The organism is Pseudomonas protegens (genome assembly GCF_003363755.1).
Taxonomy (GTDB): Bacteria; Pseudomonadota; Gammaproteobacteria; order Pseudomonadales; family Pseudomonadaceae; genus Aquipseudomonas; species Aquipseudomonas danubii.
Genome location: NZ_CP031396.1, coordinates 113,683 through 229,025, shown reverse-complemented (window position 1 = coordinate 229,025; position 115,343 = coordinate 113,683). Strand labels below are relative to the sequence as shown.

Annotated in this window: 81 protein-coding genes and 2 pseudogenes (2 of these 83 only partly in view); 25 read left to right on the top strand and 58 right to left on the bottom strand. The window is 63.5% G+C overall.

The genetic code is table 11. From position 1 onward, the window contains the following. The 3 genes in view from arnA to arnB are tightly spaced (at most 5 nt apart) and all read right to left on the bottom strand, a layout consistent with a single transcriptional unit that may run on beyond the window. Positions 1-761, bottom strand: partial view of a bifunctional UDP-4-amino-4-deoxy-L-arabinose formyltransferase/UDP-glucuronic acid oxidase ArnA gene (gene arnA, locus DWF74_RS00885; protein ID WP_115580064.1) — the 5' end (the start) only. The gene continues 1,246 nt to the left of window position 1, outside the view; the window shows 761 of its 2,007 coding nt (coding positions 1-761); its start codon is at positions 759-761; its stop codon lies off the left edge, out of view. Further along, positions 758-1,777, bottom strand: a complete 1,020-nt coding sequence (gene arnC, locus DWF74_RS00880) for an undecaprenyl-phosphate 4-deoxy-4-formamido-L-arabinose transferase (RefSeq protein ID WP_115580063.1) — start codon at positions 1,775-1,777, stop codon at positions 758-760. Before arnC ends, arnA begins: the two co-directional genes overlap by 4 nt. A 5-nt stretch (positions 1,778-1,782) precedes the next feature. Beyond that, complete coding sequence (gene arnB / locus DWF74_RS00875) at positions 1,783-2,922, bottom strand: UDP-4-amino-4-deoxy-L-arabinose aminotransferase (protein ID WP_102864991.1); 1,140 nt, start codon at positions 2,920-2,922, stop codon at positions 1,783-1,785. Between the two features lie 476 nt (positions 2,923-3,398). Here arnB and DWF74_RS00870 point away from each other — a divergent pair, with 476 nt between their 5' ends. Further along, positions 3,399-4,343: a site-specific integrase gene (locus DWF74_RS00870; protein WP_102864992.1), complete on the top strand. Its 945-nt coding sequence runs from the start codon at positions 3,399-3,401 to the stop codon at positions 4,341-4,343. An 11-nt stretch (positions 4,344-4,354) separates the two neighbouring features. Here the strand turns inward: DWF74_RS00870 and DWF74_RS00865 are convergent, their stop codons facing one another. Further along, complete coding sequence (locus tag DWF74_RS00865) at positions 4,355-4,567, bottom strand: FecR/PupR family sigma factor regulator (RefSeq protein ID WP_102864993.1); 213 nt, start codon at positions 4,565-4,567, stop codon at positions 4,355-4,357. 224 nt (positions 4,568-4,791) lie between these two features. Here DWF74_RS00865 and DWF74_RS00860 point away from each other — a divergent pair, with 224 nt between their 5' ends. After that, the gene (locus DWF74_RS00860) at positions 4,792-5,247 is read left to right on the top strand and encodes a glucosaminidase domain-containing protein (RefSeq protein WP_240322003.1); all 456 of its coding nucleotides are present in this window, start codon (positions 4,792-4,794) and stop codon (positions 5,245-5,247) included. Then, positions 5,241-5,711, top strand: a complete 471-nt coding sequence (locus tag DWF74_RS00855; RefSeq protein WP_115580061.1) for a hypothetical protein — start codon at positions 5,241-5,243, stop codon at positions 5,709-5,711. Before DWF74_RS00860 ends, DWF74_RS00855 begins: the two co-directional genes overlap by 7 nt. Before the next feature lie 18 nt (positions 5,712-5,729). Here DWF74_RS00855 and DWF74_RS00850 read toward each other — a convergent pair whose 3' ends face one another. The 5 genes from DWF74_RS00850 to DWF74_RS00830 form a co-directional block, all read right to left on the bottom strand. Next, a complete protein-coding gene (locus DWF74_RS00850; RefSeq protein WP_102864996.1) occupies positions 5,730-6,047 on the bottom strand; it encodes a hypothetical protein in 318 nt (105 codons plus the stop codon). Continuing rightward, complete coding sequence (locus DWF74_RS00845; protein ID WP_115582398.1) at positions 6,044-6,724, bottom strand: AzlC family ABC transporter permease; 681 nt, start codon at positions 6,722-6,724, stop codon at positions 6,044-6,046. Before DWF74_RS00845 ends, DWF74_RS00850 begins: the two co-directional genes overlap by 4 nt. 143 nt (positions 6,725-6,867) lie before the next feature. After that, a complete protein-coding gene (locus DWF74_RS00840) occupies positions 6,868-7,338 on the bottom strand; it encodes a sn-glycerol-3-phosphate transporter (RefSeq protein ID WP_102865240.1) in 471 nt (156 codons plus the stop codon). Positions 7,339-7,428: 90 nt separating this feature from the next. Then, positions 7,429-8,907, bottom strand: coding sequence for an alpha/beta hydrolase (locus DWF74_RS00835; RefSeq protein ID WP_240322002.1), 1,479 nt, complete (start codon positions 8,905-8,907; stop codon positions 7,429-7,431). After that, positions 8,904-9,581: a helix-turn-helix transcriptional regulator gene (locus tag DWF74_RS00830; RefSeq protein WP_162884049.1), complete on the bottom strand. Its 678-nt coding sequence runs from the start codon at positions 9,579-9,581 to the stop codon at positions 8,904-8,906. Before DWF74_RS00830 ends, DWF74_RS00835 begins: the two co-directional genes overlap by 4 nt. A gap of 214 nt (positions 9,582-9,795) precedes the next feature. Between DWF74_RS00830 and DWF74_RS00825 the strand changes: the two genes are divergently transcribed. From DWF74_RS00825 to DWF74_RS00810, 4 genes are all read left to right on the top strand, one after another. Then, positions 9,796-11,211 (top strand): MFS transporter, encoded by a 1,416-nt coding sequence (locus tag DWF74_RS00825; RefSeq protein WP_115580060.1) that lies wholly within the window; start codon positions 9,796-9,798, stop codon positions 11,209-11,211. Positions 11,212-11,247: 36 nt separating this feature from the next. Continuing rightward, positions 11,248-12,579 carry a DUF6687 family protein gene (locus tag DWF74_RS00820; protein WP_115580059.1) on the top strand — a complete coding sequence of 444 codons (1,332 nt, stop codon included), beginning with the start codon at positions 11,248-11,250 and terminating at the stop codon, positions 12,577-12,579. 397 nt (positions 12,580-12,976) lie between these two features. Next, positions 12,977-13,501: an SLATT domain-containing protein gene (locus DWF74_RS00815; protein ID WP_115580058.1), complete on the top strand. Its 525-nt coding sequence runs from the start codon at positions 12,977-12,979 to the stop codon at positions 13,499-13,501. Between the two features lie 236 nt (positions 13,502-13,737). Then, positions 13,738-14,016, top strand: coding sequence for a hypothetical protein (locus DWF74_RS00810; protein ID WP_240322001.1), 279 nt, complete (start codon positions 13,738-13,740; stop codon positions 14,014-14,016). Between the two features lie 107 nt (positions 14,017-14,123). Here DWF74_RS00810 and DWF74_RS00805 read toward each other — a convergent pair whose 3' ends face one another. The 5 genes from DWF74_RS00805 to DWF74_RS00785 form a co-directional block, all read right to left on the bottom strand. Further along, positions 14,124-14,603: a copper chaperone PCu(A)C gene (locus DWF74_RS00805; RefSeq protein ID WP_115580057.1), complete on the bottom strand. Its 480-nt coding sequence runs from the start codon at positions 14,601-14,603 to the stop codon at positions 14,124-14,126. After that, complete coding sequence (locus DWF74_RS00800) at positions 14,603-15,208, bottom strand: SCO family protein (protein ID WP_102865242.1); 606 nt, start codon at positions 15,206-15,208, stop codon at positions 14,603-14,605. The genes DWF74_RS00805 and DWF74_RS00800 overlap by 1 nt, the downstream gene beginning before the upstream one ends. 229 nt (positions 15,209-15,437) lie before the next feature. Further along, positions 15,438-15,854 (bottom strand): NUDIX hydrolase, encoded by a 417-nt coding sequence (locus tag DWF74_RS00795; protein ID WP_102865003.1) that lies wholly within the window; start codon positions 15,852-15,854, stop codon positions 15,438-15,440. Positions 15,855-16,044: 190 nt separating this feature from the next. Beyond that, positions 16,045-16,680, bottom strand: a complete 636-nt coding sequence (locus tag DWF74_RS00790; RefSeq protein WP_205413494.1) for a LysE family translocator — start codon at positions 16,678-16,680, stop codon at positions 16,045-16,047. 85 nt (positions 16,681-16,765) lie between these two features. After that, on the bottom strand, positions 16,766-17,575 hold the full coding sequence (locus tag DWF74_RS00785) for a helix-turn-helix domain-containing protein (protein WP_115580055.1): 810 nt from the start codon (positions 17,573-17,575) through the stop codon (positions 16,766-16,768). Between the two features lie 164 nt (positions 17,576-17,739). Here DWF74_RS00785 and DWF74_RS00780 point away from each other — a divergent pair, with 164 nt between their 5' ends. Next, positions 17,740-18,564, top strand: a complete 825-nt coding sequence (locus DWF74_RS00780) for an enoyl-CoA hydratase/isomerase family protein (RefSeq protein ID WP_102865006.1) — start codon at positions 17,740-17,742, stop codon at positions 18,562-18,564. 20 nt (positions 18,565-18,584) lie between these two features. On the opposite strand, the gene DWF74_RS00775 is transcribed toward DWF74_RS00780, so the two are convergent. The 13 genes and pseudogenes from DWF74_RS00775 to DWF74_RS00715 form a co-directional block, all read right to left on the bottom strand. Beyond that, a complete protein-coding gene (locus DWF74_RS00775; RefSeq protein WP_115580054.1) occupies positions 18,585-19,814 on the bottom strand; it encodes a hypothetical protein in 1,230 nt (409 codons plus the stop codon). Further along, the gene (locus DWF74_RS00770; protein ID WP_240322000.1) at positions 19,811-20,809 is read right to left on the bottom strand and encodes a DegT/DnrJ/EryC1/StrS family aminotransferase; all 999 of its coding nucleotides are present in this window, start codon (positions 20,807-20,809) and stop codon (positions 19,811-19,813) included. Before DWF74_RS00770 ends, DWF74_RS00775 begins: the two co-directional genes overlap by 4 nt. Then, positions 20,800-21,270 (bottom strand): hypothetical protein, encoded by a 471-nt coding sequence (locus DWF74_RS00765; protein ID WP_102865009.1) that lies wholly within the window; start codon positions 21,268-21,270, stop codon positions 20,800-20,802. Before DWF74_RS00765 ends, DWF74_RS00770 begins: the two co-directional genes overlap by 10 nt. A gap of 67 nt (positions 21,271-21,337) precedes the next feature. Then, positions 21,338-31,762 carry a LysM peptidoglycan-binding domain-containing protein gene (locus tag DWF74_RS00760; protein ID WP_115580052.1) on the bottom strand — a complete coding sequence of 3,475 codons (10,425 nt, stop codon included), beginning with the start codon at positions 31,760-31,762 and terminating at the stop codon, positions 21,338-21,340. A 15-nt stretch (positions 31,763-31,777) separates the two neighbouring features. Next, positions 31,778-33,145: a hypothetical protein gene (locus DWF74_RS00755; protein WP_115580051.1), complete on the bottom strand. Its 1,368-nt coding sequence runs from the start codon at positions 33,143-33,145 to the stop codon at positions 31,778-31,780. Further along, positions 33,142-36,699 carry a hypothetical protein gene (locus tag DWF74_RS00750; protein ID WP_115580050.1) on the bottom strand — a complete coding sequence of 1,186 codons (3,558 nt, stop codon included), beginning with the start codon at positions 36,697-36,699 and terminating at the stop codon, positions 33,142-33,144. The genes DWF74_RS00755 and DWF74_RS00750 overlap by 4 nt, the downstream gene beginning before the upstream one ends. A gap of 2 nt (positions 36,700-36,701) precedes the next feature. Next, positions 36,702-37,634, bottom strand: a complete 933-nt coding sequence (locus tag DWF74_RS00745) for a hypothetical protein (protein ID WP_162884048.1) — start codon at positions 37,632-37,634, stop codon at positions 36,702-36,704. Positions 37,635-37,724: 90 nt separating this feature from the next. Continuing rightward, the gene (locus DWF74_RS00740; protein ID WP_102865014.1) at positions 37,725-38,060 is read right to left on the bottom strand and encodes a hypothetical protein; all 336 of its coding nucleotides are present in this window, start codon (positions 38,058-38,060) and stop codon (positions 37,725-37,727) included. Between the two features lie 452 nt (positions 38,061-38,512). After that, positions 38,513-38,851: a hypothetical protein gene (locus DWF74_RS00735; protein ID WP_115580048.1), complete on the bottom strand. Its 339-nt coding sequence runs from the start codon at positions 38,849-38,851 to the stop codon at positions 38,513-38,515. Between the two features lie 423 nt (positions 38,852-39,274). After that, a pseudogene (locus tag DWF74_RS30595) lies at positions 39,275-39,433 on the bottom strand (IS3 family transposase); the annotation flags it as partial. An 89-nt stretch (positions 39,434-39,522) separates the two neighbouring features. Beyond that, on the bottom strand, positions 39,523-40,035 hold the full coding sequence (locus tag DWF74_RS00725) for an Imm15 family immunity protein (protein ID WP_240321999.1): 513 nt from the start codon (positions 40,033-40,035) through the stop codon (positions 39,523-39,525). Between the two features lie 118 nt (positions 40,036-40,153). Further along, positions 40,154-41,299 (bottom strand): AAA family ATPase, encoded by a 1,146-nt coding sequence (locus DWF74_RS00720; protein WP_115580046.1) that lies wholly within the window; start codon positions 41,297-41,299, stop codon positions 40,154-40,156. Positions 41,300-41,313: 14 nt separating this feature from the next. Continuing rightward, complete coding sequence (locus tag DWF74_RS00715) at positions 41,314-42,174, bottom strand: RNA ligase family protein (protein WP_115580045.1); 861 nt, start codon at positions 42,172-42,174, stop codon at positions 41,314-41,316. Positions 42,175-42,513: 339 nt separating this feature from the next. On the opposite strand from DWF74_RS00715, the gene DWF74_RS00710 reads away from it, so the two are divergent. After that, on the top strand, positions 42,514-43,173 hold the full coding sequence (locus DWF74_RS00710) for a hypothetical protein (protein WP_102865021.1): 660 nt from the start codon (positions 42,514-42,516) through the stop codon (positions 43,171-43,173). A gap of 72 nt (positions 43,174-43,245) precedes the next feature. Here DWF74_RS00710 and DWF74_RS00705 read toward each other — a convergent pair whose 3' ends face one another. Then, a complete protein-coding gene (locus tag DWF74_RS00705; RefSeq protein WP_115580044.1) occupies positions 43,246-44,937 on the bottom strand; it encodes a SulP family inorganic anion transporter in 1,692 nt (563 codons plus the stop codon). Between the two features lie 287 nt (positions 44,938-45,224). Between DWF74_RS00705 and DWF74_RS00700 the strand changes: the two genes are divergently transcribed. The 3 genes from DWF74_RS00700 (at position 45,225) to DWF74_RS00690 (ending at position 52,856) form a co-directional block, all read left to right on the top strand. After that, entirely contained in the window at positions 45,225-46,427 is a 1,203-nt protein-coding gene (locus DWF74_RS00700) for a M48 family metalloprotease (protein ID WP_102865023.1), read from the top strand. Beyond that, positions 46,415-51,871, top strand: coding sequence for a WGR domain-containing protein (locus DWF74_RS00695; RefSeq protein ID WP_115580043.1), 5,457 nt, complete (start codon positions 46,415-46,417; stop codon positions 51,869-51,871). Before DWF74_RS00700 ends, DWF74_RS00695 begins: the two co-directional genes overlap by 13 nt. Before the next feature lie 124 nt (positions 51,872-51,995). Then, positions 51,996-52,856 carry a hypothetical protein gene (locus DWF74_RS00690; protein WP_115580042.1) on the top strand — a complete coding sequence of 287 codons (861 nt, stop codon included), beginning with the start codon at positions 51,996-51,998 and terminating at the stop codon, positions 52,854-52,856. A gap of 120 nt (positions 52,857-52,976) precedes the next feature. Here DWF74_RS00690 and DWF74_RS00685 read toward each other — a convergent pair. Beyond that, positions 52,977-53,617: pseudogene (locus DWF74_RS00685) on the bottom strand (SDR family oxidoreductase). Positions 53,618-53,690: 73 nt separating this feature from the next. On the opposite strand from DWF74_RS00685, the gene DWF74_RS00680 reads away from it, so the two are divergent. Further along, positions 53,691-54,080 carry a MerR family transcriptional regulator gene (locus DWF74_RS00680; RefSeq protein ID WP_115580041.1) on the top strand — a complete coding sequence of 130 codons (390 nt, stop codon included), beginning with the start codon at positions 53,691-53,693 and terminating at the stop codon, positions 54,078-54,080. Between the two features lie 3 nt (positions 54,081-54,083). On the opposite strand, the gene DWF74_RS00675 is transcribed toward DWF74_RS00680, so the two are convergent. Continuing rightward, a complete protein-coding gene (locus tag DWF74_RS00675) occupies positions 54,084-54,980 on the bottom strand; it encodes a carbohydrate kinase family protein (RefSeq protein ID WP_115580040.1) in 897 nt (298 codons plus the stop codon). A 126-nt stretch (positions 54,981-55,106) separates the two neighbouring features. Then, positions 55,107-56,672, bottom strand: a complete 1,566-nt coding sequence (locus DWF74_RS00670; RefSeq protein ID WP_115580039.1) for a carbohydrate porin — start codon at positions 56,670-56,672, stop codon at positions 55,107-55,109. Between the two features lie 163 nt (positions 56,673-56,835). Here DWF74_RS00670 and DWF74_RS00665 point away from each other — a divergent pair, with 163 nt between their 5' ends. The 6 genes from DWF74_RS00665 to copC all read left to right on the top strand — a co-directional run bounded on the left by DWF74_RS00665 (position 56,836) and on the right by copC (position 63,998). Then, positions 56,836-58,110, top strand: coding sequence for an ABC transporter substrate-binding protein (locus tag DWF74_RS00665; protein ID WP_115580038.1), 1,275 nt, complete (start codon positions 56,836-56,838; stop codon positions 58,108-58,110). A 21-nt stretch (positions 58,111-58,131) separates the two neighbouring features. Continuing rightward, positions 58,132-59,094, top strand: a complete 963-nt coding sequence (locus DWF74_RS00660; protein ID WP_102865030.1) for a carbohydrate ABC transporter permease — start codon at positions 58,132-58,134, stop codon at positions 59,092-59,094. Then, positions 59,091-59,933 (top strand): carbohydrate ABC transporter permease, encoded by an 843-nt coding sequence (locus DWF74_RS00655; protein ID WP_102865031.1) that lies wholly within the window; start codon positions 59,091-59,093, stop codon positions 59,931-59,933. Before DWF74_RS00660 ends, DWF74_RS00655 begins: the two co-directional genes overlap by 4 nt. A gap of 27 nt (positions 59,934-59,960) precedes the next feature. Further along, positions 59,961-61,109 carry an ABC transporter ATP-binding protein gene (locus DWF74_RS00650; protein WP_115580037.1) on the top strand — a complete coding sequence of 383 codons (1,149 nt, stop codon included), beginning with the start codon at positions 59,961-59,963 and terminating at the stop codon, positions 61,107-61,109. Between the two features lie 345 nt (positions 61,110-61,454). Further along, a complete protein-coding gene (locus DWF74_RS00645; RefSeq protein ID WP_115582396.1) occupies positions 61,455-63,545 on the top strand; it encodes a TonB-dependent receptor in 2,091 nt (696 codons plus the stop codon). Between the two features lie 78 nt (positions 63,546-63,623). Beyond that, entirely contained in the window at positions 63,624-63,998 is a 375-nt protein-coding gene (gene copC, locus DWF74_RS00640) for a copper homeostasis periplasmic binding protein CopC (protein WP_115580036.1), read from the top strand. Here copC and mbnM read toward each other — a convergent pair. The 8 genes from mbnM to DWF74_RS00600 form a co-directional block, all read right to left on the bottom strand. Next, the gene (mbnM, locus tag DWF74_RS00635; RefSeq protein ID WP_115580035.1) at positions 63,982-65,346 is read right to left on the bottom strand and encodes a hypothetical protein; all 1,365 of its coding nucleotides are present in this window, start codon (positions 65,344-65,346) and stop codon (positions 63,982-63,984) included. The two genes, copC and mbnM, sit on opposite strands and share 17 nt — an antisense overlap. Beyond that, positions 65,333-65,911: a methanobactin biosynthesis protein MbnC gene (gene mbnC, locus DWF74_RS00630; RefSeq protein WP_115580034.1), complete on the bottom strand. Its 579-nt coding sequence runs from the start codon at positions 65,909-65,911 to the stop codon at positions 65,333-65,335. Before mbnC ends, mbnM begins: the two co-directional genes overlap by 14 nt. Then, positions 65,908-66,720 carry a methanobactin biosynthesis protein MbnB gene (mbnB, locus tag DWF74_RS00625; RefSeq protein WP_115580033.1) on the bottom strand — a complete coding sequence of 271 codons (813 nt, stop codon included), beginning with the start codon at positions 66,718-66,720 and terminating at the stop codon, positions 65,908-65,910. The genes mbnC and mbnB overlap by 4 nt, the downstream gene beginning before the upstream one ends. Positions 66,721-66,782: 62 nt before the next feature. Beyond that, positions 66,783-66,878 carry a methanobactin gene (gene mbnA, locus DWF74_RS00620; RefSeq protein ID WP_016963189.1) on the bottom strand — a complete coding sequence of 32 codons (96 nt, stop codon included), beginning with the start codon at positions 66,876-66,878 and terminating at the stop codon, positions 66,783-66,785. Positions 66,879-67,022: 144 nt separating this feature from the next. Continuing rightward, a complete protein-coding gene (locus DWF74_RS00615; protein WP_240321998.1) occupies positions 67,023-68,114 on the bottom strand; it encodes a methanobactin export MATE transporter MbnM in 1,092 nt (363 codons plus the stop codon). Between the two features lie 41 nt (positions 68,115-68,155). Next, entirely contained in the window at positions 68,156-69,043 is an 888-nt protein-coding gene (locus DWF74_RS00610; RefSeq protein WP_115580031.1) for an MbnP family copper-binding protein, read from the bottom strand. A gap of 16 nt (positions 69,044-69,059) precedes the next feature. Continuing rightward, a complete protein-coding gene (locus tag DWF74_RS00605) occupies positions 69,060-71,195 on the bottom strand; it encodes a TonB-dependent hemoglobin/transferrin/lactoferrin family receptor (protein WP_115580030.1) in 2,136 nt (711 codons plus the stop codon). Between the two features lie 72 nt (positions 71,196-71,267). Next, positions 71,268-71,687 carry a DUF2946 family protein gene (locus DWF74_RS00600; protein ID WP_115580029.1) on the bottom strand — a complete coding sequence of 140 codons (420 nt, stop codon included), beginning with the start codon at positions 71,685-71,687 and terminating at the stop codon, positions 71,268-71,270. Positions 71,688-72,091: 404 nt separating this feature from the next. Here DWF74_RS00600 and DWF74_RS00595 point away from each other — a divergent pair, with 404 nt between their 5' ends. Together DWF74_RS00595 and DWF74_RS00590 are read left to right on the top strand one after the other, a co-directional pair. After that, a complete protein-coding gene (locus tag DWF74_RS00595; RefSeq protein WP_115580028.1) occupies positions 72,092-72,379 on the top strand; it encodes a c-type cytochrome in 288 nt (95 codons plus the stop codon). Positions 72,380-72,552: 173 nt separating this feature from the next. Beyond that, positions 72,553-73,116, top strand: coding sequence for a fasciclin domain-containing protein (locus tag DWF74_RS00590; RefSeq protein ID WP_102865034.1), 564 nt, complete (start codon positions 72,553-72,555; stop codon positions 73,114-73,116). A gap of 95 nt (positions 73,117-73,211) precedes the next feature. On the opposite strand, the gene DWF74_RS00585 is transcribed toward DWF74_RS00590, so the two are convergent. Both DWF74_RS00585 and DWF74_RS00580 read right to left on the bottom strand, forming a co-directional pair. After that, positions 73,212-73,793 carry a putative natural product biosynthesis protein gene (locus DWF74_RS00585; RefSeq protein ID WP_115580027.1) on the bottom strand — a complete coding sequence of 194 codons (582 nt, stop codon included), beginning with the start codon at positions 73,791-73,793 and terminating at the stop codon, positions 73,212-73,214. A gap of 159 nt (positions 73,794-73,952) precedes the next feature. Beyond that, positions 73,953-74,342, bottom strand: coding sequence for a DUF2946 domain-containing protein (locus DWF74_RS00580; RefSeq protein WP_115582395.1), 390 nt, complete (start codon positions 74,340-74,342; stop codon positions 73,953-73,955). Between the two features lie 149 nt (positions 74,343-74,491). Between DWF74_RS00580 and DWF74_RS00575 the strand changes: the two genes are divergently transcribed. The 3 genes from DWF74_RS00575 to DWF74_RS00565 all read left to right on the top strand — a co-directional run bounded on the left by DWF74_RS00575 (position 74,492) and on the right by DWF74_RS00565 (position 78,029). Beyond that, the gene (locus tag DWF74_RS00575; protein WP_115580026.1) at positions 74,492-75,946 is read left to right on the top strand and encodes a TrkH family potassium uptake protein; all 1,455 of its coding nucleotides are present in this window, start codon (positions 74,492-74,494) and stop codon (positions 75,944-75,946) included. 164 nt (positions 75,947-76,110) lie between these two features. Further along, positions 76,111-77,091 carry a response regulator gene (locus DWF74_RS00570; RefSeq protein ID WP_102865050.1) on the top strand — a complete coding sequence of 327 codons (981 nt, stop codon included), beginning with the start codon at positions 76,111-76,113 and terminating at the stop codon, positions 77,089-77,091. Positions 77,092-77,111: 20 nt separating this feature from the next. Continuing rightward, a complete protein-coding gene (locus tag DWF74_RS00565; RefSeq protein ID WP_115580025.1) occupies positions 77,112-78,029 on the top strand; it encodes a LysR family transcriptional regulator in 918 nt (305 codons plus the stop codon). Here the strand turns inward: DWF74_RS00565 and DWF74_RS00560 are convergent. The 6 genes from DWF74_RS00560 to DWF74_RS00535 form a co-directional block, all read right to left on the bottom strand. After that, complete coding sequence (locus tag DWF74_RS00560) at positions 78,026-81,262, bottom strand: ATP-binding protein (protein ID WP_115580024.1); 3,237 nt, start codon at positions 81,260-81,262, stop codon at positions 78,026-78,028. The two genes, DWF74_RS00565 and DWF74_RS00560, sit on opposite strands and share 4 nt — an antisense overlap. 80 nt (positions 81,263-81,342) lie before the next feature. Then, complete coding sequence (locus DWF74_RS00555) at positions 81,343-82,848, bottom strand: TolC family outer membrane protein (protein ID WP_115580023.1); 1,506 nt, start codon at positions 82,846-82,848, stop codon at positions 81,343-81,345. Between the two features lie 78 nt (positions 82,849-82,926). Beyond that, entirely contained in the window at positions 82,927-91,938 is a 9,012-nt protein-coding gene (locus DWF74_RS00550; protein WP_115580022.1) for a TcdA/TcdB pore-forming domain-containing protein, read from the bottom strand. A 115-nt stretch (positions 91,939-92,053) separates the two neighbouring features. Continuing rightward, positions 92,054-94,213 (bottom strand): type I secretion system permease/ATPase, encoded by a 2,160-nt coding sequence (locus DWF74_RS00545; RefSeq protein ID WP_115580021.1) that lies wholly within the window; start codon positions 94,211-94,213, stop codon positions 92,054-92,056. Positions 94,214-94,215: 2 nt separating this feature from the next. After that, positions 94,216-95,604, bottom strand: a complete 1,389-nt coding sequence (locus DWF74_RS00540) for an HlyD family type I secretion periplasmic adaptor subunit (RefSeq protein WP_115580020.1) — start codon at positions 95,602-95,604, stop codon at positions 94,216-94,218. Next, complete coding sequence (locus tag DWF74_RS00535) at positions 95,601-97,742, bottom strand: type I secretion system permease/ATPase (RefSeq protein WP_115580019.1); 2,142 nt, start codon at positions 97,740-97,742, stop codon at positions 95,601-95,603. The genes DWF74_RS00540 and DWF74_RS00535 overlap by 4 nt, the downstream gene beginning before the upstream one ends. A gap of 489 nt (positions 97,743-98,231) precedes the next feature. Here DWF74_RS00535 and DWF74_RS00530 point away from each other — a divergent pair, with 489 nt between their 5' ends. After that, positions 98,232-98,999: a substrate-binding periplasmic protein gene (locus tag DWF74_RS00530; protein WP_115580018.1), complete on the top strand. Its 768-nt coding sequence runs from the start codon at positions 98,232-98,234 to the stop codon at positions 98,997-98,999. A 133-nt stretch (positions 99,000-99,132) separates the two neighbouring features. Here DWF74_RS00530 and pelG read toward each other — a convergent pair whose 3' ends face one another. The 11 genes from pelG to DWF74_RS00475 form a co-directional block, all read right to left on the bottom strand. Then, positions 99,133-100,503, bottom strand: coding sequence for an exopolysaccharide Pel transporter PelG (gene pelG / locus DWF74_RS00525; RefSeq protein ID WP_102865059.1), 1,371 nt, complete (start codon positions 100,501-100,503; stop codon positions 99,133-99,135). After that, positions 100,504-102,036, bottom strand: a complete 1,533-nt coding sequence (gene pelF / locus DWF74_RS00520) for a GT4 family glycosyltransferase PelF (protein WP_115580017.1) — start codon at positions 102,034-102,036, stop codon at positions 100,504-100,506. It lies immediately after the preceding gene. Next, positions 102,033-103,022: a tetratricopeptide repeat protein gene (locus tag DWF74_RS00515; protein WP_102865061.1), complete on the bottom strand. Its 990-nt coding sequence runs from the start codon at positions 103,020-103,022 to the stop codon at positions 102,033-102,035. Before DWF74_RS00515 ends, pelF begins: the two co-directional genes overlap by 4 nt. Further along, the gene (locus DWF74_RS00510; protein ID WP_102865062.1) at positions 103,000-104,370 is read right to left on the bottom strand and encodes a PelD GGDEF domain-containing protein; all 1,371 of its coding nucleotides are present in this window, start codon (positions 104,368-104,370) and stop codon (positions 103,000-103,002) included. The genes DWF74_RS00515 and DWF74_RS00510 overlap by 23 nt, the downstream gene beginning before the upstream one ends. Positions 104,371-104,375: 5 nt before the next feature. Continuing rightward, a complete protein-coding gene (locus tag DWF74_RS00505; RefSeq protein ID WP_102865063.1) occupies positions 104,376-104,897 on the bottom strand; it encodes a penicillin-binding protein activator LpoB in 522 nt (173 codons plus the stop codon). Positions 104,898-104,925: 28 nt separating this feature from the next. Further along, positions 104,926-108,513 carry a tetratricopeptide repeat protein gene (locus DWF74_RS00500; protein ID WP_115580016.1) on the bottom strand — a complete coding sequence of 1,196 codons (3,588 nt, stop codon included), beginning with the start codon at positions 108,511-108,513 and terminating at the stop codon, positions 104,926-104,928. Continuing rightward, positions 108,491-111,301, bottom strand: coding sequence for a bifunctional glycoside hydrolase 114/ polysaccharide deacetylase family protein (locus DWF74_RS00495; RefSeq protein ID WP_115580015.1), 2,811 nt, complete (start codon positions 111,299-111,301; stop codon positions 108,491-108,493). The genes DWF74_RS00500 and DWF74_RS00495 overlap by 23 nt, the downstream gene beginning before the upstream one ends. Positions 111,302-111,381: 80 nt before the next feature. After that, a complete protein-coding gene (locus DWF74_RS00490) occupies positions 111,382-112,314 on the bottom strand; it encodes an NAD-dependent epimerase/dehydratase family protein (RefSeq protein ID WP_102865066.1) in 933 nt (310 codons plus the stop codon). Between the two features lie 355 nt (positions 112,315-112,669). Beyond that, positions 112,670-113,713 (bottom strand): sensor histidine kinase, encoded by a 1,044-nt coding sequence (locus tag DWF74_RS00485; protein ID WP_102865067.1) that lies wholly within the window; start codon positions 113,711-113,713, stop codon positions 112,670-112,672. A 10-nt stretch (positions 113,714-113,723) separates the two neighbouring features. Further along, on the bottom strand, positions 113,724-115,184 hold the full coding sequence (locus DWF74_RS00480; protein WP_115580014.1) for an ATPase domain-containing protein: 1,461 nt from the start codon (positions 115,182-115,184) through the stop codon (positions 113,724-113,726). After that, positions 115,181-115,343 carry the final stretch of a hypothetical protein gene (locus tag DWF74_RS00475; RefSeq protein ID WP_240321997.1) on the bottom strand. 272 nt of this gene lie beyond the right edge of the window, so only the last 163 of its 435 coding nucleotides appear in the window; its start codon lies beyond the right edge, outside the window; it ends in the stop codon at positions 115,181-115,183. Before DWF74_RS00475 ends, DWF74_RS00480 begins: the two co-directional genes overlap by 4 nt.

The window sequence follows — 115,343 nt, the reverse complement described above, 5'->3', positions numbered from 1 at the left end:
TCGTTGCCCTTGGCAACTTCGGCGCTCCAGACGATCAGCTTGTGCTCGCCGACGGCGCAGAAGGCGCCCGGGTAAGGCTGGGTCACTGCGCGTACCAGGTTGAACAGCTCTTCGGCGGGGCGCTTCCACTCGATCTTGCCATCGGCTGCGGTACGGCGACCGTAGTAGCTGGCCTTGGATTCGTCCTGGGCGGTCTCGGTGATCTTGCCCTGGGCCAGCGCCGGCAGGGTGTCGCCTAGCAGGCTGGCAGCGGCGTCACGCAGTTTGTGGTGCAGGCTCAGGGCGGTGTCGCTGCGTTCGATGGCCACGCGCTGCTGGGCGATGATGGCCCCGGCGTCGGCACGCTTGACCATGCGGTGCAGGGTCACGCCGGTCTCGGTTTCGCCCTTGACCAGCACCCAGTTGGCCGGTGCGCGGCCGCGGTAGCTCGGCAGCAGCGAGCCGTGCAGGTTGAACGCACCTTTGCGGGCAGTGGCCAGCAGGGGTTCGCTCAGCAGATTGCGGTAGTAGAAGGAGAACAGGTAGTCCGGGTCGAGTTTGCTGATGCGCTCGATCCACAGCGGGTGGTTGGCATCTTCCGGGGCATGCACGGCAATGCCTTTGCGGGCGCACAGCTGGGCGACGGAGCCGTAGAAGGTGTTCTCCTTGGGATCGTCGGCGTGGGTGAACACGGCAGCGATCTCGTAGCCTGCATTGAGCAGGGCTTCGATGCCCGCACAGCCAATATCGTGGTAGGCGAAGACAACAGCTTTATTGCTCATGGCGAAACCTGATCAGTATGAGTGGAAGTTAAACCGTCGACAGTGACAGCCGGGGCGGGGACCGCCGGCTGGCTGCGCAAGACTTTTTCGATGAAGAAGCGCGGGCGGGCCCGCACGTCGCTGTACATGCGTCCCAGGTATTCACCCAAAAGACCCATGCCGATGAACTGGCCACCGGTGAACACGAACAGCACCGCAAACAGCACGAAGGTGCCGTCGCCGGCCCAGGTGGCACCGAAGATCAGCCGCAGGATGATCAGCATCAGGGCAAACAGCGCGCCGACGCCGGCCATGCCGAAACCGATGATGCTCAGCAGCCGCAGGGGGGTGGTGGTCATGCAGGTGATCAGATCGAACATCAGATTGATCAGGCGCATCGGGCTGTACTTGGAGTCGCCGTGCTCGCGCTCGGCGTGCTCTACCAGCACCTCGGTGGTGTGCCGGGCGAAGCTGTTGGCCAGGATCGGGATAAAGGTGCTGCGTTCGGTGCAGGCCAGCATCGCGTCGATGATGGTGCGGCGGTAGGCCCGCAGCATGCAGCCGTAGTCGCTCATGGCCACACCGGTGGAGCGCTGCACCGCGAGGTTGATCAGCTTCGACGGCCAGCGACGGAAGGCCGAGTCCTGGCGGTTGTTGCGCACAGTGCCGACCACGTCGTAGCCGAGCTCGGCCTGGGCCACCAGGCGCGGGATTTCTTCCGGCGGGTTCTGCAGGTCGGCGTCGAGGGTGATGACCACGTCACCGCGGCACTGCGCGAAGCCGGCCATGATCGCCGCGTGCTGACCGTAGTTGCGGTTGAGGATCACCGCCACTACGGGGCTGCCTTCGCGCTCGGCGGCTTGTTGCAGGAGGGTCGCCGACTGGTCGCGGCTGCCGTCGTCCACCAGGACGATTTCAAAGTCGTGCTTGAGCTGGCGGCAGGCCGCTTCGGTGCGGCGCAGCAGCTCCGGCAGGCTCTGTTCTTCGTTGTAGACCGGAATCACGATCGACACGAACTGGATTGGGTAAGGTTTCAAAGGCTTCAGTCCAGGAGGTTGGCAATGGCATCGGAGACCCGTTCGACATCGTCGAGGGTCATGTCCGGGAACAGTGGGATCGAGCATAGACGCGCCGAGTTCCATTCGGTGTGTGGCAGCCGCACATCGGCGAAGCGCTGTCGATAATAGGTATGCAGGTGAGTGGCGATGAAGTGGATGCCGGTGCCGATGTTCTGCTCCTGCAGGCCCTTCATGAAGGCTTCACGGTCCAGGCCGCAGCGTTCGGCGTCGATGCGCAGGATGAACAGGTGCCAGGCGTGCTGCTGCGGGTACTGGGGCAGGTGCAGGGGTTGCACCGGCAGGCCTTCGAGGCGCTCCAGGTAAGCCTTGGCCAGCACTTCGCGCTTGGCGTTGATGTCGTCCAGGCGCTGCAGCTGTACCAGGGCGATGGCGGCGTTGATGTCCGCCAGGTTGTACTTGAATCCGGGCTCGATCACTTGGGCCTGGGGCTTGCGACCGTGGGTCAGGCGATCGTAGGCGTCCACCCCCAGACCGTGGAACTTGAGCATGCGCACCCGGTCGGCCAGGGCTTGGTCGTCGCTGACGAACATCGCACCTTCGGCGCAGGTCATGTTCTTGATGGCATGGAAGGAAAAGATCGCCGTGCCCCGCGCGCCGATGGCGCGGCCGCGATAGGTGGTGCCGGCGGCGTGGGCGGCGTCTTCGATCACCGGGATGCCGTGCTTGTCCGCCAGGGCGTACAGCGGGTCCAGGTCGAAGGCGGCGCCGGCGTAGTGCACCGGGATGATGGCCTTGGTCCGTGGCGTAATGGCCGCCTCGATGGTGGCGGCGTCGCTCATCAGGGTGTCGGGATCGACATCGACGAATACCGGGGTCGCCCCCAGCAGGCAGATCATGTTGGCGGTGGAGACCCAGGTCTGCGACGGAGTGATGACTTCATCCCCCGGACCGATGCCCAGGGCCAGCAGGGTGATGTGCATGGCGCCGGTGGCCGACGACAGGGCCACGGCGTGGCGGGCGCCAACACGGTCGGCGAATTGCTGTTCAAGTTCCTGGTTTTTCGGGCCGGTGGTGATCCAGCCGGAGCGCAGAACCTGCTCCACTGCAGCTATCTCTTCGTCGCCGATACTCGGGCGCGAGAAAGGAAGGAAAGCCTGGTTCATGGTTACCTCGGGTTTAGCTGATGCCGGAAATACGGGGTGATGCGAACGAACGATTGATGGAGCGCGGGGAGGTCATGCAGTCATCAAGGCTCATCCAGTTATTGGGCCGGGGTGGCGATCCATGCAGCGTTTGAGTAAAAAAGGTATTTGTTAAAAGTAAATGCAGATCAAGGTGTTATCTTGACAACCTGATAAAGCACTGCGTTCGGCAGGAGGCTTGTTGGTGGCTGAGATTAAGCGGAAAAATGTGAAACGAATATGAAAAATAGGGCAAAAGTCCGTTTTTCCGCGGGCCAGACAGCTAGTGTTCAGTTTGTTGTCAAGGTTGTAGCGCGACGGGGTGCCGGCAGCCATTTCAAGGGCTTGAAGAAGCACTTTAAAGCGCGCTTGCAGGAGGCTTTGAACGGTGTCTTGAACTTGGCCATGAACGGCGCAGGGAACTGCGCTCCGGCATCGTCTTTGCCTTCGGGGGGAGCATGACTTCGCAGGAACAACCGGCCGTTGCCGACAACGCGCACAAGGCCAACCCGTTGCGCCTGTACCTGGCCCGTCTGGCGCCGTCCAGCCAGTCGACCCTGCGTTACGTGCTGCAGGACGCCGCCGATCGCCTGGGGTATGACGAACTCAACCTTGAGGACATCCCCTGGCACCACCTGCAACCCGAACAGGTCACGGCCCTGGTGGCCACATTGCGCCGTGACGGCTATGCCCCGAATACCTCGTCGCTGTACGTCAATGCCCTGCGCGGGGTGATGAACGAGGCCTGGCGCAGCAGTCTGATCAGCCAGGACCATCTGCTGAAAATGCGCTCGGTCAAGGCCATGGGCGGTACACGCCTGTCCCGGGGGCGCAATCTCAAGCGTGGGCTGATCCAGGACCTGATGGCGGTGTGTGCCGCCGACCCGCGGCCCCAGGGTGTGCGCGACGCGGCCATCATCGCGGTGCTCTATGGCTCGGGCATGCGCAAGTCCGAATCGGTGAACCTGGACCTGGCCCAGGTGGACTTCGTCCAGCGCAGCCTGCAGGTGCTGGCCAAGGGCAACAAACAGCTGATCAAGTACGCCCCGGCCTGGGCCTTCGACAAGCTCCAGGCCTGGCTGGACCTGCGTCGCGCAGACTTGCCGGCGGGCCTTGAGGACGACGCTTTCCTGTTCAACCGGATTCGTCGCGGTGGTCATATCACCCGTGAACGCATCAGCAAGCACGCCATCTACTACATCGCCCGCCAGCGGGGCGCCCAGGTTGGCGTGCGCATCATGCCCCACGACTTTCGCCGTTCGTTCATTACCCGGGTGATCGAGGAACATGACCTGTCGATCGCCCAGAAGCTGGCGCACCACACCAATATCCAGACCACCGCCAGCTACGACATGCGTGATGACAATGAACGACGTCGGGCCATCGACCGCTTCGACCTGTGAGTGTCAGCCGTTCAACAGGTCGGCCGGGAAGGGGACAGATGCCCGGTCAGGTCCCAGGCCTCGAGCATTTTGGCGTACTCAAAGGCATGGCTTGGGTCACTCTGCAGCCAGTCTTCGAACGCCTGGCGTTCATCCAGGCTGCAATCGGCCTCACGCAGGCGGATGCACCAGTGGGCGGCCTGCATCATCAAGTATTCATCTGCTTCACTGGCAGGACTGTTCATCGTGCGGTCCTTGTTCAAAGTGGCGCCGCTCATGAGGAAGAGGCGCGGCACGTAGAAATCACTTGCAATCTAGAGTGTATAACGAGAAAAAAGCGTCAATTTTTTGCCTGAAATCAGTCATTGGTATCGATGAGTAGGCCTGAGGCAAGGCCTGGATGCTGCTCTATAATCGGCATGTTTCACCTGTGGCAAATGGAATCGACCAGTCAAATGAGGGAGCAATCTTGAGCGCCAAACTGTGCAACAACACCAATGCCGTGACCTTTGTCAGCAAATACAAGGCAGCCTGCCAGCCGATCGCCGATCAACTGGACCTGCCGGTGGAAAACATCCTTGGCCTGGCGGCCCAGGAGAGCCAGTACGGCGCCGGACGCATTGCCCGCGAGCTCAACAACTATTTCTCCTTGCATGCCCCAGCGCCCCTGCAGAGCGGGGCCGAGGCGCCCCAGGGCAACGCCAGCATCAAGGTGGCGAAGTTCGACTCGTTCCAGAAGTGTGCCCAGTCCTTCGCCTTGCGCTATGGCTCGTCGGTGCGCAGCAAGCGCGACCCCATGGAGTTCGCCCAGGCCCTGGTGCGCAGCGGCTACAACAGTGGCGACGCGGCCTCCGGTGGTCGCAACGGATTTGCCGAGTACCTGGCGAAGATCATTGTCGCGGTCAGAGGGCGCATGGCGTGCTGAGAAAAAATCCCCACGCATGGCTGCTGGGCCTGCCCCTGGCCTGCGCGGCACTCGTCGCCTGTGCCGGTACCGTGCTGCAGCCGGATGAGGTCAAGGCCACGGGCCTGACCCGCGAGCAGGCCCAGGAAATGCTGCTGGTAGCCTTGAAGCATCAGGACTATCAACTGAGCAAACCCGGGGTCTTTGTCGATGGTGACCTGCAGGACGACAGCGGCCAGCCGCCGCATCCGGGCTACTTCGACTTCAGCCTCGGCTACAACGATCCCAAGGCCGGCGCCACTGAGTACTGGGGGCTGTTCTCGGTGAGCACCGCCACCGGCGATGTCTGGGAAATCAACAGCTGCAAGCGTCTGGACGGCAGTGAGTTGCGGGCCTTGCAGGGGCAGATCATGGCCCGTACCGGCAAGACCCTGGCGGACGAAGAACCCCAGCGCCAGGGACTGGGTTGCGAGGATCAACCATAGTCCCGAAACCGGTCTGCATCAGGCCGCAGCGCTCAGGTGCAGGACCGTAAAATAGGCCGCCGTGCCAATCGCCGCGGTGCTGATCAGGCCCAGGCTGTTGCTCAGGGCAATGAGCCCCACCAGCAACAGGGACACCGAGGCTGCCAGGGGCTCGCGGCTCATCTCGCTGAAGGCGATGTACACCGCAAAGTTGATGAACACCGCCACCGGCAGCACCCGTTCCAGGCAACGCTGCAGGCCGGGTTGCAGGCGGATGCTGACGAACGCCGGAATGATCCGTACCAGGCAACTGGTGGCCAGTAGCGCAGCGATGGTGACCCAGGCCGAATCGCTCATAGCTTGGCCCTGGAAAGCAGGACAGTGCTGATCAGCACACTGGGAATCCAGAAGTACAGGGTGCCCAGGAGCATGATCAATACCAGGGTCACCGCGACACAGAGCGCCACCATCGACAAGACGGCCAGACGACGTTCGTGCGCAAGGCTCAAGCGGCTGCGCAACTGCGCCAGCGACAGGTACATCAGCACCACGCTGGCCGGGTAACCCAGGTTGACCTCGGTGCCGATCCACTGCAGCGGCAGCCATGCCCCCAGCACCCCGGCCAGTGCCCAGGTCAGGAAGATCGTTGCGCGTATCACCAGCACCGTGACCGGATTGTCCCGTTCGTGCTCGGTGGCGTAGGCCTCGTCCCCCAGCATATGGGCCGCCCCGGCCTTTTGCAGGAACCCCCGGGGCAACCGTGGGCTGGAGGTGAAGGCAATGGGCAGGTAACGGCTGTTGATCGAAGCCGAGACCAGCAGCAGGGTGAAGAACCCGGCTCCCGACTGGGCCAGGGGCAGGGCGGCGAACTGACCGCTGCCGGTGAATCCCAGCAGCCCCACCAGTGCCACCTCCAGCAGTGACCAGTCGGCGCGACCTGCCAGCAGGCCGAACAGCATGCTCACCGGGACAATGGCCAACGCGGCCGGGGCCACCCTGCGCAGAGCACCTGACGTGCTTTGTGTGAACGGCATCTGTTGCTCGACCTGCATAGGTTTGCTCGCCTTTTGCTCATTACCGAGGCAAAGACCCGGAGCGGCGCCCCAGTCATTGGTCGATGGAGTCTAGGAAAGGCAGCGGGACAGCGTCTTGTACGATTGTGCGAGTTTGCCGGGGCTCAGAAGCGGTAGCCGACGTTGACCATCACTGCGGCAGCGCCCAGCACCACCAGCTCGGTGCCCACCGGCCCGTAGTGCACGCCCACCGCCGGAATCAGCACCGGTGCCACGCCAAAGTGGTTCAACGGGATCTTGTCCTTGTAGTCGCCCTTGTAACCCTGGATCAGCCCGCCGCTGAGCTTGGCGTAGACCGGCCAGTCGGCGTGTTCCCAGGCCTTGCCCACGTAGGCGTAGTAGGAGCGCTGGGAGAAGGAGTTGCGAAAGGTGCTCACGCCCCACAATTGACCGTCGGCGTAGTTGCGCTCCAGGCCGATCAGATCCTGGTGGTTGTTGTGGTCGGGATCGTTGCTCCAGTGGTTGGTATAGACGCTGCTCTGCACGTACCAGTAGTCCTGTTGCGCGGCGGCTTGCAGCGTCTGGCTGGCGGCGGCCAGCAGCAGGGCCAGGCCTGCGGCTTGGGTTCGAAGCATTGCTTTCATCAGGGTTCCCTGCCATCGCGGCAGTCGTGCCCCCTCGGAAATCAAGGGGGGAAAAGGGGGCAGACGCTAACATCCGGCTATTCAGCGAATCAATGATTGAACTGTTGCTTGATCTATATCGGCTTCGATGCGCTGGATCAGGTAGGGGAAGAACGGGTTGGCGGTCAGGCGCATCAGCTCCTCCATGGGCACCACCAGCACGCCGCGTTCACCGCGGGCGGCGATGGTGCCCAGGTGCACGCCGAAGTCTTCTCCGGGAGCGGGCTGGGTCCCGTACAAACCGTCGTCCACAGGGAACGGCAAGGCCACGTGGGACAAGGAAAACACCCCCGTCGGATAGGCCAGGTCCAGGGGCCGTCGCTGGCTGTCCAGGCTCAGGGCGGGGGTGCTGACTTCGGCCAGGGTCGCGCCGCCGCTGCCTTCATTGGTCAGCACCCGGGTGCTGTAGTTGCGCGGCGGTGCCGGCAGCAGGCTGGCCAGGGAGGTGAGGCTGGCGGGGTCCAGCAGGCCTTCGAAGTCCCGGTCCCGGTTGAGGTCGAAAATCACCAGTTCACTGCCGTTGGCCGGCAGTTGCCGGTACAGGCCGGTGACCAGGGCAGGGGTACTGACCGTGGCATCGGTCAACGACTGGAAGCTGAGGATCGGCGGCAACCGGTTCAGGCGCGGGTCGCCCACCAGGGCCAGCAACTGGCTTTGCAGGGCATCGGTCAGCAGCCACGACTGGCGCGCGGCATTGACCGGAAACGAGTTGTACTTGAACGGGTTGTACTCAGGGCGCAGGTTCAGCCAGGCCGCCTTGCTGAAGGCCGGAAACACCGCCGGCCAGCCGGCCACACCGGCAAAGCGCGCCGACGGGGCCACGCCGATCATCGGCGAAATCAGCACCAGGCGCTGGGCCTGGGGCAACTGCGGATTGTCCAGGGCGTCCAGGGCGTACTTGACCGCCAGGGCACCACCGTTGGAGTAACCGACCACATGCAAGGGTGCCGGCGCCGGGACTTCGGCTCGAGCGGCACGCAGGGCCAGGCGGGTGGCGGCCAGCCAGTCCTGCCAGTGGGCGTCGGTCAGGCCGGCCGGCACGGTGCCGTGGCCGGGCAGGCGCAGGCCGATGGCCAGGTAACCGTGCTCGACGTAGCGCCGGGCAACGTGGCGCAAGCTGTAGGGCGAGTCGGTCAAACCATGCAGCAGCACCACCACGCCCCGCGGTGTGCCTGAGGGCCGCAGCAGGTAGGAGCGGTTCCAGTCAGTGGCAAAGCGGGGCGGGTAGACCCGGCTGTCCACACGATAACGGTTGAAGGGCGGGACCTGGGTCGGGTCCAGGCGGTCGCTGACTTCACGCCGGACTTCGGCAAACAAACGCTCCTCGGCCTGCATCCAGGCCGCCCAATCGGCGCTATCGATCTGTTCGATGCTCAGTTCATGGGGCACCCGCAGGTGCCAGGGTTGCAGCGCCGGACCCCGCTCGCTGTCGTAGGCACGCCAGGCCAGCAGGGTGAGTGCGGCAACGCCGAGGATCAGCGCGCCACCCTTGAGCAGGCGCGACAGGGGCTGGGCAATCACGGGCAGGGACTCGGTTGGAGGGCGCTGATGCGATAAACGCAGCGTCGACCGCCAGTGATCAGGTGCTCCACGCGCTGCACCTGCCCAAGGTCGCCAATGGCGGCCTGGAACACTTGCAGTTCGGAGCGGCAGAAGCCCTGGCACTGCTGGGCCGCGACACAGATCGGACAGTGGCTCTCGATCAACAGCCAGCCCTCGCCGTCGGCCTCGACACTGGCCATGTAGCCGGCGACTTCACGGATCTGCGCCAGGGCCCGGACCCGTTCTTCCAGGGTCGGTAGCGGCGCGCAGACGTCGAGGTACTGCGCGGTGTTGACCCGCTCCATGTCAGTGACGATGCGTTCCACGCCGTCGGCCCCATAGACCGCGCGAATCGAATCGATCAGTTGCAGGGTCAGGTGGGCATGGGTGTCGGGAAAACGGGCCTGGGCCTGCTCGGTCAACACCCATTTCTGCGACGGCCGCCCAGCGCCCTGGGCCGGCATCATCTGCCCGGCGATCAGTTCAGCGTCCAGCAGTTTCTGTAGCTGCTGGCGGGTGGCTTCCAGGGACACCTTGAGCAGCGGGGCCAGGTCGGCGGTTTTCAAGGGGCCGCGGGTTTTCAGCAGAAACAGAATTCGCTCGGCGGTGGCGCCGGGGTTCTTCTTCTCGGCAGGGGAGGATATCGAGGACATGCTGGGCCATTAACCAATGCGCAAGTGGGGTATCGAGAGCGTGCAGGACGCGGCTTACTGCGCAAGCATAACAGGCTCCGGCCAAGTGGCCCGGCGATTGTCGCGCTTTGAACGGCGGATTGGGCAAGAGAGCGAGACAATGAAAAATTAATTATCAAAGTGTTTGCTTGTGTAATACAGTGCAGCTTTATCGAACACCCTAAGGGAGCAAGGCATGGCTTCGACAAGCGGATGGTCAGCACTGTTACTGGGCAAGAACGGACTGCGCTCGGCAGCCCTGGCCGGTGGCGTGGCGCTGCATGCAATCAATGTGTACCTGGTCACCACGCTGTTGCCTTCGGTGGTCAAGGATATCGGCGGCCTGGACTACTACGCCTGGAATACCACCTTGTTCGTGGTGGCCTCGATCATAGGTTCGGTGCTGTCCACCCGGGCCCTGGGGATACTGGGGCCGAAGCTCGCCTATGCCCTGGCCGGCCTGGTGTTCATGCTCGGTTGCGGCCTGTGTGCCCTGGCCCCGGACATGGGCTGGCTGATCATCGGGCGCAGTGTTCAGGGCCTGGGCGGAGGGCTGCTGTTCGCCTTGCCCTACGCGATGATCCGCCTGGTGTTCGACGAGCCGCTGTGGCCCCGGGCGATGGCGCTGATTTCCGCCATGTGGGGCGCGGCCACCCTGATCGGCCCTGCCGTGGGCGGGGTCTTCGCCGAACACGGAGCCTGGCGTGCGGCGTTCTGGGTGCTTGTGCCCTGCACCTTGCTGTTCATGCTGCTGGCGATCGCCCTGTTACCGGGCAAAAGCCGCGAAACGGCGCCGCGCAGTCCTATTCCCGGGCTGCAACTGGTGTTGCTGACCGCGGTGGTGCTGGCGATTTCCATCGGCAGCATCACACCTTCGCCCGGGTACAACGTCCTGGGGCTGGGCGTCGGTCTGGGCCTGTTGCTGCTGGTGGTGGTGCTGGAGAACCGTTCCGGCAAACGTCTCTTGCCCCGCGACAGCCTGAAGTCCGGCAGCCCCTTGCTGGCGCTGTACATCTCCATGGCGCTGCTGGTGGTGGGCATGACCAGCGAGGTCTTTGTGCCGCTGTTCCTGCAAGAGCTGCATCAGCAGACGCCCTTGCTGGCGGGTTACATCGCCGCGCTGATGGCGGCCGGCTGGACCCTGGGGGCGATCTTCAGCTCTGGCCTGAGCCCCCAGGGCGCGGCCCGGGCCATTGCCAGCGGGCCGTTTCTGGTGGTGGCCGGCCTGCTCCTGGCCTGCCTGTTCATGCCTGCCACAGCCACGCCGTTCCTGAGCCTGGGCGCGGTGTGCCTGGCCATGTTGCTGGTGGGCACAGGGATCGGCCTGGCGTGGCCCCATCTGTTGTCCCGAGTCCTGGAAAACGCGGCCGATGACCAGAAGGAGCTGGCGGGCGCTTCGATCACCACGGTGCAACTGGTGGCCACGGCCCTGGGCGCGGCGCTGGCGGGGATGATTGTCAACCTGGCCGGACTCAGCTCCAGCGCCGGTGTTGCCGGTGCAGCCCAGGCCGCGGCCTGGCTGTTCGGTCTCTACGCCGGGGTATCGGCCCTGTTGTTTATCAGCATGCGTCAGGTCCGGCGCCACCATACCCGGGCGCTGGCCGAGGCCTGAGGCCTGCCTGACTCATCACACTTCAAGGACATACAGATGAACAGCCTCAATACCGCTTGCCAGGAACAGGGCTTCCTTTTCGATCCGGGAGTCGCCCCATTGTTCGCGCACCTGGACCTTCGCCTGCTGGGGGGACGCGCCATCGGCATTGCCGACAATCAGTTCACCGATCTGCTCAGCGTCCTCGGCGGCCCCGGCTGCGGGGTGTGCAATGGCAACCCCCGGGACCTGCGCCGGGAGAACCTGCGCCAGTTCAGTTATCGCCTGGACGGTTCGGGCGAACTCAGCAGCGCAACGCCGGCACTGCGGGAACTGCCCCGGCAGTTGCATCAGCGACTGGCGCCCGGCGCAGGTGTTGCGCCGCTGGAGCTTGGCTTGCAACCCTGGCGCCTGGGGCCCCACAGCCCCTATGGATTCCTGCCCCTGGGCCAGACCCACAGACGGTCCAATATCTCCCTGGATTCCATCGACAATCCGGCCACCGTGCTGACCCTGTCCCATTGGCCGGCCAACAAGACCCCCAGCGCCTACAAGGCCAACCTGTCCACCACCAGCGCCCTGATCTTTCTCCAACAAGGGCTGAGGGTGGAACAGGCGCAGGTGATCACCAGCGATCATTTCGATCTTGACGGGCTGGCCTCGGTCTACGCCTACCTGGCCCCCGAGCAGGCCCTGCGGCACCGCCAATTGCTGATCGATATCGCACGACTCGGCGACTTCACCCGGGGCACTTCGCCCCAGGCCCTGCACTGCGCCTTTACCCTGCATGCCCTGGCCGCCCGGGTGCGCAGCGACAGCCAGGGTGGCAACGACCGGCAACTCATGGCGCGCTTCGTCGCACTGCTGCCGCAACTGGCCGATGTGCTGGATAACACCCGGCGTTACGCCGAACTGTACGACCCGGCCATGCAGGAGCTGCAGCGCAGCACGGCGCTGGTGGAGCATGCCGCCACACGGATCGAAGAGTACCCGGACATCGATCTGGCGATCTTTCGCCTGCCTGACGGCGCATGGCAGGGCGAGGGCGAGTACTTCGGCCTGTCGCCGGTGGCGTTGCACAATCGCACCCGCTGTGCGGTGCTGGCCATCGTCAATCAGGGGCGTATCGAAATCCGCCAGCGTTATGAAAGCTGGGTCGAGCGCAGCAGCGGCATTCCCCGGGCCCGTCGGGACCTGGCGATCTTCGCCCGGGCCTTGCAGGAAACGGAGCGCACTCCTGGGCAGTGGCACTACGACGGGGTGCAGGCAATCATGCCGGGCCTGAGGTTTGTCGCCGACCGGCCCAGCAGCCACTCCAGCGACAAGCTGCTGGCCGAACTGCGTCAGTTCCTCGGCCAGGCCCCGGTGGCCTGGGATGCCAACGGATAGGTCCGCGCATCCGTAGCAGCCGGCTTGCCGACGAAGCGGTCCTTGAGTCTCGCATTGCTCTTGCGGGGGCTTCGCTGACAAGCCTGTTCCTGCGCAGGCCGACTGCGGATGGGGTTACCAGGTGCCGAGGAACGCTTGGCGGCGTTCTGTCACGCCTGACCGACCCGCACTTGCAACAGGACTCCTTCTTCCTGATGACCGGATTCATATAAGGAATGCCATGACAGCCTTAATGTTAATAAATGTGTGGTTTCTTGAACCTCCGAGACCAATAGCTATTTTCGATAAAAATATATCTTGTAAGTTTGAAAAAATTAAACCAGCGTCAACGTCTCGCCTAAGCTCATATCGACGTTCTATCTAGTTGAGGGTGGATATCCCTCTTCAAGGATGACATATGACCGAAGATGAGCTGGTTAAAAAGTGGCGGATTGGAATTTGCTGCTTGAGGAAAGCGCATTTTCACTGCGCCAATTATTTTGCCTTATGGAATAGCTTCGCTGGAGGGGCGCTGATTTTTCTTTCGGCATTGGCTACAGCAGTTGCGTATTCACTGTTGAAATTCGAGTTGTTTAAAGTGGGCTGGTATGACGCCATTTTGCCGGTAGTGGGTATGCTGACCACCATTGTTGCCGGGCTGCAGGCTTACTTCCGTTTTGCCGAGAGAGCGGAGCGTCATCGCGCCGCAGGTGCAAATTTTGCCAGACTCGAAATGGAGACAGAGTCACTACTGGCTAGCCTGGACGCCAAAAATCTGGACGCAGACAGCAGGCACAAAAAAATTGAATGGTTAAAATCCAAGTGGATTCGCTACACCATTGGTGCTCCACTTATTCCGATGTGGATCCAAAAAAAGCATTGTGGGCATTTAGAGCTCAAAGACTGTTGTTCTGAATCGATGAAGCGACAATTGCAAGAATAAGTTCAAGCCTGCAAAGTACCTAAAACCTTTGTTGCGGGAATGATTGAAGATTGGAACGGGTATTGCTGCACTCGGCAGCCCGTAGTTGTTAAGCACTTGCTTGGGCTCCGCTCGATAGAATCTTGATATGACAGTGGCATGATCGCACTGCGGCTACTTAGAAGTAGTTACACGTCTGAGTACGGGATCTACTAATAACCTGAGCAGTAAGATCAGGTTCGTTTCTGGCCGCTTTGTTGCCGATCCTGTTCCACCTGAGCCCGGACGATCAGCGCGCCATGTTCGCCGTGTTCGAATGCCATGCCGGCCCAGGTTGCGCCCTGATGTTCACCAGCGGACCTGCAGCAGGGGAGGCCATCGGCGAGTTCGAAGGCGAGGCCCTGTACCACGCGAGCCTGGACCCGGGGGAATACTGCACCTTGCTCGATACCCACGGTTTCGAGGTGGTGCAGCAGGTCAGTGAAGACCCAGAGTGCTGCGGGCTGACGGTGTGGTTGGCGCGGGGGATTTACTGAGGCTCAAGTCGCCCCGTCTCTTGGCAAGGTGCGGGACAAAAAAAGCCGGTTTCTGCTGAACAGAAACCGGCTTTTTCAGGTCTTTGGAGCGCTGTCGTTTACCGCACTCAGTGCTTCATCATGCCGTGATCCGGCACATTCAGCGCTCGGGCTTGGGCTTGGACCTTGATCGACTCCTTCTCGCCCTTGGCGTTTTCCACGATCAGGGTCAGAGGCACGGTGTCGCCGGCCTTGATCTGGCCGGTGAGCTCCATGAGCATCACGTGATAGCCGTGGCTGTCCAGGCTGACCTTCTTCCCGGCCGGCAGGGCCAAGGCGTCCACTGGCTGCATGCTCATCACGTCGTTGTGCATGCTCGACTGATGGATCTGCACGTTCTTGGCCACGGGCGACTGCACTTCAACCAGCTTGCTGTCGCTGCTGGCGGTGAGGTCCATGAAGGCGCCGCTGGCGTGCTGGCCAGGGACGGTGGCGCGGACCCAGGCGTTGTCCACTTGGGTCGCGGCGCTGGCGGTGCCGGCCAGGCCCAGCAGGGAGAGCATCAGCAGGGCGGATTTGATCCGGGATGGGCGACGTTGCGAGTTCATTAACAGACCTCCATGACGGTGAGCAGATCTTCCGCGCACTCTTGGGCGTTGAGGGACTGGGACAGACCCAGGCGCAAGGTGCCCCGGGAGTCGTAGACGAAACTGGTGGCGGTGTGGGACAGGGTGTAGGTCGAGCCGCTGGGGATCTTTTCGTAGAACACGCCAAATTCCTTGGCGGTGGCCGCGGTTTCTTCCAGGCTGCCGTACAGCGCCTCGAAGCTCGGGTCGAAGGCCTTGACGTAGGCGTCCAGCACCTCGGGTGTGTCGCGCTCGGGGTCCAGGGTGATGAACACCACTTTCAGGCGGTCGCCGTCGCGGCCCATGAGTTTCTTGGCCTGGGCGGCGCGGGCCAGGGTGGTGGGGCAGACCGCCGGGCACTGGGTGAAGCCGAAGAAGATCATCGGCATCAGGCCACGGTAGCTGGACAGCGACTTGGTTTCGCCCTGGGAATCGGTGAGTTTGAAGGTGCGGCCGAGAATCTGATTGCTCAGGTCCTTGCCATATTTGAAGGACAGTCGGGGACTGTTGTCGCAACCGGCGAGCAGGCCCAGGCCGAGCACCCCGGCGCTGGTAAGCAGGGTGCGGCGAGTCAGCAAAACACTCATGAAATAACGCCCTTTGAACAGCCAGACAGGCAAAAACCCGCGCATGGTAGCAAACAGACGAAAGCAGCGGCGGGCTAATTAGACCAATGCCTGCGGCCATCGGTCGCAGTCTGCGATGGTGGATTGAGCCGGACTCACGGCCAAGTGTCGAGCGCTGCCCGGAGGCGGGTCCTGCGGTTGCAACCATGCCCCGGACGATCAACCTCTGGGCCTTGGGTGATATGCGCCTTCAATCTTCCAGCGCCGCGATCTGCACCAGCGCCCGCACGGCAGCGCGGGTGGCCAGGGTCAGGGGCTTGGGCAACCGGTCCAGCTCGAACCAGGCGATGTCGCTGTGCTTGTGCGGCTCGTTGTTACGCGGCTCCATGGCCGGGGCGGAGGCCAGGTACACCGGGCAAACCCAATGTTCCTGCCGTTCGGCGTCGATCTGGTCTGCCACGCATAACAGGCTGACGCCTTGCAGGGTCAGTCCGAGCGCTTCGAGGATTTCACGGCGCATGGCCTGCTCCACCGGCTCCAGCCAATCGACCTTGCCTCCGGGCAAGCCCCAGCAACCGGCCTCGGGGTCCCGCAGGCGCTTGACCAGCAGTAACTGGCCATCGCGGACGATAGCGGCGCCGCATCCCAGGCGAGGCTGTTGTGGCATGGCTGTACTCCTGTGCGTTGGGGAGAAGGGCAAGCCCCGTGGTCCTGCCCGGCAGCTGCTGTGCGCTTCGCACACTATCGACTGTCAAGGATGACAACCGCGTGTTGCTTTGTTGTTTATTTGTAACTTTCAACGTGCAGGACGGCCGTTGATCCAGTGCGCGGTTCAAAACCTGACTCAAGTGCCCGGCTCAGTGGCGCAACAAGGTGGCCGCGATCACGGCCAGTGCCATGAGGATCAGGATCACCCCGGTGATTCGTTCCAGCCAGGGCAGGGCGCGGGAGAAGCGCCGCCGCACCCGGTCATTGCCAATGGCCAGCGCCACCAACACATCCCACAGCAGCACCACGCTGAACATCCATACGCCATAGACCAGCTTCCAGGCGGTGCTGGTCTGGGCGCCCACCAGGGACGCCAGGCTGACATAGAACAGGGCGTTCTTCGGGTTGAGCAGGCCCGAAAGCAGACCCGCGCCCAGGCCGCGCCACCAGGTGGCCCGGTGCAGCGCCAGGCTGTCGTCCTGGGCAGCCACCGCAGCCAGGGAACGGGTGCCAGCGTGACGGATGAACAGCCAGCCCAGGTAAAGCAGGTAGCCACAACCGGCCAGTTGGATCGCCAGGAACAGCCAGCTGTCGGGGCGCAATACCGAGACCCCGCCAAAGGCCAGGACAATGAACAGACCGTTGGCCAGGGCGATGCCCAGGCAGGCGCCGGTGGCCGGTTTCCAGCCGCTGGCCATGGACAGGCGCGCCACCAGGAAGAAGTCCGGTCCAGGGGAGAGCAGGGCGAGAAAATGCGCGGCGGCGACCAGCAGGAACTGTTGAATCATGAAGGCAGACTTCCAGAGGCGAGAAGGGGCTGGAAGTCTGCCGGGCGTCAGCACTGGGGTATTGAAGAAAATTGCGCGACCTTCAGCGCTTGTACAAACCCGGGGTGACCCCGACATGGGCCTTGAACACCCGCTGGAAGTGCGCTTGATCGGCAAAGCCCAAACGCTGGGCCAGGGCCGCCGGGGCCTCGCCGGCCTGCAGCGAGGTGCGGGCCTGGATGATGCGCTGGTTCAATTGGTAGGCGTGGGGCGTCATCCCGGTAGCAGCGCGAAAGGCCCGGATCAGTTGGTAGCGGCTGAGGCCCGCCAGCGTTGCCAGGCGCTGCAACGGGTGAGCCTGTTGCGCCTCCTGTTGCAGGAATTGCATGACCCGCCGGACCCCGGCGCCGGCCAGGCCCGGATCGGCGGCCAGGGCAATCACCGGCTGCCCCTGCAGCGGAAAGTCGCCAATGAACTCGATCAGCGCAGCTTCCTTGTTTTGCCAACTGGCGGTAGAGAACAGCAGGTCGTTGAGGCGGCAAAAGCGCTGGTACAGATCCCCGTCGTGATTCAACAGCACCTGGCCAGGTGCCAATGCCGCCTGCTGCTGTGCTTCCAGGCGCACGCCTTCGACCCAGCGCGGCTCCAGGTGCAGCATCTGGTAGCTCCAGGCCGTGTCGGGCTGGGGATTGCAGGCATGGGCGCAATGGGCCGGGACGAACACCACGCTGCCGGCCTGGATCAGGGTGGGTCCCTCGGCGCCGCCACTGAACAGGCTGATGCCACGGTCCACGGCGCCGATGGACACTGTCGGGTGGCTGTGGGCCCTGTAGTTGGCGCGGCTGTCACAGGCTCGGCGGCTTTCTACGTAAGGCAGGTTCGGGTCACGCCAGAATTGCGCTGAGGGCGTCATGCTGCAGCTCTGTGGTCAGGGGACGGATGAGCAGGCTAACAGGGTGGATTGCAAGGGTGCCAGTTTGCGCTGAGCGCGGATGCCGGACGGGAGCGCGCGCCAGGGCTGCCTATACTGCACTCGGGTTTTGCTCAACCGCGCCACGACCTGCACCAGGAGCTGCCATGAACTTCAAGGAAATCGCCTACGAGCAGCACGGACCCGTAGTGGTCATCCGCTTCAATCGCCCCGAGCAGCGCAACTGCATCGGCCCTGTGACCCACCTTGAATTGATCGACGCCTGGACGCGTTTTCGCGACGACGACACGGCCCTGGTAGCGATCATTACCGGCACCGGCGATCGGGCCTTTTGTGCCGGCGGCGACCTCAAGGCCGCCGCGCAACTGGTGCCGTCGAGCGCCGAGGAAATGGCCGCCCATGATCGTGGCGAACGTCCCGGAATCATCGGCCCCAGCCGTTGGGTCGACGTCTATAAACCGGTGATCGCGGCCGTCAATGGCGTGGCCTATGCCGGTGGCCTGGAGTGGGCCTGTTTTGCCGATATGCGCATTGCCGAAGAGCATGCCTCGTTCGGCGTTACCTGCCGCCGCTGGAACATCGGCCTGGCGGACGGCGGCACCCAGCGCCTGCCGCGGATTGTCGGCATGGGCCGGGCCATGGAATTGATTCTGACCGGCAAGGTGATTGATGCCCAAGAGGCCTACCGTATCGGTCTGGTCAACGAAATAGTGCCCAGCGGACGCTCCCTCAAGCGCGCGCTGGAACTGGCCCAGGTGCTGGCCGGTCTGCCGCAACCGGCGATGCGCTCGGACAAGGAAGCGGCGATCCGCGGTTACGGATTGCCCTTGGCCGAAGGCTTGAAGATAGAAGCCCAGTGCTTCAATCGCTCAATCCACGCCCCTGAAACCCAGGAAGGACTGCGCCGCTTCATCGAGCGCGATCACCCTGATCGTGGAGGCCGCCCCGCGACAGGCATGGTCAAGCACTGAGCCCCGTCCAGCCTCGGGACTCAGGCCTGGCCGCGCAATGGCCGGCAGGCTTCTGCCAGGGCGGCGCGCAACGCCTGGCACAGACGCTGGGGATCGCCGCCCTGGCGAAACCCCGCGACCTGGCGTTGCAGTTCGGCGAAACACCGGCCCTCGGCACTGCGGGCCAGGCTCAGGCGCGGATCGGGCTGGACGTAGCGCGGATCGTCCGGCGCCAGGTACAGGCCGTTGAGGTTCTGGTAATCGGCGTCGATCCAGGCGTACAGGTGATGTTCGAATCTTTCGGCAAACCGATAGCGGCCAAAGTCCATCACCTGCAGTTGCAACGGCGCCACGCTGGACACCCCCGCCAGTTGCACATTGACCCCATCGATCAGTAACGGCGCCCCCCGGTTGGCGCTCAACAGGCGGTGCAGCGTCTCGGCCACCTGAGTACTGACCGCCAGCCTTTGCTCATCGCGCCTGACTTGCAGTTCGCCGTTCTCCTGGCACAGGTGAAAGCGCACCGCGCCGCAGCTGCTGGCGGTCAAGCCATAACGCCGCAGCAGAAGCTCGGCCTGCATCAGGGCCCCGGCCAGTTCGGGGCCCTGCCAGTAGCGCTGCCACTGGCAGCGCGGACGGGTGCAGGCCCGACGCAACAGCAGCACCGCCGGTTCCGCCGCACGCCCGTCATACCACAAGGCATCGAAGCCCAGGTCGATCAGGGCATAGGCCGGCAATGGCGTGATCGCCGCGCCGGCGTGGTTCATGGCGGCGAACACCAGGTGCTCCATCAGTACTTCATGCACCGCCTCGGCCAGGGTCAGCAAACCGTTGGAATGGGGCAACTGCGGGGCTTCGTCCGGCGGCACGCCAATGCCCTTGATGTCGAACAGCACCTGCTCGCTGGCCGGCACGCACAGCACCGCGGCGCGCCCATAACGCGGCGGACGCCAGGCCGTTACCCGTCGGTCGTCCAGGGTAATCGGGGTGTTGATGCCCTGGGCCGCTGCCTGGCTGGTGGATATAAAAGCCGCGTGGTCCAGCAGCCAGCGATCGATGGCCGCCTCCGTGGCTCCCTCCCAGGGCGCGTCGAAGTCGGCGCGCAGCACCGGGTAGTTGGCGAACAGCACCCGCGCACCGGCCACCCCGAGCAGTTGTTCCGTGCTCAGCGTCTGACCGCTCTGGGCGTAGTCGGCCAGTTGTTGCACCCGTGGGCCCGGGGCAAAAGGCTGGTTCAGATCGTGCTGGGGTTGCCAGGCGGGACTGTTCATCGAGTGTCTCCGGCCCAGGCATCCAGGCGCCCGGGGTGGTCGAGGGCGGCGATCGGGTCCAGCAGAACCCAGTTGCGGCGCAGTTCCAGGCTGGCTTGCGGCCCCTGGGCCACCTCGCCACGGCCGCGCAGCATGGGCAGCTCCCGCAGCGCGCCGGCCGCCGGGGCGCAGACCCCCAGGGCCTCGGCATGGGGGCTGTGGCGCAGGCGTTCGAACAACTGCGGTTCGCGGGTGCGGATCGCCAGGTATTGACCGTTGGGCGGCGCCGATCCGGCCGGTGCCCAGGGCTCGAGGCCGGCATCGCGCAAGCGCGCCAACAGCCCGGGCATCTGCTGCCGCAGGCGCTGGCTACGGGCCTGGGCCCTGGCGACGGCAGGCATCAGCGCCGGCAGGGCATGAATCGACAGGGCCGGGCTCAAGGCCGGGCAGGCGCGGGAACGCTGGCCGGGCGACCAGACGTCGATGTCGCCATCCACCGGCAGATCGCCGAACAGCGCGCCACCGCCGCCAATGTCCAGGGCCTTGCCGTGGCCCAGAGAGGTGACCACCAGCGACGCGCCGGGACAGCACAGATCCCAGGCACCGGCGCTGTCCTCGATGATGGGCAGGCGCGGGCCCAGTAACTGGCGCAAGGCCGGGATGTCGCAAGGCAAGCCGTATTGATGGACCGCGATCACCGCGTCCAGGCCATGGATATGGGGCGCCAGCGCCTCGCTGCTGAGCAGCAGGTCGGCAGCGTTTTCGATAATCACCGGTATCGCGCCGGCATTGAGGACGGCGGCCACCACTTGATGGCAGGTGGCGGCGGGAACCGCGACCCGCCAGGTGGCGGTGACCCCCAGTTGGCGCAACGCCAGTTCCAGCGCCGCGGTGCCGGAACCGACCAAGGCACCGTGGCGCCGCTGATAAAACTGCGCGAGCCAGGACGAGCACGGCAGCCGATCGGCCTCCCGTGCTCGCCACTGGCCATCGGCAGGACCTGGAACTACTTGCACTTGTCCATGGCGCAAGCGGTCAGGGCTTCGACTTTGCACTTGTCCATGGCGCAGGCAGTCAGGGCTTCGACCTTGCACTTGTCCATGGCGCAAGCAGTCAGGGCTTCGACCTTGCACTTGTCCATGGCACAAGCAGTCAGGGCTTCAACTTTGCACTTGTCCATGGCACAGGCGGTCAGGGCCTCGGCCCGAGGGCCGCCAATGCGCCAGCTGGTGAACTTGCTCTCCGGCAGCGCGCCGCGCTTGACCACATCCAGGTGCAGGGTGCGGGCTTCATGGTCGTTGCATTCGAGCAGGATCTCGTCCTCGGCGACCGCGAAGTGATCGTGCAGCAGGCAGAGTCCGAAGCGATCCAGGTTGCCGTGGCGCTCCAGTAGCTCATGCAGGTCATTGATGAATTGCGCATCAGACACCCCCAGTGGCATGGCTTCGTCAAAGGAGGGATTGGTGTGTCCGTTCATGTGGTGTACTCCAATAGGTTTGATTTAAAGCGGTCATCTTCATCAACAGTGCGCGGTAGTGGTGGCCTCATGCACCTCCTTGTTCCGGTGGAACCTTACTTGCGGATACCCAGAGGGTTTCGATGCTCAGCAGCGGTGGCTGGTTGTCCGCGGCCACCGCCCCTTGCGCCAGTTGTGCCGGATCGTCGGCGCTGAAGGCCCGCAGGGTCAGGTCGACCCGGGCGTTGCCCTGCACCGTGACCTGTTCGGCCAGGCGCCAGCGATCGATGGCCTGGCTGAAGGCGCTGGTGAAGGCCGGTGGACTGTTCAGCGAAGTCGCCACCGGCAACAGCAGCGCCGCCGGCAGCACGGTGCGCGCGACCACGCCGGGCGCGGCGACCTCGTAGCTGTAGCGGCCCTCCATGCCGACCTGCACCGTGGTGCCGTTGCTGCCGGCGCCCAGGGCGGCGAAAAACACCTCCAGGTAGTCGTCCAGGCTGGCGTTCGGTACCTGCAGGTTGTCCAGGGAGAAGGCGCCTTGGCTGATGTGCGGGCTGATGCTTTCGACAAAGCGCACCACTGGCGTCGAGAAGCGGAACAGCGGGTTGGTCTGCAGGGTGCCGATGTCCGCCGCGGGGAACAGGATGCGGTTGCGCTCCACCGACAGCGAGGCCCAGGCGTTCTGGTGGTCGAACAGGTTGAGGGCCGGCAGGCTGGTGCGGCGCTCGTCGATCAGCAGTGCATCCGCGTAGTCGAGCCACACGGCTGGCTGGCTGCCCTTGAGTCGGTAGCGGTAGGCGATCAGCCCCGGGTTGCTCGGATCGACCACGCTCACCGCGTCGTACTGTTGCGGGGCGATCTGCACCAGCGGCAAGGGCAGGCTGACCTTGCCGAGCTGGGGCAGGGTGGCGCTGATCTGCCCGCTGGCCGCATCGTAGCTGGCCGCCACCTGATTGATGCTGACATCCAGCAGCAGGGTTTCGGCCCGCTCCTGGCCATCCACCGTCACCGGTGCCAGTACCTGGCTGAAGCTGCAGGTCAGGGCCTGGGGCGCGACAAACGCCGCCGCGCTGCGCAGCAGCGGCCGGGCCCAGGCATCGTAGGCCTCGGTGACCTCCTGGACGATGTAGACGAAGGCCTCCACCGCCTGTTGCGCCGCGGCAATCTGCACCGCGGTGGGCTCGCCGAAGTTGATCGCGCTGAGGTTGTCCTGCATCGCCACTTCAATGCTCGGGTACACGCTGACGAATTGCGCCAGGGCGGTGACCAGGCTCTTGTTGGCACTGCGCAGCGCGCCATCGACGGTTGGCGTGTTGAGGGCGATGGCCACGTTCAGGCTGTCCTGGGCCGTGCCGCGCACCAGCGAGTCGAAGGCGTAGGTCCATTTGCTCAGGTCCGAGACCTGCTGCGGCACTGGGGCCCAGGCCGTCGCGGTCTGCCCCTGGATGGTCGGCGGCTCGGGCAGGGCCCGCAGCAGCACCGGCAGGTTCAGGGTCTGGCCGTCGGCCAGGGGCACTCGCAAGGGACCGGAGATCAGCGAGATCCAGTTCGACTGGGTGTAGCCGCTGATGCCCGGAACGTTGCGCACGTCATGCTCCAGGTGGCTGATCTGCAGCTCCAGGTCCAGCGGCACGTAGCTTCTTGCCGCCTCGTTGCGCGAGTTGAAGACAAACGCCAGGGCGCTTTCCCCAGGGGCGTCGGGCAGGGCGATGCGCCCGCTGCCAAAGGCATAGTTGTCGTTGCCGGCCACCTCGGGGTCGCTGGTGCGCGCCGCGGGTGCGGCGCTCGCCACCGTTGGCTGGCCGTACAGCGACAGGGGCTCGCCGGTGGCGCTGCCTTGCACCGAGAAACCGACGATGGCGGTGGTGCTGTAGGCCGAATACAGCTGGTTGAGCAGGGTCTGGCGCAGCTTCTCGCCCGCCGCGGCCCGCGCCGGGCCGTCCTGCGGGCCTGCCGAGAGCACCGGCTTGATGGTCGATGCAATGGCGTCGGCCAGGGTCTGCTTGGCGCTGAGGATTTTCCCCAGGTTGCCGTCCTTGAGCGGGTCCTTGCTGCCCAGCAGGGTGTCGAGCAGAAACACCGAGGGCGCGTAGGTCGGCGCGAGGAAGCCGTCGATGGCCTTGAGGGCGGTTTCGAACCACAGGTTCTGATCGACCCCGGTCAGGGTCAGGGTCACGGGATCGCCGCTCGGGAATGGCTGGTCCGGCTGGTAGTTGGGGTAGATCTGCACGCTGTCGGAGGTCAGGCTGCGGGCGATCGGCTGGGCGGCGAAGTAGCCCGGGGCCGGATCGATGCGGTAACGGATGCCGTCGGCGTCGTCGCTCAGGGCAAAACGCGCGGCCCACAGGGTCTGGCTGCGGCCGTCCGGGGTGCTGCCCGGGTCCGCGGTGCCGCTGCCGACCCGGGTCATCCAGGCCCCGGCCCGCTGGAACAGGGCCTCGAAGGCCCGGGCGAACTGGCTGTAGCCGCTGGTGCTGGCGCTCAGCGCGTCGGGGACCGGCAGCAGGGTGCTGGTCACCGCCACACCACCTTCCAGGCCGGCGACATCCGGCTCCACCAGCGCCGCCACCCGGCGCAGACTGAGGGTCAGGCTCAGGGGCAGGATCGAGCCCGGGGCCAGGGCGTCGATGTCCACCGCCAGCTTCAGTTGCACCGTGGCCGGCGCGGCGGGGCGGGTGCCCTGGACCACTTGGGCGAGGTACAGGATCACCCCGTTGACATAGTCCAGCAGTGGCTGCGCCTGGTTGTCATCAAGTCGGCTCAGGGGCTGGGCGAACAGGCTGCTGACCAGCTCCACGCTGACTGCGCGGCCCTGGCACCAGGGCAACTGCAGATCCTTGTAGGACTGGTTCAGCTGGTAGTAGATCAGTTTGAACATCGCCAGGTCCTTCTTGGCCTGCTCCTTGACCTTGTCACCGCCGGCCGGGTCATAGCTGGAAGTGTCGAGGCTCAGGCTGATCACCAGTTGCGCGCCGCCGGCAACGGCTTCGTAGGTATAGAAACTGCGGGTGTTGGGCCAGGCCGACAGGGCGATCAGCCGGTCGCAGTAACGCAGCGGCAGCGGCGGGTGATTGAGGCTGCCGGGATACCCGGGCGCGGGGGCCTGGAAGGGGGTGACGGTGATATTGCCGAAGATGTCCAGCCAGGTCAGGTTGACCTGGGCGAAGCTGCCCACGCCACGGTAGGGATTGTCCTCCGCGCTCGGCAGCCCGGGCCGGGCCGGCGTCGGTGCGGCATTGCTGGTGGCGCGCCGGGCCAGGCCAAGGGTCTGCTGGTAGCTGTACTGGCTGTCCTCGGCCAGGTCGTTGAGGGCCCGGGCGCGGCTTTGCGGATCGCGCATGGCCCGCCGGCGGGCCTGGGCCTCGGGCGAGTCGACGCCACTGTCCGGCCGCTGCGGACCGAAGGGCAAGGCCAGCTCGCTGGCGCTGAACCAGGGCGAACCGTCGAGCCCGGCGGACAGCACCGAGTACAGGTTGTACAGGTAGGCGCTGGCGTAGCCGTCCGGGTCCTGGCTTGGCGAATCCACCGGCGGTGGGTTGCTGCGCAGCACACTGAAGGCTGCGTTGCCCTGTTTGAACACCGCCTGCAGATCGAAGGTCTGGGTGTCGATGCTCAGGCTGCTGCCGACACTGAACAGCCCGGTGACCTGCGCGGCGCCCACCGCCAGGGCGTCCAGGTCGAGGCCGTAGTAGCTAGCCAGGGATTGCAGGCTGTTGCCCGGCGCCAGGCTGGCGTCGACGACATAGGTCAGGGCCGGGATGAACAGCGCCACGCCGTTGGCGGCGCTGACCCCGGGGTTGAGGTTGGCGATCTGCGTGGCGCTGATCGGTTGCAGCGCGCCCACCGAGTAGTAGCGCGCCAGGTTGTCGAGAATGCTCGCGCTCTGGCCGTTGCCGGCGCTGGCCTCGGCCGGGGTCACCAGGTGGATGATGCCGTCCACCGGCACCTGCACTGCCTTGCTCAGCGTGACGCCGGCATTGAGCTCGGCGATGCGTCCAGTGCCGATGCCGTAGAAGGCCGCGAGGCTGTCCAGGCTGTCGCCGGCACCGGTCGGTTGGCTGTGGTCGGCGGTGGCGGCCGAGCGCAAGGTCATGTGGCTGCCTTGCTGGATCACCGTGTCGGTGCTGACGAAGGCGTTGACGAAGTTGCCCAGGCGGCCGTCGAGGGCGTTGCGGGGGTAGGTCACCACCAGGGTCAGGGTGGCGGTGCCGCTGTCGTCGAAGATGCTGTCGGGCAGGCCGGCGGCGGCGATTGCATCGTAGTAGCTCAGGTAGTAGCCGCCGGAGCGCACGGTGGACAGTTCCCAGAGCAGCTTGACCACTTCCTCGGGCGGATTGAGGATGCCCCGCGGTCCGGCTTCTTCGGCCAGGCGCGCGGCCATCAGGGCCGGCGGCGGGTTGGTTTCGGTGGACAGATTGGTCTGGGTCAGGAAGGCCAGGAAGTCGCTGGCGGCCTGGCTCAGCAGGTTGCTGGCCTTGGCGTTGCCCTGGGGCAGCAGCAAGAACTGGCCGCTGATGATCGCGCTGCCCAGCTCACTGACCGCGATCAGCAAGCGTTCCAGCAACTGCGCGTCGGTGGCCGACGGGCCGAGCAGTTCGTAGGTGTAGGACAGGTTGCTGCCGCTGCCGGCGATGGCCCCGGGTTCGGCCTGGGGCAGGCGCTTGATGGTGAAATCGACCCGGGTCGCGTAGCTGTAGGCCGGGATCTCGCGGCTGGTGGTTTCCAGGGTCGCCGGGTCGGTGGACACCTCGCACGGGGTGAACGCCGGCAGGTAGGGTATTTGCTGTGCCAGCTGCGGCAACTGCCGGGCGAGGTTGCCGACTCGCTGGTTGATCAGCTGGATCAGGCCGTCGGGCAGGGACCAGAGCATGGGCTGCACGCTGGCGCCGCCCTCGGCGCTGGCCCGCAGCCCCGGCTGGCAGAGGTCGCGCAACTGCTGCAGGTCGGCGGTCGACCACAGGGACACGCTTTTCACCGCGTAGTCTTTCGGGCTGCGGGCCACGGTGGGCAGCAGGTCGATGCGCGGCGCCGGCTGGAACTTGCCTTGCCGGGCGTAGGCCAGCACCCCGCAGAGGTTGCTGTAGGCCTGGTTCAGGTTCATCGAGCCGCTGCTGGCCCCGGCGATCTGCACGAACGACAGGTCGACCCCGTGGCTGGTGGCGGCCCGGCTCAGGCTGATGGGCAAATCGCTGCCGGACAATTGGCCGGCCGGGGTCGGGAACTGCTGCCCGGTCAACTGGTACAGGCCATAGGCGTTCTGCTGGGCGGGGTAGAGAAACTCCGGACTCAGGCTCAGGCCGCCCATGCCCGCCGGGTTCGCCGGCAGGCGCAGGCCGTAGGCCAGAAAGCGCGAGAGCATGCCCGCCAGTTGCGACAGCTGGTCGGTGGCCACCAGCAGATTCCACAGGTCCTCGGTGTACAGGCTGTTGAGCGAGGTGAGGGTGATCTGCGGCGTGGCGAACAGGGGCGCCACCCCGAAGTTGGCCGATGCCGGGTCGCTGAACAGGGTCATGGCACTGACGCCGAAGCGCGCGCCGGCGCTGTTGAGGCTGTCGCCGGCGGTGCGGTACGCCAGGTTCGGCAGCAGCAGCGGCTGGCCGGCAAGCAATAGCCCGGGCATGGCGTACAGCGCACTGTCCTGGGCCAGTTGCGCCAGCGTCACGCCCAGGGCCCGGGCCAGGCTGTTGAAGGTTTCCCCGGGGCCGGTGGTGTACTGATGGATGTCGTTGCCCACCGGCAGGCTGATCACCTGATTGGCGGCGATCACCAACGAATTGCCGTTGGCCAGGATCAGCCCCGAGGCGCTGGTGCTCCAGCGCGCCGGCACGCCGCTGTCGGACCAGGCCGCGGCGACCTTGGCCAGGGTGTCGCTGCTCTGCAGGGTGTAGGCCGGCAGCGGGATATCCAGGGTCAGGCCGTCGCTCAGGGCGACTTCGGCGTTGGGCCGGACGATATCGTCCAGGGTCAGGTTGTTGCCGCGCTGGTCGTTGGTCCAGCTCAGGATGGTGCTGATGGAGTTGCCGTTGGCCGTGGCATAGGCGTAGTCGTCAAAGGCATTCAACGCGACCTGCAACAGTTGCCGGCCGATGACCATGAAGGCGTCGGTGAAGATCACCGCGGCCATGGATTCGCTGTCGTCCGCCGCGGCCCGCAGTGTCGGTGTCGGCGTTTCCTCGTCGGTCACCAGCGCGGCCAGCTCCTTGAACATCTGCGCGACATTGCTGCGGTAGGTGCTGTTGGTGCCCACGTAGTGGGCGAAATCCACGGTCGCGCTGCCGGCATTGGCCAGGGGCACGCCCAGGGACAGACCGTCGAATACCGGGAACAGCACCGAGCCGGCTTGCAGTACCTGCTGGATCTGCGCCTGATTGGAGGCGTCGGGCAGGGTGATGCTGACCTCGAAGGACGACAGGAAGGTCAGCAGCTCGCTGATGCCGAACGGCGGGTTGGCCAGGTCGGCCAGGCGTCTGATGTCCTCCACAAGCATGGCCTTGTCCACCAGGGTGCCGAGGATGTCGGCCAGGGTGTCCTGGTCGCTGCTGGCCGAGCCCAGGCTGCCCACGAGCCAGGGCAGGTAGTCGGCGCACAGGCGTTCGAAGCTGCTGTTGCCGGCGCTGTCGGCCGAGGCCCGGGTCGGCGAGGGCGCGTCCATGGTCAGCAGGAACACGAAGGCTCCTTGCTGGTCGGCGTAGTCGCTGGCGCCCTCGTTGCACAGCACGGTGAATTGCGGCGTGGCGTAGAGGTTCAGCAGCGGTTTGCCGGCGGCGCGCAGCAGGGTCATCGGTTGCGGCGTGGTGGCCCGCCGCGCACTGGCCAGCTGGACATGGCGGGCCTGGCGCGCCAGCAGCAGGCCGGGTTCGGCCCAGGGCGCCGGGCCGCTCTCGATGGCGTTGATCTCGAAGCGCGCCGAGACGTCGGCATGGAAGGAAAAACTGATGCTGAAGCTGAACAGGCCGAGGTCGATCTTGACCTTGACGCTGACCTCCACCGTGGCCCGGGCGGCAATCGGAATCGGCTTGTAGCTCTCGTAGGTCAGGGACAGCGACAGGGTGATGCGCACGTTGACCGCGGCCGAGATGATGGCGAAGTCGATGCTGCCGTAGAGCAGGCCGATGACCCCGACCGTGCCCTGGATCTTGAAGTAGTAGTCGTCCTGCACGCTCTTGCCGGCCGGCACCAGGGCGGTGGACGGGTGATAGGCGTGGAAGGCGGCGATGGTGCCTTCCAGAATGCCGAACACGGTCAGGGCGAAACCGGCCTTGAGCGGCCCCTTGACGAACTCGTAGCCCAGGCCCAACTGCAGACCGAGGCCGAAGACAATCACCGGGTCGAAAGTGCCCTGGGTGGTTTTCGGCACCTGGGTGGCGGTCACCGACGACAGCTTGCCCAGGTAGAAGCCGCCGGCACCGAGCACCGGCACGCCGTAGACGATCGCGGAAATCGAGAACGAGCGGGTGAAGTCCAGGTTGTAGGGAAAACCGATGTCGATGAAGAAGTCGCCGTTGGTGTAGATCTTCACCCCGATCTCCGGCAGCACGATGGACACCGCGCCGAAGTTGAGGTTGCGGATGCTGTCGGGGAAGGTCCATTCGATCTGGTACACGCCGACGTCGTCGGTGATCTTCTTGTACAGGATGTCCAGCACCAGGTTGCCCAGGGCCTTGGCTTTCTCCCCGGCCAGGGCCAGGCGCAGTCCATAGAGGTTGGGGTCGTTGAACACCAGCATCAGGTCGACGGTCCAGTCCTTGCCGGTCTTGAGCAGCAACAGTTGCCCGGCGATCAGCCAGTCGCTGTTGCGGTTGTAGTAGGGCACGCCCTTGCTGCCGCTGTCGCTGGGGTTCAGCGGGTTGCTGGAACCGGTAGTCGACGGCACGTCCTTCAGGGCGTCGATCACCGCCTTGGTGTTGGCAAAGCTGTCGTAGCCGCTGATGGCCACCCGCTGGCCGAGGACCAGCAGCGGCAGGCTGAAGTAGTCCGTGCCCTGGCCCGGCACCGTGGGCAGCTTGTCCACTGGCTGGCCTTTGCTCGGGTCCAGCAGGTTGCTCCAGTCCTGCTGCTCCTGGGGGTTGTTGCCCTTGAACACCGAAGAGCCGTCGATGCCCAGGGTGATCTTGTCCACGCCATTGACCTTTTTGCGCTCGAACACCAGGCCGTCGATGCTCATGAACCCCAGGTCGATCTTGCTCGCCAGGGTGTACTTGGCGCTGATGCTCGGCACGCTACTGCCGCTGCTGTTTTCCAGGTTGATGATCAGCGACAGGCCGTCGAGGGAAATCTGGTTGAGCACGTCCCAGGGCGAGCTCAGGGTGAAATACGGGTCGCTCAGCGATTGCATGAGTTTCTGGATCAGCCGGCCCAGGCTCCAGTTCTTCAGGGTGAAGGTCAGGGTCTTCTTGTCGACCTGATAGATCGCCGTCAGGCCTTCCCAGGACAGGGTCAGCTGGGCGTTGCTGCCCTGGTTGTCGGGGGCGAAGCTGTAGCCCAGCAGCACGCTGTCGTTGAGAAAGCTGAAATCCCACAGGGTGGTGGCGCTGCCGCTGTACTGCTGGTTCGCCGGCTTGCTGGCGTCGTAGCTCAGGCTCAGGGTGGCCAGGGTATCGACGCTGAAGGCCTGGCCCAGGTTGAAGGTCCAGCGCAGGCTGCCGGCCACCGTGTAGCTGTCGAGCGGGGTGTTGCCGGTGCTCAGGCTGGCGTCCACCTCCAGGGTGTTGACCAGCAGTTGGCCGGGCAGGAAATCCGGAAAGGTGAAGGTCCCGCCGAAGCTGAGGAACTGGCTGACCAGCTGTTGCACGTCCACCGGCTGCGCCAGTTGCGCGGCGACTTGCCAGGTGGCCGGGGTCTTGCTGCCGTCGTAGTCGAGGCTGGCATTGGCGAAATACGGACCGATGCCCACCAGCCCACCGATCCCCGCCTGGTAGGTGGTCACCGCCGGGGCGTTGGTGCCGCTGGCGGCGGTGGGGGTGGTGGCCTTGATGTACAGCTGGCCGTCGGTGACCGAGAGAATCGGCTGGCCAGCGAAGGTGAACAGGTTCAGGTCGAGCTCGAAACCGGCGTTGAAGGCGTAGCTCTTGGCGCCGACGTCCAGGCTCAGGCCGACGTCGGACAGCGAGGCGTCGACGAAACTCTTGGGGATGCGAATCAACTGAGCGGTCAGGGTGGCGATCAGGTCATTGAGGTTGGCCGTGCCGTCGAAGCGCGCCAGCAGTTGCAGGTCGGAATTGAACTGGACAAAGAACAGGCCGTTTTCGCCCGCGGTCTTGCCCTTGAACACCTCGGGCAACAGCAGGAAGTGGGTCTGGAACAGAAAGCTCTGGGCGTTGCCCTCGGGCAGGAAGTTGATCCCCCACACCAGTTCGAAATCGGTGACGCCGAACACCAGCTGGTTGGTCGGGTCCTGCAGGGGCACCCAGGGATGCTCGACATTGATCACCGTGGGGTCGGCGCCCAGGGTCACGCTGGCGGTGCTCAGGGCCAGTTTCGGGCGGGTGACGCCACTCAGGGCGAGGCTGCGCAGGCCGATTCCGGAGAGGAACTGTTGCAACACCGGTGGCGTGCCGCTGAAGAAACTGCCGTTGTTGTCCAGCAGGCCGATGATGGTTGCCGGGGTCAGCAGGGCGCTGCCGTCATCGCTGTGGCCGAGGTAGAAATTGAAGGCGCTGCCGTTGTTGATCTGGGCCAGGGCGCGCATCTGGTAGTCGACGGACTGGCCGTTCTGGTCGGTGAGGCTCAGGTTGAGGCCGAAATACAGGCTGACCTGCTGGTCGTAGAAGGCTTCGGCCGGGTCTTCGCCGTCCTGCAGTTCCGGCGGGCCGATGATCAGGCCGAACACCGGGGTATCGACGTTCAGGTACAGCAGCTTCAGGCCGCCGCTGACGTTGAGGAACGGCGCCTGCAAGGTGGTGGTGGGCATGAACACCTCGACCCCGTCGACCTTGGCGAAGTCCATGCTGCCGGTGAAGGGCAGGGCCAGGGTCGGGAACCCCAGGTTCTGCACCACCGCGACCGCGGTGCTGAGCTGGGGCGGCGGCGTCAGCTGGGCGGCGAAGCCCTGGCGCGGGCCCTGGCTGGCCTTGAAGGTGAAGACCGCGTTGCTGATTGCGGTCCACTTGAAGGGAATGCCGGTGGCGAAGCTCGACAGGTCGGCCCAGGTCCAGCTGGCCGGGGTGGTGACGATTTCCAGGCTCAGGCTCTGGGCCCCGGCAGCGCCCGTGAGGCCGAAGGTCAGGACCAGCCCCTGCTGGATATCCTGTTGCAGGAAGCGCGCGCTGACCCCGGTGACCTTGAAGCTCTGGGTGGCGGGATTCAGCGGCTGCACGCTCTGCGCCGTGAGGTTGACCGTGAGCCCGGCGACCGGCGACTGGAAGGCCGCCTTGAGGTCGTTGTCCAGAGTGGCGGACACGCTGACCGTGGCGTCCGCCAAGCCGGCGATCAGGTAGTCGCGGGTGAGGACGATCGGCGCGCCGGCATCGCCGGTCAGGGCCGCGGCGAGGTTGCTCAGGGGGCTGTTGGCCATCTGTCTTCTCCTTGTTCAGACCGTCACAAACAGGGCCAGGTGATCGCTGGTGGAGCGGATGTGCCCCAGGTTGCGCCAGCCGCGGTAGCGTTGCCGATCGCCCGCGGCGAATGCCGGGGCGGGGGCGGGGGGCGCCGGGACCCAGGCGGGCGGCGGCGCCTGGAAATCGCTGGCCATGGCCACCAGGCCCATGGGCGCACCGCCGGGCGCGGGGTTGACCACGTTCAGCGGCACCCCGACCACGCTGTTGGCGATGGTGAAATTGCCCGCCGCGCCGCCGCGCACCAGGATGTTGTCGATGGAATACAGGCTGCTGCTGTTGGATGAACCGATGTAGCGGTAGCCCGGATAGGGCACGGCCCCGGCGTTGGTTGACCAGAAAATGCTCGCGTTGCGACTGCGCAGGTGGGTGGCGAAGTAGCCGGTGTAGGCCTCCAGCGCCGGCGGCGGGGCCAGGGCCGGCGCTTGCAGTTGCAGGCCGTAGCCCAGGGCGGTGAGGGCGCCATAGCGCCCCGGATCGTTGCCGTTCTGGCTCAACAGGTTGACGTTGAAGTCGCCGGTGATGATCCGGGTTTCCAGCGCGCCCAGGGCGGCGCTGATGTCGCGCACATTGGCCAGGGCGTTGAGGTAGGCATTGGCCGCGACATATTGCGGTGGCGAGTGGATGGCAAACAGCGTGAGGTTGCGCTGCACCACCACCGGCGGGCCGTCGACGGTTTCGCAGAAGGTCACCATGTAGGGTTCGCGCAAGCCGCCGTAGTTGATCGCCGCGCCGAAATTGTCGACGAACGCGACCCGCGCCGCGCAGCGGCTCTCGTTGAGGTTGCCCGGGTTCAGCGCCGTGGGCGGAATGGGCCGATTGGGCACGCTGAAGCAGGTCTGGGTCTGCAACGCCGGGTAGTTGCCGGCGGCCGGCGGGGCCGGCACCTGGGGGTTGAAGCTGATGCCATTGCCCGCTGGCGACCAGGCGTTGGGGCCGGTGAACAGGCGCTTGCCCGCCGCTACGCCGCCGCCCGCCGGGATCACCGGTTTGTAGAACACCGCGACGCCCTCGGCGCGCCCGGCCTGGCCGACCACCAGGGGCGGCACCAGGTTCCAGGGCACGCCGGTCTGGTTGCGGATGCGCAGCAGCAGTTCGGCGCAGCCCTGCCAGCCGCCGGTGGGGGAGATCAGCGATCCGGGGCCGTGGCTGGGACCGCTGGCCGTCTCCACCACGACGAAGATGTCCGGGTTGAACGCGGTGATATGGGCCAGGATCAGGGCCAGTCGGTCGGCGGCGTCGAGGTCGGGAATGAAGGCACCGTTGCGATCGCGCTTGGTGCTCAGCGGGCGGATCTTGTTGTAGCCGAAGCTCTCGATGTTCCAGTACAGGACCCGAGTCATGGCGTCACCTCCGATGGTCCGGTCAATGCCGGTTGCGTGGACTGGCCCGACTCCATCGCTAGCAGGTTGGCGGCCTTGCTCTGCGGGTCTTTGACGTAGGCGGCGTACCAGCCCAGGCTGCCGGAGGACTGCGGGTCGCCGAACAGGAAGAACTGCAGGGTGGCGCCCGGCGGCAACTTGGCGATGCCGAGGATCTTGATGCCGATATCGGTCAGTTGCAGGTTGAAGAACCTGGCCTGGGTGTCGGTCTGACCGGGGATGGTCTGGTACAGCAGTTTGATCGGCCCGGTGGAGACCTTGATGATGCCCTGCAGGGAAAACACGCTGGCCGACGGCGCGGCGCCGGGCAGGCTGAGACCGACAAACAGCATTGGGCTGGCGTCGCTGCTCTTGCTGCCGGGCGACCAGGCGATCAGCAGGTCGGACTCGAAACCGGTGCCCGACACCAGGGACCCGGGGGAGCCCATGGTGACCTTGTAGACGATGCCCGACCAGGCGCCCGACAGCGCCTTGAGCGCCAGGTTCTGCGGCAGCACCGGGAGGAAGCCATAGTCCGCGGGCTTTTTCTGCGCCGGTGCCTGGATGAACTGCTTGAGCTGCAGGGTGAAGCCCTTGTACAGACTCTGTCCGCGCACCTGGCTGGTGGCCGGGTCGAACCCGAGGTTGTCGGGGTTGAAGGCAAAGCCCACGGCATTGGGCGTGGCGCTGGGAAAGGCCATGGCGATTTCCAGGTTGGTGTAGGCCAGGCCCTGGTTGCTCGGGCTGCCGTCGGCGCTGCCGAAGGACAGCAGGTCGAATGGCCCGTCCGCGGTCTTGAGCAGGGTGAAATCCAGCTTGCCCCACAGCAGGAAGCGGCTGGCGGTGGTGACACCGCCGTCCGGGCTGCCCAGGGTGTTGAACTGAATGCGGTTGACCGAGGCGGCCGGCAGCACGTTGCTGTCGAGGTTGAACAGGTAGCTCTGGCTCTGCTCGAACACGTAGGTGGTGGTGTCGTTCTGTTGCAGGGCGCTGCCGTCCAGGACCATGGCGTTCACCGCGCTGGGCTGGCCGGCGCGCAGGGTGGCGCGGATCGGCGAGCCGAACAGCAGGTCCAGGCTCAGCTGGATGCGACTGTTGAAGGTCACCAACCGGGATTGGCGGAACAGCGCCTGCAGCTGCAGGACACTGAAGGCGTAACCGTTGCTGGTGCTCAGGGCCACCGGCATGTCCGGGGCCGCGCCATTGGCCTGGGCCTGCTCATAGGCGGGGTTCTGGTAGTCGATCAGGCCGAACAGGGTGGAGATGCCCTGGATATCCAGGGTGTCGCCCTGTTGGCTGATGCGGCTGACACTGGCGCCAAAGTGGTGGGCCAGGAAGCGGCTGTAGTCGATGCCGGCGGCGATGCCCGCCAGTTGCTCGGGCAGGCTGTCCAGGGGCAGGTCGGCGTTGAGCACCATGAAGCCGTTCCAGGCCGGGTCGCTGACCTGGGCCACGAAGTCGGCGTAGAGGCTGTCGGGGCTGGCCGCGGCCTTGGCCTCGGCGACAGCGATGAAGTCCTGCAGCCACTGGGACAAACCGGTGTAGGCCAGGGTTTCCAGGCCCGGCGCCAGGTCCGCGGTCTTGGAGAACGTCTCGGGCATGGTCCAGCGATTGGGGTTGTCGATGCGCTCCTTCAGGCTGCCGGCGCAGTACTTCATGATCAGCACATTGCGGTAGCTGGTGGTTTGCACGCCGACGCCGATGTTGGCGATAAAGCGCCAGTCGGCGATGTCCATGCGGTTGCTGAAGCTGGCGCCCTGGGTGAAGAACGGCTGCGGATTGACCCCCACCAGAAACAGCTGGTTGGTCTGCAAGGCCTCGTGCAGGGCCTCGCTGGGCTGCACGAAGGCAAAGTCCAGCGGTCCTTGGGTGGATGGCGAGCGGGCCAGCAGCACCTTGGCGTAGCCGATGCCGTCGGCGTCCAGGTCCACCAGCAGGCCTTGCGGGGTGGTCGCCCGATTGGGTGGTGCCGCGTCGGTGGTCAGCAGCCGCTGCAGGCGCCGGGCCCGCGCGGCTTGTTTGCCCGGCAGGGTCGCGGCGCTGATCAGGCTTTTGCGCGAGGCGGCGAGGATCTCGCTTTCGAATTGGGTCAGGTTGAGGCTGGCATTGCTACTCACTCCCGCATACGGCACCAGCGGGAAGGCAAACCCGGCGTCCTGGGGCAGCGGGGTGCTCGGCGCGGCCGGAGCCAGCAGCGGTGTGGCGCCGTTGCTGCGGCCCTGGCCATAGAGCGGACTGCCGTCGGGCTGGGCACTGTAGGCCGGGGTGGAGGCGCCGGCCACCAGGCTGCACCAGGAGGTCCGGTGCTCGCCGTTGAGCAGGGCGCTGACCGCGCCACTGGTGGGCGTGACCAGGCTGCTGGCCTGGAACGGAAACACCGGTGCATAGGCCGGTTGCGCGGCGAGCAGGCGTAAGCGGTCGTTGTCTTGCGGGCTCAGGGAAGCGTTGTAGGCGGTAAAGCTCAGCCACTCGGTGCCGAAGATCCCGCACAGCAGGGTCTGCCCGGCGCCGGCAGCCGGCAGGCTCAAGCCAAAGTCGCCGGCCAGGGTCAGGCTGTAACTGCCGCCTTGGGCACAGAACACCAGGCTGGCGGCATAGGGCCGCGGCCAACCGTTGGCGTCCAGGCCATTGAGCGGGATCAGGCTGATCGGGTTGCCGGCGGTGCTGCGCCACTGGCTGGGCAACGCGGTCGTGCCGGTGTTGGCGAAGCTGATGGCAGTGCGGATCAGTCCGGCGGCTAGTTGCGCCGCGGCGATGTTCTGATTGAGCGGGTCCAATGGGTCGAGCACGCCACCCATGGTCAGTTTGGCGGGCATGCCGCTGGGGTTGAACACCGGGTAATTGAGCACGCTCTTGCCGCCTGCGGTGTTGGCCACATAGGTAAAGCCGGTCGGGAAATACTTGAGGGCGGGCTGGCTGCTGTAGGTCAAGGCGTAGGTCAGGCTGCCGGCCTGATTGCCGTCCAGGGGCACGTAGGCCAGGGGCTGTTGCGGCGGTGTCAGTTGCAGGCCGCTGTCGGCCTGCAGCTTGTCGCTCAAGCCCATGGTGATGCCGGTAGTGGATTTCAGGCGCAGGGCGTTGAAGTCCGGGTCGTATTTGACATAGGTGCCGAAGTTGACGAAGAACGTCAGGCGATCGCCAAGCCGCAGGTTGAGGTTGTTCTGCACCTGGCTGGGCGCCGCCACGCTGATGCGCAGGCCGTAGCTGTTGAAGGCCTGGGGCGCCGGCAGGCTGGACCCGGGCAACCACAGCAGCGCTCGGCCGACGAAGTTGCGCTGGTCGACGGCGAACAGAAAGTCGTACAGGGCGTTGATGAAGGCCGTGGGGTCGCTGCGCAGGGCGGCCGGTTCGCTGGGGGCGAACAGGTAATGGCCGGCATATTTGTCGAAGGCATCGGCCGGGCTCAGGCTGGCCGGCAGGCTGCCGGACGCGGTGCCTTTGGGCATGACATAACCGCGCCAGCCATAGCCGCTGGCATCCGGCAGGGCGTAGGCGGCGCTGTGGGCGATCTGCTGGTAGTCGGACGTGCTGGTCATGTCTATCCCCTGCAATTGTCGGCGCGGCCACGGATCCACGACCAGTCGGCGACACTGCCGACGTAGTGGTTCGGTGGGTTGTGACCGGACTGGAAAGTGCCATCCAGGCTGAGCTGCCCTTGCTGCTCCTGGGTGGCGGGACGAAAGTCCAGGAGTCCGCCCTCGATGCGCACCGGTCCGACGCTGGACTGTCGCAGGCTCACCGGGGTGGCGGTGGCCATGAGGGTGTAGCGGTCGATCAGATCGCTGGCGTAATAGAAGCTCACCTGGGCGGTCAGCGCGTTGCTGCTGTCGGCCTTGTAAGGGTCCAGCAGTTCCACGGTCACCTGCAGGTCCGGCAGCAAGGGCTGGCGGTAGCGGGCCAGGACACTGGTGGTCGGGCTCTGCCAGCGGATCAGGTCGCCACGATAGGCCTGGGTCACGGATTTGCCGCTGTCGCGCAGGTTCTCGATGGTGAAGTCGGCCAGCAGGTGCGAAGTGTTGGGTGGTGCGCAGAAAAAGGCGCCCAGGCTGCCCCAGACCCGCTGGCCATCGCCGTTGGCCAGATCGAAGTCGGCGGTGGGAGCGGCGGCGGTCATGTTCAAGCCGGTCAGGGCGGCGTTGCCCAGGGAAACCTGGGCATTGACCCGGGCTTCGTGGCTGTCCACCACCAGCACGAACATCACCGGACCGACCTGGCGATTGACCTTCATCCCGGGCAGCAGCACCGGACCCGGTACGCAAGGTTCGCCGGGGGCGGCAGAGGAGGAGGGCGAGAGGTCGACGCAATCCGCGGCGGGCGAGGTGGCATCGGTGCTGGAAAGGACTTGCTCGTGGCCGTTGCTGGACACCACTGGCGCACGGCTGCCGGTGGTCATCAACCACGCTGCAGTCGCCAGGATCGCGCCGAGGGTTGCCCAGAGAATCCGGGTGTAGAGCATCCGTTGCCTGGTCACGCGAGGGTACCGTCCATGTCCCGTATTGCATGAAGCGAAGCCGGCGTTGCCGGCCTCGCAAATGGGCTCCGGTCAGGGAGCCCGAGTCGATCACGACAGGGTGAAGGTCCCGATGTTGGTGTTGTTGAACGGCGTTTCCGAGCCGCTGTCGACGATCTCCCCGGTGAACAGGATGCTGAACGCCGAGCCCACGTTCTGCAGCTTGACCTGGGCACCCTTGCGCAGGATGACCGGACCGGCGGAGGAGTCGGCGCTGAGAGTCTGGACAGTTGCGGTGTTGTTGACCTGGGTGGCCCACAGCAGGTTGTTCTGATAGCTGAAGGTCACTTTGGTGGTCTGGTTGGGGTCGCCGTTGTAGGTCGCGGTGGACTGGCTGTTGATGGTCAGGGGGGTGGTGACGGTGTTTACCGAGGTGAAGGCGTTCATGTTGAATATCCTTTTCGTGTGTTGGGCATGATTCAGCTGGCTGAACCGGGTGAGAGTCTAGGTGTGCTTCCTGGTCTGTCGAGGTCGCTGACCCAGCGTTCGAAAGGCGTTTTTGACCCTCTGGCGATGCTCCGGACACACCGCGTTTAGCGCTGTAGACCGCATAACTTAAAGGCTCTTGGCCTGAATGCGAGTTCGAGGAGCAAGGCCTCTAATAGCGTTTTGTTATCACTGTTAATACAAAATAGTTGGACACTCCCGAGTTCTGCGTTGACACCCACGGATAGAGCGAAACCGCAACTAAGCTGGCAGGTGCGAGACGAGGGGGCATGGGAAAGAGGACACAGGATTAACTCAACTAAATCACCATTTAGTTGAATTAAATATATATGAATATATACGGAGGCGAAGGGGCCAGAACTCATGGCCTCTCCATCCTTATTTCGCGTGTATCACCAGGTTCGTCGGGTAACACGGCCCTGACTCTGGTCGAATTCGCCTTGGCTCACCGTAAGCGGTGCACCAATGCTCAAATCATCCGAATCTCGCTGCCAAAGTCTGAAAATAGGTTTGCCGGCCAGCTCCAAAACTACTAGGTCATCCTGGGTGGGTGGACTGACAATACTGTATTCCTCGGTGATTCCTGGGTATCCAAAGCTGACTGAAGCTGTGCCTTGATCAAAATCAGCGATTCGTTTTGGCTCAACATGAGCATCGACTTCAAGTGTGAAAATATCCATTTCCATTGAGTCTGATTTGTTGGTGCGCGTGAAGGACAACTTGAATTTCATCCATGACCTCAATTATGGGTAGCTGTGGTTTGCGAGTGTAGATTCTCATGACTTGCTCGGATAAGCCAACCGCGACGGAGTTGTCGTCAGGTGTCCCGAGCCTCTTTGACTCACGCTTTAATGAGATCCAGGTACAAGTTGCTGCAGAGTGATCGAATCCTGTGCCAGGCTCGAAATCTCACCAAGAGAGCCCCCAGTCGCGCACAGCATCATTCGCATAATGTATATTATGTTAAATAATATGCCACTGAATCGCCCCGGATTCTCTAGACACCTTGCAAACTCATTGCGTAACGCTTTCAAACTCCCCCGGCGACAGCTGATCGTTGAAGCCATGCCGACGTTTTACGTTGTAGAACATCTCGATGTAGTTGCCTCGGCGACTATCACCTCTTGCTTAGGTTTACGCCTCCAAACCGCCATCGCCACACGATGATGACCACAATCCTCACCGACCTCGCGCAGATCGTCATGGATTTTGCGATAGCCATAAACGCCGCCGCTCTCCAGCCAGGAATGCTTGATCAAACCCAGTAATCGCTGATCGTCTTTAGCGCGTGCAGATTGCGGATCAGACAACCAAGTACGCGGCGGCCTTCAGTGACGCGCTTGAGTTCTGCTTGCAGACGACGCAGTTCAGCGTGTCGATCATCGTGACAAGTTCTTTGCACTCAATAAGTCCTGGGAACAGCGAAGACCCTTACAGATTCCTCTGAGCAGACGGCGTCATGAAATCTACTTTCATAAAAGTCAAAAGCAGTTTCTACCCCGCTGTTGGAAAAATACCTTTTTACTTCCTGCAACTCCCATGACTCAAGATCTCCATTATTTTCTCGTATTTTTTCCAAAAAACCGACTGAGGCCGGCTTTGGATAAATAAATATATTAGGTATGAGAATGCCTTGTTCCTCCAACCCCGCAAAGTCTGTAAAGGTCACGGCAAAAAACAAACTTTCACTTCTAGATACTTCTAACAATCTTAAAGTATTCAAAAGAAACACAGCGAGCCCTGTCAGAAAGTTAGAAGCCCCGCTGTCGCCCAGCTCATCCTTCAAGAGCTTTAAGCGACTGTATCTTGACGCAAGTGGAATTTCTTCAAAGCTTTCATAGCTTTCGAAGAATACATCCATGTCGTTGTACGGTTCTTCGCTGATTATTTTACTGTAGATATCTGTAAGCTTCATTTTCAGGAGGGGCTCCATCCGTACTTGTTAAGTCATTAATTTGTTTTCTTTTGCCCTGCTATAGAACTTTGAAAGCTTTTAATGAAGAGCGAACTTATATTAGGAACGTAAGTGCCACTCACCCCGTCACCGCCTGATAAACCACCCGATGCGCCTCGGTCGGCAGCGGCACTTCCCACTTGAACAACATGCGGCGGATATCTTCGTTGCGCAGTGAGGTGTCGCGCTTCTGGTTGCGCCGCATGATCTCGTCCTCGGGCCGTTCCAGGTAAAGAATTTCCACCTCGGCGCCGTAGCCGTAGAGCAAGTCCAGGGTGCGGTTGCGCATCTGCGCCGACAGGTGCGTGGAGTTCCACACAAAGGGTTTGTGCTCGCGCAACAAGGCCTTGGCCCGGTCGATGGCGTAATGCGCAGCGGCGCCTTCGTTCTGTCCGTGGCGCAGGCCCAGGGCCTGGCGCGCGTCGTCGAACGACACCACCGGCAGCTCCGGGTAATGTTGCGCGGTCCAGGTATCCTTGCCGCTGGCCGGCAGGCCCGAGAGCATCACCACCGACGAGCCCTGCGGCGGGTGCAGCGGGTAGTCGGGATGTACCCGGGCGCCACGCAGGTACTGAATGCGTGTGTAGTCGTCGACAAAGGCCCGTGGCCCGTGCAGGCAGCCCTCCTCCCGCGCCAGTTCGCGCCACAGTTCGATGGCGTCCAGTACATCGGCCTTGCCGGCGTAGTCGCGACCCTGCATATCGGCCTCGGCCACGGCACAGAGCATCCACAGCGGCAGTTCCCAGGACAGTTTGTGCAACAGGAACTCAGCGCTGCGGCCGCTGCGATCACCCTGCAGGGCGAAGAACGGCACCTGGTGCACGGCGATGATGCGGCAGATCTGCTCGCGCAACTCGAACGGCACACCGGCGCGCCACAACAGCAGCCGCGCATCCACCGCGCCCCGGCGTGAATGACCGGGCTGGCCGATACGTCCGGTATCCGGGTCGATCACCGTGGTGTCGGGCTTGGCGATATCGTGCAACAGGGCAGCGAAGAACAGCACAAAGCGCTGCTCGGCGCTGGCCTGCTGGTAGGCGGGTTGCGCCAGCAAGGCTTCGACCACCAGACGGGTATGAATCCACACATCGCCCTCGGCGTGGTAGGTCGGGTCTTGCGGTGTATCGGCCAGGCGCGCCAGGGCCGGGATGGCCGCCAGGCAGGCGGCGGCATCCATATCGCGCCCCGGCTCGGGGACCAGTTGTTGCAGTTGTCGAATATCCATATCGGGATGCTCCTTCAATAGCCTTGGCGTGGGCCCTGCCAGTCCATGGACAGGCGCGGGGCATAGAGGTCGACGCCGTCGGCCAGTTGATTGGGGATGAAGGGTTGGTTGGCATGGTGCTGGTCGGCATCAATGATGGCCTGGACGAAGTCCTGGCGTACCCACTTGAGCCGGCCGAGGGTCTGCTGCTCGTCCTCGAGCTTCAGATACAGGCCTTCCATGCGGCTGGAACGGTCGCACTGGCGCCAGGCACGGGCCAGGTCGAGGCCTTCGCGGCGCACCACCTGCTCGAACACCTCGCGCCAGCGCTCGGTCTTGGCCAGCGAATCGCCCACCAGCGCCATCAGCTCGGCATGCCGGCGCGGCGCCGGGCCTTCGTACAGCACCGGCACCGACAGCACCGGCCCTCCTTCGAGCAGGCACCGGCGCGCCGCGGTGGAGAGGAACAGCCCTGTGGCGCGGTCCCACACATCGAACTCGCAGAAATAATGTGGCAAGCGGTCGTAGAACACCGAGTGCTTCTTGTGCAGCCATTCGCCATACAGCACGAAGCGATCTTCCAGGCGCTCCAGCAACCAGTGTTCGTGAGCCACGGCCCACTGCTTGAACAGATTGAACTGGCGCTCGCGCCCACCGCCGGTGAGGTAGTGACCGCGAGATTGCAGGCGCAACTCGCCGCTTGCGCTAAAGCTGATGCCGGCGTTGGCGCCATCGAGTTTTTCTTCCACCACCAACCACTGCCCGGCTAGAGCGGCATAGCGCACCTGGCCAGTGTCAGTGTCGCCATCTTGCAGGCGCGAGCCTTGCAGATGGGGCGTGCGGGGGTATTTGAGCAGTTCCAGGTTGTGCGCGGTGGCACGAATATCCATGTGCATGGGTTTGTCCTCGAAAACAGAGAAAAACCAACGACAGGATCAGGCAGGCATGGCAATCAAGCGCCGCCGCGCATAGGCACGGGCAGCCATCAGGCAGGATGGACCGTCGTCGGTATCAGGCGTGTTGGCTGGCGTAGGGCACTGGCTTCACCACTTGGAGAAAAGGTTGCAGAGGCTTTAGGGCGCGCATTCAACAGCAGATAGCGGCATCAGGTCAAGTCCCGAAAGGGCAAAACTCCAGCGGCCCTGTTTGCGCGCAACACCCGAGCTTTTGTCATGAAAAAAACCGCCTGGTGCTCATAGGGTGCAGCCAGTCATAACCTCGATAAGGAATCGATCATGAAACTTTCAAGCGTGCTGATGGCTGGCGTCATTGGCCTGGCCCTTGCACCTTTGGCCCAGGCCTCGTCCACATCGGACAGCGAAGAAAAAGCCCAGTTACGCAAACTCTTCTGCGAGTCGAAGGGCGGCGCCGATATCACGGCGCTGGGTGAGTTGAAGAAGTCCGACGACGTCGGCGCCGTGGTGGTGTGCAAGCTCCCGCCGTCGCCCACCACCGTGGTGGAAAACCAGGCGGCATCGAGCCTTGCCGCCCTGCCATTGACGCCCGTCACGGCAACGCTTGCGCCACCGTCCGGGGTCTACAAGCTCGCCCCAGGCGCCAGCAGCGTCAACACGTCCTGCTCGGCCAACCTGGCCATCGCCAAATGGGCAGGCTTTCCCAATACCAGCAACGGCAACGCCACCTTGAACTGTCGCGGATACAACGCCGGCGCAGCAGGCGGCACGCTGGGGTGCAAGATCGAATGGACCGGGCCGACCCAGGTCGCCATCGGGGTCACCCCTTACGGCGGCCAGGTGGCGGTGAACTTCAGTTGCCAGGCCCTGTACTTCGGCTCCGTCGGCACGGTGATGGATTTCAGCTACGCCGATCCGACTTATCCGCGCATCCGCTACGGCTCGGTCCAGGCCACCAGCAGCATGACCATCACCCAGTAAGGCCGTGCCGGCTCGGCTGAACTTCGGTCAAGCGCCGGCGGGGTCGCTCCCTGCCGGCCACCCTCCTCTGCTTCACTGCTTGCCGCGCATGCTGTTGCGCCATATGCGGTAGGCCCTGATCCCCGAACGCACCGAACTGAACAGCAACTGGCGGTCCATTTCCCGGGTCATCCCCGAGCGTTCCAGCATCGTCAGGAAAGTACCGCGAGCACGGGCGATCGCGAAGTAGATGCCCTGGGCGGCCAGGGTTTCGCGGATTTCCCGCAGCACCGCGATGCCGCTGACATCGATATCGGTCACCGCCTCGGCATTGAACAGCACCACCTCGGGCTGGCTCTCGCGCTGCACGGTGTCGAGCAGGCGCATCTTGAAGTAGTCGGCGTTGAAGAACAGGATCGCGTCGTCGAAGCGATACACCACCAGGCCCGGCACGGTGTGGGCTTGCGGGTACTGGCGGATGTCCACCTGGCCTTCGATGCCCGGCATCCAGCCCAGCACCGCGTCGGTGGGTTGGTAGATGCTGTACAGCAGGCGCAGGATGGCCAGGGTCACGGCGAAGATGATGCCCGGCAGCACGCCCAGGCCCAGCACGCTGACAGTGGTCAGCAGGCACAGCCAGAACTCGAAGTGGCTCAGGCGGTAGATTTGCTTCAGGGACTTGACGTCGAGCAGGCCCCAGCCCGCCATCAACAGCACCGCGCCCAGGGCCGGCTGCGGAATCCACGCCATGGGCGCGGTGAAAAACAGCAGAATCAGCGCAATCGCCAGGGCGGCGATGATGCCCACCAACTGGCTCTTGCCTCCGGCCATGTCATTGACCGCGGTACGCGAATCCGCGCCGCTGATGGCAAAGCCCTGGGAGGCTCCGGCCGCCAGGTTGCTCAGGCCCAGGGCGATGAATTCATGGTTGGCGTTGATCGCGTAGCCATGGCGCGCCGCGAAGCTGCGGGCAGTGAGCATGGCGCTGCAAAAACTCACGGTGGCGATGCCCAGCGCGTCGCGCAGCAGGCTCTTGCTTTCCTCCAGGCTGGTCTTGGGCCAGGACAATTCGGGAATCCCGGCCGGCACAGGGCCGAGGATCGCCACCCCGAAGCGGTCGAAGCCCAAGAGCCCGGCCAGCAAGGTGAACAGCGCCACCGTCAGCAGCGCTGCCGGCAGCCGCGGGTAGCGTCGCGGCAGCCAGATCAACAGGCCCAGGCTGGCCAGGCCAACGGCCAGGGTCAGGCCATGGATCTCCCCCAGCCGCTGGAGAAAGTCCGCCAATCCCAGAATGAAGCCGTCGCCTTCGATCTTGAAGCCCACCACCTTGCCCATTTGCCCGGCGATCAGGCTCAGACCGATGCCGTTGAGGTAACCGATGAGGATCGGCCGCGAGAAGAAGCTGGCGATAAAACCCGCTCGGGCGATCCCGGCGGCAATCAGCATCAGGCCCACCAGCACGGTGACGATCATCGACAATTCGACGGTACGCTGCAGGTCGCCCATGGCCAAAGGCGCCACGGCCCCGCCGAGCATGGCGCAAGTGGCAGCATCGGGGCCGACCATCAGTTGCCGCGAGCTGCCGATCAAGGCATAGACAATCATCGGCAGCACACAGGCGTAGAGCCCGTACTGTGGCGGCAGGCCGACAATCTGCGCATAGGCGATGGCGATCGGGATCTGGATAGCCGCCACGGACAACCCGGCCCGCAGGTCGGCGCGAAACCATTCGCGGCGGTAGTGCAACAAGTTGGACAGGCCAGATAGACAGCGCGATAACGACATGCCGAGTCCTTTCGAAGTATTGCGTTCTTGTGTTTGGTTGCGCTCCGGCAGCCCTCTTGTTTGGCCAGGCGATGCGGGCGCGTATTCAAGCGAATCGGGCCACTGGGCGCCATGAGCTGGAGCAGCTTTTGCGTCGATCGAAAGGGTTATGCACTTTCACAAGTAATTTCAGCAACCCCTAGGTATGCTCCGCTTTTTATTGCTGATCACTGATACCGGGATGCCAGCCCAAGCCTCTGCTGCGCAGGCGCAGCTCATGGAGCCGTATCCTCAAGGATGTTTGAACGATGAGTACCCCCGCGCTGGATATCGCCAGCCTGACGCCACTGCCTTACCACCAGCAGGTGGTCGACTACCTGAAAACCAGTGAACCTGCGGTGTGGGCTTGGGCCTCGTCGCTGGGCGTTCAGCAGGAACACGCCCAGGATGTGCGCGCCCAATTGCTGCGAGACACCTATCGCCTGAGCCCGGAAACTCACTCGCAGGCCTATCAGGCCTGTGAGACGGCGTTGCAACGCCTGCAGATCGAGGCCCCCGCGACCCTCTACCAGGCCGGCGATGGCACCATGAATGCCAGCCTGTATTACCTGGCCGGTGAGGTGCATGTGGTGTTCTACGGGCCGATCCTTGAACGGCTCGATGCTCAGGAGCTGCTGGCGTTGCTGGGGCATGAACTGGCGCATTACCGCTTGTGGTCGGAGCACGAGGGCGATTACCTCACCGCCGAGCGGATTCTCAATCACGCGATGGCCGATGTGTATACGCCTGCGAGCCTGGAACAGACCGCACGTTTATATAGCCTGCACACCGAAATCTACGCCGACCGCGGGGCGGCGCTGGCGGCTGGCTGTGCGCAAGCCTCCATCACCTCGCTGGTCAAGGTCCACACCGGGATTCTCAGCGTCGATGCCGCCAGCTATCTGCAGCAGGCCCGTGAACTGGATGGCAAGGATGCGCCGTTGTCCCAGGGCGTTTCCCATCCGGAGACTTTTCTGCGTTCCCAAGCGGTGGAAAGCTGGTGGCGACAGCTCCCGGATACCGACGCCTGGCTGCACCGCCGATTGCGCGGGCCCTTGTCGCTCAACCGTCTGGACGTGACCGACCAGGTCGAGTTGACCGCCCTCACCCGCGGCTTCATCGCCCGCTTCATCGGCAACACGGTGTTGCAGTCCGAGGCGGTGCTCAATCAGGTGCGCGGCTTCTTTCCCGACTGGAAGGCGCCTGAAACACCGCTGGACCTCGGCACGCTGAATGCCGAGCGCATCGACGCGAGCATTCACGAATACCTGCACTACATCATGCTCGACCTGTGCCTGGTCGACCGTGACCTGCGGGATGAAGCCTTGCTGCATGCCGCGCGCACGGCGAAAAAACTCGGCAGCGCCGACGACTTCATCAACGTGCTCAAGCGCGATATCAAATTCCCCAAACGTGAGCTCGACCCGATTGTTCGTGCGCTCAAGGCGGAGGTCGACACATGGACCCAATAACTCAACCGCTGAACTTCGCTCAATTGCTGCAGAGTCACGATGGCGCCGCCGTGTCCATCGACGATGTGCTGTTCCTGGCGCTGCCGCTGCTGCGCCAGGTGGCGCAATTGCATGAGCGGGGGCATGTCGCCCAGCTCAGTTACCTGGATGTGGTGCTAGGCCCGGAACGCACCCTGCAACTGCGCCACCCCGACGGCCAGTCGCCGCGCCTGGCGCTGGAGGCGATCAGGCAGGTGCAGCCCAATCCAGAGTCGGCGCTGAATATCGTCGGCAAGGTCCGCCTGACCCGGGATTCGGAAACCGGCGTGGCCATTACCGACCTGCAAGTCCAGGAAGACCCGCAGCAGCCCATCAACCATCCGGTGTTCCTCACGGACTTGCACAGTTGGGAACATCGGCTCGGGCATCACGACGAAATCACCGATATTTTCCAGCTCGGTCAGTTGCTCGCGTGCCTGGCCTGCGGCTTGGATTTTGCCGACATCAACGACCTCAAGTCGTTTGCCGCGCACCGGCGCAACCTGTTCCAGCTCAATGGCCGGCTCAACCCGGTGCTGGCCAACTTGATCGTCGAGATGACCGAGCTCAACCGCCATGAGCGCGCCACTGATGTGGGCTCGCTGGCACGCCGCTTGGAGTCCTGGCGCGAACAGCCGGCCAGCCTGGATGTCGAGCGTGTGTTGGCCCAGGCCGAAGGCCCGGCTTCGCGACGCACTGTGGTGCTGGAACATCTGCGCAACCGCTTGTTTGACCTTTCGCGTCGCAATCGCCTGCTGTATTTCCGGCCGACCCAGACCAGCGTCAACTTGACCGTGGCCAGCGTTCCGTTGGTGATGCGCATTGAAAGTATCCGGCCCGAAGCGCTGTGTACCTGGCAACCCACCTTCGGCGGATTCTGCGAACAAGTGCTGGGCGGCAAACCTGTCGGCCTGCAGCAATGGCTACGGTTCGAAGACCAGACCTGGCTGCAGGCGTCGCTGGAGCGCATCATCCAGGAAACCCGTCGCGACCGCGCCGAATTCGGCTTCAGCAACCTTCGCCTGGTGGTGGCGTTCATGCGCTGGCACAACCTCAAGGACACGCCGGAAGAACGCATCGTCACCCCGCTGCTGTGGTTGCCGGTAGAGTTGAGTCGCAAAAAAGGGGTGCGTGACCAGTTCGTGTTGCAGTGCGACGAAACCGAGGCCGAATTCAACCCGGTACTGCGTCATCAATTGCGTCAGCTCTACGACATCCAGTTGCCGGAAACCGTCGACCTGCAAAAGACTTCGGTGGAAGACATCCACGCCGATATTGCGCGCCAGATCAAACTGACCGAACCCGGCGTCGAGTTACACCTGCAAAGCAAACCGCAAATCGAACTGATCCACCAAAAAGCCGTGCAGCATCTGCACCACTTCCAGCGCCGTCGTGCCCGCCAGCGCATGTCGACGCCTTTGGTGAAGCCGGATTTCAGCTACGACCGCGAAGATTTCCGTCCGCTGGGTCTGCAGTTGTTCCAGCAAAAGGTGCTGCCCAGCGAGTTGCCGCTGCGCCTGGCCATAGGCGCCAAGCCCGTTCTGCGCAACCAACACCCTCAGATGGTTGCCAGCAGCGCCGAAAACAGCACCTTCGCCATGCCCGAGAACCAGGGGCATCGCTACGCCTGGGACATAGACCTGACCCAGGTGACCCTGGCCAACTTCAATTATCGAAAGATGTCGCTGGTGCGTGACTATGCGCAATTGATCGACGAACCGGCGCAGAACGAAGCCTTTGACCGGATGTTCTCCATCGAGCCTCGGGACGTCGAGGTCCAGGCCCCCGAGCCGACCCCGTTGTCCGAGCAGTGGAACGTGGTGGCGGGCGACGCCACGCAGAATGCTGCCGTCAGCCTGGCCCGTACCGGGCGTAACTTCATCATCCAGGGACCGCCAGGCACCGGCAAATCCCAGACCATCACCAACCTGATCGCGGACTACGCCGCTCGTGGCCTGCGCGTGCTGTTTGTCTGTGAAAAGCGTGCAGCGCTGGACGTTGTGTTCCATCGCCTGCAACAAAGTCAACTGGGTGAGTTGTGCTGCCTGATCCACGATTCCCAGACCGACAAGAAGGCCTTCGTGAGCAACCTGCGCGAGTGCTATGAGCGCTGGATCGCCGGTGATGCGCAGTCGTCGCAATTGCAAGCCCGGCGCGACGCCTTGCTGGCTGGCCTGAGTCAACAGCTGGGGTTGATCGAGCGCTTTGAACAGGCAATGCGTGGGGCGCCGGAGTCCTTGGCATGTTCGGTACGCGAGCTGGTACGGCATCTGATCGAACTGCCGCCCGTTGCTGCCAAGCTGCCCCCCGAAGCCTTGGAACGTTTACCCGAATGGCGTCAGTGGCAGGCACAAAGCGAGCTGACGGGGCGCGTGTATCAGGCGATCAAAGAACGTTTCGGCCTCGACAGCTTCGCACGTCATCCTTTCAGCCATTTGGCCTCAAGCCTGATTACCCACGAACATGCCTACGGCCAACTCAAGGTGTTCCTGGATGAAGCCAGTGGGCTGATGGACAGCGTCGAGCAGTTTTTGGAGTCATCGTCGAGCCTGTTGTCCGGGGACACCCGCCTGGCGGATGCGTGCGTGCTGACCCAGGCCGCCGAACAATTGACCAGCGCCAACCTGGCAGCGCACCTCGACCTGCTGGAACCGGGCTCATCCGGCGCCCAAACGCTGCACGCCGAGCAGGCCGCGCTGCACGCACTGGCCGTACAGCAACACAACGCCCGTGAATCCACCCACCACTGGCGTGAAAAACTCGCGCCCCAGGACACCCAGGCTGCCATCGATCTGGTACAGCGGCTGGAAGGCTCGCTGCTGCGTTGGCTGCAACCGGCCTGGTGGCGGCTGCGCGGTGAATTGCAACGACGCTACGACTTCAGTCAGCACGCGATTCGACCCAGCTTCGGGAGCGTGCTAGACAACCTGGCCCGCGAGCATCGCGTCACTGCCGAGCTGCACGCCGAGCAGCAACGCTTGCAAGCGCGTTACGGCATCCCGGATGTCGACCTGTTCCTGCACAACCTGCAAGCCTTGCTCCAGCAACTGAGCGCATCACCGCTGTTGCGCCAATGGGTTGAGGGCCTGCGGGGTGATCCCGACGCTCTGTCCGGTGTACGCCAGGAAGCCAGCCTGCGCCAGCCGGTGGCGCGCTTGGCCGAGCTGGTCGCGCAACATTGTGTGTTCGACCCGGCGCTGAGCCTGGTCGAGTTGGCCGAGTACCTGCGCGATCTGCGTGAAGAACTCGACGAGCTGCCCGACACCCTGCCCCTGCTCAATGAGCTGCACCAAGCCGATCCTGTCTGCCTGGCGGTCGTGCAACAGTACGCCTTGGCGCAACGCGCACTGGACGGTTTGATTGCCCAGGAAAACCTGACCCGCCTGTACCGCGCCAATCCGCAGCTGGCGCGCTTCGACGGCCCGGCCTTGAGTCTGGCCGCGCGCGAGGTCAGCCAGGCTGAATGCAACCTGCTCAAAAGCAACGCGCAGGTGCTTAGCGCCACGTTGCACCAACGTTTTCTGGAGCATGTGAAGCAATCGGCGATGTCGGTGACTCAACTCGACGCCCAGGCCCGGGAGTTCAAGAAAGCCTACGCCAAAGGCCGACGTGAACTGGAACATGAACTGGGCAAGACCATGCGCTATCGCTCCATTCGCGAAATGGCGAGTGGCGACAGTGGCCGCGTGATCAACGACCTCAAGCCCATCTGGTTGATGAGCCCGCTGTCGGTGTCCGACACCCTGCCTTTGACCCCGGACCTGTTTGACGTGGTGATTTTCGACGAAGCCAGTCAGATCCCCAGCGAAGAAGCCGTGCCGGCACTGAGCCGTGCGCAGCAGGTGATTGTGGTCGGTGACGAGATGCAATTGCCACCGACCAACTTCTTCTCCAGTGCCGGCGACCAGGACGACAACGAACTGATTGCCATGGAGGATGGTGAGCAGATCGCAATCAACCTTGATGCCGACAGCCTGCTGAGCCAAGCCGCGCGAAACTTGCCGGCAACCCTCCTGGCCTGGCACTACCGCAGCCGCCACGAAGCCTTGATCAGCTTTTCTAACGCGGCATTCTACGAAGGCCGGCTGATCACCATTCCCGACCGTCGTATCGAGCGCCCTGCCCCGGCCCAAACCGCACTGGACTCCACGGACGCCCAGGCCGTCATCCGCGGCGCCGACGCGCTGCAGGACAGCCCGATCAGCTTCTTGAAGATGACCGACGGTGTCTACCTCAGCCGCAGCAACCTGGCCGAAGCGCGGTACATCGCCAACCTGGTACGGGAGCTGCTGCAACGGGAAACGGGTCTGAGCCTGGGTATCGTGGCCTTTTCCGAGGCCCAGCAAGGCGCCATCGAGCAGGCCCTGGAAGACTTGGCCAGCGGCGACTCGGCCTTTGCCACACGGCTTGAGCGCGAGTACGTGCGTGAAGATGCCGGGCAATTCAATGGCCTGTTCGTCAAGAACCTGGAAAACGTCCAGGGGGATGAGCGTGATGTGATCATCCTGAGCATCTGTTACGCGCCAGGACCGAACGGCAAGATGCTGATGAACTTCGGCCCGATCAACCAGCGTGGTGGGGAAAAACGCCTCAATGTGATCTTCAGTCGCGCCCGCAAGCGCATGGCGATTGTCTCCAGCATTGAGTCCGAAGCCATCACCAACACCCACAACGATGGTGCCGCCGCACTGCGCGCGTTCCTGCAGTTCGCCCAGGCCAGCGCCAGCGGGGATGCGCCGCGCTCCCAGGGTATCCTCGCCAACCTCAATCCAGGCGCCAAGCAGTCCTTTGCCGTCAGCCTGCCCAAGGATCACCTGCGCGGTGCCCTCGCTGCCGCGTTGCGAAAGCGCGGGCATTCGGTTCAGGAATATGTCGGACGTTCGCAGTTCCGTTGCGACCTCGCGATCAGTGACGCCAGTGGTGAACACTTCAGCCTCGGCGTACTGCTGGACAGTGATACCGCGGCCGCCCCTGACGTACGTGAGCGCTACATTTTCCGCCCGACGGTGCTGCGCAGCTTTGGTTGGAAGATCATCGACGTGCTCAGTAATGACTGGCTGCGCGACCAAGAAGAGGTGCTCAATCGCATCGAAGCGTTACTCAGGGGCGAGGAAGCCGTTGCACTTCCAGAACCGCAACAGCCAGAGGAAACCATCGAGATCCAAGCCCAGCCGCCAGTCACCACTGAAGCGACACCCTTGATGCGCGAGTTCACCTTTGGTGAGGGCAATTCCAACAAGTTCTGGCGTATCGGCGTCGCCGAGTCTGAGGTGACGGTGAATTTCGGCCGCATCGGCACCAAGGGCCAGACCCTGATCAAGTCCCTCGACAGTCCCGAACGCGCTTTGCGTGAAGCAGAAAAGCTGATCGCGGAGAAACTACGCAAAGGCTATCAAGAGCAGGCAGGTTCCATCACCCAGGGGTGAGCTGCGTCGGTCTAGCACGAATGAGACAAGCGCATTCAATCTGCACGCGCTGCAGCGGCCCGAAAAAAGCGACCCGAAAAAGAGGCCGCCCCATAGGGAGCTGAATGCTCATGAACATCAATTCATGAGCATTCAGCTCCACAGTTTGAGCAAGGCGCCGGACGCTGCGCTATTTCATCACCCCCAGGGCGCAAATCAAAAGTGCTTGCCCGCCTTATTCAATGGATCAGACATGCTTAGAGTGATTGGTGAAGAGCAAGATATCCGTTCAGCGATCAACAGCTTCAATTCCTCCTACCATGAGGACTTCTTTCGGGTTAGGGAGGTCTCCAAGGCCTACCTGACGACACTTACACCGCATAACGCCGAATTATTAGCCGACGAGCTTCGAAATGCTTTGTTGAACTGGGGCGCAGGCTCGCGCAAAGCCCCAATACTGCATCTGCCGGCTGAAGCCGCAGCCGGGCTTTGCAATCCGAACCTGCACGCCAAGCTTGTCCGTTTTGACACTCACCCACTGGGGGCATTCGCGCTGTCATCCGAAGATCGACGGATCTTCACCACCGAGGGGATGTATCCGTCAGCGGTTCACTTTGATGTAGAGCTGCTCGGGGTCTTGAGGATGTTGGCAGACGCGCTGTTCGCTAATAACACCAACGTCACCTACCCCATGAAAGCATTACTCCTCATAACGGGATTCATGCCAGCACTGGATAGCCAGGTCAGGAATGGATTGAAGCACGCGGGCTTTCGAGGATTCAGTAGCACTCAGTACCTGCTCCCCAGCGACACCCTCAAAGCTGCCGGTAAGAAGATCTGCAGACTGCCCTTCTCGCTTGGCCACTGTTGGGGGCAAAACAAGGAGTTATTGATCAAGGCCGTTCAGAAGAGCGATCACCCTGCCCTTCAAGTCGAACCGGGTCGGGTTTTCGACATCCTGCTCTTTATGCAGCAAGACCCGAGCAGGAAGCTGATCGCCCTCTGAAGTGTAAAGGCGTACTTCAGCCGCACGCCTTGGATTCGACACTGCCATCAGCACCACCGCACCTGCCGCAGCATAGTGCGGATGACTGCGGTGTCGCCCCGAAGGGCGAACTCGGCGGGCTTAGCCCTTGGCTATGCAGCATGAGTTGACGAACGTCGCGGTGTGCTGCAGGGACTGACGTATATCCGGCTTGGCGATTCCATGGCTGTTGGCAAACTGCTCGACCGCCGCCGTATCAAAACGAGTGGTCTGGATAAAGTCCAAGGCTTCGGGTTTTGTATTCATAAACCGGGCAACGGGAGGAATGCTCAGCAGCAACTTCAGCACTCGCAGCGGAATGTGATGCCTGGGAGGCTTCAAGCCCAAAGGTTGTGCCACCTGTACCAGCAGCTCTCGCAAGTTGGGCGTTTGCTCATCCAGCGCCAGCAGTTCCTGGCCCACCATGGCAGGATCAAAAGCACTCACCACCATCAGCTCAACCAGGTAATCCACGGTGACCAGCGGCAGCCAGTGCTTGGCGGTACCGGGCACGGCACTCGGTCAGCAGAACTCAGACCGAGGTTGTCCCGCTCCAGATCGCCAGCTACGGCAAATACCCGGGCTGCACTCCCTCCCAATTTGACCACTTGCTCGCGCAATTCGGTCAGTCGCTCTGGGCGCCGCATCAACACCCGAACGGTGTGACCTTTTGCACTCAGATGAGCCACCAGATGTTGGCCGATAAAGCCGGTACCCCCCGTGACAAAGCACTCCACGCTCATTTCCCCGTTCCTTGTTTAAGGTAAGAAATCAAGCGTAAACCATCGACCCAACTCTACAGTCAAGGGATGTTTTATGAAGATCGGTGAAATCGAGGCCCGCAGTGGCGCCAGTCGCCATACGCTGCGTTACTACGAGCAAATCGGCCTGATCTCATCGCAGCGGCGAACGAACAACTATCGCGTTTACACAGCGCAAACCCTGCAAGATCTGGACTTTATCCAGCGCGCGCAAAGCATGGGGTTTTCCCTGGGTGAAATAGGCGAGATTCTGGATGCGCAACGCAACAAGCAGATCGATTGTGCTGAAGGCGCTAAGTTAATCGAAAAGAAGATGGCAGAAATCACACAGAAGATCGCCAACCTCCAGAGCATTTATCAGTATCTGGATGAAGAGCGTGCCAACCTCGAAGCCAGTGCCGCCAGGCAACTTGAGCTTCAGCGATTGAGCAACGCTTGCAACTGAACGCTAGGTAGTGAGCAAACCTTCCACATCAGTCAGCGAAGGAGCATGGGCTCCGGCATGGCGGCAGGATATGGATGCGCAAGCCGCTGAAAATCGCAGGCGCTCTCTCAAGCCGGCGATCCCCAACAACTCTGCAGCCAGCCAACCGGCCATACAAGCGTCCCCTGCTCCAACCGTGTCTTGCACGTTCACGGCAATAGCCGGCTGATCGAGTTGGCTGTCCGGGGTGTGGAGGGTCATCCCGTGTTCCCCACGGGTCAACAATATCTGCGCCTGAGGATTAAGCGCGCGAAGCTCATGCATTGCCTGCTGTTCGCTCAGCCCTGGATAAATGTGCCGCAGGTCTTCGTCGGACAGCTTGATCATGTCAGCAAGGCTGGTCATGGTCGGGAAGGTCTGCTCCCGATAATGACTACCCATTAAATTGCGCCAGTTCGGATCATAGCTAACCCGTTTACCGGCTGCTTTGGCCTGCTGAGCAATGTTAACCAGCGTATCTGCAAGTGGCTGCCGAGCTAAACTGATGCAGCTGAAATGACACAGCTCTGCTTGCTCGAGCCATCCTTCGGGCATCAGATCCGGATCAAAAAACAGATCGGCCTCTCCAGCAAAAAAGTACCTTGGAGGACGGCTCGATGGAACGATGGCAACCAGAGGATCTCGATCGACTCGTTGGATAAAGCGCCTATCCAATCCTGCCGCTTCCGACTGCAAAACGATCTCGTCACCCAATGAATCCAAGCTCACCGACCCAGCAAAAGCGCTGCTGACACCCAAGCGACTTAAGGCTCGTGCAACGTTCCAGGGGGCACCACCAGGGTAACCCTTCCACTGTCCAGGCGTGCCTTGGACAAGGTCGATCAGGGCTTCGCCAAATATGACCGCGCGAGGCAATACCATCTCATTTCCTCAATGTTTTGGTACCGGGATAACTGCTGGCTGATCAGTTCCGACCGGTAGTCTCTTACTCAATGCAACAACAGCCGGCAGATGCACTGAAGGCATGTTTGCCGGCGCGTTCAACTATTAAAACCAGGTTTCCATTTGTACGCCGTATTGCCATACACCGCCGGCGTTGAAGTCCGTCTTGCCGAAGGCGTCTGAGGTACTGTACTTGTCCAGATCTGACGACCAATTCATGTAGCTTGCGAACACGCGCATTTCCGGACGTGTGAGAAGGTCTCCAACGTCAAGCTTGAATGTCGGGGCGACGGTGAATTTCCAGAAGTTACCGTCGACCGCATTACGTTGTAGATAGCCCTTGGGGTCGAGGTCCATGGTTTGCCAGCTCAGTTCGTAGGCCATCTCGAAGTTGCTGTTGATGGTGTTGGCCAAGCGCATGTTCAGGGTCAGCCAGCGGTAGTCGTCACCCTTGACGTATCTATCCTTGCTCTGCTCGGCCAGCAAGCTGGGTCCGATGCGCCAGTCAGGCGCAATCGGGGTCTCGCCGTAAAGAGCAAGACGCAGAGCCCGGGCCTCGTCAATCAGTTCACCATCCGAACCAAGGTTCTTGACCTCTGCCCCCAGACCTTGCCCATAGAGCAGTGCCGTTTTGAAGAAGCCTTCTCTGCCGAAAAAGTTTTTCTGGTGATTGGCCAGCATGCTGTGCAAGCCGGAATCCGCAGGCGTCAAACCCGCTTTATTGGTGCGGGTACCGAAATCGTTTTTCTTTGCGCCGATGCCATTGAACATCCACTGCCACTGACCCTCCTCGAAGAACTGGTTGGAGGTCAGGATGTAACTCGCCACATCGGCATTGAGCCCCCCTTGACTGAAATCCCCGTAGCTACGCCCGATCAAGGAGTAATTCGAGCGCCAATCCTTGTTCATCTGCACATCGTAGATTCCACCGCCGGTACCGGCCAGGTAGACGACGTCCGAGTCCATCCAGTGGATATCGAAGTTATCCCGGTCAAATCGCTTGCCTGCCCACAGGGTGGCGTTCTCGAACACGGGATTGCCCTTGAACGCAGCAATATGGTCGAGCGTTGTGAACACCTGGCGCACGTTCAGTTTGCTTTCGTCGGCGGTCCAGTCATTGGAGCTTTCCACTCCGTCGGCGATGGAGACCGTGAATTTGGAACGGGTGCCATTCTGCGCATAGATTTCTTTCGACAGGTCTATGCGCATGTAGGTGTCGTCTTCGTTACCGAGCCGCCCGACCGCACCGCCCACTGAGCCGGCCGGAGTTGTATAAGGGCCGCCGCGGCCACCACCAAGCCCCTCGTCGATCAGCAATCCGGAACGGGCGTAGCCGTTGAAGCTGAATCCATCAGCCAGGTTTGAAGTGCTGGCCTGCTTTTCCATGCTTTCCTGGCGTGCTTCGAGTTTTGCCAGTCGGGTGTCCACAACGGGATTCGTGGCCTGGGATGCAGTGGATGCTGCGGGCTGCAAAGCGGAGGTGGCGAGCTTGATCTGTTGCAATTCTCTGGCGAGTGCCTGGGTTTGCTGTTCGGCTGCGGCTGCGCGCTTTTCCGCTGCACTGGCGCGGGCCTCGAACGCGGCCATGCGCTCTTCCAGAGTCGCGGCCTGAGAGGTCGCCGCCGAGCTGCTGAGCACGCCTGCAAGTAGCCATCTTGATGCTTTCTGCATGTGGATTTCCCTGTTTATTTTTATTGTTTTGTTCCAGCGACAGAGCGCTTTTTCGCGAGTGGTGAGGGTCCAAATCGACAAAAAAGATGCCTTATCGAAAATGTGCTGTTACATTTGCCGTGTTAACGTTAACTTCTCTAAAAACAAAAATAAAGAGGCCTTCATGAAACAGCTGAAATCTCTCCTTCCAGCAGTGCTGCTCACCCTCGGTGCCGGACTTGTGTCTGTCTCCAGCGCAGCTGATTTGACGATCTCGTGCGGCGCGGTAGGTGCAGAGTTGCAACTCTGCAAGGAGGCAGTCGAAGCGTGGTCGAAGCAGACCGGCAACCACGTCGAGGTGGTTTCCACGCCCAACTCGGCGACCGAGAGGTTGTCGTTCTACCAACAGATCCTCAGTGCGCAGTCCACCGACATCGACATCATTCAAATCGATATGGTGTGGCCGGGGATGCTGGCCAAACATCTGATGGATCTGCGCGAGGGGCTCCCAGCCGACGCGACCCAGGGCTACTTCCAGGCCCAGATTGATAACGCCACAGTCAACGGACGGCTGGTGACCATGCCGTGGTTCACCGACTCGGGTCTGCTGTATTACCGCAAGGACTTGCTCGAGAAGTACAACAAGCAGGTTCCCCAGACGTGGGAGGAAATGACCGCTACCGCCAGAGAGGTGCAACAGGCCGAGCGCAATGCCGGCAACCCCAATGTGTGGGGCTACATATTTCAGGGGCGCGCCTACGAAGGGCTGACGTGCAATGCGCTGGAGTGGATCAGCAGCCAGCCGGGAGGCGGACTGGTCAATCCACGAGGAGACATCATCGTTAACACCCAGGCCTCAAAAGCTGCCTTGACCCTGGCCAAAAGCTGGGTAGGAGACATCTCCCCGCGTGGCGTGCTCAATTACACCGAGGAAGAAGGACGTGGCGTATTCCAGTCGGGAAATGCGCTGTTCATGCGTAACTGGCCTTATGTCTGGGCCCTGGTGCAAAGCCAGGACAGTGCCGTAAAAGACAGGGTTGGGGTCGCTCCCCTGCCCCGAGGCGGCGAGACCGGCAACCATGCATCCACCCTCGGCGGGTGGGGCCTGGCGGTATCGCGCTACAGCGCCCAGCCCAAACTGGCCGCAGAGCTGGTGAGCTACCTGACCAGCGCCCAACAGCAAAAACACCGTGCCCTGATAGGCGCTTATAACCCGGTGATCGAGTCGCTGTATCAGGATCCCGAACTGCTCGCGGCCATGCCTTACTACGCTCAGCTGCACAGCATCCTCAACGATGGGGTCATGCGCCCTGCCTCAATAACCGCCGATCGCTATCCACGGGTCTCCAATGCGTTCTTCGATCGCGTGCATGGCGTGCTGGCGGGCGAATTGCCTGTCGACCAGGCACTGGCCGAACTGGAAAGCGAACTCACACGCATCAAACGTCGGAACTGGTAAGCCACAGGGAAGGAAATCACCATGTCTGTCTCTACTACCCACCTCTCCAGTGACGCGCTCCTGCTCACCCGGGAGACGCCCCTACAGCGTCGCCGAGTACGCGCCGCATGGCTGTTTCTGACACCAATGCTGCTGTGTCTGGCCCTGGTGGCGGCCTGGCCGCTGTTGCGCACATTCTGGTTCAGCCTGACCGACGCCAACCTGGCGGACACCGCTGGCGGCACCTTTGTCGGCTTGAGCAATTATCTGTTCCACGATGGTTCCAACTGGTCGGGCATCCTGGTCGATCCACAGTGGTGGAATGCTGTGCGCAACACGTTGTATTTCACCCTGGTGTCGGTGGGACTGGAAGTCGTCCTGGGGCTGCTGGTGGCGTTGCTGCTGAACATCCAGTTCACAGGCCGTTCCCTGGTGCGTGCGCTGATCCTGATTCCATGGGCGATTCCTACCATTGTCTCAGCCAAGATCTGGTCATGGATGCTCAATGACCAGTTCGGCATCATCAATCACCTGATGCTCAGCCTCGGACTGATAGACGCGCCTCTGGCCTGGACCGCAGATGCGGATCTGTCGATGTGGGCAGTGATCATCGTCGACGTCTGGAAGACCTTGCCTTTTGTCACGCTGCTGATGCTGGCGGCCTTGCAGATGTTGCCGAGCGATTGCTACGAAGCCGCCAGGGTCGATGGGATTCATCCGCTGAAAGTGTTCTGGCGCGTCACGCTGCCACTGTTGATGCCGGCACTGTTGGTGGCCGCGATTTTCCGCCTCCTCGACTCCCTGCGGGTATTCGATGTCATCTATGTACTGACCTCGAATTCGTCCAGCACCATGAGCATGTCAGTCTATGCCCGCCAACACCTGGTGGAGTTCCAGGATGTTGGCTATGGCAGCGCGGCCTCGACTCTGCTGTTTCTGGTCGTTGCGCTCATCGCCACGCTTTACCTGTACCTCGGACGCCGTCAGATGGAGGTTCGAGCATGAGCCCGCGCCTCCTCAAAAAAGCGCTGTTGCGCTGCGGATTCTGGTGCCTGATCGGGGTGCTGTTGCTGTATGCGGTGTTCCCTTTCTATTACGCCATCCTGACCTCACTCAAGCCATCCAGTGCCTTGTTCGCAGTCAGCTACTGGATCGACAGCCCCGACTTCTCCCACTACGCGGCGGTACTTCACCAAGCCTCATTCCTGCGGGCGATCGGCAACTCGCTGATGGTCGCACTGTGCGTGGTGACCCTGGCGCTGTTCCTCAGTGTGACGGCCGCCTATGCCTTGGGAAGGGTGAAGTTCCGTGGCCGCGGCACGGTATTGATGATGGTGCTCGGCGTGTCGATGTTTCCCCAAGTCGCTGTACTGTCGGGGCTGTTCGAAGTGATCCGCGCCCTGGGTCTGTACAACACCTCTTGGGCGTTGATCCTGAGCTACACCATCTTCACCCTGCCCTTCACGGTCTGGGTGCTGACCACGTTCATGGGGCAACTCCCTCACGAACTGGAAGAAGCGGCAATCATGGATGGCGCTTCGCCCTGGGTCGCGCTGACTCGTGTGCTGCTGCCGCTGCTCTGGCCGGCACTGGTCACCACGGGCTTATTGGCCTTTATCGCCGCGTGGAACGAGTTCCTGTTTGCCCTGACCTTCACCCTCACCGATACCCAGCGCACGGTGCCGGTCGCCATCGCCCTGATTTCCGGCGGGAGTCCCCATGAGCTGCCTTGGGGACTGTTGATGGCCGCATCCGTGCTGGTCACCGTGCCCCTGGTGATTCTGGTGCTGATCTTCCAGCGCCGAATCGTTTCCGGTCTCACGGCCGGGGCGCTCAAGGGTTGATGCCCAACAACTACAAGGAACAGCATCGTGATCAAACTGAAGCTAGACAACGTGAACAAACAATTGGGCGGCGTGCGGATTCTTCGTGATGTCAGCCTGGAGATCGCTGCGGGTGAATTCGTGGTCTTCGTTGGCCCTTCGGGCTGTGGAAAGTCGACCCTGCTGCGACTGGTCGCAGGACTGGATTCGATCTGCGCCGGCGACCTGCTGATCGATGGGCGACGGGTCAACGACCTGGAGCCGCGCGAGCGTGGCGTCGGCATGGTGTTTCAGTCCTATGCGCTATACCCGCACATGAGCGTCTACGACAACATCAGTTTTGGTCTCAAACTGGCCAAGACTGAAAAGAGCAGCTTGCGCGAGCGGGTGCTGAAAACGGCGCACATCCTGCAATTGGACAAGCTGCTGCAACGCAAGCCCAAAGAACTGTCTGGAGGGCAACGTCAGCGTGTGGCCATGGGCAGAGCCATGGCGCGGGAACCGGACATCCTGTTGTTCGATGAGCCGCTTTCCAACCTGGATGCGTCCTTGCGGGTACAGATGCGCAACGAGATCGCCCGCCTGCATGCTCGACTGGGCTCGACCATCATCTACGTCACCCACGATCAGGTGGAAGCCATGACCCTGGCCGACAAAATTGTCGTGCTCAACGGCGGTCGCGTAGAGCAGGTCGGTTCACCGCGCGAACTCTATGAACGTCCGGCCAGTCGCTTCGTCGCCGGCTTTCTCGGCTCGCCCAGAATGAACTTTCTGGCGGCGCACCTGCATACACCTGGTCAAACCAGCCTGGTCGACACCCCCGTTTGGGGCATGAGCGCCCTGCCCTTCGACAGTTCGAACCTGGCGGCAGACACGCCGCTGAGCCTGGGGATTCGCCCGGAGCACATTTCGCTCAAAGCGGCTGAGGGAGCCGCCGGCATCGTCGTGACCGGGGTCGAATACCTGGGCAGCGAAACCTATGTGCACCTCGAAACAGGTCAGGACGAGCCCCTGGTCTGTCGTTGTGAGGTGAGCGCCGGATGGCAGGCGGGTGATCGGGTCGAACTGCAGCTGGAAGTCGACAACCTGCATCTGTTCGACGCCGACGGCACGGCCTTGAAGCGCCACCCACAAGCTGTTGAAAACCTGCCGAATGACGTCTCTCTGCGCTCTGTCCGCACCGGCGTCCTATTTTGAATAGCGTGAACGCCCCGTCGCTCCTCCGTCGAGGTGTTTGACGAAAACGGGGGCTGCAGTACATGACCGCTGCGACGGTTCGCCGCAGTACCGGCTCCTCGTACCAGAGGCCAGAGCGGCCGCCGCCGCAACTGGGGGTTGTAGGAAACGTCTGCGCAAGCAGGAAACAACCTGCGTCAGCCTGTCGCATGTAAGTCCTGCAGCCCCCGGCAAGACTTTCGATCCTGGCCCGCGGACAATAAGCCCCCATCACCGCCCCCATCTCCTTTCCCCAGCCGGCGTAGCGGTTCGGCCGGCGATTTGTGCCCCAGGGAAAACCTGGCTGTCTGGAAGTTGCTTATGCTCATGCCTGTTCGTGTTGCTTTGCCTCGGGCAAAGACTGTGTCCGTCTCCCCTGCCCTCTGGCCGCTGCTGAGCTGCGGTCTGCTGGCCCTGAGCCCGCTGTCTGCCGCCCTGGCTGAAACGCCCAAGGTCGAGAACTCGGCCCTGACCTTGGGCACCGTCACCGTCCAGGGCGGCGATGCCGAAAGCAGCGGCCCCTTGAGTACCCGCAGCGTGCTCAGTTCGGTGGACATCCTGGGCAGCGACATCCTGGAAAAAATGCCGGTCAACTACAGTTGGGAACTGTTCAGCCGCGCGCCGGGGGTGATGCTCACCGAGTTCAACCAGGGCACCACCTCCGGCAAGATCTCCTTTCGCGGGTTCAACGGCGAGGGCGAGGTCAACGCGGTCAAGCTGCTGATCGACGGCATCCCGAGCAACAGCAACGACGGCAACATGCCGTTCATGGACATGATCTTCCCCATGGAGCTGGACAGCATCGAAGTGGTGCGCGGCACCAGCGATGCCCGTTACGGCCTGAACAACATCGCCGGCAACGTCAACATGCTCACTCGCAGCAGCGGCGACTACACCAAGGCCCGCCTGCGCTACGGCAGTTTCAATACCCAGGAAACCCAACTGGCCAAGGGCATCGAGGGCAGCAACTGGACCCAGAACTACTTCTTCGCCTACCAGAAGGCCGATGGCTATCGCGACCATGCCCAAGCGGACAAATTCTCCCTGTCCGGCAAATGGTTCTACACACCGGACGACGGCAGCTACCGCCTCGGCCTGATTGCCCGGCACTACGAAACCGAGGCTCAGGAGCCGGGTTACCTGAGCCAGAGCGATGCTCGCCAGCACCCGACCATGAGCAACAGCTACAACGCCACGGACAAAGGCACGCGGCGCATGAATCAGCTCAGTCTGCATCTGGACACAGACCTGGCCGAGACCCTGGCCTGGTCGGCCAAGACCTACGTCAACACCTTTGATGACCGGCGCTGGACCCAGTACTGGCGCACCAGCTCGCAGCAGGAGCGCGACACCTACGAAACCCAGTACGGCGCCCTCACCTCCCTGACCTGGCGCCCGCAAGTCAGCTGGCTCTACGCTTTTGCGCTGGAAGGCGGCGCGGATGTGCAACAGCAGCAAAACCGCAGCGAGCGTTACCGCACCCAGAACCGCGCACGCCTGGCCCAGACCCGGGATCAGCAGTTCGACTTCGACACCTACGGCGCTTACCTGCAGGCCGAGATCAAGCCGTTCGAGTCGCTGAAGATCGTGCCGGCCTACCGGGTGGACAAGATCCAGGGCGACTTCACCAACCAAATGACCGGCCTGGACTACGACATCAACGACTACGGGCTGATCAAGCAACCCAAACTCAGCGTGGTGTATTCGCCCTGGACCATGGCCAGTCTGTACGCCAACTGGGGCCGCACCTTTCAGGTCGGCACCGGCGCGGCGGCTTACAAGATCCCGCCCCGCGACACCGACCTGGCGCCGTCGATCAACGAAGGCTGGGAAACCGGGGTCAAGTTCACCCCAACCGATTGGGTTGACGGCCGAGTGGCTTACTGGCGGCAGGATGCCAGTGGCGAAGTCAGCCGCCGGCTCAACGACCCCAGTGGCGAGTCGGACAACGTCGGCGAAACCCGGCGCTGGGGTTACGACCTGCAACTCAACCTGCGCCCCGACGAACGCACCGACCTGTGGCTGGCCTATTCCTGGCAGTACTCGAAAATCCTCAAGCCCAGTGCCACCTTGCCCAACAGCCAGGGCCAGGAAATCGATCACATTCCCCATCACCTTTACAACGCGGGGGTCAGCTACCACCTGACCCCTGCCCTGCAACTGACCGCCTGGATGAACGGCCAGACCCACTACTACCTGGAGCGGGAAAACACCCAGGGCACCTATGGCGGTTACGTGCTGATGAACCTCGGCGCCACCTACAAGGTCACTGAGTCAGTGAGTGTCGACCTGCAGTTGAAGAACCTCACCAACCGCTACTACGAATACGTCTGGTACGACCCGGACGGCGCCAAGGCCTCGCTGCACTCGCCGGGCGACGGCCGCGCACTCTATACCGGTATCACCCTGGACTTCTGATGAACCACCCTGCCCGGGCGCAGGTCGCTCGGGTCAAGTCGCGCATTTGTACCCACCCCTTGATGAGAGGCACCGCCCATGACCGCCTACGGTTCGAAAAAAATCCTCACCACCCTGGCCCTGCTGGCCGCCCTGACCAGCGCCGGCTCGGCGCTCGCCCATGCCCATCTGAAGGATGAAACCCCGGCCGCCGACGCCACCGTCATTGCGCCCAAGGAGTTGCGCCTGGTGTTTTCCGAAGGTGTCGAAGCGCAGTTCACCCAGGTCAAAATCAGCACCGCGGGCACGGACGTGGCGATCAAGAGCATTGCCAACGCCGCGGGCGATCATAAAACCCTGATCGTCACCCCACAACAGCCACTGGCGCCCGGCGAGTACAAGGTTGAATGGCATGCGGTGTCGGTTGACACCCACAAGAGTGATGGCGCCTACGGTTTCACCGTCGGTCATTGAACCCTGTCACCGCGCATGGCTTCACAGAGCCCGCCGGGGGCGGGCTCGTTGCACAAATGCATTGAATGCGCCTGGCCAGCCAAAGCAGGGCCAGCGCTTCCGGCACCAGCACATAACCATAGGCAACGACGGGTATGTCCAGGCGCAACCCGAGCACCAGTAGCGGCAGGCCAACCGCCCATCCCAGCAGCGCATCCACCTTGGCAATGGCGACAAACTCACCCAGGCTCTGCAAAGCCGCGCGCAACGCATTGGTGGCCAAACGGACCGGCAGCGACACCCCCAGCATCAGCACAAAGCTGCCCCACCACCTGCCCTGCTGGGCATACACCCATTGCCCCAACCAGGGGCCGAGCAGAATCAGTAGTCCACCCAGCAATGCCATGCCCGGCACCCCCAGGCGCAACAGCTGCTTGAGCAGTCGCGACACCTCGTGCGGGGCCAGGCCGGCAAAGCGCATGGCCAGAAAGCGGATCAGCGCCACCAACGGCGCAAACACCAACAGCGCCAGAAAGCTTGCGGCCGCGAAGGCATCCAGACGCTGGGTATCGACCGGGGCAATCTGCGGCGCCGCGAACAGCACCAGGGTCATCAGACCCAGCAGTTGCATGGACAGTAGTCGCAGCCCTTCCCAGGCACTCTGGCGCAGCACCGCTCTGGCCCAGTCCGCTGCGGGCAGCCAGCGCCCCCGCCCCATCAGCGGCTGCAAGCGCCGTAGCACCCAGGCGCAGGAACCCAGGTGCATCAGCAGCGATGCCATGAAGCAACCGGCGAAGCCAAACCCCAGACACTCGATGAACAACAGGTTGAGCACCACCTTGGCCAGCAGCTCCCAGAGTTTCCAGCGCACCACCAACGGCCCCTGTTGCGAGGCGTGCAGGATGAACGCCGCGCAGCCATTGAGCAGGCGCAACGGCGCCGTCGCCGCGAACCAGGGAATGGCGCTGAGCAGCAGTGCTCGCAGTGCGGCATCGTCAGCGCTGAGGCTGGCCGCCAGCGGCGGATAGGCCAGCAAGCCGACAAAGCTCAGTAGCCCCCCGAGGATTGCCGCCAGCGTCAATGCACCACGTATCACCGGCCCCGCTCGCCCCTCGCGGAGCGCTCGGGCGACCCGGACCGAAACCACCGATCCCAGCGCCATGCTGGCCAGCAGATCGAGCAGCGCCAGACGCGCCAGCATCACGTAGGCCGCCGGCATGCCCGGGGCCTGGTGCGCCAGCATGCCGAGGTCGATCTGGGCCAGCATCTGCGCTACCGCGAAGGCCAGCAGCAGGGCCGCAAAACCGGCCCAGAACGCCCTGCTGCGCACCGTCAGCGCTGGCCTGTCCCACTGTTCAACGCGGGACATCGGTCCAACCGGGAAAGCCATCTTGCAGATGCCAGCTGTGCACCGTGAAATAGCCAAAGGCGGCCTCTGGTGCCGGCAGTGGTTCGGCCAGCTCTATCTGCTCGATGTCCCTGGCGCCTTCCAGGGTCTGGGTTTTCCAGCCACAGACCAGATCCGGCAGGTCCGCGGCGGCGAGGAAGATGCCGTTGGCCTCGCTGCGGTCACCGGTGGCCCAGCGCGCCGCCGAGGCGCCCATCAGCTGGTAGCGCAAGGCCGGAGTCACTTGCCGGGCAAAGGCCGAATGCTGCAACCAGACATCCAGCCACAGGTAATAGGTCCAGTTCAGCGACAGCCGCTGTTGCTCCGCCCAGCTCATGAACGGGCGAAAGATCGCCAGCCCGTCGGGCCCGGACAGCTCCAGCAAGCCCGGGCAGATATCGAACAGGGTGTGCCAGTAGACCCGCAGGCTGCTGTCGATGCGCACGAAGGCTCGGGAGTCACGGGGGTAATCGCCCTGGCGTTGCGGCACGCTCAAGGCATGCAGCAGTTGGCTGTCGGTCCTGGGCAATGGGTGCTCGGTCTTCATGTCCGCGGCTCCACAGGCGACGAGGGAAAAATGCCCCGCAGCCGTTGCAGGTCGCCGATGATTTCGGCCTCGTCGAAACGGCCGTCGCGTTCGTAGGTCAGGGTTGCCTCGGGACCGTCGAACAGCCCGCGATAGCGTTGCAAAAACCCCAGGGTTGCCTCGGAAAGCACCTGGTCGTGGGTGTCGAGAATCAAATGCGGCTGCAGGATCGACAGGTTGTAGCCGGCGGTATGAAAGTGCGATGAGTGTTCAATCACGCCCTCCCAGGCCTCCAGGGGCACGCCGCAGTTGAGGTGGGCACAGACTGCGTTGGAGGCGTCGAACAACACCCCGGCGCCGGTATCGCGATAGAGCCGCTCATGAAAGGCCGGTGCGTCGTGGCCACCGTCCATGATCGACGGGTAGTTCTCCAGCAGCAGCTGACAACCCAATTGCTGCTGCCACCAGTCGACGCGCTCGCGCACCTGCGGGTAATCGCCCACATAGTCGATTTCCGCCAGGTGATACAGCTGACGCCCGTCATGACTGAACCGCGCCACGTGATCGGACACATACAGCGGCCGCAAGCGCTCGATCAGCTCGCGCAAACGCCGGGCCAGGCTTTCAAGGGCCGGCGTGTCGTTTTCAATGAACTTGGAAAACATGATGTGAAAGCCCACCGGCGCGGCAAAGCCAGCCTCCAGTTCGTCGATGGGCACGGCCAGAAAGTTGTCGATCAGCAGCTCGACATAGTCGATGTGACCGGCCTCCAGCAGCTTTCGCACCAGGGGCGCGGTGTCTCCCAGGGTGTAATTGAAGCCAATACGCATGGTCTTGCACCTCCTTGCTCAAGACCCGCCACGCACGCCGGGCGCCCGTGGCGGGAAGGCTTTTAGTTAACGCCTACCGGGGCACAGCACGAGGCGCAGCAGGCCCCGGCGCGACCGGCGATGTGCAGGGTGTGTTTCTTAGCGATCTTGATGCTCATGGGTATTGCTCCTTGCTTGATTGAATGGGCGCAGGCGCCCGGGTTTGGCGAATTCGCCGTTGAGGTAACGCGGTGCAGCGGGTGGTTTTCTTAAGAGCAGCCTCCTTGCTCCCGGCGGGAACACGCGTGGTGATGGGGATCGGATCAAGGCCGGCGCTTCCACGGGTCTTGCCAGCGCGGGTCGTGGAGCAGCGAGTCGTCGGTCAGGGCCTTGAGAAAGGCCAGCAGGTCGCGCTTCTCTTGCGCGGTGAAATCGATGCGCGCAATCAGTCCGCTCTTGTGCGGGTTCAGGCGCCCATCGCCCTGCTGCGGGCCGCGGGCGATCAAGCGGCCGCCCTCGGAGTAGAAGTCGATCACCGCTTCCAGCGTGGCCAGGCTGCCGTCGTGCATATAGGGCCCGGTGACCTCGACGTTGCGCAGGCTCGGGGCACGAAAGGCGCCCATGTCCTCGGGCTTGCCGGTGCTTTCATAGAGCCCGCGATTGGGGAAGGGAAAGCCGCCGGCGCCGTCGATGTTGTACAGCCCGGTGTTGTGAAACGGGGTGTCGACCACCCGGCTGCGGGCATGCACCACCTGATCGTTGAAATTGAAGCTGCCGTGACAGTGATGGCATTCGGCGCGCTCGCCAAAGAACAGCGCCATGCCCCGCTGCTCGCTCTCGCTCAGTTGCTCGCGGCCCTGCAGGTAGCGGTCATAACGGCTGTCCACCGAGACGATGGAACGCTCGAAGGCCGAGATCGCCAGGATCACCGAGGCCATGCTCAACGGCTGCGGCTGATCGGCGAAGGCCTGGCGGAACAGCGGCGGGTACAGCGGATCGGCCGCCAGCCGCGCGAGGATCTGCTGGCGATTGCCGTCATTGACCCCCATCTCGATCGGGTCGTCGCTAAACAGCGGGACTTCCATCTGCCGCTCCAGGCTGACGATGGCCGGCGCCGCCCAGTTATAGGTGGCGTTCCAGGCACTGTTGGCCAGCCCAGGGGCATTGCGGTGAGTCAGTTCCCCGGTGCCGCCCACCGACAGCGCGCGACCGTCGCTAAAGGCCCGCTCCTGCAGGTGGCAAGCGCTGCAGGAGCGGTTGCCCGTGGCCGACAGTCGCCGGTCATAGAACAGCCGCCGACCTAGCTCAACCTTGACCGCCGACATCGGGTTATCCGCTGGCACCCGCGGTTCGGGCACATGGGACGGCAGTTGCCAGTGCCAGTCCTGCGCAGCCACCGGCGAGGCCACAAGCACGCTCAGCAGCAGCCCTGCGAGCCGGTATCCGCCCCTGCCCTTCATGGCTTGGCGCGCGCGACGAACGCCGGCGAATGCCCGGGTTGCACAGGCTGGCCACTGTTCAAATCCAGGCCCAGGCGCGGGAACAGGGTCACGCACTCCGGATCGCTCGGGCCGCTCATGCAGCCCACTGCCGCGCCCCGGTCTTCGCCTAGCGTGCTGTCCTGGAACAACGCCGCCAGGTCCAGAGCCACCTGCTGCCTGGCCGGGTCGAAGTCCGGCAGCGTCAGGGGAATGCGGTTGGCCCGCTGGCACGCCACCGTCTCACCGGTCACCGGGTTGCCGTTGCAGCCAGTGGCGCCCAGGTGCAGGTACCAAGTGTTGGCCCTGGCGCCGTCGACCTTGGTCACGCCGCCGACAGGATCGACCTCGACCTTGATGAACTTGCGCCCGGCCTGCCAGCTCCAGCCCATGGCGGCCAGGTCCAGGGGCGCGCCCTGCAGTTCGGTGCTGGTGTGGTTCAACGCCTGCGGCACGCCCAGGGTCAGGCTCAGCCCCCGGTAGTGCCCCGGCGGTACGTGGCCGGATACCTGGGTGTGGGTGCCTGGCGTGCCACCTGCGCAATGCCCGCTGCCGTCTTCGAAGTCGAGCAAGGCCACCTGGGCGTCCTGCCAGTCATTGATATCCAGGCGTAGGGGCACCCGCTGGCCTGCGGCGTCGATCAGCGCCACGTCCTGTACATAAAAGCGCGCATCGTGCAGCGCCAGCCTCTTGCGGTCGCGGCCCAGTGGGCCAAAGGGTTGGCCGCAGTTCACCGGCTGAGCGCCGGCCACCAGGGCGAAATCCACAATGACCGCCTGCTCGGCAGGGGGCACTGGTTCCTTCGCGGCGCACCCGGCCAGCCCGGCCAGGGCGATCAGGGCAAGGCGTGAAGTCAAATAACCCATCGTGAAGCTCCCGAGGTCAGAAACGCGCGCTCAGCGTGAGGTTCACGCTGCGGCCTTCTTCATAGGTAAAGGTGTTGGCCAACGACTGCTGATAGGTGCTGTAGGCCTTGTCGAACAGGTTGCTGACGCCCAGGTCGGCGCGGTATTGGCGGTACTCGAAAGCACCTCCGATGTCGTGGATCACATAGCCCTTGCGCCGCCGCAGCAGGGTGGCGTCGTAGTCCTGGGCCCAGACGTACTGGCCCTGGTAGTTCAGGGACCAGTGCTCATCCAGGCGGTACTGGCCACCGAGCACGAACTTGTCCGGCGGTGCATACAACTGCGCCCCGGTGTCGGCATTGCGCGAACGCAGCCGCGAATAGCCGGCGCCCACGGACAGGCGCTGCCATTGGTAGCTCAGTTGCGCCTCACCGCCATGGCGCTCGGCCTGAGCCACGTTGACCCGCTGGAAAATCATCCCGGTGCCGGCAAACGGCGCCTGGCGCGCATAGCGGCCGACCACCTGCTGATCGATCAGGTCGTCGACGTCTTCGCGAAAGTAGGTGACCTTGGCCCGCAGGCTGTCGCCCCCGGCCAGCAGATCATCGAACGCCAGCGTGGCGCCGACCTCCCGGGTCTTGCTGGTTTCCGGCTTGAGGCCGGGATTGGGGCGAAAATTGAACAGCGCCCGGCGAGTGTTCAGGTTGCCGAACATCTCGGTCATGGTGGGCGCGCGGAACGCCTCGCCGTAGCTGACGAACACCCCGAGGAATTCCCAGGGCTGATACTTGAGCGCCACCTTGGGCGAAAGCCGGCTGTGGTTGGAGTCGTCCTGGCCGGGGGATGTCAGGCGATAGTCGTCATGGCGCAGGGCGGCAATCAGGGTCCAGTCGTCGAGAAAGGCCATCTCATCCTGAACAAAGCCACCCAGGGCGCGCATCTGGCCATTGGGCAACACGCTGTTGGACTGACCGTCGGAGGCGTTTTCGTTGGTGTCGCGGTAACCGTCCACGCCGTAGGTCACACGATGGTGCGAACCGCTCCCCAGCTCGATGCGGCTGGTGTTCTGCAGGCTGGCGCCCAGGGTCTTGGTCTGGGTCGCCGTGGTGGGTTGACGTGGCACCGAACGGCTGTCGCCGTCGAGGGTGAAACGCGTCTGGTAAACCGCCAGCTTGCCGTCCAGCAAACGCTGCTCGGCATCCTCGAAGGCCCAGCTGGCGTTGTACTGCTCCTGTTCACGCTGGAGTTTCTGCGCGAACGGAAACAGCAGGTTGCCGCCAGGGTTGGTTGGGCCGACCATCACGTCGGCAAAGCGCTGGTAACCGAGCTCGAAATGGTTCAGCTCGTTGGGCGAGAAACGGGTCTTGAGCAGGCCACTCTTGAGCTGGCCGTCATTGGGGTACTGGGCGTCGGCGCCGCTGGCCCCGGTATGAATGGTGCCGTAGTCGCGGTAGGTGGCGCTGGCCAGAACATCCGCCCGATCCCCTCGCGCGGCCAGGGTCAGGTTGCTCGACGACTCGCGGTTGACGCTGCGATAACCGGCCTTGATCCGGCCACCACTGCTTTGGCCCGGTTCAAGAATGTCGTCGGCATTGAGCGTCTCTATGGCCATCACCCCGCCCAGCCCGCCGCTGCCATAAGCAGCGGACATTGGCCCACGGACCACGTCGATCTGCCGGATCAGGTCCGGATCGATCAGCAGCGGTGTGTTGACCCCGCCGTCATTGTTGCGCCGTGCGCCATCCACCGTGAGGATGATCCGCGGTCCCTGCAGGCCACGGATCGCCGGACTTTGCGCGGCGGCCCGGGGGCCACCGCCGTAGTTCACGTTGGGCAGGGTGCGCAGCGCCGTGGCCAGGGTATTGACCTGGGCATCATCGAGTAGCTGGCGATCGACAACCGACACCGACGCCGGTAGCGCAAACCCACTGTTGACGGTGCGGGTTGCGGTGATGGTGGTGGTGTCCAGGGCGAAAGGCGACGTGGCCTCGTCCGGGGCCGAGGCTTGCCCATAAGCGCTGTTGATGGCCAGCGCGCAGGAAATCGTCAGCAGCGACAATGGCCAGCGGCGCCGGCCCGGCACGCCATGGGCAGCGCCAGTGTGATGAAAAGAATGCACGGCAAAAGGTTCGGCAACGCGCAAGGCGGCCGCTACCGGGGTCATAGCAGACATGACAGGACGTCCAAAGGTGATCACGAAAGTGCGCCAGGCCTACAACTTCAGGGCTGGCGTGATGACAGGCGATCAGCCGATGGCCGGCGGCGCCCTGGCCTGGGACGTGTCGTAGCTCTTGCTGACGGGAGGACGGGTATCTGCAGGCGCGCTTGGGACCCCATGGTCGTCGCCATCTGCCGACAGCAAAGGCCAGGCCGGCTGCAGCGCCACACCGCCGACAAAGGGGCATAGGGCACAGCCTTGGGCAGCCCCCTGCCCCTGGTTGTCGTCCTGATCCTGATCCTGGCCGGCGCGGGCCTGGAACTCGGCAAGGGACACGCGCTGCATGCCTTGGGCGGTGCACACCAGCAGCCACTCATCGCTGGCGCTGGAGCCCGCGACGGGCATCGGCATGCTGGCCCAGGTCACCGCCTGCAAGACCATGGCCAACAGGCAGACCAGCAGGTCGAGCGTGGGCCTAGCGTGTCGCCGGTGCCGGTTGAAGATCATGCAAGTGTCCCTGCCGTTTGGGTGTATCAGCGATGCCCGGTGAAGGGGCATGTTCCGTGCTTGAGTGCCTGATCGTTGGCGTCGATGCCTGCCAGGCCCGACCCGTGAAATCTGCAAAAAAGTGCCGTGCTCCTCGCGAAACACCGGCACTCAGTGACGTGATGTAACCCTGCCTAGAGAAAGCATCCCGTCGGCCGGCAATGTAGCACGCAGGCTTTGCCGGCCTGACGTGCGACAACCTGCCACAGGCCGACTGCCCTCTTCAGGCGGATCGCTCAACTGAGCGCTGGCTGCCAGCACCTGCGGCAGGCTGTCGCAGTGGGTGCGTAAGAATCCCCTCCCTACACTGCCTCCATCGCGCACCTGCACGACAACCTGATGATAAGAACACGATGAGGACCGTCATGAAGACCCTATTGGCCGCCGCCTGTTTACTCGCATTCACCAGTGCTCACGCCGCCCAGGACCCACAGGCAGTGTTCAACCGCGCCTGCACCGCCTGCCACAGCGGGCAGTTGCCCATGGCGCCGAAAAAAGGCGATCAGCAAGCCTGGAAGCCGCGCCTGGCTCAAGGCACTGAGGTATTGGTCAAGCACGTGACCGAAGGCTTCAATGCCATGCCGCCCCGTGGCTTGTGCATGGATTGCAGCGCCGAGGATTACCAAGCGGTGATCAGCTGGATGTCGAAGTAAGGCGCCGCGCGCCCTGCCCTGTTCTGCGCTTGCTGCGCAGCCCGGGATGGCGCTTCCGAGTCGCTTGACCGAGCGCTGGCCGCAAAAATCGGCCAGCGCTGCATCCGTTTGCCGATGCGCACCGTACATTCAGCACCCTCATCAGGAGGGCCGAATAATCGAGGAGCTGCATCATGCAAACCTTTAGCAAACGCCTGGCCGCTGTCTGCTTCGCCGTATTCTCCGTCGCTGCCCCCCTCAGCGCTTTCGCCGCCGATACGGTGATGGTCGGTGGCGCTGCGATGTACCCCAGCAAAACCATCGTGGAGAACGCGGTCAACTCCAAGGACCACACCACCCTGGTCACGGCGGTCAAGGCCGCGGGGCTGGTGGACACCCTCAACAGCAAAGGCCCGTTCACCGTGTTTGCGCCCACCAACGAGGCGTTCGCCAAGCTGCCGGCCGGCACGGTCGAGACTCTGGTCAAGCCTGAGCACAAGGCCGACCTGACGAAGATCCTGACCTACCATGTGGTGCCCGGAACCCAAACCGCCGGGCAACTGATGGCCGAGGCCAAGCAAAATGGCGGACAGGTCACGCTCAAGACCGTCCAGGGCGAAGCGCTGACCGTCAAACCCTATGAAGGCAAGCTCTGGGTCATCGATGTCAAAGGCGCCAAGGCCGCGATCAGCATCGCCGATGTCATGCAGTCCAATGGGGTGATTCATGTGGTGGACAGCGTGCTGCTGCCGCAGTAATGCAAGGACCCCGGCAGACCTTGCGTCTGCCGGGAGTCAGCGCTTGCGCCAAGGCCGCTCAGCAAGCACCGCAAGGCGTTGGACCGATGCCGGGCTCAGGGAATCGGCAACCAGCGCCGGAAACCCGAGCCTCCCTTGGCGCTTAACGGGCACCAGGCAAAGTCCCAAGGCACCGGCGGATATTCTTCCGGCTCGCCATTGCCCGCCGGCACCGAACGCGATGCCACCTTCCAGTCAAACACCCAGTCCGGTGACTCGCGCCAGGCCAGCACCAGGCCGCGTGCCTGACTGTCGTCGGTGTTGATCCAGCGCGCAGCCGCTGCGCTCATGAACGCCTCTATGTGCTCCTCGTTGATCCGCGCTTGGTAGCGTGAACCCAGCAGCCAGCGGCACACGCTCAGGTAATAGGTCCAGTTCAGCGGCGGATGATTGCGATAGGCCCAGGTCATGAACCCGCGGAAGATATTCAAGCCATCCGGAGGATCAAGCTTGAGCAGCCCCGGACAGACATCGAACAGGGTGTGCCAGTACGGCAACAGGCGCGCATCCAGGTGCACGAAGCTGCGAGCGTTGCTCGGGTAATCGGGAAACGGCAGCAGAAAGTCGCCGTGGTTATTTACCCGTGTGCTTTTACTCACCAGACGGGAGGCGCCAGAAGGGATTGCTAGTGCGCGCATGTCAGCCTCCAGCGGCGCTTGCCCGCTTTGCGGGCTACAGGCAGCAGGCGCTGTTGCCAACCTTGAATGATTCGAGGCATCTCGTGCTCCTTTCCATCTCAGCCATAACCATGCACAGGTCCTCGGCCCATTGACCGGGGGACGTGCGATTAACAAAGGTCATGCGCAAGCGTGGGGAGAAGCCCTGGGGTTGGCCGAAGGCCAGGAATAGCGCGGGGGCGCCTTGCAGCGCGGTTCGAGTGTACGGCGCCGGAGCTGGCCGATACGCAGCAGCCAGCTCAGGCAAAACAGCAGGACCAGACTGAGCGCGGCTCCCGAACAGACCGGGCAGGAAAAACTGCCGGCCCAGGTACTGGCGCTCTGGTCGCTGAAGTCGGATGTCTGCACCGGGGCCTTGCTGCCCAGGGAGGAGCAGAACTGCCCGCCCACGCCGTTGAGGGCAAAGCCCATCATCTGGCCGTGCCCCAAACCGCAGGCGAACACATTGAACAGGACACAAAAATACAGAGTCCAGGCAATGAGCGAACGGTCGGGTCGGGACAATTTCATGGCGGCGACTTTAACATCGAACAACACAACGGATGAAGCAGGGCTTCAATGGCGTAAGCGCCCTCGCGGCAAAAATTTACTGAAACTTTATAGCGCTCCAGGCACAGATATCCGATGCTGCGCGGTTATCACTCAGCAGGCTGGTTTTTATGTCCATCGCGGCAATGCGACTTATCGGTTTTATCTTGGGTATTTTTCTGATCACCCTGGCCATCAGCATGGCTATTCCGATGATCACGTTACTGATCCATGACCGCAACGAGGAGCTGTCCGCGTTCCTCTGGTCCAGCATGATTACCTTTGTCACGGGCCTGTTGCTGGTTATGCAGCGCAGCCGCGAAGGCACTCAACTGCGGCCCCGCGACATGTACCTGCTGACCACAGGCAGTTGGCTGGTTGTGTGTATCTTTGCCGCATTGCCCATGGTGTTCATTCACCACATCAGCTACACCGATGCCTTCTTCGAAACGATGTCTGGTATCACGACCACAGGCTCGACCGTCCTTACCGGGCTGGACTCAGCCTCGCCTGGTCTGCTGATCTGGCGCTCCATGCTGCACTGGCTGGGCGGTATCGGTTTCATCGGCATGGCAGTGGCGGTGCTGCCATTGTTACGGGTCGGGGGCATGCGCTTGTTCCAGACCGAATCCTCGGACTGGTCGGAAAAGGTTGCGCCTCGCTCCCACGTCGCAGCCAAGTCGATCCTGCTGGTCTATCTGGGGCTCACCGGCTTGGCCACCCTGGCGCTGTGGATTGCCGGGATGACGCCTTTCGAAGCGGTCAATCACGCCATGTCACTGATTTCAACTGGAGGTTTTTCGACTTCCGATGCTTCGCTCGGACATTGGACTCAACCGGCCATACACTGGATCGCGGTGGTCATCATGATCCTCGGCAGCCTGCCCTTCACGCTCTATGTGACGACGTTGCGAGGCAATCGGCGTGCACTGTTCAAGGATCATCAGGTCCGTGGCTTCCTGGGTTTCCTCATCGTCATCTCCCTGGCGGTGGGAACCTGGCTGTCCTGGCACAGCGATTACGGATGGTGGGACGCACTGCGGATTGTGGCGATCAATGTGACGTCAGTGGTCACCACCACCGGCATCGCCGTGGGTGACTACACCACGTGGGGTAGTTTTGCAGTGTTGCTGTTCTTTTACCTGACCTTTGTCGGCGGCTGCTCGGGCTCCACGGCTGGCGGTTTGAAGATTTTCCGTTTCCAGGTCGCTGCAAGTCTGCTGATCAGCAGTCTGAAGCAGTTGATTCACCCACGGGCGGTGATTCAGAAAAAGTACAACGGCCATCCCATCGACGAGGATATTGTGCGCTCGCTGCTGACGTTCTCGTTCTTCTTCACCATCACCATTGCACTACTGGCCCTGGGGCTTGCCCTGATTGGCCTGGACTGGACGACGGCATTGAGCGGCGCTGCCACCGCAGTGTGCAACGTCGGCCCCGGGTTGGGCAGCATCATTGGGCCTGCCGGCAACTTCTCATCGCTGCCTGATGCGGCGAAATGGCTGCTGACCATCGGCATGCTTCTGGGGCGCCTGGAAATCCTGACGGTGCTGGTACTGATTACCCCGGTTTTCTGGCGCTATTGAACGCTGCGGTTCCTGGCGTCCTGGCGAAGCTGAATGACAGCAGCGCGGCGTCAATTCAACCCTTATCGCTAACCCCCCGACGCAGCGACTGCGGCAGCTGGACGCTAGGAGCCCATAACGCAAATCAGTTAGACTGCCGGCCTATTTTGTTCAGGCCCCTCGTCATGCCCGCAGAGCATGCTTCCAAGCCCTATACCCTCCTGGCGATCGACGACGATCCGCAGTCGTTGATCGTGCTGTCGAAAACCTTGACCTGCGAGTATGAAGTGCTGCTGGCGAAGAACAGCGAGCGTGGCCTGGCCCTGGCGCGCAGTGCCAGTCCCGACCTGATCATTCTCGACATCCTGATGCCTGAGATGGACGGCTTCCAGGTGCTCAGCGCGCTCAAGAGCGACCCGGCGACTGCAACCATTCCGGTGATTTTCCTCACCTCGCGCAGCAGCGTCGAAGATGAACGCCTGGGGCTGCTGCTGGGCGCCGCCGATTACATCGCCAAGCCGATTTCACCGCCGGTGGTACTGGCCCGGGTGGCCACACAACTGGGCTACCGCAACAAGCCCCTGCATGGCCTGCCAGCGGCGCCCGGACCTTGCGCCGGCAGCGACATGCGCGACGGTTTTGTCAGTGCATTGACCCTGCAACTGGCCGGCAATCCGCTGATCCGTCTCCAAGCCCTGCTCGACAGCCTGTCGATTGTGCTGCGCAGCAGCCTGAGCCGGCGCGACCCCGCGGCCTTTCGCAGCGCCGCCTGCCTGGCGCTGATGGGCCTCAATCAGCCGGGCAGCCGCATCGATCAGGCCCTGGGCCACAGCAGGCTGTTGATCGAAGAGATTCTCGCCCACGCCGAGCCGGAAGATCCGATCCTCAACCTCGCCTGGAAAATGACCCACGCCGACGCCTTGCTCAAGGGCCCTGGGGAGCTGCCCAGCGGCGAGCAGTTGCCACTCTCGGCCCGTCTGTTTGCCCTGGCGCTGAACTACCATCTGAGCCTGCTGCAGAGCGCGCCCGAGGACCTCCACAGTCGGCATGCGCATGCCATGGACCAGCTGTACCGCCAGCCCGGGTTCGAGCAATGCATCGGCGGCGACCCGCAGGCACTGTCGGCGGCCTTGCTCAGTTCGTCACAGACCTTTTTTGGCCGGTGAGCGGACGGTGAGCCTGGCCAATGCCTAACTTCGCGGATCTGGAGCTGTTCATTCTGATCGCCGAGCTGCAGGGCCTTTCCCCCGCTGCCCGCGTCATGTCGATCACCCCGGCTGCCGCCAGCCTGGGGCTCAAGCGCCTGGAAAGTCGCCTCGGGGTGCGGCTGTTCACCCGCTCCACTCGCACCATGAAGCTCACCCCCGAAGGCGCACGCTACCTGGACAGTGCCCAGCACGCGTTGAAGATCCTGGCCAACGGCAAGCGCTCGTTGCGCCACGATGACGGCATGCTGGAACTCACGGTGTCTTCCGACCTGGGCCGCAATTTGCTGCTGGACATGCTCGCCCGGCTCAAGCATGAGCGGCCGCGCATGTACATCAAGCTGGCGCTGAGCGACAAGCAAGAGGACCTGCTCAAGGGGCGCTTCGATGCTGCGTTGCGCTATGGCAAGAACCAGGCGCTGGATCTGGTCGAGCTGCCGGTGCTCAAGCAGCATTACTTCATCGCCTGCGCCGCGCCCGACTACCTGGCGCAACATGGCCAGCCTGAGGCGCCGCAACAGTTGAGCGAACACGAATGCATCATCTGTCACAGCATCGGCCGCCCGGAGAGTCGCTGGCGTTTCCATGGCGCCGGCAAGGTCGAGGACGTGCCGGTGCAAGGGCACTTTTGCTGTGATGATGGCGATGCCGCACGGCGCTGGGCCGTGGCCGGCCACGGCGTGGTCAACCTGCCGCTGCTGAATGTCGTCGAGGACCTGCTCGCCGGTCGCTTGCTGGCGCTGCTGCCGGGCTGGCAATCCGATCCTGCGCCGCTGAATCTGGTGGTATCGCACCGCTCGCAGATCACTTCGTCGTTGCGCGCCTTGCATCAATGCCTGGTCGAGCACTGCACTGACCGCATGGCCCGCTATCAGGCCCTGAGCCAGAACAGCCGCTAGCCCTGCAAGTCCACTAGCAGGTCAAGGGCCTGCTGGAACTCCAAGCGGTAGATCCGCTCTTGAATGGCCCGCAGCGGGCCGCACGGGTATTGCTCGTACAGCTCATCGATCAGCGCCAGGGCCTGGGCATTATGCTTGCGCAGCAGCTGGGCCAGCCGCTCCAGCGCCAGCACCTGCTCAGCGTCCAGTCCCAGGCTCGGCGCTACCAGATCTTCGTTCGCCACTGGCAGGGAAGCCAGGCCGGCCAGTACCGGCTCCAGGCACTGCGCCAGATGCTCGATCAGCGGCCCCAGCGCTGCCGGCCCGGCTTCCTTTTCCTCAAGCTGTCTAGCGGCTTCCTTGACCGCCGTGGCGCCGATGCTCCCGGCATTGCCCTGCAGGTTGTGGGCCAGAAAGCCGATGGCGGCCAAGTCCCCGGCGGCATGGGCGTGCCACAAGCGCTCGATGACCTGCTGCTGGCCGTCACGAAAGTCGACCAAGAGTTTGCGCTGCAGAGCCAGGTCCTGGTTGACCACCGCCAGCCCCAGCGCGGTGTCGATCCCTTCGTAGGTCGAGGTCAAGACGCTTGCATCCGGCAGCGCTGCGCTCTGCGCGAGCGGCATGTCCGTGCCTGCAATCCAGCGCACCAGGGTCCGATAGAGCGCCGCGACCTCCAGGGGCTTGCTCAGCAGATCGCTCATGCCGGCCGCCAGCGCCCTGCCCTGCACATCGGTCTGGTGACTGGCGGTCACGGCAATGATCGGCAGGGACTGCAAATGGGGGTAGCCACGAATCTTGCGCGTGGTGCCGAAGCCGTCCATGACCGGCATCTGGCAATCCATCAGCACGGCATCGAAATGCCCCTGCTCCAGCAACAGGCGCAAGGCCTCGGCACCATTGACCGCCAGCACCACCTGGACCCCGACGCGCTGCAGCAGGCCCAGCAGCACTTCCTGGTTGAGACGGTTATCCTCGACCACCAGCACCCGTTTCCCCGCCAGCCAGCGTGCCGGGGCATTGACCAGACCCGGCCCCGCGACCTCGCCCATCGATGGCCCGGCAGGCGCAGTACCGCTTGAAGCGTGCCCTTGCTCAAGCGCTGGCGGCGCCAGCCCCAGCTGCACACTGAACTTGAACGTTGCGCCCTGCCCCAGCCGGCTATTGACCCAGATATCGCCCTGCATCAGTTGCACGATTTTCTTCGAGATGGTCAGCCCCAGGCCGCTGCCGCCGTAACGCCGACTGATGGACCGGTCGGCCTGGACAAAGGCATTGAACAAACGGGCCTGCTGCTCGTCGCTGATGCCTACCCCGGTGTCGGTGACGCTGAAGCACAGCAGGGCCTGATGATCCCACTGGCGCACCAGGCACACACCGATACAGACATGCCCGGCCTCGGTGAACTTGATCGCGTTGTCCACCAGGTTGGTCAGCACCTGGGCCAGACGCAGTGGATCACCGACGTAACGGCGCGGCAGCGACGCCGGAATATCCAGCTGCAGCCGCAGCGCCTTTTCCTCTGCGCGCTGGCGAACCAGCAGCAACACATCGTCCACCAGCTCCCGCAGGTCAAAGCCGGTTTGCTCCATGCTCAGCTTGCCGGCCTCGATCTTCGACAGATCCAGCACGCCGTTGATGGTGCCCACCAGGTGCTTGGCCGCACGGTCGATCTTTTCGATGTAGTCGCGCTGTACCGGCTCCAACGGCAAGTCCTGGACCAGGTGGGCCATGCCGATGATCGCGTTCAGCGGCGTGCGGATTTCATGGGACATGCAGTCGAGAAATTCCGACTTGGCCTGGGTCGCCCGCTCGGCATCGCGCCGTGATTGCTGGATTTGCGCTTCCACCGCCTTGCGCTCGCTGATGTCCTGCAGCACCCCGGTGACTCGCGTCGGCGCGCCACTGGCGTCGCGCTGCATGATCTTGCCGATGTCCATGACCCACAGCCATTGCCCCTCTTTGTTGCGCATGCGGTATTCGGCGCGGTATTCGCCGACTTCATCGTTCAGGTGCGCCTTGAGCCGGGCCATCACCGGCTCGTAGTCGTCCGGGTGCACCAGAGCGGTCCAGCGCTCCAGGCCATGGCCGAAGGCCTGTTCCATCTGCTGTTTGCTGTAGCCAAGAATCTGCAGCCAGACATCGTTGTTGATGACGGTCCCCAGGTGCAGGTTCCAGTCCCACAACCCCAGGGCCCCGCTTTGCAGGGCCATGTCCAGGCGCTGTTCGCTCTGCTCGATCTGCGCCACGTCACGCTTGTGTCGTTGGGCGTCGGCCAGACGCCGCAGGCCGCCCCACAGCAACAGCAAGAACACCAGGGCACTCACTCCCTCGATCAGCAGCACCTGTTCCGCCGGTAACAGTGCGTCCAGGTCGCCCAGGGTGATCAGGGTCCAGGGACCGCTCGGGTCATTCCAGTCGAAATCCACCCGGGACAGGCTGTAGCGCCGGCCGTCCAGCCGGACCACCGGCTGGTGGGCATCGAAGGGCAAGCGCTCGGGCACCCCGTTGGCAAACCGATAGTCGCTGAACTGGCGGCGGATCTCCCCGGTGAAGCGGTTCCAGGGCCAGGCGCGGTCGGACTTGAGGACCAAGTCCGGGGAACTGGCGGCCAGCACCACGCCGCTGGGGGACAGGATCATCTGCAGATCGGCGCTGTACGGCTTGCTCAAGCTGGCATCGAGCGTATCGGCGTCAAACCGCGCCACCAGCACCCCGATCACCTGGTCCTGGCGCGTACGCGATTCGAAGATCGGCACCGCCATGTAGAACATGCGCGTGCCGGTACTGGTGCTGATGGCGCCGTAGACACTGCTGCCGCCATTGAGGGCCACTTTGAAGTAGGGACGGAAGGCCACATTCAGCCCCAGGGGCGTCTGCCCCTGCTGGTCGTAGGCGGCCACCACCACCCCGTCCCGGTTGAGGACAAACGCATGGTTGGCATCCACCACCAGGGACAGGGTTTTGAGCGGCAGGGTGGCCCGTTCCATCAGCTCGGCAGAGGGCGCAGGCTCCAGGACGATGCGCTTGAGCCAGGGGTTGTGGCGCCCGAGGATCGACAGTGCGCCAATGGCAAAGCCGTTGGATTTCCATTGCTCCAGGTCCTGGGCCTGCTCCTGGGTCTGCATCTGGACGCTGGCCCGGTAGACGTCTTCGACCTGCACCCGGTAGTAGTTGCCCAACGCCACTGCGGCGCCGACCGCGATCACCACCCCCAAGGCATAACAGCAGCGTTTGTGACTGTCGAAGAAGTCCAATAACCCGTACAACCGCTCGCCCCTTTACCTTGAAAAAAACCCTGCCCGCCAACCCTGGCCCGGTGCCTTGCCAGGCCCTGTCAGCGTTTGGCCAGCCGGCGTGGAAACTCCGGCGGCAGAAAATCCAGGTCCGGATCGTAGTCGGCCTTGAGGTAATCACAAAGCGCCTTGAGGTCCTGGGGCGACAAGGTTCCCACCGCTTGCTTGAGCCGCAGGGTGTCGAGAATGTAGTCATAGCGGCTGTTGTTGTACTGGCGCACGGCGTTGTACAGCTGACGCTGCGCCTCCAGCACATCGACGATATTGCGGGTTCCGACTTGGAAGCCCATCTGCGAGGCCAGCACCGCGCCCTGGTTGGAAATGATCGACTGGCGCCGCGCCTGCACCTGATCGACACCGCTGTTGAGGCCACGATGCAGGTTGCGGGTCTGCTCCACGACCTGACGCCGCAAGCCGTCGTTGAGGGACTCGCGCTGGTTCATCCGCTGGTGGGCTTCGCGCACCTGGGAGCGGGTCTGGCCGCCGCTGAACAGCGGAATATTCAACTGCAGCCCGACCGTGCGCTGCTCGACGTTGCCGCCGTAGCCGTTGCCACGGATATCGCTGTTGCCGTAACCCAGGCTGTCGTTGTCACCGACCTGGTAGCGCAGCACCGCATCCAGGGTCGGCGCGTGCCCGGCCTTGCGCGCGCTCAGGGTCTGCTGCGTCGCCTCCAGGGCGTACTGGCTGGCCTGCAGGGTCAGGTTCTGGCGCACCGCGGTGTCCACCCAGCGCCGGGCGTCGTTGGGTTCGGGCAACAGCACCGGCATGTCGTGGCGCAGCCCCTGGATCGCCTGGTACTGCTGATGCGTCAGGGTGTCCAGGGCTTGGAAGGCATCGTCGGTCTGCTTCTGCGCGACGATGCGGTTGGCCCGCGCGGTGTCATGCCCGGCCTGGGCCTGCAGCACATCGGTGCGGTCCGACAGGCCCAGTTGCAAGCCGCGCTCGGCCAGTTGCTGCTGGCGCTTGAGCGCCGCTTCCTCGGCCTTGGCCGCCGCCAGGGCGTCCTGGGCCTTGAGCAGGCCGAAGTAGGCCTGGGCGCTGTCGAACATGAGTTTCTGCTCGGCGGCGGCCAGCTCCAGCTGGGCCTGCTGGTCTTCGGCTTGCGCCGCCTTGAGGGCGAACCAGCGATCGGCGCGGAATATCGGCTGGTTCAGCACCGCCTGATAACTGTTGCCACTGCGCCGGGTGTCCTGCCGTGGCTGCTGCAGGGAGGTGCGGGTGGCATTCAGATCGGCGCTGGCGGACAGCGTCGGCAGCAGGCCGGCCCTGGCCTGGGGCACCGCCTCGGCGCGGGCCGCCTGATCGGCCTGGGCCGCCGCCAGCTCGCTGTTGTTCTGCCGGGCATCCAGGTACACCCGCCACAGGTCACTGGGCAGCGCCTGGGGCCGCTGTTGTGGCATCGGGGGTGGCGGATGCTGCTCTGAGTCTTGTAGCAGGTCTTGCCGATGCAATGGCAGCGCCTGCGCCAGGGGCGCCGCCAACAGCGGGACGACAAGCAGCCAGCCGGCAAAGGCTCGCTGCCGCGAATTCATGGGTTTGCTCATGGTTGGATCTAACACCGGGAAAAGAGAGGGCCGCAGACAGGAGAGGCTTTGCGCCCCTCCTGTGTTTCTGCTGCGTGGTCAGGTCAGTGAAGGCACCAGCACCGCCTGCGCGGCCTGATGGTGTTTGGGCAGCTGTTCGCGAGCGCCGCCTGTGTCAGCGAAGGCCGCCATGGCCCCGCTGAGTTTTGCCAGGCTGGGGCCCTGGCCATCTGCCGCCGGGTCCAGCCCAGCCGCCGCCGAGCTCAGAGCATTCGCCGCCGGCAGCGTCTCGCGCTGGCTCCAGGCCAGCTCGAACACGCTGTCCCGGGCTGATCCGCTCGGGCCAAAGCCCTTGAGCAGCTGCTCGACGCTGAGCATCGACGCATCGCCTTTGAGCTCGATCAGCAAATGCCCATGGGCGGCCGCCTGGCTGCCCAGCACCTGGCGCAGCACCAGGGCGGTGCCATTGCCCGTGTCGGTCAACTGCACGTCCTCACCCCGACGGCTGACGAGCATGTGCTTGCCATCGGCCACCGGCAGGATCACCCGGTCCAGAGCCAGGCCCGGATCGTCGTTGTCGATGACCACCGTGCGGTAATGCGCCCACATCGCCGGAGTCAGGCGGTAGGTGTCACCCCCGGCGCCGCCGTGCAGCACCACACTGTCGACCCCGGCAATCAACGGCGGCGCCAGATCATCCTGATGACCATTGCCGCTGGCGCCCTGAAGCAGCAGCGAGGAGCCGATGCGCTCGACATTGGCGTAGTGGCCAAGCTGCTGTGCCTGGCCGTCCTTGAGCTGATACAGCGCCTGCTCGGTCGGGCTATAGACATAGGCCGAGTTCGGCGTCCCGGCAGCGACTCCGATAAAGCGCAGGTCGCTGCCCGCAATACCGCTGCTGGCAAACATCTGCCCACTGGCGATATCGAACCAGCCGCGGCTGGCGCCATCCTGCAAGGTCAACACGCCTTTGGCGCCCCACTGTCCAGCCACGGTCGCCAGGGCCTGGGGCAGATTGCCCAGATGTGCCTGCTGCCAGCCCTTGTCCACGGCCACCAACTGCACATCGCCGTTGTTGCTGCGCAGCAGCACTTCGCCCTGCACGGTGGTCAGGCGCAAGCCGGCATCGACCTGGACCGCCGAGCGCAGTTGCAGCGTGGGCATCCAGTCAATGGCGGCCGGCAATTGGGCCGAGGCCTCAAGCACCTCATCGTTGCCAAACGCGCTCGGCAGTGCCTGTGATGTCAGGGGCGGCTGCAGATAGAGCTTGCCGCTCTCGGGCTCGAACAGCCGGGCACTGCCACTGGCACCGTCGAAGCCGAGAAACTGCAGCGGCTTGTCTTGCAGCGCGGACGACGCCACCACCACCTGAGCGTTGTGGTACCACACTGGCAACGCACGCTTGCCGTCGGCGGCCTTGACCCCGAATACCGCCAGGGTGGCGTTGCTGCCGGCGACCTCGGCGAGGTCCTTCCACCAGCTACTGCGCCCCTTGAGCCAATGCTCGTTGACCGCCTCATAGCTCAGGCGCCCGGTCGCCTCGATCCGCGCCATGCGCCCGTCCTGGGTCACGGCCAGCAGATGGCCGTTGAGATTGAGCACATTGGCCAGGGGCGGCGTGGTCAGGCGCAAGGCGCTTGGCTGGCCGGCATCGAGCACCTGCTGCCCCGGCCCTTCCTGGCGGAACAGCACCTGCTGCGCCTGGCTGTAGAAATAGAACACCTCCTGGCCACCGGGCTGGGCCAGGCTGCCGGCCAACACCAGGTCCGCCGGAATCTTCCAGGCACTTTGCACCTGCCCCGACACATCGGCACTCGGCGCCTGCCCGGCCGGTGGCGCCAGGTTCGGCTTGATCACCACACCATCGCTGCTGCGCACCCAGTAGCGGTGCGCGACTTTGGCGTTATCCAGGCCAAACACCGTGATCAGCTCTGCCGCGGTCGGCTCCAGCAGGGGCGCGCCCAGGCTGTACACCGGGGTGTCGCGCGGGGTGGTCTGAGCCTCGTAGCCCTTGAGCAGGGTACTGAGCAGGGTCTTGGCGTCCCTGCCATGCTGACCGTTGCTTGCCGACCGTTGCAGCAGCGACTCATCGCCGACCACCCCCACCAGCTCCATCCGGTCACCGAGGATGCGGAAGCTCAGCTCGGCTTCCCGTTCCTTGAGCTGATAACGACGGGCCAGATACACCGCGTCGCCCTCTTGCCAGAACCGGCTGATCTGGCCGGCGCTCTGGTTGAATGACGGGGCGAACTGCGCATCGACCTTGCCGCTGGCAATCTCGACCCGCCAGGCGGCGGCGTTTTGGGCATCGACGAAGTAGGCATGCTCGCCGATGACCGCGCCCAGCTGGGCGTTGCCGGCCTGCTGTACATCGGTGTCGGTGAACAGCATGCGGTCCTTGGCGACGTCGTAGTACGCCCGACCGACATTGCGCTCACCGTGCTTGTAGTTCTCCACCAGCACGTATTGGCCGTGCAACTGATGGGCCTGGGCCAGGTCCTTGAGGTGCTGTTCGATGCGCTGCCCGGGCACTTGCCATTGGCTGGCGTCTTCCTTGACCACGTCAGTGGTCTGGCCGACAAAATCGACTGCCCGTACTTCGCCCTTGGCGTTGACCAGCAGCACCTGGCCGCTTTGGGCCGGATCGAGCTTGACATTGACCCCGCCCACCAGCAAATGGTCCTTGGCCACCGTAATGCTGTCGCTCTCCAGCTGGCTGCTGTCGATGATCCAGCGTGACGGCTGACGGCCGGCCTCGTTGCTGAGCCTGACCTCGGTGCCTTCATTGAGGCCGATCAGGTATTCGCCGCCGGCGCCCTGAATGTCGTAGCGCAGGTAGCCGTACAGTTCCTTGGGCAATTGCGGTACCACCAATTGCCGGTTGCGCCCATCCAGCAGCACTTCTACCGGCGTCTCGACGTACTCCTGGTGAATGCGCCGGATCGTTTCCTCGCTCGGGAAGATGTAGAAGTCGTAGTCGAAGCGCCGGTCCTGCTCGAGCCTGCGAATCACATCGAAGCCCGTGTCATGCCGGGTGGTGGCCCCCGGCAGGATCATGTACTCGTAGCTGATGTAGGACTTGGGCGTGCCCGGCAGGATCACCGTCCGGCTGTCGCCGTGGTCGAGTTTGGGCGGCTGGGCGCCATGGCCAATGCCGCTGCGCACCTCGATCGCCTGGGCGCGGTCGTTGATCATCCGCGGGAAGTCGCCAACCCAGAAGAAGTAGTTGATCGCCCCGGAGCCGGTGGAACCGTGATGGGTGCGGTAGATGTACTGGCTGTCGAAACCGACCTCGCTTGAGCGCAGGTCGAGGCGCTTGACCACCGCTCCGGGCAGCGGCACCAGCACCTGCTGTTTCTCGTCATAACGGTAGCCGTTGCCTTGATAGGCCTTGTCCAGGGTATCGAAGTAACGTCCCACCGCCTTGGCGTCTTCGGCCACCGCGCCAAAAGCCTGGGCCAGGGCCGTGAAGCCTACCGCCAGGCCGCCGAGGATCACCCCCGCGCCGCCCAGCACCGCCGCGGTGGTCGAGGCGCCGACCAACCCGGCACCGATACCCGCCGCGCCGCTGACGAAGCTCGCCGAATCGAACGCCAGTTGGGTGCCGAATACGGCTTTCTGCACATCGTTTTCGGCATGGGCCAGCTCATAGGCATCCAGGCCGACCATGACCCCGCCAAACAGCACGCCTGCGCCCTCGTTGACCGTGTGCCCCAGGGTCGAGGCAAAGTCCTTGAGCGAGGACTCGGCGGCCAGGGCCTCGCCACGCAACGCGGTTTGCACCAGTTGGGTGACCTTGGCCACATCTTGCACGGTGCCGTGGCCGATCTGCGCCAGGCCCAGGTAGCTATGGATCTTCAGGGCCGTGGCCAGGTCCGGTGACACCACGCCCTGGGCTGCGTCCTTGCGGTTCTTGTCGGCCAACCACTGGATCAGGGTCTGGACCGCAAAGCCCGCGTTCAGGCCGTCCACATGCGCCGCTTCGCCGACCCCGGCGCGGGGCCGGATCTGCCCGTGTTCCAGGGTGAAGTGCTCGCTGAGCACGCTCATGTGCTCATCGACGAAACGACGGAATTCGACAAAGGTGCCATCGTCGGTGCTCAGCCAGCGGGTCTGCTCGGGCTGGTCACGGTTGATGAACTGCACCCGATAGCCGCCCTCCGGCTGCGCCTCGGTGTTGGCGATGATCGGTATCCACTGGCTGCTCAGCTGGTGCTTCTGGGCCAGTCGGGTGCTGGCGGCATCGAAGCGCGCACCCCATTGCTCGGCGTCGAAGGTGGTCAGCGCCGCACCCAGGCGCAGGTCCTGGCTGACACGCTGCTGGGCACCTACCGCCTGCTCCACCTGACGGCGTTGGCCGATGACGCCGGCCAGTTCCTCGGGACGGGACAGATCGGCGACATTCAGCCCGCTGCCCAGCGGCACCTCGGCCATCTTGTGGGTGTCGATCTCGACCAGGTTGAAGGCCGGCTGTGACTGGCTGCCGAACGAGCTGTAGTGCGCCGCCAGTTTTCGGCGCACCAGGTGCTGCTCCATGGCCTTGGCCAGGCCCTTGCTGGAATCGAAGGCGAAGATCCCCACGTTCGGGTCATAGAAGTAGTAGCGACGGCCTTCGGGGCCCTGGGCACTGCCCACCAGCATCGAGTGGTTCCGGGTATTGAGGGCAAACATCGAGTCGCTGCCGCTGTTGGCCAGCCGCGCCACCACGTCGGACAACTGGAACTGCCCCAGCGCCTTGGAGGCCTGGACCGCGTCGACATTGGAATGCAGGCGGATCAGGCTGTTCTTGAGCAAGGTCGAGCTGCCGGCCTGGGGATCGGCCGAGGCCAGGAACAGCTTCTGCACCAGGCTGTTGACCCCCGCCTCGCCGCCATTGGCCAGGGCCACGGCCATGGCCCGGACCAGCGGGTAGCAGCGACCGCCGGAGCGATCCCCCACCAGCGACAGGTAAAAGTCCTGGGGTGCCAACTGACTGAAGACACTGCCGGCGCCCTGGAAGTCTTCACTGAAGGTCGCGGTCTGGCGCAGCACCTTGTCGACGTATTCGGCCTGGCTGGTTTCGCTGATGCGAGCACTCAAGGCGCCACGCTGCCCAGGCGTGAGCTGGCCGTCGAGAAACAGGCGCTTCATTTCCAGGGCCGACTGCTTGCCGTCCAGCCCGGGGATCTTGATCTCGCGGAAATCCCGCACGCCATCGCTGAAGGCCGTGCCCCGGGCCCCGCGCTGATAGGCCTCGGCAATGGCGTAGCGCTCGCCGATGCTGGTGCTGCGCTCATCGCCCCCGCCCTGGATCGCAGTGTCGTCGGTGCGCACCACCGCAGCGCTGCCTTGCTTGGCCTGGATCTGCTGCCAGAGCCAGGTCTTTTCTACCGAAGCGGCCTCACGCAAGACCGGCTCGTACTGCGCCCGGTAGAAATCCTGGGTGAGGTTGAGCTGCTTGATCTGCTGGTCGATCAGGCGCTTGTCGCCCGCCCCGCGCCGCTGCTCCTGGAGTTGATAGCGCTGGTTGCTGAGCTGTTCGATGTCGGCACTGACCCTGGCGTGGACCGCTTCGCGCAGCCGATTCCAGGCGGCAATGGCCGGATGCTCGGCAGAGAAATCGCCGCCGTTGTAGACGCCATCGGCCACCCCTTCGCTGGACACGCCGAACTGGCTCGCGACTTTCTTCAGGTTCTGGTGCACCTGTTCGCGGTACTCGGCGAACTGGATCCGGTTGCGTTCCTGCACCTGACTGTCGGCGGTCTGGATGGCAAGCGGCTCTGCACCCTCGCGCAACTTCGGCCAGACCATCTGCCCCTCGCGCTGGTACTCCTGGCGCTGGAACACCAGTTGCCACTGACCGTCGACGAATTGCATGTACGCCGCCGCCAGGCCCTCGGCCGTGCCGGCCACCTGGTAGTCCTTGTAGTCGACCGCCATCACCACGTTGTCGTACAGCAGCGAACTGTTGACCCGACCGTCGTGATAGACCCGATAGGTATCGGCGTCCAGGCGGGTCACCACCAGCGAGCAGCCCGACAAGGTGCCGGTAAACAGGAAGCTGCCCGGGCTCGCCTGCCGGGGAATGTCCACATAGGCCGGCGCGGCGTTGGCCTGGTTCGGCCCGTTGTAGCCGAGGAAGTACGCCGGCACGCTGTCCGCGCTCGCGGTGCTCACGGAGTTGGCGCTGTGCTCGGTGTATTCGAGCTCATACAGCTTGGGCGCGACTTCCACCAACTGCACGTGGCCCTGGGCCGGCAAGCGTCCGGCCTTGACCAGGGCCTCGGCGCTGAGGGTGTGGGTCTGGGCGAACTGCACCGGGTCGGCGGCAAACTGATGAATGTCGGCGCTGCCCTGGCGTGGTTCGAAGCCGGCCTCGTGGGCTGTCAGTCCGCCCTTGAGTTGCCGGTCCTTGTCGGCCTGCCCCAACAGCGCAGGCAGCGGGCCGAGGTCGGTGAAGCGCGGCGGATGGAACTCCTCGCTCGGCGCCAGGCCTTGATTGACGATGGGCAGGACTCGGGCCATCACCGCGTCGTACAGCTCCCCGTGCAAGGCCTCGCGGCGCCCTTGGGCACGGTAGCGGTCGAAGGTCTGCAGCAGGTCCTGGCCGATGCTGTCCGGCCCCTGGGGTTCATAACGGGCGGCGACATACAGGGTTTCGAAGAACGAGTGATAGCCGTTGCGGATCATGAAGGCCGCGTTGGCCATCTGGAACTGCCAGTACTGCTTGACGCTCGGCACACGACCGAACAACTCCGGCAAGGCATTGCTGACGGTCTGGGTGGTGCCGGAAATGCCCCCCACGAACGGGGTGTCCAAATCGTTCATGTAGCGCGTGGCTTCATTGTTCGGATCGGGACGGAACTGGCTGTAGCTGCGGTACTTGTCGTCCTGGATCAGCAGCGCTGTATCGGTCTGGGCCTGCTCCGGGTGGGTATTGAGGATCAGGTAGGGGTCGGGCTGATTCAGCCGGTTGTTGATCATGACCTTGTCGGCGCCGGTTTTCGGCGTCAGCGCGGCATGGGCATTGACCGGCACCGCGGCCTTGGAAAAGCTGTCGGCCACGGGGCGCAGGGCATGGAACAACGCCTGCTTGCGCAGGCTGCGGCCCTGGTCGCCGGACAACAGCGCCTCGACCGTCGGGCGCAAGGCGCCGTCGGCCGGCGCCAGGCCCTGGGGGCCGCTCAACAACAGGTTCAGCAGTTTGCTGTCCAGGCCGCGCTCCAGCGTCACCTTATCGAAGACATGCACCTTCGGGTTGCCGGGATGCTGCGCGGCGTTGGCGCTGGCCACGCGCTGGGTTTCCACCTCGATCGCCTGGGCGCGCCACTGTTCATACAGCGGTGCCAGCAGCAACTTGGCCTGGGCAATGTCGCTTTGCAGATAGCCGCCTTGCAGGACCTTGCCCAGTGCCTGGCTCTGCACCAGGTTCTGCCCCAGGTCGAACAACAGTTGATCGTTGTCGTGGCTCTGCCAGACCGACGCGGCGAAGGCCTGTTCCCACAGCACCTTGTTCAGGTTGTTGCCCTTGATATCCCGCAGGCTCGGGCGGCTGTGTTGCGCCAGCAGCACCCCGGCCGGGGTGATGTGGTTGCGTTCGAGCAAGCGCGTCAGTTGTTGCACGAAGGTGGCGCGCTCGCTGCTGCCTTCGAACAGCCGGCTGGCCTTGAAGCCCTTGTCGCGCAGTTGTTCCAGGCGCTCGAAAAACGCCGCGTTGTATTGGTACAAAGCCTCGGTCTGGGCCTTGCTCAGGTGGCTGCTGCTGACCTTGTCGCCCTCGACGGTCATCAGGGCAAACGGCGTCGCCGAACGGAAAGCGTCGCCCTGGGGCATTTCCAGCAGGTACTGGTGCTCGGCAAAGCCGACCGAGCGCTGCAGCTCATGAACATTGACGAACAGCCCGTCGCGGTCCGGGTGGTAGCTGTGCTGCCGATAGTCTTCGACGCCCAGGGTCTGGAAGCTGCTGAGGTCCGCGTTCTGGTTGATCAGCTCGCTCAAGGCGCCGGCCAGGGGCACTTCGCGAGGCACGCTGGTGCCGGGCGACTGGCCCGATACCTGGATGCCGACCTGGTTGGGCACCTTGCGATCGACGTTGGTCAACAGCAGCTTGTGGCCGTTGCTCAGCAACTGGGCCTTGAAGCCTTCACGCAGGGAGCTTTCCGACACCAGATGGTTGGCGAAGTACTGCTCGACGAACCCGGTCTTGACCAGCACCGAGCGAATCGGCGCAAAGGTCGGCGAGCGCATGGACGGCGGCTCACTCTTGAGCCGGTACTGTTGCTGCCAGGCCAGGGACCGGGCCGCGGTGCCAAAGGAAAAATTCAGCACGCCGTCGGTGGGCACCACCAGCCGGCCGTGGTCCAGGTAGAAGTCCTTGAAACGCCCATCGGTACTGGCATTGACCAGTGCCACGTTCATGCGGATATAGCCCGGGCGCTCTTCCATCATCAGCAGTGACAGGTTCACCGGCAGCTCGTCGGAAGCCCGAGGCGGCTTGACCAGTGCCGCCAGGCTCGCGGCCTGCTGCTGCGGTGCGGCCTTGAGCAAGGCGTTGTAGCGAGTACTCACCTCCTTGTAGGCCTGCAGCTCGGAGAACAGGGTCACGTAGGCCTGACTGAAGGTGGAGTCGGCAACCTGCACGCTCAGGAGCTTCTCCAGGCGATTGATCCGGCCCTTGAGCTCTTTCTGCTTGGCCGGCGCATCGGCTTGCAGGACCTCGGCCTTGGCGCCACCAGGACTGAGCAGCCGCAGGGCCTTGTTCCAGGTGCTGTCATAGTGGCTGATCGCCGTGTCCTGGCGGCTGTACAGCTGGATGTCGCGGTCCAGTTGCTGCTTGTAGGCAAGGGTGGCCGGAGTGTCGGCGATGGCCTTCATTTCTTTGCGGCGTTGTTGCAGCACCTGCAACTGGTCGCTCACCGAGACCGGGTTGTCCTGCATCTGGTAGTGCTGGGCGGCCAGCACGCTCAGGGTGCTCTGCTGCATTTCCAGCAGCCGCTCGCCGACCTGGCCGATGTACTCGGCGCGCTCGTCGGCGCTCATGTGGAACCATTCGGTTTGCCGCCCTGCCGTCTTGATCTGTTGGTCGATCAGGGTATTGAGCAGGCGCGTGAAGTCCTTGGACATAAAAGCCATTGCAATGATCCTTTGTCTGTTTTGAGCCGGGCCCTGCGTAGTGCGCAGGGCTGCCTATGGATATGCGGAGTGGGGAGACATGACGGGTGGCTGAGTCCTCCTGCCGTGGGTGGGGTCAATCCTTCATCTGCAGTGCCCATTGCCGGGCATACACGCCGTCCAGGGCGAGCAGCTGTTGATGTGTGCCTTGTTCGAGCACCCGGCCCTGATCGATGACCAGAATCCGGTCCGCGTGGCGCAGGGTGTTGAGGCGATGGGCGACACTGATCACCGTGCGGCCGCGGACGATGCCCTGCAGATTGGCCATCACCGCCGCTTCCGACTCGTAGTCCAGGGCACTGGTGGCTTCATCCAGCAACAGGATGCCGGGGTTGGTCAGCAGGGCCCGGGCCAGGGCGATGCGTTGCCGCTGGCCGCCGGAGAGCTGGCCGCCCCGCTCGCCCACCTCGGTCTCGTAGCCTTGGGCCAGGGCCTCGATAAAGGACGCCGCCCCGGCCAGACTGGCGGCGTGCCGCACTTCGGCATCGCTGGCCTGAGGCCGGCACAGGCGGATGTTCTGGGCAATGCTGCCGGCGAACAGCACGCTCTCCTGAAGCACCACGCTCATGTTGCGGCGCAGGGCCACCGGGTCGGCGATGGCCAGGTCGATGCCGTCCACCAGCACCCGGCCGTGCTGGGGCACATAGAGGCGCTGCAGCAGGCGGGTCAGGGTCGACTTGCCGGAACCGGAGGGCCCGGTAATGCCGACGAACTCGCCCGGCTGGATCTCCAGATCCAGCTGGCGCAGCACCTCCTGGCCGTCTTCTTCGTAGCGAAAGCGCACGCCCTGGAAGCTCACGGCGCCCTGCAACGCCGGCACCGAGGCCAGACCGCCGCTACCGCTTTCACAGTCGCTGTCGAGAATGTCCCCCAGGCGGCGCAGGGAAATCAGCGTGTGCTGAAAGTCCTGCCAGACCTGGGCCAGGCGCAGGATCGGCTCCACCACATGCCCGGCCAGCATGTTGAAGGCCACCAACTGGCCGGGGCTCAACTGGCCTTCCAGCACCAGCATTACGCCCCACCAGAGCAACAGCGCCGCGGTCAGCTTCTGGATCAGGCCGATGCCCTGCCCGGCCCAGATGCCGACGATGCGGGTGTGGAACGCCGCCCGCACATAGGCCGCCAGCTGGCGCTGCCACTGCTGCTGGAAGGCGCTTTCGATGGCCCCGGTCTTGATGGTCTCGATGCCGCTCACGGTCTCGGTGAGAAACGCCGTGTTGGCCGCATTCAACTCGTATTCGCGCAAGGCCCGGCTGCGCAGCAAGGGCCCCACGCACAGCCAGAAAAGGAAATACAGGGCCAGGGAGCCCACCACCACCCAGGTCAGCAGCGGTGCATAGCTGTACATCACGGCGATGAACAGCCCGCAGAACGCCAGGTCCAGCACCAGGGTCAAGGCCGAGCCGGTGAGAAACTGGCGGACCTGCTGCATCTCGCCGACCCGGGCGATGATCTCGCCGCTCTGGCGGCGCTGGAAATACTCCAGCGGTAACTGGATCAGGTGCTGGTACAGGCGCGCGGACAACTCGGCGTTGATCTTGCTCGCCACATTGCTGAACAGCCAGGACCGCAACAAGCCGAACAATGGCTCGAACAGCGCCAGGGCCAACATGGCGATCCCCAGCACTTGCAGGCTCGACAGGCCGCGACTGACCAGGACCCGGTCGATGATGTTCTCGAACAGCAGCGGCGTGACCAGCGCCACCCCTTGCAGCATCAGCGACACCAGCAGCACGCTGCGAAACTGGCGCCCATGCTTGAGGATCGACGGCAGGAACCAGGAGACGCCGAAACCGCCGGTCTTGAGTTGCACGTGCCGCTCGGCCAGCAGCAGCACCTCTCCCGTTCGCTGATCCTGGCCCTGCCAGAGCGTCGCCAGCTCCTGGCGCGACAGGCTCTGGCATTGCCCCTGCAACGGCCAGAACACCCGGACCTGCTCGTCCTCTACCGCCTCCAGCACCGCCCAGCCGTGAGGGGTGTTCAACAGTGCCGGCAGCGGCAGGTGATGCAGGCGCTGTACCCGGCTCTGCACCGCCCGTGCGCGCAGGCCGATCCAGCCGGCGCAGCGCCGCAGGTCAAGGCTGTCGGCCGGACCTTCAACCCGTCCCAGGCGGTGAGTCAGTTGCGCCACGCTGATGTTCAGGTCGAAGCGCCGGGCGGCCCAGGCCAGGGCGTGCAGGCCGGTGTCAAGCAGCGTCGCTGAGGGTTCGGAAGCGGCATCGAAAGCGCGGGTCATGTTCAACGCTCCCGCAACGCTTCGGACTGATACTCACGAATCGGGCTCAGCAGGTAATTGATCACCCGCCGCTCGCCGGTGCGAATCTCGCCGGTCACGCTCATCCCCGCCTGCAAGGGCATCCAGCCCTGCCCCGCGGCAATGGCCGCACGCTCCAGGCGAATCCGCGTGGGGAACACCAGCCCCATCTGGTCGTCCTTGATGGCATCACCGGAGACATGCTCCACCGTGCCGCGCAAGGTGCCGTAGCGGGTGTAGGGAAACGCATCCACCTTGATCTCCACCGGCTGGCCGGCCCTGACGAAGCCCACGTCCTTGTTCAGCACCATGACCTCGGCATCCAGCTCGGCCCCTTCGGGCACGATCACCAGCAACTGTTGCGCCGCTTGCACGGCGCCGCCCAGGGTATGCACCGCCAGTTGCTGGACCACGCCGTCCACCGGTGCCAGCAGGGTTTGCAGGCGCTGGCGGTCGCGGCCGCGAATCAGTTGCTGCTCAAGCACAGCGATCTCCTGTTGACTGCGGTTGAGCAATTCGTGCTGCTCGCGCTGGGTCCTGGCCAGGAAGCTGTCGCGCTGCTCGCGACGGTTCTGCGCCTGGGCCTTGAGCACCTGCAGCTCGGCCTGTTGCTGGGCCAGCGAACGCTCGACTTCCAGTTGCTCCTTTTCCTGCTCAAGCAACTCGACCATGGGCATCAACTGTTCAGCCGCCATCGCCCGGCGTGCATGGAGCCGTTTGCGCACATTGCTGGACAGCTTGCCCAGGGCGCTGATCTCGCTGCCCCGGGCCCGCTGATTGGCCTGGTTGATGGCGATCTCGGCATTGAGGCTGTCCAGGTTGGCGCTGATTTCCTTCCAGGTGCTCAGCAGTTGCTCCCGGGCCGCTGCTACCTGCTGTGCATCCAGGCCCGCAGGTGCCTGATAGCTGTGCAAGGGCTCCGGGGTCAGCAGTGCGCGAGCCCGGGCCAGCTCCAGACGTTTGAAGTCCAGTTGCGTGCGCAACTCGCTCAGTTCGGCGTCGATGCCAATCGGGTTCAGCGCCACCAGCACCTCGCCGGCCTTGACCCGCTGCCCGTCACGCACATGGATGGCCCGGACTTCACCTGCCTCGTGGGCCTGGATCACCTTGGTGTAGCTGGACACCATGAGGCGTCCGGCAGCACTGGCATGAATGTCGAGAAAACCGAAGATCGCCCAGCCCAGGGCCAGCAGGATCGCCAGGATCAGCAGCAGCGCCGTGCAGCGCGCCCAGGGCGCCGGTGGCCGCTCGACAATTTCCAGGTAGCCGGGCTGGAACTCGTACTCGTCGCGGCTGCGCTTGAGCCGTGTCCGCGCCTGCCCCAGGCGTTGCCAGGCGCGACGTGCGCGAGACAACAGCGTGCCGAACATCATGACGCCTCCTTGCTCAGCGCCTGCTGCAACGCCCACAGGCGCGCGTAGCAACCACCGTTGGCCAAGAGTTGCTGATGGCTGCCGGATTCGCTGATACGCCCCTGTTCCAGGGCGATGATGCGTTGGCAATGCCGTACCGCAGACAGGCGATGGGCAATGATGATCACCGTGCGTCCCTGGGCGATGCTTGCCATGTTGTCCTGGATCAGCGCCTGGGATTCGTCATCCAGGGCGCTGGTGGCCTCGTCGAAAATCAGCAGGCGCGGGTCGCCCATCAGTGCCCGGGCAATGGCGATGCGTTGCCGCTGGCCGCCGGACAACGAGCTGCCGGCTTCGGCCAGCACCGTGTCGTAGCCCAGGGGCAGGCGCAGGATGAAATCATGGGCACCGGCCAGGCGCGCCGCGGCAATCACGCTTTCCAGGGAAGCCGTGGGATGGCGCAGGGCGATGTTGTGGCGCACGCTGCGGTTGAACAGGTAGTTTTCCTGGAGCACCACGCCAATCTGGCTGCGCAGCCAGGCCGGCTGCAACTGATCCAGGGGCAAGCCGTCGATCAGGATGCGCCCGCCATCGGGGGTGTAGAGTTTCTGCAGCAGGCGGGTCAGCGTGCTCTTGCCGGAGCCGGACGGGCCGACGATACCCAGGGTCTGCCCGGCGGCGATATGCAGGTCCAGGCCGCGCAGCACCCATGCAAGTTCCGGGCGGTAGCGGAACACCAACTGTTCGATGCGCACTTCGCCACGCAGCGCCTGAGTCGGGCGCAAATCCCCCTCGGCCTGCTCCACCGGCAGGTTGAGCATGTCGCCCAGCTTGTCCACCGACACCCGCACCCGGACGAACTGCTGCCAGACCTCGATCAGCTTGGCCACAGGCTGGCTGACGTGGGACAGCATCATGTTGAAGGCAATCAACTGGCCGATGCTCATCTGCAGGTCGATGACACGGCTCGCGCCCCAGCAGATCACCGCCACCGCGGTGACTTTCTGCAACAGCATCACGCTCTGGCTGATGGCGCTGCCCAGGGTCTGGCTGGCAAACCCGGCCTCGACCATCTGCGCCGTCTGCGACTCCCAGCGACGCTGCATGCGCGGCTCCACCGCCAGGCTCTTGATGGTTTCGCTGCTGCTGACGCTTTCATTGAGAAAGGCGGTGTTGCGCGCCGCGCTGTAGAACTGGCGCTCGATGCGCTTCTCCAGCGGGCCGGTGCTGAACCAGGCCAGCAGCGCATACAGCGGCAGGGTCAGCAGCACCAGCAGGGTCAAGGGCCAGGAAATCCAGGCCATGACCGCAAAGAACACCAGGGTGAAGGCCACGTCGACACACAGGGTCAGCAGCGAGCCGGTGAGAAACTCGCGGATGCTGTCCAGCTCCTGGACCCGGGTGATGATCGCCCCCACCTGGCGTTGCTTGAAGTACAGCAACGGCAAGCCCAGCAGATGGCGCAAGAGCTTGACCCCAAGACCGATGTCGATGCGATTGGCGGTGTGCGCCGCCAGGTATTCACGCAAGCCCTTGAGCAGCACCTCGAACAGGCCCACCAGCACCAGGGTCAGCACCAGCACGTCGAGGGTCGACAGCGCCCGGTGCACCATGACCTTGTCCATCACCGCCTGGAAGAACAGCGGCGTCGCCAGGGCCAGCACCTGCAGCAACAGCGAGCACAGCAACACTTCGCCGAGTATCCGCCGATGGCGCAGCAGCTCCGGTACGAACCAGGACAGATCGAAGCGCAGGCCGTTCTGGCGCAGGCGAATCACCTCCCCGCTCCACTGCTCGGCCAACTGCTGGCGATCGAGCATGTCCGGAGTCGGCATTGAAGGTCGCTGCACCAGCGCCTGGGTGTCCGAGAGCCGCGCCAGCAGCATGAATTCGCCGCTGTGGTCGCGCCAGACCAGGGGCAGCATCTTCGGCGTCAGTCGGGCCAGCGCCAGGCGTTCCAGGCGCAGATCAACGCCGGCGTTGCGCGCATAGTCCCTGAGGGCCTGGCGCAGGTCCGGCGAGGGGGACTGCTCCTGGGATGGCGGCTGCGCAGCTGGCGGTAGGCGTTCCTGGGTCAATTGCAGTAGCAGATGGCAACAGGCCAAGGCTGATTGAACGGCCGTATCGGCCGCGGATGAGGTGGCAGACAGCGTCGTCATAGCGGCGCGTCCGCAAAAAACAGGCTGCGGGGTGGTGCAATAGTGACTGGCATAGACCGCTCGTTGCTTGCTCCAGGGAGCGTGGAGGCACGAACGCAGTCTGAGTCAGCTAATTGCGAATGATAATCAGCAGTTTGATTGAAGCGTTTTAACTAAAACTTGAAGCTGTCCCCTAAATCCCCGGCATGCCCAGGCTGCGCATGCAGGGGGACCTGGCCCCAGGCTGACGAGGCTACTGATACAGCGCTGCACACGGCTGTTCAACCTGAGTGTCAGCGCGTACCAGTCGCTGCCCTCACCGGTTGCGCCAGCCCTGAACCGCGATGGCAATCAGCGGTCAAAATAATCCGTCAAATCCATCCATCTCTGCACATAACCCTCTAATCTTGGCGGCACGTTTTGCAGGTCGTTGCGGTCGGTCTTTGTAGGTGCCGAATACGCAGCGTTAATCCGAGAGCATGAAATGCCACTGTCTGTTGAGTTACTGCCATGACTCAGGTGAGTCAATCGTTGCGCCAGCGGGGGGCGCTGATCCTGACGACGCTGCTCGCGCTGATGGCCTGGGGGCCCGCAGTGTCTGGCGCCGAGTCCCGTAGCTTCGACCTGTACATCGCCGAAGCGCCGCCTTTATCGATGCTGGATCAGTCTGGCCTGCATGGCATCGTCGGCGACGCGACACTGGAAGCGGCGACCCGGGCCGGATATGCGCTGCACTTTGTCGAAGTGCCTTGGGCACGAGCCCAGCAAAGCGTACGCAAAGGCGTCGACAAGCTGATCATTCCGCTGTCGCGCACGCCAGAAAGAGAGGCTGATTACACCTGGATCGCGCCCATCATGACCATGGACAGAGCGTTTTTCAGCCTCGATAAACGCGTCCAGAGCATGCAGCAGGCACGGGAAACCTTTGCCCGCATCGCCGTTGGCCGAGGCAGCGCCCAAGAGCAAAAACTGCGGGCAGAGGGCTTTAGCGATGCCCAGATTTATCCGTTTGAGATTGGTGAGAATCCGGCGCAATTGCTGCTGATGGGGCGCGTCGATGCCTGGTTCAACGGCATTCCTGAAACGCAAGCTATCTGGCGCAAGCTGTCAAACAGGACGTTGCAGGTCAGTCCGTCCTTGATGAAGACCGATCTGTATCTGGCCTGCTCCAGACAGTGCGATGCGCTGCTCGTGCGCCACTTGCAGGCGGCAGTCGAGACACTGCGCAAGGACGGCACACTGGAGCGGATAAAAAACGCTTACCTGAAAGAGCGGTGATCCGTTGCCCCGGCGCTGGTCAGTCAGCACCTCGCGCCAGGGGGCAACTCACGCAGTGCACTGCAGCACCTCGGCCCTGTACCAGGCTTGCGCTGGCGTCATGACTGCGAGCCTGGAGAGGCCGTGCACGGCCTTAACGCGAGAGCATGAAGGTCTCGTACTCCAGGTCATCCAGCGCCGTCGACAGCCGCGCCAGCCCCAGCAATACGCAGATCAGCAGCGACAGGGTAAAGCCATAACCGAAGTAGCTCGGCCCCAGGTGCAGGCTCAGCAGGGTCAAGGCGGCGTTGAGGGCGACGAAGAACAGGCACAGCTCCAGCACGATCGCGCGTTTGTCGAGGTAGAAAAACACGTTGAGGATCGCCATGAACACCACCTGGATGCTCACCCCGATCAAGTCGATGTAGAACAGCGGCAGGTAATAACTGGACATCCCCAGCCACTCCAGCAGGCGCGGACCGAAGAGAAACAGCAGCACCACCGTCAGCCCCTGGACCTTGCAGATTTCCAGCAGGCCCTGGCGGATCGAGAAGGTCATCTCGGCTTTCAGCGAGCCGATATGCTGCAGGGTCTCGCCGTCGCGCACCGCGCGAAACAGCCGGTCGTACCACTCGGCGAAGTCGGTTTCGATCCTGACCAGAAACACCGCCATGCCGGGAATGATCGCCAGGTAGGCGAGGAAGATCGGCAAGTCGTAGAGGATCGAGGCGCGCATCGGCCCGATCACCTGGCTTGAGGTGTCCGGGTTGAACCAGAAGATGAACTTGTCGATCCAGATGCCCAGGTTGTAGCAGAACCCGGTCAACAGCAGGCTGAGGAACACCTGGCGACGGTCGAGGAAGTCGAAGGCCACCAGCTTTTCCGCCCGGTACTCGCGCAGGATGTCGTAGAGAAACAGGAACAACAGCGAGCTATGCCCCAGCAGCAACGCCAGCAACAAGCCTTCCATGCCCATGTGGCGCAGGAAGAATGCGCTGCCGACCATCAGTCCGTAACCCACCAGCATCACCAGCAGGATGCGGTTATAGGCCTTCATCCCCGAGAGAAAGATGATCACCAGCCACAGGTTGCACAGCACCACGAAGTTGGCCAGGGTCAGCAGGCGGTAGAGCAGCGGCTGGTCGAACAGGGTGCCCAACAGCACGATGCCCAGCACCCCGGAGCCCAGGGTCACCAGCAGCAGTACACCCACCAGGTTCGGCAGGATCTGCTCGTACTTGCGCTCGAACAGGCGGTCGGAGACAAAACGGGTGAAGAACAGCTGCAAACCGCCGGTGAGGATCAGCGACGTGGCCATCAGGTAGGTCACGGTGATCAGGAACTGGCGGATCAACACCTCCGGAATCACCAGCCCCAGGCTGATGACCCCCACCAGCATCACGCTGAGAATCGACAGCACCCAGGGTCCGGAGCTGATCAGCCCGGCATAGACATAGGCGTGCAGCGTCGCCGTGTAGGAGTCGCGGGAGAGAATCTTGCGCAGTTCAAAACCGATGCCGGCCATTTACACAGCCTCCTTGTGTGCGGTGCCCATGGCGGTGTCATACAGCGCGCGATAGCGTTCGATCATCAGGGTTTCGCTGTAATAGCGATGCACCCGCAGCAAACCGGCGGCCTGGGCGGACTTCCAGCGTTCGGGACTGCGCAGCAGGTCGATGATCGCCTGGGACGTGGCCTGGGGATCGGCGATGGCCACCACTTCCCCGGCCAGCCCCAGATCGCGGTCGGCCGCCTCGCCGCCCTCGATCAGCTCACGGCAGGAGCCCACGTCGCTGCTCACCACCGGCGTGCCGGCGGCCCAGGCTTCGAGAATCACCAGGGGCTGGGCCTCGCTGATGGAGGTCAGCACCATCAGGCCCAGTTGCGGCAGGATGTCCTGGATCTTCTGGAACCCGAGGAACAGCACCTTTTGCTCCAGCCCGAGACTGGCCACCAGGCTGCGACACTCGGCGACGTACTCGGGGTCTTCCTCTTCCGGCCCGACGATCCAGCCTTCGACCTGGGGCATGACGCTGACCACCCCGCGCATGGCCCGCAGGAAGGTCTTCACGTCCTTGATCGGCACCACCCGGCCGATCAGCCCGACCACCGGAGCGATGCCGTCGGCCCGGGACTCAAGGGCCTGGGTCCACACGTCCAGGTTGATGCCGTTGGGAATCACCCGGGTGCGCTCGGCCGGCGCGCCGTCCTTGATCTGGCGCTGGCGGTTGCCGTCGTACAGGGCAATGATCTGGTCGGCGCTTTCGTAGACCAGATGACCGATGCGCTCGAAGAAGCGCACCCAGAGCATGCGGATGTAACCGGAGCCTGCGTCCATGCTGTCGTTGAGCGCCTGGTTGCTGCTTTCGGCGATCCAGCTGGCCTGAGCCAGGTCGATCTTGCGCTCCTTGGTGTAGATCCCATGTTCGCTGAGCAGCAACTGGCAGCCCCACAGCTGCTTGAGAATGCAGCCCACCAGCCCGGCATAACCGGTTGAAATCGAGTGCAGGACCCGGGCCCGCGGCATGTGCCGGGCGGCATCGGCGAGCATCAGCAACGGCGACTGCATGGTGCGCAGGGTCCAGAAATAGTTGACGAAGGACGGGTCGGCACAGTGCTGTTCGTAACCTTCGGTCAGCGCCTCCCAACTGGGACGACTGTAAAGCACGTCATCCAGGGTGATACGCGCCTGGGCCAGGGAATCGAGCACGCCAATGCCCAGCTCGGCGGCCGGTTTCTCCGGGTTGTGCAGGTAACGGTACAGGTTGCTCAATTCCTCCAGGGACGCCGTGTGGGCAACCCGCTTGTGCTTGGGATTGCGCCAGGCCTCCTCCAGGTACACTTCTTCGATGTGCACCACGTTGGCCGGGATCTCGTAGCGGCGCTGACCGTAGGCTTCGCGCTGCCCCCCAATGAACAGCACGGAAAAGGTCAGTTGCGGCAGACCGAGGATCATCTGGTGAATCCAGCTGGACACACCGCCGCGCACATAAGGCCAGGTGCCCTCGAGCAACAGGCAGACATCGGCAATGGGCGTTGGGTTGACGGCGGTTTTCATGTCCAGGTCCTTACCAGCCCGGCAAAGGGCGGACGTTGTTGCATCTGCGGCGGCAAGCTTTTGAGCAGCGCGGGAATCTCTGAATAGTTGCCGGTTTCAAAGGCGATCTCGGCCCGAAACGGCAGGACCTTGGCCGGGTCCATGCCCGCTTCCTGGGCCTGGTGCATGTGCAGTCGCGCCTTGCCGATGTCGCCCCGCTCAAGGGCGATACGCCCGGCCAGCAACAGCAACTCGCCGCCCTCTCCCGCCTCCAGCGCCAGCTCGGCATGCTCGCCGGCTTGCCCTAGCACGTGCTGCTGGACGCTGCCCTGGGCCAGGCCCAGGTAGGCCAGTTCCCAGTACCAGCGCGCCAGGGTGGCATGCAAGGCGCCGGCCTTCTTCGGCGCGGCACCGGGCAACTGTTCGAGGGCGGTCTGGATGCGCTGGTTGATGTCGGTTTCCTGCTTGTCGAGCATCGAATAGGCCAGCAGGCGGACATCGTCGCTGGGATCTCCCAGGGCCAGCTTGAGGATCGGCACCGCTTCCTTGCCCGGCATCTTGCGGGTGGCGAGCAGCGCTGCCAGGCGCTGGTCGGGGTCCGGGGCGTGGCGCAGCACGTCCTGCAAGCCGCTGTCGCCGAAGGTCGGCGAATGCAGATGGGTCTGGGCGCGAAACGGCAGTTCGGGAATGCCAACCGCCTGCCACATCTGCGTCTCGCGCTTGCGCGGCAGATACAGCGCCGGAAAGATCGCGGCAATCACCCCGACCGAGCCCAGCAGCGGTACAAAGAACGCCAGGCTGAAAATGAACAGCGGACTCCAGGGCAACGGCCGGCGATAGCGGGCCGGCAACAGCAGCCACACCGCCGCCGTCAGCAGGCCGCAGGCGATACCGTGGGACATTGCATACAGCAGCGCGATCTGCAGGTCGGGCAATTGAGTCGTCAGACTGGCCCAGCTCCCCACCTCGAAAAACAGCGCTCCGCTAAACAGCCACTTGCTGATCATTCAGGCCACACTCGTTGTACAGGAAGTTACGCAGCCCATCGCGTTGCCGGGCCGACTCCAGGTCGTAAGGCAGCACCGCGACCCCCAGGCTGGCCAGGTCCACGTTCATGCCGAAGTGCTCGTGAACCAGCTTGCCCAGGCGCGCCAGGTAGCCTTGGGCGCCCTCGGCACTGGTCAGTGGCAACAGCACCAGCAACAGCCCGTGCCCGCGACTGTTGACCAGGCTCAGGTGCAGGTCCAGCCCGCGCTGGCTGCGCTCGAACAGCCGCGCCAGTTCATCGTTGGGCTGGGTCAGTTCAAAGGCGTAGAGGCATCCGGACAGACCGTGTTGCTCGACATCCACCAGCGAACGCTTGAGCTGGCGGGTGAAGTGCTGGGCGTCGGCGTTTTCCAGCTGCAGTACCTGTGAATCCGGGTGCAGCAGGTCGGCGATATGCCCGGCCAGCAGCGCCAGCAGGCTGAGGGTGCGCTCCTGGAAGGCAAAGAACGGCATCTGCCGCACCGCGAGAATCGCCAGCACCCGCCCCTGGGTATCGACCAAGGGAATACAGGCCTGCAGGGACGACACCGACGCCTGCCCGCCGCTGTCGAGCAGCTCTTCACGCACACTCACCAGCTCTTCGCGCTCCAGGCACAAGCGCACCAGCAGGTCCTGGTTGTCCAGGGGCCCCATGGTCCCGGTGGAGGCCAGCAGCGTCAGGGTGGGAGGCGCGCTACCGGCCTGCTCCACACGGTACAGCCCGGCCACCCGCAACGAGCCGTACTGGCCCAGCAGGGTCAGCACCGGCTCGGCCAGCAGGGTCAGCGAATCATCGCCATTGGGCACCGCACGCAGGCGCTCGCGCAGGCCCAGCAAGGAACTGCGCAGGCTCTGATCGCTGCCGGCCAGACGCTGCTCCAGGCGATCATGGGACACCCGCAGGATCTGATGCGCCCGGGTGAAGTCGTCGAGTCGGTACTGGCGATACTCGTTGGCCATCTGCAAGCGCAACAGGCGCCGCTCCCACAGGTCGCGCACCTCGCCCACGAGCATGCCGCAGACCAGCACGCCGACGATGTAGGACGAAGCGATAGGCGCATAAGCCTCCAGCCCCGACTGACGCAGGATGAAGAACGCCGCCACCAGCAGGCTGGCGCTGATCAGGCCGCGGACAAAGCCGTAGCGCACGCCCAGCAACAACGGCGCCAGCACCGGCCAGGGAAACTCGGCCTGTACTTGCAAAGGGTCCTGCGGCGTCAGCCACAGCCCCAAGCCGATGACCAGCGCGGTCACCAGGAATGTTTCCAGCCATGACGCCGGACCGCTGGCGCGGGGCGCCAGCGCGTAGTCCATGTGTGGAGAGCTCATGACAGTCACTCGATCCTGAGGCCACCGACAAGCTTGTCGAGCACCTTCTGCGCTGCGCCAGCCAGGCTTTCACGAGACCAGCCGGCACGGGCGCCACTGTTGCTCCAGAGCACTTTGCCGGTGCCCGCCTCAACCACCCGCAGGCTGATGCCCACCGCCGGCTCGCCATCCAGGCCATTTTTGTACTGCCACTCTTCAACACTGCCGGACACCACATAGTCGAGCTTCTGCTCGCGGGCCCAATCCATGGCACCGGCCAGACGCTCGTTGTCGTCGAGCAAGGCCTGCTCGCCCTGCCCCGGCGCGCCGCTGTAGACCTGGGGTTGCAGGCCGCGGCTGCTCAGCACGCTGAGCAGAATCTGCTCACTGCGCTCCCCGGCCTGGGGCGTCTGGGAATAGTTGACCAGCGGCAACACGCCCCAGCGCGCACTCTTGGACAGTTCAGGGCTGTCTTGACCGGTAAAGCTGGTGCAGCCGGCCATCAGCAAAGCGGCCATCGCCAGACTCACGCAACGAATGGATTGCATAAGGTTCACTCCTCTTTGAATTCCATGATCAGCGTCCGAAACGCACGCTGTAGCTGACACCTGCGGTGCCACCGGACTGGCCAGTTCCGCCTTGTGGCGCCGACTGGTAGCCGAAGGTCACTGCCAATTCGTCATCCCCTATGACCTCGGTGCCGATACCGGTACTGATGGCGTAGTTGATGGTGTTGTCGGTCCACTGCCAGCCGGAGCTGACGTCCACCAGCCAGGTGTATTGCCCGCGCGTGCGGTTCAATGCCCCCGGGAAGCCACGCCGCCACGAACTGCCGAAGAACAGTTGGCCGTAGTGTTTCTGCAGCAGGGTCTGGCTGTTGATCTGGTCCGGATTGTCGAGTTCGGCCCCGATCAGGTCGATGCCCCCGCCCAGGGTATTGGCCAGGTTGGGCAGCGAACGGTTGTTCAGGCTGTTTTGCTGGTAGTCGATACCGCTGCGCAATTGCCAGTTCGGCCCTTCGAACTGCAGGGTGTGGTCGAACTCGATCTTCAACGCCTGACCATTGCCCAGGTCATCGCCGCCGCGGGTCGAGAACCAGCGCTGGGCCAGGCTCCAGGACAACTGGTCACGGGCCGAATAGCGATGCCGCCCACCGACCCAGACATCATTCTGCCGGCCGAAGGTGCGCATGTAGCCGCTGTCCTCGTTCTTGCGATGCCAATCGGCGCCGACGTCCAGTTCGTTGCCGCTGTCCACCTGCCAGGTGCGGCTGGCGCCCAGGCCGTTGCGGTCATCGTCCTTGCGCAGGCTGCTGTCGAAAATCAGCTTGTAGTTGCCGTTCTCCAACTGCCGCTGCAAGGTCAATTCGGTATTGGTCTCGTTGCCCAGGCGCGATGGGTCGAGGACATCGCCGCTGTATCGACCCTGCTCCAGTACCAGCTTGGCGTACCAGTTGTCGTTCAGGTAACGCGCCGCGGTGAGGCGCGGGCCGTTGAACACCAGTCCGCCGTAGTCCTGGCGATCCCAGGCGATCTGCACCCCCTGGGGGGTACGCTCGGTCAACTCGATGGCCTGGCGCCGCAATTGCTCACGGAGCGACGCAGACTGGTCCTCGCCGAGCGCCGACAGGTCCACGGCCAGCGCTTCGCCACTGCGCCCCAGGCTGTTCAGGGCCTCGACCCGTTGCGCCGGGTCCAGGTCGTCGCTGGCCACCAGGCGTTCCAGGGCCTGGCGGTTGTTGCCGCGCAGGGCTTCCTGGATCTGTTCGTAGCGATTTACCTTGAGGCCACGGGCGCGGGCCCAGGCCAGCCAGTCATCTTTCTGCGCCGACTGATTGATCTCATCCAGGCGGGCCAGCATCTGCTCGAACCACAACTGCAGCATCGGCTTGGAGCCGTCCTGCCATTGCATCGCCTTGTTCAGCGCCTTGCGCGACGAGTAGCTGCTGGCCACCAGGCGCAGCCAGGTCGCATAGCCCTGAGGCGTGGCGCGGATCTGCTCAGGCGTCACTTCACGGTTGAGCTTGAGCCGCAGGCGCTGGGCCGAGTCGGCATAACCCGCGCCTTCCAGGGCGTCGGCGTAGGCCGCCTGGACCATCCAGTCCTGAGGGTTGCTCCGCAGGTACAGGCGGTACCAGGCCAGGGCCTCGGTATTGCGCCCGAGCAACTGACTGGCAGCGGCAAACGGCAACCATAGGGTGCTGTCACCGCGGGCCAGGGAGCGCCATTGCTGCAACAGCGGCTTGAGCTCGCCGGTGCGGCCCAGGTCGACATACAGCCACATCAGGCGCTCGCGGAAGGTGTTGTCATCCGGGAAGCGGCTCAAGCCCAGGCGATACAGGCGCAGGGCCTCGTCGGTACGGCCTTGTTGCACCGCCAGCGCACCGCGGGCAGCCAGGACCTGGGAGCGGTCGGAGGCATCCGGGTACTGGTCGGCTTCCTTGAGCAGGTCGACCACCAGTGGCCAGTCCTGAAGCTCCTGGGCCAGTTGCAGGGCCGCAATCAGGCGTTGCGGATTGTGCTCACGGCGCCAACTGTCAACGGTCAACTGCAAGGCCTTGCGCGGATCGCGGACGCGATAGAGGGCAATCAACTCACTCTCGTCGCCACTATTGAGCGAGCCCTTGATGGCCAGCATCTTCTCCAGTGCCAGCTGCAGTTCATCGTCCAACTCCAGGTCCCACGCCAGTGCGGCACGGGACTGCCAGTAGTTGAAGTCATCGATCTTGTTGCCGTCGACTGCGGTGATCACCTTCCAGGCCGACGGGCTGTCAAACAGCTTGAGGTGGTTGTTGGCCCAGTCCACCCGCTCGGTGCTGGTCAACGGATAAAGGCCGGCGAAGCGCTTCCAGACCGCCAGCCGCTGCGGGTACTGCGCGGTGTTTTCCAGGTTCTGCAACAGGCGGACCCAGGCCAGACGATGTTTCGGGTATTTGCCGACATAGCGGCGCAGCCACTGTTCCGCCTGCTCGGGCGTGCCCCTGGACTCTTCGGCGTACACCAGGGCATCGAGTTCGACATCGCTCAAGGCCCGGGTGTTCATGATCCCCGCCAACAGTGGAATGCCCCGGTCGAAATCGTAGGTCTGCATCGCCAGGCGCCAGGTGTGCTCGAACTCGGCCGGGTTGTTGCGCAGCTTGCTCAGGCTGATCCAGTAGCCCAGCGCCGAGGCCGAATCGCCCTGCCATTCGGCAAGATGAGCCATCTGCTCCAGCAGCAGCGGATCATCCGGATGCAGCTGGAGCAACTGCGTGCCCACGGCATGGGCACCTTCGAGGTCACCGAAGGCCAGGCGCTGCTTGAATTCCTTGGCCAGCACTTCCGGGCTGTCGGGTTGCAACTTGCGCCAGGCACTGAAGAACTGCTCGGCCAGGTCCCTGCGGTTGTGCGCCACCGCCACGTCGACGCCCTGATCCAGCAGCGCCGCATCCAGCGCCTCCGGCTGGCTGGCCAGCTCCCGGGCCAGCAGCTCGGCGGCCTGATCGCCACGATCCGCTGCCACCAGGCTCTTGAAGGCTTTCTCCAGGAACTGGCGACGCGCTTGCGGCGTCTGGCTGGCATCGAGCAGTTGCACATAGAGATCGGCGGCGCGTCCGGGTTGCTCGCTGGCCTGGTACCACTTGGCCGCCTCGGGCAGCCATTGATCGCGCTGCTTGGGATCGCGACGGGCCAGTTCGGTATAGACATCCGCCGCCAGTCCCGGGGCCTGGGCACTCAAGGCCAGCGTGGCCAGCCGCTCGAGCTGCGGGCTGGGCAGTGTCTTGTAGTCAAAGGCCTTGAAGCGCTCGGCCAGGGCCTGCAACGCGGCGCTGTCGGTGCTGTTGTTCAGCGCCAGGGCATCGAGTTGCAAGCGGTAGTAGGCCTTCAATGCCGGATCGGGCTGTGGCCACTGCGCCAGGTGCTTTTCCGCCCTCGGGTAGTCGCCCAGCTGAATCAGCAGGTCGAGCAACTGGGTGCGCAACTCGTTGTTGTCCGGGTGGGCCGCCAGCAGGACTTCGGCATAGCTGGCGGACACTTCGTCCGGTTGGCCGCCCTTGGGACGGAACGCATCTTCGTTGCGATAGGTCGCCCACAGCAGCACGCCGACGACAATCGCCACCACCAGCAATGCCCAGGGATTGAGCAGCCGCGCGCGTGGGGCCTTAGTTGCAGAAGAGTTGGGCATCACTCACCTGCTTCATGGGAAGTTGGAAATGCCACAGGCCCTGCTCGGACTTGCCGGCATAGCGTTGGCCGTGGACCTCGACCCGACAGGCGCTGGCCGAGCGCACCGAAAACTCCAGGTTGAATTGACCGGCAAATGAGAACGTCACCTGTCGGTCGCTCACATAACGCCAGTCCCGCAGGGGAATGTTCGCCAGCTCCAGAGCCGGACGTGGATCACGCTCAGGCCGCAGGGCCAGCAGCGCATGATCGCGGCTCAAGGCCACATAACGCCCCTGAGGCAGATCGCGGACCCCCGCTACGCCCTGGGAACGGCCGAGGTCCGGCCAGCCCAGCGCCGGGTCCAGGCGCAGGGTGCGCAAGCCATCCATGCCGCGAACCTGCCAGTCACCATTGGGCGTACGGGCCAGGCTGGCCTGGTACAGGCCATGGATCCGATCCAGGTAGTCGCTCATCCACAAGGACATCGGCTGCTGGCCACGCATGAACTGATAGATGTCGGTCATGGCCTTGATCGATGCCTGCTTGGTCCCCGAATAGAAGTGGTAGTACAGGTGAATGCCCCGCAGGCGCCGTGGGCTGTCGGTCAGTTCGAAGGTGTCGATCACGTCACGAAAGCCGTAATACGGGCCTTTCCAGAGGTTGGTGTACATGTTCTCGTTGATCACCGGCGCGTAGTACTGCAAGCCGCCTTCGGTGGGACGCAGCAAGGGGTACAGGCCGGTCAGCGAGGGATTGGCCTTGGTCAGGATGGTCTGCCCGCCGTTGACGTTTTTCAGTCCGGCGTCGTAGGCCAGCTTGATGGTCTCGGCGCTGGGCAGCGCGTCCCCCGGCCAGAAGAGCAGCTTTACCGGCTTCTGCGCGGTGGTCAGGCGGCTATTGATGTAGTCCCGCGAGCCGAGGATCTCGCGCTTGTAATCCAGGTTCTTGTACCCCGGGATATTCAGGCGCAGGCCGTATTCAGCGCTGAAGTCCTCGTCCTTCTTGGCCTTCTCCGGCTGCAGGTAGAACGGGTGACTGTAGGTGTGGGTGGCCACTTCGACCTTGGGGTCGGCAAAGATCTCCTGGGCGATCGGCTCCAGTTCCCTGGCCAGAAACGGCGACATGCCCTTGGGCCCGATCTCCCCTTCGATGATCGACACCGAGGTCAGGTACGGGTTGGGACGAATGTAGTCATCCAGCACCTGGCGCCCGGAATACGGGGTGCCGCGCACTTCGGCGCGGGAGGGAAAGCCGTCGCCGTCGATATGCACGGTGGCGATCCGCCGGCCGTTCTCGGTGGTGGTGTCCGGGCGCGGTTGCGCCGGCAGACGCAGGGCTTTCTGGATAAAGGCGAAGGGGTCGAGAATCCAGCGGCTGCGCTCGATATTGGACTCCACCACATAAGGCGCCAAGGCCATGCCGCCCCAGGCGCCGATGGCCACGGGGGCGTACTTGCCACCCTTGTCATCGCCCAGCAACAGTGCCGGTTTCGGCCCGTCGGGCAGCAGTGTCACCCGGGTCAGTTCACGGGAACGGGCCACGACCGGCGCTTCGAAGCCACCGATCAGCGTCTTGTCCTGGCTCAGCACCTGCAGTGCCCCGCGAGCCCCCGGCGCTGCGAGGTTCAGCCCCAGGCGCTTGAGCAGTGCGCGATCTTCGATGGGCAGCCCGGCCATGATGGCCAACGGCACCTGTTCGTCCAGGCGTTGGCCAATCCAGCTGTTAAAGGCACGACTGTCCTGGGGCGGGCCGCTGGTCATCCACAGCACCACCCCGGCATAGAGGCCGGCGAAGTTGTAGGACGGCAGGCTGTCATCGGCGGGCAGGTAGTCGACCCGATAGCCCAGGTATTCCAGCAGGCCGCCCAGCATCCGGTGCCCGGCGTGGTCGTAGAGTTCACCTTCACGCGGGTCATAGAGCATGGCGATGCGCCGCGGCTGTACTTCCACGGTGCTCATGCCGATGGCATTCAGGTCCGGGGTGGTGACCACCGGGATAAAGCCTTCCTGACTCAATTGGCGCACCAGCTTGCGCGCCTCTTCACGACGGTTGGACGGCAAGTAGTCAATGGCCACCAGTGGAATGTTTTTTGCCCGCAGTGGTTTGAGTTCGCCTTCGAGCCAGTTGCGATCGGACTCCGACACCGGACGATAACGCTTGGTCGAGGCATCCCAACCGGCATGGATCGATTCGACCGCCACGGCCGAGGCGACACCGTCGAGTTCGCCCAAGACCTCGAACCCCCGGTTGAAGAACAGTTTGAGGTTCGGCAGGCGGCTGTGCAGTTCCCGCAGGAACGACGCCAGGGCCTGGCGTTGCGGTTCGCGATCGGCTTCGGGAAGCAACTGGAAGCTGTCCAGGGTATCGAGGAACAGACCGGCATAACCCTGGTCCTGCAAGGCCTTGGCACGCTTGAACAGGTGTTCGCGCCAGGCCGGGGTGGCGATGTCCATCACCTGGCTGTTCCACGCCTTGTTGCGGATGGCGCTGGCTCCGTGGCTCAGGGCTTCCTTGTCCAGTGCGGCGCGATCGCCATCGAACTCGCCCACCGACAGGTAGGCGAACGGCTGGCTGCCCAGCTTGCGCAAGGTAGCGACATCCCCTGGGGCCATATGACCGGGCTCGACCACCGCCCACTCGAACTGCGCCAGCTCCGGCAGCGGCGGTTGCTCGGCGTACCAGAAACCGACGCTGGCGGGAGCCGCCGGGGCGGCTTGCACCAGCGAATGGCCGGCACATAAAGCTAATACAGTAAACAGACGCCGAACCACTGTGCAGACACTCCCCCGGCGAAACTCCATGTCCATCACTCACTCTTCAAATAGATCAATCCGCACAACAGCAAACGTTCAAGTCCCCGGAAACGGGTCTGTGCAAGCCCGCAAAGCTAAAGACTGCGGTACAGCCTAGCCAAGCCTTCGGTCAGGCTGGTGGGCGTGCCCAGGTCGAAGCGCTCCAACAAACGCCGGTTGTCAGCCTTGGAATGGCGGATATCGCCAGAACGGGCCGCCCCATGGCTGACGTTCAGAGGTTGGCCGCTGATCTGTTCCAGGGCGGCAATCAGGTCATTGAGGGTGGTCACGCCGCTGAGGCCGACGTTGGTGGCATCGGCTGCAGGTGCCGGGTGTTCAAGGCCCTGGACCAGGATCTTCACCAAGTCCTCAACATAGACAAAGTCGCGGGTTTGGCCACCATCACCGAACACGGTGATGGGGCGTGCGCTCTTGGCCCGTTCGCTGAAGATGCTGATCACGCCGGAGTACGGCGACGATGGGTCCTGGCGCGGCCCGAAGATATTGAAGAAGCGCAGGATGACCGGCTCCAGGCCATGCTGGCGGCGGTAGAAATCCAGGTAGTACTCGCTGGCGAGCTTGTCCGCCGCATAGGGCGTGAGGGGAGACTTGGGCGTGTCTTCGTTGATCGGGGTGCCCTCCCCGTTATTGCCATAGACCGCAGCACTGGACGCAAACACCACTCGACGGATGCCGGCGGCGACCATGGCCTCGCACACCCGCAGCGTGCCGATGAAGTTGCTCTGATGGGTGCGCACCGGGTCCTCGACCGAGGCCTGGACCGAAGCGACAGCCGCCAAGTGCACCACCGCGCCGCAGCCGTGCATGGCTTCTGCCAGGGCCGCGGCATCGGCCACATCCCCCACTACAAGTTGCAGTTGCGGATTGTCCATCGGCAGATTGCTGACCTTGCCGGTCGAAAGGTCATCCAGAACCCGGACCCCATAGCCTTTGGCCAACAGCGCATCAACCAGGTGAGAACCGATGAAGCCTGCGCCCCCTGTCACCAGTATCCGTTCAGTAGACATAGATCATCCCGAAGAAAAATATCGCAGCTGCGCCGTTTGAAACTAGCACACCCACTGAATACGCCATGGCTATTAGCCCCTATGGCCAATATTTCCCTGGTTACTCACGCTTATTCAAAGGCTGAAACGCGTTTCTGGAAGAACTCCCGAAACCATGACGTCAAAAAAACATCAACAAAATCAAGCATTCAGCGGCCGGATACTGGGATAAAACGACCGTCGCGTCAATATTGCGTCGATCTATTATTTTTTCATCTACAGAGCAAAACAGAGGCCAATATATTGACGATTTAGCGTTTCAAGGCTCTGGATCAAGGCTGCCAGCCTTGACAGTGATGGCATCAGGCGATCACCGCTACGGGTTGGGGGTGGAAATTAAATCGCTCACCAGGGGCAGAATCACGACGAAGCGACTGCCTTTGCCGCTGCCTTCGCTCATGCCTTGCACTGTTCCGCCATGGGCTTCCACCAGTTCGCGCACCACCGTCAGGCCGATGCCCAGCCCGGCGCCATTGAAGCCGATAGCATGGGCGTCCTGAATGAAGGGTTCGAAGATAAACGGCAGGGCTTTGGCAGAAATGCCAATACCGTTATCGCAAACCGTCAGTTGCACGGCATCGCCCCGGGTGCTGACCGAAAGCGTCACCTGCCCCTCTGCGGGGGTGTATTTGGCCGCATTGCCCAGCAGGTTGCCGAGAATCTGCTTGAGACGCACCGGGTCGCCTTCGACCGGCAACGGGTCATCCGGTCGCTGGGCACTGAAGTGCAGATGCCGGGCCTTCATCAAGGGTCTGCAGGTCTCGATGGCGTCATCGACAATCTGCCTCAAGTCCAGCACCTGGCGATCCAGATGCAGCTTGCCGGTGCTGACCCGAGAGACATCCAGCAGATCATCCACAAGTCGCGACATATGCTGCACCTGACCTTCGATCAGTGCCTGCATTCGTGGCAGCTCTTCACTGGGGACCCGGGCCAGGCGGCCGGCAATCATGCTGATGGGCGTCAGTGGGTGGCGCAGTTCATGGGCCACCAGCACCAGGATGTGCCGCTGTTGCTCCAGCAGTTGCTCGGCGGTGGCCTGCAGGTGTTGCGCGCTGAGCGCTGCAATCACCAACTGCTCATTGGCTTCGCGCATCTCCAGGCTCAACGGCTGCTCCTGCTGGATGCGCAGGGCTTCCTGCGCGCTGGACTGCGCCAGCAGGATGGCCTGTACCAGTTGCTGATTGGCCTCGATCAGTTGCTCGATGTACTGGCTATCGCCGACCCGGGTGCTGGCTTCGCCCAGTTCTTTTTGCAACGACGCCAGAACTGCGCGCGCCTGGACGATTTTCTGGCCGAGGAGCAACAGTTCACGAGCCGCCGTGGCGGCCTGGTCGGTCTTGCCATTGACCTCGTTCATCGTTTTCTACTCACACCTCGCCTTTGTCCACGTGTTGCCGAGTGGGACGACCGCCGAGCAGGCCTTCCTGATCAGGCAGCATTTCGCCGATCTGCAAGCCGTCATCATCGATGTGGTACAGGCGCAGCTCATCGGAATGAGCGCTGGCCCGCACCTTGACCACCGCCATGATGCGCTGCAAACGGCTTTGCACTTCGATGTAGCGCTGGACGATGATGGCATCGGTGAGAAACGCCGTACCGTAGGGACTGAAGCGCAGGTCGGTGTAGCGATCTTCCAACTCCGAGGTCAGCAGCACGGTAATGCCGGCACTGGTCAGCGCGCTGACCATCCGCGCCAGTGATTCGCGAAAATCCTCGCGAAAAGTCGGCGCCACGGCCAGCTCGAAGCCGGACAGAGAATCCACCACCACTCGGGTCGCCTTGATCCGGGTGATTTCGGTCAACAGCAGATGGACTATTTCATCAATCGACAAATCAGCGGCCCGGCTGTCCACCAGGCCAACCTGGCCACTGTGGATCAGGGCGGCCAGGGTGGGGTTCTGCGAATGGTTGGGTCGTTGCTCGAACACCGCAATCACGCCGGTTTCACCGTTGCGCGCGCCTTCGGCGAGGAAAGTCGCCGCCAGAATGCTCTTGCCCGAGCCCGACGGTCCGGCCACCAGCAGCGAATACCCCTGCGGCAGGCCGCCACCGAGCATGTCGTCAAGACGCGCAACGCCCATCTTCAGGCGCTTGATGGGGAACTCCAGTGGCGTTTCAACGGTGCCGATGGCCGCCGGTGCAAAGACCCGGACTCCCGAAGTGGCGATACGAAAAGTGTGCAGCCCTGGCAGCGTCGGCTGGCCGCGCATCTTCATGATTTCCATCTTGCGCACCATGGAGTTGCGCTGAACGCTCTGACGCAACCAGATCAAGCCGTCGGCAACGGTGAACACCGGGTTGGTGTCGGTTTCATTGAAGTATTCACCGATGAGGAAGGTGGTCGCCTGCCATGTGGTCATCAACATGCCCAACTGCTGGACGAACAGCGGCAGGTTGTTGTTGGGGTTGTCCCGGGTCTGGCTTGCCAGCACCACCGAACGGAAGGAATCGACGAACACCAACCCCGGCGAGTGAGCCTGGACCTCACTGACGATGCGCCGCAGTACCTCATCCAGGTCGCCGGCCTGGGTGTCGTCGGCCAGGTTGATGTAGTGAATCGACCGGTTGATCGCTGCGCTATCGAAAAAGTCGAACTGTTGCTGATAGCGGAGCATCTTCAACGGCGGCTCCCCGAGCACCGTAAAGAACAGCGCCGGACGCTGCGGCGTCGCCAGGGCGAACATCATCTGGTGAGCCAGGGTGGTCTTGCCGCAGCCCGGCGGGCCGGCGATCAGATTGAACGAAAACTCTGGCAATCCTCCGCCCAGCACCTCGTCCAGTCCTGGCACGCCAGTGGCCAAGCGATTGATCGTGACTTTGCTGCTCATGGCGCATGTTCCTGCGAAGGGGGATCGCTCAAGAAAGGCTCCCACACGCCACTCAGCAAGCGCGCAGTGAGCGAGGGACCAATCAGCGTGGTCAGCAGTTCATAGAAGGTGGTGAGCATCACTTCACCGAAAAACAGGGCCTCGGCCGGGCTTTGCTCT

What these genes read in the sequence shown, in the direction of transcription:
- DWF74_RS00815 (WP_115580058.1), top strand. Translation starts at nt 12,977, where the DNA reads ATGACCGAAGATGAGCTGGTTAAAAAGTGGCGGATTGGAATTTGCTGC.
- pelG (WP_102865059.1), bottom strand. Translation starts at nt 100,503, where the DNA reads ATGGCCGGCATCGGTTTTGAACTGCGCAAGATTCTCTCCCGCGACTCC.
- DWF74_RS00700 (WP_102865023.1), top strand. Translation starts at nt 45,225, where the DNA reads ATGAGTACCCCCGCGCTGGATATCGCCAGCCTGACGCCACTGCCTTAC.
- DWF74_RS00565 (WP_115580025.1), top strand. Translation starts at nt 77,112, where the DNA reads ATGCCTAACTTCGCGGATCTGGAGCTGTTCATTCTGATCGCCGAGCTG.
- arnB (WP_102864991.1), bottom strand. Translation starts at nt 2,922, where the DNA reads ATGAACCAGGCTTTCCTTCCTTTCTCGCGCCCGAGTATCGGCGACGAA.
- DWF74_RS00820 (WP_115580059.1), top strand. Translation starts at nt 11,248, where the DNA reads ATGAACAGCCTCAATACCGCTTGCCAGGAACAGGGCTTCCTTTTCGAT.
- DWF74_RS00780 (WP_102865006.1), top strand. Translation starts at nt 17,740, where the DNA reads ATGAACTTCAAGGAAATCGCCTACGAGCAGCACGGACCCGTAGTGGTC.
- DWF74_RS00850 (WP_102864996.1), bottom strand. Translation starts at nt 6,047, where the DNA reads ATGAGCGATTCGGCCTGGGTCACCATCGCTGCGCTACTGGCCACCAGT.
- DWF74_RS00515 (WP_102865061.1), bottom strand. Translation starts at nt 103,022, where the DNA reads ATGATCAGCAAGTGGCTGTTTAGCGGAGCGCTGTTTTTCGAGGTGGGG.
- DWF74_RS00645 (WP_115582396.1), top strand. Translation starts at nt 61,455, where the DNA reads ATGCCTGTTCGTGTTGCTTTGCCTCGGGCAAAGACTGTGTCCGTCTCC.
- DWF74_RS00800 (WP_102865242.1), bottom strand. Translation starts at nt 15,208, where the DNA reads ATGAGTGTTTTGCTGACTCGCCGCACCCTGCTTACCAGCGCCGGGGTG.
- DWF74_RS00545 (WP_115580021.1), bottom strand. Translation starts at nt 94,213, where the DNA reads ATGACCCGCGCTTTCGATGCCGCTTCCGAACCCTCAGCGACGCTGCTT.
- DWF74_RS00490 (WP_102865066.1), bottom strand. Translation starts at nt 112,314, where the DNA reads ATGTCTACTGAACGGATACTGGTGACAGGGGGCGCAGGCTTCATCGGT.
- DWF74_RS00725 (WP_240321999.1), bottom strand. Translation starts at nt 40,035, where the DNA reads ATGAAGCTTACAGATATCTACAGTAAAATAATCAGCGAAGAACCGTAC.
- DWF74_RS00765 (WP_102865009.1), bottom strand. Translation starts at nt 21,270, where the DNA reads ATGAACGGACACACCAATCCCTCCTTTGACGAAGCCATGCCACTGGGG.
- DWF74_RS00840 (WP_102865240.1), bottom strand. Translation starts at nt 7,338, where the DNA reads ATGCTTCGAACCCAAGCCGCAGGCCTGGCCCTGCTGCTGGCCGCCGCC.
- DWF74_RS00670 (WP_115580039.1), bottom strand. Translation starts at nt 56,672, where the DNA reads ATGCAGAAAGCATCAAGATGGCTACTTGCAGGCGTGCTCAGCAGCTCG.
- DWF74_RS00600 (WP_115580029.1), bottom strand. Translation starts at nt 71,687, where the DNA reads ATGATCTTCAACCGGCACCGGCGACACGCTAGGCCCACGCTCGACCTG.
- DWF74_RS00570 (WP_102865050.1), top strand. Translation starts at nt 76,111, where the DNA reads ATGCCCGCAGAGCATGCTTCCAAGCCCTATACCCTCCTGGCGATCGAC.
- DWF74_RS00665 (WP_115580038.1), top strand. Translation starts at nt 56,836, where the DNA reads ATGAAACAGCTGAAATCTCTCCTTCCAGCAGTGCTGCTCACCCTCGGT.
- DWF74_RS00695 (WP_115580043.1), top strand. Translation starts at nt 46,415, where the DNA reads ATGGACCCAATAACTCAACCGCTGAACTTCGCTCAATTGCTGCAGAGT.
- DWF74_RS00480 (WP_115580014.1), bottom strand. Translation starts at nt 115,184, where the DNA reads ATGAGCAGCAAAGTCACGATCAATCGCTTGGCCACTGGCGTGCCAGGA.
- DWF74_RS00605 (WP_115580030.1), bottom strand. Translation starts at nt 71,195, where the DNA reads ATGTCTGCTATGACCCCGGTAGCGGCCGCCTTGCGCGTTGCCGAACCT.
- DWF74_RS00805 (WP_115580057.1), bottom strand. Translation starts at nt 14,603, where the DNA reads ATGAACTCGCAACGTCGCCCATCCCGGATCAAATCCGCCCTGCTGATG.
- pelF (WP_115580017.1), bottom strand. Translation starts at nt 102,036, where the DNA reads ATGAAAACCGCCGTCAACCCAACGCCCATTGCCGATGTCTGCCTGTTG.
- DWF74_RS00595 (WP_115580028.1), top strand. Translation starts at nt 72,092, where the DNA reads ATGAAGACCCTATTGGCCGCCGCCTGTTTACTCGCATTCACCAGTGCT.
- DWF74_RS00710 (WP_102865021.1), top strand. Translation starts at nt 42,514, where the DNA reads ATGAAACTTTCAAGCGTGCTGATGGCTGGCGTCATTGGCCTGGCCCTT.
- DWF74_RS00505 (WP_102865063.1), bottom strand. Translation starts at nt 104,897, where the DNA reads ATGCAATCCATTCGTTGCGTGAGTCTGGCGATGGCCGCTTTGCTGATG.
- DWF74_RS00485 (WP_102865067.1), bottom strand. Translation starts at nt 113,713, where the DNA reads ATGAACGAGGTCAATGGCAAGACCGACCAGGCCGCCACGGCGGCTCGT.
- DWF74_RS00825 (WP_115580060.1), top strand. Translation starts at nt 9,796, where the DNA reads ATGGCTTCGACAAGCGGATGGTCAGCACTGTTACTGGGCAAGAACGGA.
- DWF74_RS00590 (WP_102865034.1), top strand. Translation starts at nt 72,553, where the DNA reads ATGCAAACCTTTAGCAAACGCCTGGCCGCTGTCTGCTTCGCCGTATTC.
- DWF74_RS00655 (WP_102865031.1), top strand. Translation starts at nt 59,091, where the DNA reads ATGAGCCCGCGCCTCCTCAAAAAAGCGCTGTTGCGCTGCGGATTCTGG.
- DWF74_RS00610 (WP_115580031.1), bottom strand. Translation starts at nt 69,043, where the DNA reads ATGGGTTATTTGACTTCACGCCTTGCCCTGATCGCCCTGGCCGGGCTG.
- mbnC (WP_115580034.1), bottom strand. Translation starts at nt 65,911, where the DNA reads ATGAAGACCGAGCACCCATTGCCCAGGACCGACAGCCAACTGCTGCAT.
- DWF74_RS00750 (WP_115580050.1), bottom strand. Translation starts at nt 36,699, where the DNA reads ATGACCAGCACGTCCGACTACCAGCAGATCGCCCACAGCGCCGCCTAC.
- DWF74_RS00660 (WP_102865030.1), top strand. Translation starts at nt 58,132, where the DNA reads ATGTCTGTCTCTACTACCCACCTCTCCAGTGACGCGCTCCTGCTCACC.
- DWF74_RS00715 (WP_115580045.1), bottom strand. Translation starts at nt 42,174, where the DNA reads ATGCACATGGATATTCGTGCCACCGCGCACAACCTGGAACTGCTCAAA.
- DWF74_RS00530 (WP_115580018.1), top strand. Translation starts at nt 98,232, where the DNA reads ATGACTCAGGTGAGTCAATCGTTGCGCCAGCGGGGGGCGCTGATCCTG.
- DWF74_RS00575 (WP_115580026.1), top strand. Translation starts at nt 74,492, where the DNA reads ATGTCCATCGCGGCAATGCGACTTATCGGTTTTATCTTGGGTATTTTT.
- mbnB (WP_115580033.1), bottom strand. Translation starts at nt 66,720, where the DNA reads ATGCGTATTGGCTTCAATTACACCCTGGGAGACACCGCGCCCCTGGTG.
- DWF74_RS00735 (WP_115580048.1), bottom strand. Translation starts at nt 38,851, where the DNA reads ATGAAATTCAAGTTGTCCTTCACGCGCACCAACAAATCAGACTCAATG.
- DWF74_RS00680 (WP_115580041.1), top strand. Translation starts at nt 53,691, where the DNA reads ATGAAGATCGGTGAAATCGAGGCCCGCAGTGGCGCCAGTCGCCATACG.
- DWF74_RS00795 (WP_102865003.1), bottom strand. Translation starts at nt 15,854, where the DNA reads ATGCCACAACAGCCTCGCCTGGGATGCGGCGCCGCTATCGTCCGCGAT.
- DWF74_RS00580 (WP_115582395.1), bottom strand. Translation starts at nt 74,342, where the DNA reads ATGAAATTGTCCCGACCCGACCGTTCGCTCATTGCCTGGACTCTGTAT.
- DWF74_RS00870 (WP_102864992.1), top strand. Translation starts at nt 3,399, where the DNA reads ATGACTTCGCAGGAACAACCGGCCGTTGCCGACAACGCGCACAAGGCC.
- DWF74_RS00550 (WP_115580022.1), bottom strand. Translation starts at nt 91,938, where the DNA reads ATGGCTTTTATGTCCAAGGACTTCACGCGCCTGCTCAATACCCTGATC.
- DWF74_RS00720 (WP_115580046.1), bottom strand. Translation starts at nt 41,299, where the DNA reads ATGGATATTCGACAACTGCAACAACTGGTCCCCGAGCCGGGGCGCGAT.
- DWF74_RS00785 (WP_115580055.1), bottom strand. Translation starts at nt 17,575, where the DNA reads ATGACGCCCTCAGCGCAATTCTGGCGTGACCCGAACCTGCCTTACGTA.
- DWF74_RS00755 (WP_115580051.1), bottom strand. Translation starts at nt 33,145, where the DNA reads ATGACTCGGGTCCTGTACTGGAACATCGAGAGCTTCGGCTACAACAAG.
- mbnA (WP_016963189.1), bottom strand. Translation starts at nt 66,878, where the DNA reads ATGAGCATCAAGATCGCTAAGAAACACACCCTGCACATCGCCGGTCGC.
- copC (WP_115580036.1), top strand. Translation starts at nt 63,624, where the DNA reads ATGACCGCCTACGGTTCGAAAAAAATCCTCACCACCCTGGCCCTGCTG.
- DWF74_RS00510 (WP_102865062.1), bottom strand. Translation starts at nt 104,370, where the DNA reads ATGAGCTCTCCACACATGGACTACGCGCTGGCGCCCCGCGCCAGCGGT.
- DWF74_RS00690 (WP_115580042.1), top strand. Translation starts at nt 51,996, where the DNA reads ATGAGCATTCAGCTCCACAGTTTGAGCAAGGCGCCGGACGCTGCGCTA.
- DWF74_RS00705 (WP_115580044.1), bottom strand. Translation starts at nt 44,937, where the DNA reads ATGTCGTTATCGCGCTGTCTATCTGGCCTGTCCAACTTGTTGCACTAC.
- DWF74_RS00500 (WP_115580016.1), bottom strand. Translation starts at nt 108,513, where the DNA reads ATGCCCAACTCTTCTGCAACTAAGGCCCCACGCGCGCGGCTGCTCAAT.
- DWF74_RS00740 (WP_102865014.1), bottom strand. Translation starts at nt 38,060, where the DNA reads ATGAACGCCTTCACCTCGGTAAACACCGTCACCACCCCCCTGACCATC.
- DWF74_RS00555 (WP_115580023.1), bottom strand. Translation starts at nt 82,848, where the DNA reads ATGAGCAAACCCATGAATTCGCGGCAGCGAGCCTTTGCCGGCTGGCTG.
- DWF74_RS00585 (WP_115580027.1), bottom strand. Translation starts at nt 73,793, where the DNA reads ATGCGCGCACTAGCAATCCCTTCTGGCGCCTCCCGTCTGGTGAGTAAA.
- DWF74_RS00830 (WP_162884049.1), bottom strand. Translation starts at nt 9,581, where the DNA reads ATGTCCTCGATATCCTCCCCTGCCGAGAAGAAGAACCCCGGCGCCACC.
- DWF74_RS00540 (WP_115580020.1), bottom strand. Translation starts at nt 95,604, where the DNA reads ATGATGTTCGGCACGCTGTTGTCTCGCGCACGTCGCGCCTGGCAACGC.
- DWF74_RS00495 (WP_115580015.1), bottom strand. Translation starts at nt 111,301, where the DNA reads ATGGACATGGAGTTTCGCCGGGGGAGTGTCTGCACAGTGGTTCGGCGT.
- DWF74_RS00535 (WP_115580019.1), bottom strand. Translation starts at nt 97,742, where the DNA reads ATGACGACGCTGTCTGCCACCTCATCCGCGGCCGATACGGCCGTTCAA.
- DWF74_RS00775 (WP_115580054.1), bottom strand. Translation starts at nt 19,814, where the DNA reads ATGAACAGTCCCGCCTGGCAACCCCAGCACGATCTGAACCAGCCTTTT.
- DWF74_RS00865 (WP_102864993.1), bottom strand. Translation starts at nt 4,567, where the DNA reads ATGAACAGTCCTGCCAGTGAAGCAGATGAATACTTGATGATGCAGGCC.
- mbnM (WP_115580035.1), bottom strand. Translation starts at nt 65,346, where the DNA reads ATGTCCCGCGTTGAACAGTGGGACAGGCCAGCGCTGACGGTGCGCAGC.
- DWF74_RS00845 (WP_115582398.1), bottom strand. Translation starts at nt 6,724, where the DNA reads ATGCCGTTCACACAAAGCACGTCAGGTGCTCTGCGCAGGGTGGCCCCG.
- DWF74_RS00760 (WP_115580052.1), bottom strand. Translation starts at nt 31,762, where the DNA reads ATGGCCAACAGCCCCCTGAGCAACCTCGCCGCGGCCCTGACCGGCGAT.
- DWF74_RS00675 (WP_115580040.1), bottom strand. Translation starts at nt 54,980, where the DNA reads ATGGTATTGCCTCGCGCGGTCATATTTGGCGAAGCCCTGATCGACCTT.